The organism is Ferrimonas sp., from assembly GCF_048263965.1.
GTDB lineage: Bacteria > Pseudomonadota > Gammaproteobacteria > Enterobacterales > Shewanellaceae > Ferrimonas.
Map to the genome: position 1 here is coordinate 54,952 of NZ_JBLXDO010000006.1, position 115,343 is coordinate 170,294.

The 115,343-nt window shown below is 58.1% G+C and carries 91 protein-coding genes and 2 riboswitches (2 of these 93 only partly in view); of the genes, 53 read left to right on the plus strand and 38 right to left on the minus strand.

Annotation, left to right across the window (positions count from 1 at the left end; all coding sequences use genetic code 11):
* The 4 genes from ACN0RV_RS07630 to ACN0RV_RS07645 form a co-directional block, all read left to right on the plus strand.
* On the plus strand, nt 1-1,077 hold the 3' portion of the coding sequence (locus ACN0RV_RS07630; RefSeq protein WP_417347037.1) for an ammonia-forming cytochrome c nitrite reductase subunit c552. 288 nt of this gene lie to the left of the window's left edge; 1,077 of the gene's 1,365 nt are visible here — the last part of the coding sequence; its start codon lies beyond the left edge, outside the window; the stop codon is at nt 1,075-1,077.
* A gap of 182 nt (nt 1,078-1,259) precedes the next feature.
* A complete protein-coding gene (locus ACN0RV_RS07635) occupies nt 1,260-2,630 on the plus strand; it encodes an efflux RND transporter periplasmic adaptor subunit (RefSeq protein ID WP_417347038.1) in 1,371 nt (456 codons plus the stop codon).
* Nucleotides 2,627-3,304 carry an ABC transporter ATP-binding protein gene (locus tag ACN0RV_RS07640; RefSeq protein ID WP_417347039.1) on the plus strand — a complete coding sequence of 226 codons (678 nt, stop codon included), beginning with the start codon at nt 2,627-2,629 and terminating at the stop codon, nt 3,302-3,304. The genes ACN0RV_RS07635 and ACN0RV_RS07640 overlap by 4 nt, the downstream gene beginning before the upstream one ends.
* Nucleotides 3,301-4,536, plus strand: a complete 1,236-nt coding sequence (locus tag ACN0RV_RS07645; protein WP_417347040.1) for an ABC transporter permease — start codon at nt 3,301-3,303, stop codon at nt 4,534-4,536. Before ACN0RV_RS07640 ends, ACN0RV_RS07645 begins: the two co-directional genes overlap by 4 nt.
* A 33-nt stretch (nt 4,537-4,569) precedes the next feature.
* Here the strand turns inward: ACN0RV_RS07645 and ACN0RV_RS07650 are convergent, their stop codons facing one another.
* Together ACN0RV_RS07650 and ACN0RV_RS07655 are read right to left on the minus strand one after the other, a co-directional pair.
* Nucleotides 4,570-5,169, minus strand: coding sequence for a response regulator transcription factor (locus tag ACN0RV_RS07650; RefSeq protein WP_417347041.1), 600 nt, complete (start codon nt 5,167-5,169; stop codon nt 4,570-4,572).
* A complete protein-coding gene (locus tag ACN0RV_RS07655; protein ID WP_417347042.1) occupies nt 5,166-6,920 on the minus strand; it encodes a sensor histidine kinase in 1,755 nt (584 codons plus the stop codon). Before ACN0RV_RS07655 ends, ACN0RV_RS07650 begins: the two co-directional genes overlap by 4 nt.
* A gap of 294 nt (nt 6,921-7,214) precedes the next feature.
* Between ACN0RV_RS07655 and ACN0RV_RS07660 the strand changes: the two genes are divergently transcribed.
* The 5 genes from ACN0RV_RS07660 to ACN0RV_RS07680 all read left to right on the plus strand — a co-directional run bounded on the left by ACN0RV_RS07660 (nt 7,215) and on the right by ACN0RV_RS07680 (nt 10,655).
* Nucleotides 7,215-8,246 carry a porin gene (locus tag ACN0RV_RS07660; RefSeq protein WP_417347043.1) on the plus strand — a complete coding sequence of 344 codons (1,032 nt, stop codon included), beginning with the start codon at nt 7,215-7,217 and terminating at the stop codon, nt 8,244-8,246.
* A 190-nt stretch (nt 8,247-8,436) separates the two neighbouring features.
* On the plus strand, nt 8,437-8,862 hold the full coding sequence (locus tag ACN0RV_RS07665; RefSeq protein ID WP_417347044.1) for a putative iron-sulfur cluster-binding metallochaperone: 426 nt from the start codon (nt 8,437-8,439) through the stop codon (nt 8,860-8,862).
* A gap of 73 nt (nt 8,863-8,935) precedes the next feature.
* Nucleotides 8,936-9,073: a hypothetical protein gene (locus ACN0RV_RS07670; protein WP_417347045.1), complete on the plus strand. Its 138-nt coding sequence runs from the start codon at nt 8,936-8,938 to the stop codon at nt 9,071-9,073.
* A 556-nt stretch (nt 9,074-9,629) separates the two neighbouring features.
* Nucleotides 9,630-10,115 (plus strand): hypothetical protein, encoded by a 486-nt coding sequence (locus tag ACN0RV_RS07675; protein ID WP_417347046.1) that lies wholly within the window; start codon nt 9,630-9,632, stop codon nt 10,113-10,115.
* Between the two features lie 42 nt (nt 10,116-10,157).
* Entirely contained in the window at nt 10,158-10,655 is a 498-nt protein-coding gene (locus ACN0RV_RS07680; protein ID WP_417347047.1) for a hypothetical protein, read from the plus strand.
* A 624-nt stretch (nt 10,656-11,279) separates the two neighbouring features.
* Here ACN0RV_RS07680 and ACN0RV_RS07685 read toward each other — a convergent pair.
* The 4 genes from ACN0RV_RS07685 to ACN0RV_RS07700 all read right to left on the minus strand — a co-directional run bounded on the left by ACN0RV_RS07685 (nt 11,280) and on the right by ACN0RV_RS07700 (nt 18,603).
* The gene (locus ACN0RV_RS07685; protein ID WP_417347048.1) at nt 11,280-12,428 is read right to left on the minus strand and encodes an FAD:protein FMN transferase; all 1,149 of its coding nucleotides are present in this window, start codon (nt 12,426-12,428) and stop codon (nt 11,280-11,282) included.
* Nucleotides 12,429-12,485: 57 nt separating this feature from the next.
* A complete protein-coding gene (locus tag ACN0RV_RS07690) occupies nt 12,486-13,817 on the minus strand; it encodes an FMN-binding protein (protein WP_417347049.1) in 1,332 nt (443 codons plus the stop codon).
* A gap of 164 nt (nt 13,818-13,981) precedes the next feature.
* A complete protein-coding gene (locus ACN0RV_RS07695) occupies nt 13,982-14,827 on the minus strand; it encodes a zinc-dependent peptidase (protein ID WP_417347050.1) in 846 nt (281 codons plus the stop codon).
* 95 nt (nt 14,828-14,922) lie between these two features.
* The gene (locus tag ACN0RV_RS07700) at nt 14,923-18,603 is read right to left on the minus strand and encodes a hypothetical protein (RefSeq protein ID WP_417347051.1); all 3,681 of its coding nucleotides are present in this window, start codon (nt 18,601-18,603) and stop codon (nt 14,923-14,925) included.
* 451 nt (nt 18,604-19,054) lie between these two features.
* Nucleotides 19,055-19,139: riboswitch (cyclic di-GMP riboswitch) on the minus strand.
* Between the two features lie 400 nt (nt 19,140-19,539).
* On the opposite strand from ACN0RV_RS07700, the gene ACN0RV_RS07705 reads away from it, so the two are divergent.
* The gene (locus tag ACN0RV_RS07705) at nt 19,540-21,099 is read left to right on the plus strand and encodes an HAD family hydrolase (RefSeq protein WP_417347052.1); all 1,560 of its coding nucleotides are present in this window, start codon (nt 19,540-19,542) and stop codon (nt 21,097-21,099) included.
* Nucleotides 21,100-21,127: 28 nt separating this feature from the next.
* Here the strand turns inward: ACN0RV_RS07705 and ACN0RV_RS07710 are convergent, their stop codons facing one another.
* From ACN0RV_RS07710 to ACN0RV_RS07730, 5 genes are read right to left on the minus strand one after another with little or no spacing between them, the layout of a single operon-like run.
* Nucleotides 21,128-22,327, minus strand: coding sequence for a glycosyltransferase (locus ACN0RV_RS07710; protein WP_417347053.1), 1,200 nt, complete (start codon nt 22,325-22,327; stop codon nt 21,128-21,130).
* Nucleotides 22,324-24,153, minus strand: coding sequence for a WecB/TagA/CpsF family glycosyltransferase (locus ACN0RV_RS07715; RefSeq protein WP_417347054.1), 1,830 nt, complete (start codon nt 24,151-24,153; stop codon nt 22,324-22,326). The genes ACN0RV_RS07710 and ACN0RV_RS07715 overlap by 4 nt, the downstream gene beginning before the upstream one ends.
* 8 nt (nt 24,154-24,161) lie before the next feature.
* On the minus strand, nt 24,162-25,064 hold the full coding sequence (locus ACN0RV_RS07720; protein WP_417347055.1) for a glycosyltransferase family 2 protein: 903 nt from the start codon (nt 25,062-25,064) through the stop codon (nt 24,162-24,164).
* Entirely contained in the window at nt 25,061-26,377 is a 1,317-nt protein-coding gene (locus ACN0RV_RS07725; protein WP_417347056.1) for an O-antigen ligase family protein, read from the minus strand. Before ACN0RV_RS07725 ends, ACN0RV_RS07720 begins: the two co-directional genes overlap by 4 nt.
* On the minus strand, nt 26,367-27,620 hold the full coding sequence (locus tag ACN0RV_RS07730) for a lipopolysaccharide biosynthesis protein (protein WP_417347057.1): 1,254 nt from the start codon (nt 27,618-27,620) through the stop codon (nt 26,367-26,369). Before ACN0RV_RS07730 ends, ACN0RV_RS07725 begins: the two co-directional genes overlap by 11 nt.
* 195 nt (nt 27,621-27,815) lie before the next feature.
* On the opposite strand from ACN0RV_RS07730, the gene ACN0RV_RS07735 reads away from it, so the two are divergent.
* The 7 genes from ACN0RV_RS07735 (at nt 27,816) to ACN0RV_RS07765 (ending at nt 36,903) form a co-directional block, all read left to right on the plus strand.
* Nucleotides 27,816-29,216 (plus strand): mannose-1-phosphate guanylyltransferase/mannose-6-phosphate isomerase, encoded by a 1,401-nt coding sequence (locus ACN0RV_RS07735; RefSeq protein ID WP_417347058.1) that lies wholly within the window; start codon nt 27,816-27,818, stop codon nt 29,214-29,216.
* Nucleotides 29,217-29,219: 3 nt separating this feature from the next.
* A complete protein-coding gene (locus ACN0RV_RS07740; protein ID WP_417347059.1) occupies nt 29,220-30,608 on the plus strand; it encodes a phosphomannomutase CpsG in 1,389 nt (462 codons plus the stop codon).
* 247 nt (nt 30,609-30,855) lie between these two features.
* Nucleotides 30,856-32,220, plus strand: a complete 1,365-nt coding sequence (locus ACN0RV_RS07745; protein ID WP_417347060.1) for an undecaprenyl-phosphate glucose phosphotransferase — start codon at nt 30,856-30,858, stop codon at nt 32,218-32,220.
* A 16-nt stretch (nt 32,221-32,236) separates the two neighbouring features.
* Nucleotides 32,237-33,430: an outer membrane beta-barrel protein gene (locus tag ACN0RV_RS07750; RefSeq protein WP_417347061.1), complete on the plus strand. Its 1,194-nt coding sequence runs from the start codon at nt 32,237-32,239 to the stop codon at nt 33,428-33,430.
* Complete coding sequence (locus tag ACN0RV_RS07755) at nt 33,387-33,935, plus strand: polysaccharide biosynthesis/export family protein (protein ID WP_417347062.1); 549 nt, start codon at nt 33,387-33,389, stop codon at nt 33,933-33,935. The genes ACN0RV_RS07750 and ACN0RV_RS07755 overlap by 44 nt, the downstream gene beginning before the upstream one ends.
* A gap of 11 nt (nt 33,936-33,946) precedes the next feature.
* Nucleotides 33,947-36,181 carry a GumC family protein gene (locus ACN0RV_RS07760; RefSeq protein WP_417347063.1) on the plus strand — a complete coding sequence of 745 codons (2,235 nt, stop codon included), beginning with the start codon at nt 33,947-33,949 and terminating at the stop codon, nt 36,179-36,181.
* On the plus strand, nt 36,178-36,903 hold the full coding sequence (locus ACN0RV_RS07765; RefSeq protein ID WP_417347064.1) for a tyrosine-protein phosphatase: 726 nt from the start codon (nt 36,178-36,180) through the stop codon (nt 36,901-36,903). The genes ACN0RV_RS07760 and ACN0RV_RS07765 overlap by 4 nt, the downstream gene beginning before the upstream one ends.
* On the opposite strand, the gene ACN0RV_RS07770 is transcribed toward ACN0RV_RS07765, so the two are convergent.
* The gene (locus ACN0RV_RS07770) at nt 36,900-38,633 is read right to left on the minus strand and encodes an ABC-F family ATP-binding cassette domain-containing protein (protein ID WP_417347065.1); all 1,734 of its coding nucleotides are present in this window, start codon (nt 38,631-38,633) and stop codon (nt 36,900-36,902) included. The genes ACN0RV_RS07765 and ACN0RV_RS07770 overlap by 4 nt on opposite strands.
* Before the next feature lie 850 nt (nt 38,634-39,483).
* Here ACN0RV_RS07770 and ACN0RV_RS07775 point away from each other — a divergent pair.
* From ACN0RV_RS07775 to ACN0RV_RS07785, 3 genes are all read left to right on the plus strand, one after another.
* Nucleotides 39,484-40,026: a hypothetical protein gene (locus ACN0RV_RS07775; RefSeq protein WP_417347066.1), complete on the plus strand. Its 543-nt coding sequence runs from the start codon at nt 39,484-39,486 to the stop codon at nt 40,024-40,026.
* Entirely contained in the window at nt 40,023-42,014 is a 1,992-nt protein-coding gene (locus tag ACN0RV_RS07780) for an alpha/beta hydrolase family protein (protein ID WP_417347067.1), read from the plus strand. Before ACN0RV_RS07775 ends, ACN0RV_RS07780 begins: the two co-directional genes overlap by 4 nt.
* Nucleotides 42,015-42,164: 150 nt before the next feature.
* Nucleotides 42,165-42,629 carry a group I truncated hemoglobin gene (locus ACN0RV_RS07785; protein WP_417347068.1) on the plus strand — a complete coding sequence of 155 codons (465 nt, stop codon included), beginning with the start codon at nt 42,165-42,167 and terminating at the stop codon, nt 42,627-42,629.
* A 31-nt stretch (nt 42,630-42,660) separates the two neighbouring features.
* Here ACN0RV_RS07785 and ACN0RV_RS07790 read toward each other — a convergent pair whose 3' ends face one another.
* From ACN0RV_RS07790 to ACN0RV_RS07800, 3 genes are read right to left on the minus strand one after another with little or no spacing between them, the layout of a single operon-like run.
* A complete protein-coding gene (locus ACN0RV_RS07790; RefSeq protein WP_417347069.1) occupies nt 42,661-43,719 on the minus strand; it encodes a lipocalin-like domain-containing protein in 1,059 nt (352 codons plus the stop codon).
* Entirely contained in the window at nt 43,719-46,133 is a 2,415-nt protein-coding gene (locus tag ACN0RV_RS07795; protein ID WP_417347070.1) for an FtsX-like permease family protein, read from the minus strand. Before ACN0RV_RS07795 ends, ACN0RV_RS07790 begins: the two co-directional genes overlap by 1 nt.
* Nucleotides 46,126-46,782 (minus strand): ABC transporter ATP-binding protein, encoded by a 657-nt coding sequence (locus tag ACN0RV_RS07800; RefSeq protein WP_417347071.1) that lies wholly within the window; start codon nt 46,780-46,782, stop codon nt 46,126-46,128. Before ACN0RV_RS07800 ends, ACN0RV_RS07795 begins: the two co-directional genes overlap by 8 nt.
* A 293-nt stretch (nt 46,783-47,075) precedes the next feature.
* On the opposite strand from ACN0RV_RS07800, the gene ACN0RV_RS07805 reads away from it, so the two are divergent.
* Nucleotides 47,076-47,468, plus strand: a complete 393-nt coding sequence (locus ACN0RV_RS07805) for a VOC family protein (protein WP_417347072.1) — start codon at nt 47,076-47,078, stop codon at nt 47,466-47,468.
* 17 nt (nt 47,469-47,485) lie between these two features.
* A complete protein-coding gene (locus ACN0RV_RS07810; protein ID WP_417347073.1) occupies nt 47,486-48,775 on the plus strand; it encodes an alpha/beta fold hydrolase in 1,290 nt (429 codons plus the stop codon).
* Here the strand turns inward: ACN0RV_RS07810 and ACN0RV_RS07815 are convergent.
* Both ACN0RV_RS07815 and adhE read right to left on the minus strand, forming a co-directional pair.
* Nucleotides 48,750-50,366, minus strand: a complete 1,617-nt coding sequence (locus tag ACN0RV_RS07815) for a putative bifunctional diguanylate cyclase/phosphodiesterase (RefSeq protein ID WP_417347074.1) — start codon at nt 50,364-50,366, stop codon at nt 48,750-48,752. The genes ACN0RV_RS07810 and ACN0RV_RS07815 overlap by 26 nt on opposite strands.
* A gap of 433 nt (nt 50,367-50,799) precedes the next feature.
* The gene (gene adhE, locus ACN0RV_RS07820; protein WP_417347075.1) at nt 50,800-53,406 is read right to left on the minus strand and encodes a bifunctional acetaldehyde-CoA/alcohol dehydrogenase; all 2,607 of its coding nucleotides are present in this window, start codon (nt 53,404-53,406) and stop codon (nt 50,800-50,802) included.
* A gap of 297 nt (nt 53,407-53,703) precedes the next feature.
* Between adhE and ACN0RV_RS07825 the strand changes: the two genes are divergently transcribed.
* The gene (locus ACN0RV_RS07825; protein WP_417347076.1) at nt 53,704-54,336 is read left to right on the plus strand and encodes a YchE family NAAT transporter; all 633 of its coding nucleotides are present in this window, start codon (nt 53,704-53,706) and stop codon (nt 54,334-54,336) included.
* Nucleotides 54,337-54,560: 224 nt separating this feature from the next.
* Entirely contained in the window at nt 54,561-55,232 is a 672-nt protein-coding gene (locus tag ACN0RV_RS07830; protein ID WP_417347077.1) for an SDR family NAD(P)-dependent oxidoreductase, read from the plus strand.
* Here the strand turns inward: ACN0RV_RS07830 and ACN0RV_RS07835 are convergent.
* Entirely contained in the window at nt 55,219-55,443 is a 225-nt protein-coding gene (locus ACN0RV_RS07835; protein WP_417347078.1) for a hypothetical protein, read from the minus strand. The genes ACN0RV_RS07830 and ACN0RV_RS07835 overlap by 14 nt on opposite strands.
* A gap of 266 nt (nt 55,444-55,709) precedes the next feature.
* Between ACN0RV_RS07835 and ACN0RV_RS07840 the strand changes: the two genes are divergently transcribed.
* Nucleotides 55,710-56,093 carry a hypothetical protein gene (locus tag ACN0RV_RS07840; RefSeq protein WP_028109021.1) on the plus strand — a complete coding sequence of 128 codons (384 nt, stop codon included), beginning with the start codon at nt 55,710-55,712 and terminating at the stop codon, nt 56,091-56,093.
* 68 nt (nt 56,094-56,161) lie between these two features.
* Here the strand turns inward: ACN0RV_RS07840 and ACN0RV_RS07845 are convergent, their stop codons facing one another.
* From ACN0RV_RS07845 to ACN0RV_RS07855, 3 genes are all read right to left on the minus strand, one after another.
* On the minus strand, nt 56,162-57,424 hold the full coding sequence (locus ACN0RV_RS07845; protein WP_417347079.1) for a hypothetical protein: 1,263 nt from the start codon (nt 57,422-57,424) through the stop codon (nt 56,162-56,164).
* A gap of 257 nt (nt 57,425-57,681) precedes the next feature.
* The gene (locus tag ACN0RV_RS07850) at nt 57,682-59,178 is read right to left on the minus strand and encodes a PH domain-containing protein (protein WP_417347080.1); all 1,497 of its coding nucleotides are present in this window, start codon (nt 59,176-59,178) and stop codon (nt 57,682-57,684) included.
* Nucleotides 59,168-59,686, minus strand: a complete 519-nt coding sequence (locus ACN0RV_RS07855) for a PH domain-containing protein (RefSeq protein WP_417347081.1) — start codon at nt 59,684-59,686, stop codon at nt 59,168-59,170. The genes ACN0RV_RS07850 and ACN0RV_RS07855 overlap by 11 nt, the downstream gene beginning before the upstream one ends.
* Before the next feature lie 459 nt (nt 59,687-60,145).
* Here ACN0RV_RS07855 and ACN0RV_RS07860 point away from each other — a divergent pair, with 459 nt between their 5' ends.
* Nucleotides 60,146-61,627, plus strand: coding sequence for a wax ester/triacylglycerol synthase family O-acyltransferase (locus ACN0RV_RS07860; RefSeq protein ID WP_417347082.1), 1,482 nt, complete (start codon nt 60,146-60,148; stop codon nt 61,625-61,627).
* A complete protein-coding gene (locus ACN0RV_RS07865; protein WP_417347083.1) occupies nt 61,627-62,607 on the plus strand; it encodes an alpha/beta hydrolase in 981 nt (326 codons plus the stop codon). The genes ACN0RV_RS07860 and ACN0RV_RS07865 overlap by 1 nt, the downstream gene beginning before the upstream one ends.
* On the opposite strand, the gene ACN0RV_RS07870 is transcribed toward ACN0RV_RS07865, so the two are convergent.
* Complete coding sequence (locus ACN0RV_RS07870; RefSeq protein WP_417347084.1) at nt 62,543-63,469, minus strand: LysR substrate-binding domain-containing protein; 927 nt, start codon at nt 63,467-63,469, stop codon at nt 62,543-62,545. The genes ACN0RV_RS07865 and ACN0RV_RS07870 overlap by 65 nt on opposite strands.
* Nucleotides 63,470-63,594: 125 nt before the next feature.
* Between ACN0RV_RS07870 and ACN0RV_RS07875 the strand changes: the two genes are divergently transcribed.
* On the plus strand, nt 63,595-64,764 hold the full coding sequence (locus ACN0RV_RS07875; RefSeq protein WP_417347085.1) for an iron-containing alcohol dehydrogenase: 1,170 nt from the start codon (nt 63,595-63,597) through the stop codon (nt 64,762-64,764).
* 319 nt (nt 64,765-65,083) lie between these two features.
* Nucleotides 65,084-67,528: an EAL domain-containing protein gene (locus ACN0RV_RS07880; RefSeq protein WP_417347086.1), complete on the plus strand. Its 2,445-nt coding sequence runs from the start codon at nt 65,084-65,086 to the stop codon at nt 67,526-67,528.
* 188 nt (nt 67,529-67,716) lie between these two features.
* On the opposite strand, the gene ACN0RV_RS07885 is transcribed toward ACN0RV_RS07880, so the two are convergent.
* From ACN0RV_RS07885 to add, 3 genes are all read right to left on the minus strand, one after another.
* Nucleotides 67,717-67,911 (minus strand): hypothetical protein, encoded by a 195-nt coding sequence (locus ACN0RV_RS07885; RefSeq protein ID WP_417347087.1) that lies wholly within the window; start codon nt 67,909-67,911, stop codon nt 67,717-67,719.
* A 299-nt stretch (nt 67,912-68,210) separates the two neighbouring features.
* The gene (locus tag ACN0RV_RS07890) at nt 68,211-69,662 is read right to left on the minus strand and encodes a peptide MFS transporter (RefSeq protein WP_417347088.1); all 1,452 of its coding nucleotides are present in this window, start codon (nt 69,660-69,662) and stop codon (nt 68,211-68,213) included.
* Nucleotides 69,663-69,969: 307 nt separating this feature from the next.
* A complete protein-coding gene (gene add, locus ACN0RV_RS07895) occupies nt 69,970-70,965 on the minus strand; it encodes an adenosine deaminase (RefSeq protein WP_417347089.1) in 996 nt (331 codons plus the stop codon).
* A gap of 21 nt (nt 70,966-70,986) precedes the next feature.
* A riboswitch (purine riboswitch) is annotated at nt 70,987-71,086 on the minus strand.
* 285 nt (nt 71,087-71,371) lie between these two features.
* Between add and ACN0RV_RS07900 the strand changes: the two genes are divergently transcribed.
* Nucleotides 71,372-72,793 carry an MFS transporter gene (locus ACN0RV_RS07900; RefSeq protein ID WP_417347090.1) on the plus strand — a complete coding sequence of 474 codons (1,422 nt, stop codon included), beginning with the start codon at nt 71,372-71,374 and terminating at the stop codon, nt 72,791-72,793.
* A gap of 159 nt (nt 72,794-72,952) precedes the next feature.
* Here ACN0RV_RS07900 and ACN0RV_RS07905 read toward each other — a convergent pair whose 3' ends face one another.
* Entirely contained in the window at nt 72,953-74,221 is a 1,269-nt protein-coding gene (locus tag ACN0RV_RS07905; RefSeq protein ID WP_417347091.1) for an HD-GYP domain-containing protein, read from the minus strand.
* 208 nt (nt 74,222-74,429) lie between these two features.
* On the minus strand, nt 74,430-75,251 hold the full coding sequence (locus ACN0RV_RS07910; RefSeq protein ID WP_417347092.1) for a putative metalloprotease CJM1_0395 family protein: 822 nt from the start codon (nt 75,249-75,251) through the stop codon (nt 74,430-74,432).
* Nucleotides 75,252-75,401: 150 nt separating this feature from the next.
* Between ACN0RV_RS07910 and ACN0RV_RS07915 the strand changes: the two genes are divergently transcribed.
* Nucleotides 75,402-76,010, plus strand: a complete 609-nt coding sequence (locus tag ACN0RV_RS07915) for a LysE/ArgO family amino acid transporter (protein ID WP_417347093.1) — start codon at nt 75,402-75,404, stop codon at nt 76,008-76,010.
* Between the two features lie 447 nt (nt 76,011-76,457).
* On the opposite strand, the gene ACN0RV_RS07920 is transcribed toward ACN0RV_RS07915, so the two are convergent.
* On the minus strand, nt 76,458-76,910 hold the full coding sequence (locus tag ACN0RV_RS07920) for a GNAT family N-acetyltransferase (RefSeq protein ID WP_417347094.1): 453 nt from the start codon (nt 76,908-76,910) through the stop codon (nt 76,458-76,460).
* A 127-nt stretch (nt 76,911-77,037) separates the two neighbouring features.
* On the opposite strand from ACN0RV_RS07920, the gene ACN0RV_RS07925 reads away from it, so the two are divergent.
* The 5 genes from ACN0RV_RS07925 (at nt 77,038) to ACN0RV_RS07945 (ending at nt 80,769) form a co-directional block, all read left to right on the plus strand.
* On the plus strand, nt 77,038-77,505 hold the full coding sequence (locus ACN0RV_RS07925; protein ID WP_417347095.1) for a hypothetical protein: 468 nt from the start codon (nt 77,038-77,040) through the stop codon (nt 77,503-77,505).
* Nucleotides 77,506-77,578: 73 nt separating this feature from the next.
* Nucleotides 77,579-77,941, plus strand: a complete 363-nt coding sequence (locus tag ACN0RV_RS07930; protein ID WP_417347096.1) for a nuclear transport factor 2 family protein — start codon at nt 77,579-77,581, stop codon at nt 77,939-77,941.
* 162 nt (nt 77,942-78,103) lie between these two features.
* On the plus strand, nt 78,104-78,475 hold the full coding sequence (locus ACN0RV_RS07935) for a GFA family protein (RefSeq protein ID WP_417347097.1): 372 nt from the start codon (nt 78,104-78,106) through the stop codon (nt 78,473-78,475).
* A 41-nt stretch (nt 78,476-78,516) separates the two neighbouring features.
* Nucleotides 78,517-78,951, plus strand: coding sequence for an energy transducer TonB family protein (locus tag ACN0RV_RS07940; protein ID WP_417347098.1), 435 nt, complete (start codon nt 78,517-78,519; stop codon nt 78,949-78,951).
* 177 nt (nt 78,952-79,128) lie between these two features.
* Entirely contained in the window at nt 79,129-80,769 is a 1,641-nt protein-coding gene (locus ACN0RV_RS07945) for an asparagine synthase-related protein (protein ID WP_417347099.1), read from the plus strand.
* Nucleotides 80,770-80,781: 12 nt separating this feature from the next.
* Here ACN0RV_RS07945 and ACN0RV_RS07950 read toward each other — a convergent pair whose 3' ends face one another.
* On the minus strand, nt 80,782-81,885 hold the full coding sequence (locus ACN0RV_RS07950) for a M20/M25/M40 family metallo-hydrolase (protein WP_417347100.1): 1,104 nt from the start codon (nt 81,883-81,885) through the stop codon (nt 80,782-80,784).
* Nucleotides 81,886-82,115: 230 nt separating this feature from the next.
* Here ACN0RV_RS07950 and ACN0RV_RS07955 point away from each other — a divergent pair, with 230 nt between their 5' ends.
* The 4 genes from ACN0RV_RS07955 to ACN0RV_RS07970 all read left to right on the plus strand — a co-directional run bounded on the left by ACN0RV_RS07955 (nt 82,116) and on the right by ACN0RV_RS07970 (nt 86,643).
* Nucleotides 82,116-83,228 (plus strand): AI-2E family transporter, encoded by a 1,113-nt coding sequence (locus ACN0RV_RS07955; protein ID WP_417347101.1) that lies wholly within the window; start codon nt 82,116-82,118, stop codon nt 83,226-83,228.
* 94 nt (nt 83,229-83,322) lie between these two features.
* The gene (locus tag ACN0RV_RS07960; protein ID WP_417347102.1) at nt 83,323-84,444 is read left to right on the plus strand and encodes an HlyD family secretion protein; all 1,122 of its coding nucleotides are present in this window, start codon (nt 83,323-83,325) and stop codon (nt 84,442-84,444) included.
* Nucleotides 84,445-84,450: 6 nt separating this feature from the next.
* The gene (locus ACN0RV_RS07965) at nt 84,451-85,473 is read left to right on the plus strand and encodes a DUF2955 domain-containing protein (protein WP_417347103.1); all 1,023 of its coding nucleotides are present in this window, start codon (nt 84,451-84,453) and stop codon (nt 85,471-85,473) included.
* Nucleotides 85,474-85,530: 57 nt separating this feature from the next.
* On the plus strand, nt 85,531-86,643 hold the full coding sequence (locus ACN0RV_RS07970; protein WP_417347104.1) for an AI-2E family transporter: 1,113 nt from the start codon (nt 85,531-85,533) through the stop codon (nt 86,641-86,643).
* Here ACN0RV_RS07970 and ACN0RV_RS07975 read toward each other — a convergent pair.
* Nucleotides 86,640-86,831 (minus strand): hypothetical protein, encoded by a 192-nt coding sequence (locus ACN0RV_RS07975; protein ID WP_417347105.1) that lies wholly within the window; start codon nt 86,829-86,831, stop codon nt 86,640-86,642. The two genes, ACN0RV_RS07970 and ACN0RV_RS07975, sit on opposite strands and share 4 nt — an antisense overlap.
* A gap of 895 nt (nt 86,832-87,726) precedes the next feature.
* Here ACN0RV_RS07975 and ACN0RV_RS07980 point away from each other — a divergent pair.
* Nucleotides 87,727-88,107, plus strand: a complete 381-nt coding sequence (locus ACN0RV_RS07980) for a hypothetical protein (protein WP_417347106.1) — start codon at nt 87,727-87,729, stop codon at nt 88,105-88,107.
* Nucleotides 88,108-88,178: 71 nt separating this feature from the next.
* On the opposite strand, the gene ACN0RV_RS07985 is transcribed toward ACN0RV_RS07980, so the two are convergent.
* The 6 genes from ACN0RV_RS07985 to ACN0RV_RS08010 all read right to left on the minus strand — a co-directional run bounded on the left by ACN0RV_RS07985 (nt 88,179) and on the right by ACN0RV_RS08010 (nt 94,210).
* Nucleotides 88,179-89,426 carry an IS110 family transposase gene (locus tag ACN0RV_RS07985; RefSeq protein WP_417347107.1) on the minus strand — a complete coding sequence of 416 codons (1,248 nt, stop codon included), beginning with the start codon at nt 89,424-89,426 and terminating at the stop codon, nt 88,179-88,181.
* A gap of 272 nt (nt 89,427-89,698) precedes the next feature.
* Nucleotides 89,699-91,216 (minus strand): PhnE/PtxC family ABC transporter permease, encoded by a 1,518-nt coding sequence (locus ACN0RV_RS07990; protein WP_417347108.1) that lies wholly within the window; start codon nt 91,214-91,216, stop codon nt 89,699-89,701.
* Nucleotides 91,209-91,895 carry an ATP-binding cassette domain-containing protein gene (locus ACN0RV_RS07995; RefSeq protein ID WP_417347109.1) on the minus strand — a complete coding sequence of 229 codons (687 nt, stop codon included), beginning with the start codon at nt 91,893-91,895 and terminating at the stop codon, nt 91,209-91,211. Before ACN0RV_RS07995 ends, ACN0RV_RS07990 begins: the two co-directional genes overlap by 8 nt.
* A 7-nt stretch (nt 91,896-91,902) precedes the next feature.
* Nucleotides 91,903-92,751 (minus strand): putative selenate ABC transporter substrate-binding protein, encoded by an 849-nt coding sequence (locus tag ACN0RV_RS08000; protein WP_417347110.1) that lies wholly within the window; start codon nt 92,749-92,751, stop codon nt 91,903-91,905.
* 98 nt (nt 92,752-92,849) lie between these two features.
* Nucleotides 92,850-93,494: a glutathione S-transferase gene (locus ACN0RV_RS08005; protein WP_417347111.1), complete on the minus strand. Its 645-nt coding sequence runs from the start codon at nt 93,492-93,494 to the stop codon at nt 92,850-92,852.
* Nucleotides 93,491-94,210 (minus strand): hypothetical protein, encoded by a 720-nt coding sequence (locus ACN0RV_RS08010; RefSeq protein ID WP_417347112.1) that lies wholly within the window; start codon nt 94,208-94,210, stop codon nt 93,491-93,493. Before ACN0RV_RS08010 ends, ACN0RV_RS08005 begins: the two co-directional genes overlap by 4 nt.
* Before the next feature lie 227 nt (nt 94,211-94,437).
* Between ACN0RV_RS08010 and recC the strand changes: the two genes are divergently transcribed.
* The 9 genes from recC (at nt 94,438) to ACN0RV_RS08055 (ending at nt 109,236) form a co-directional block, all read left to right on the plus strand.
* Nucleotides 94,438-97,842, plus strand: a complete 3,405-nt coding sequence (recC, locus tag ACN0RV_RS08015) for an exodeoxyribonuclease V subunit gamma (protein ID WP_417347113.1) — start codon at nt 94,438-94,440, stop codon at nt 97,840-97,842.
* A complete protein-coding gene (gene recB, locus ACN0RV_RS08020) occupies nt 97,843-101,436 on the plus strand; it encodes an exodeoxyribonuclease V subunit beta (RefSeq protein WP_417347114.1) in 3,594 nt (1,197 codons plus the stop codon).
* Entirely contained in the window at nt 101,433-103,481 is a 2,049-nt protein-coding gene (gene recD / locus ACN0RV_RS08025; protein ID WP_417347115.1) for an exodeoxyribonuclease V subunit alpha, read from the plus strand. Before recB ends, recD begins: the two co-directional genes overlap by 4 nt.
* Nucleotides 103,478-103,870 carry a VanZ family protein gene (locus tag ACN0RV_RS08030; protein ID WP_417347116.1) on the plus strand — a complete coding sequence of 131 codons (393 nt, stop codon included), beginning with the start codon at nt 103,478-103,480 and terminating at the stop codon, nt 103,868-103,870. The genes recD and ACN0RV_RS08030 overlap by 4 nt, the downstream gene beginning before the upstream one ends.
* Before the next feature lie 331 nt (nt 103,871-104,201).
* Nucleotides 104,202-104,897, plus strand: coding sequence for an ABC transporter ATP-binding protein (locus ACN0RV_RS08035; protein WP_417347117.1), 696 nt, complete (start codon nt 104,202-104,204; stop codon nt 104,895-104,897).
* Entirely contained in the window at nt 104,887-105,843 is a 957-nt protein-coding gene (locus ACN0RV_RS08040; RefSeq protein WP_417347118.1) for an HlyD family secretion protein, read from the plus strand. The genes ACN0RV_RS08035 and ACN0RV_RS08040 overlap by 11 nt, the downstream gene beginning before the upstream one ends.
* The gene (locus tag ACN0RV_RS08045) at nt 105,840-106,820 is read left to right on the plus strand and encodes an HlyD family secretion protein (protein ID WP_417347119.1); all 981 of its coding nucleotides are present in this window, start codon (nt 105,840-105,842) and stop codon (nt 106,818-106,820) included. The genes ACN0RV_RS08040 and ACN0RV_RS08045 overlap by 4 nt, the downstream gene beginning before the upstream one ends.
* Nucleotides 106,817-108,004: an efflux RND transporter periplasmic adaptor subunit gene (locus tag ACN0RV_RS08050; RefSeq protein WP_417347120.1), complete on the plus strand. Its 1,188-nt coding sequence runs from the start codon at nt 106,817-106,819 to the stop codon at nt 108,002-108,004. Before ACN0RV_RS08045 ends, ACN0RV_RS08050 begins: the two co-directional genes overlap by 4 nt.
* A complete protein-coding gene (locus ACN0RV_RS08055) occupies nt 108,001-109,236 on the plus strand; it encodes an ABC transporter permease (RefSeq protein ID WP_417347121.1) in 1,236 nt (411 codons plus the stop codon). The genes ACN0RV_RS08050 and ACN0RV_RS08055 overlap by 4 nt, the downstream gene beginning before the upstream one ends.
* A 55-nt stretch (nt 109,237-109,291) precedes the next feature.
* Here the strand turns inward: ACN0RV_RS08055 and ACN0RV_RS08060 are convergent, their stop codons facing one another.
* Nucleotides 109,292-109,486 carry a DUF3955 domain-containing protein gene (locus tag ACN0RV_RS08060; RefSeq protein WP_417347122.1) on the minus strand — a complete coding sequence of 65 codons (195 nt, stop codon included), beginning with the start codon at nt 109,484-109,486 and terminating at the stop codon, nt 109,292-109,294.
* Between the two features lie 263 nt (nt 109,487-109,749).
* Here ACN0RV_RS08060 and ACN0RV_RS08065 point away from each other — a divergent pair, with 263 nt between their 5' ends.
* From ACN0RV_RS08065 to ACN0RV_RS08075, 3 genes are all read left to right on the plus strand, one after another.
* Nucleotides 109,750-110,922, plus strand: coding sequence for a hypothetical protein (locus ACN0RV_RS08065; RefSeq protein WP_417347123.1), 1,173 nt, complete (start codon nt 109,750-109,752; stop codon nt 110,920-110,922).
* Between the two features lie 228 nt (nt 110,923-111,150).
* Nucleotides 111,151-112,386, plus strand: a complete 1,236-nt coding sequence (gene nhaA / locus ACN0RV_RS08070; protein ID WP_417347124.1) for a Na+/H+ antiporter NhaA — start codon at nt 111,151-111,153, stop codon at nt 112,384-112,386.
* On the plus strand, nt 112,340-112,705 hold the full coding sequence (locus ACN0RV_RS08075; protein WP_417347125.1) for a hypothetical protein: 366 nt from the start codon (nt 112,340-112,342) through the stop codon (nt 112,703-112,705). Before nhaA ends, ACN0RV_RS08075 begins: the two co-directional genes overlap by 47 nt.
* A 56-nt stretch (nt 112,706-112,761) precedes the next feature.
* Here ACN0RV_RS08075 and ACN0RV_RS08080 read toward each other — a convergent pair whose 3' ends face one another.
* Nucleotides 112,762-115,343 carry the 3' portion of an FAD-binding and (Fe-S)-binding domain-containing protein gene (locus tag ACN0RV_RS08080; RefSeq protein WP_417347126.1) on the minus strand. Its footprint extends 232 nt past the window's final position, so 2,582 of the gene's 2,814 nt are visible here — the last part of the coding sequence; its start codon lies off the right edge, out of view; its stop codon occupies nt 112,762-112,764.

Here is a 115,343-nt window from a genome sequence, read left to right on the forward strand (position 1 = left end):
GGCGGCCCAATGACCGACTCTGAAGGTCCTATGGCTGCTTCCTGCTGGGGCTGTAAGACTCCTGACCTGAAGCGTATGTACGATCAGGTTGGTGAAGGCAACTTCTCCGAGAAGAAGTGGGGCGCCTGGGGTCACGAGATGGCCAACTCCATCGGCTGTGCTGACTGTCACGACTCCGCAACTGGCAAGCCTACTCCTGCCCGTCCTTTCGCTATGCGCGCTTTCGCCGCCAGCGGTCAGAAGTTTGAAGAGCAGGAATCCAACATCCAGGCTGCCATGACCTGTGGCCAGTGCCACGTTGAATACTACTTCGACGGTACCGACCACAAGAACGTGAAGTTCCCATGGGACGGCGGCATGAGCGCCGACGCCATCCTGGCTTACTACGATGCCCTGGGCTTCAAAGACTGGACTCACAAGATCTCCAAAGCGCCTATGCTGAAAGCCCAGCACCCTGAGTGGGAAACCTGGAAGCCTTCCGTACACGCTGAGATGGACGTGACCTGTATCGATTGTCACATGCCTAAGCAAGAAAACGCTGCTGGCAAAGAGTTCTCCAAGCACAACGTAGCTAACGCCATCGACAACTTCGAGCAGACCTGCTCCAACTGTCACGACACCAAGGCTGAGCTGGTTGACGCCCTGGCATCTGCCAAGAAAGAAGTACACAAAGCTCAGATCGCCGCCGAGAAAGTTATCGTGAAAGCGCACTTCGACGCTGGTGCAGCTTGGGAAGCCGGTGCTACCGAAGCTGAAATGAAAGACGCTCTGAAGCTCATCCGTCACGCTCAGTGGCGTTGGGACTACGCGATTGCTTCTCACGGTATCTACGCCCACAACCCTGAACTGGGTCTGGAAGAACTGGCTAAGGCCAAAGAGATCGGTATCGAAGCTCGCGCTGCCCTGAAGAAGATTCTGGCCAAGCACGGCGTAGACAAGGTGACCTACCCTGACTACTCCACCAAGGCCAAAGCGCAAGCCATCGTAGGTCTGGACAAGACCAAGATGGACGCCCAGAAGAAGAAATTCCTGGAAGAGCGCGTACAGAAAGAGTGGCCTACCAAGGTACAGTTCTAATCTCGACCTCTCACACGCACGAGATTGACTGAAACCAGGTCCGAAACGCCCCCGCAAGGGGGCGTTTTTTTATGTCTGTCTGTTACAGATTGCCCGTCTAGGTAAATCTGTTCAAAGGTGCTTTGCCCTTCTCCCCCCAGTCCATACCCTTTTCCTCAGAGAATTCAGGAAAAGGTTGACCCATGAAACGATGGTTATTGGTTTTGGTGCCCGTGGCGCTGGCAGCAGGGGCCTGGGGCCTGACGGACAGAACACCGAAAAATCGCTACCAGTATGACACCCAGTTGGCGGATCGCGGCGTGATTCGCAAACAGGTGGCTGCAACCGGCGCCCTGGCGGCGGTGGACGATCTGGTGGTGGGGGCCCAGCTGTCCGGCCAGATCACCGAGATATTGGCGGACTTCAACGATCAGGTGAGCCAGGGACAGCTGCTGGCCAAGATTGACGACCGCAGCTTTGCCGCCCGCGCCGATCAGTACCGGGCACAGCTGGCGCGGCTGCAGTCTGAACTGGCACAACAGCAACTGGCCATCGGCATTGCCGAGGTGAACCTGGACAAGGCCCGTCAGGATCTGGTGCGCGGCGAGGGGTTGGTCAAGGGCAACAACATCTCCGAGGAGGAGCTCAGCCAGCTGCGCACCGACCTCAGCCTGCGTGAACTGGAGCTTGGCCAGGCCAGGGGCAAGGTGGCCTTGCTTGAGGCGGACAGCGCCGCCACCAACGCCCTGTTGGAGCAGGCGCTCATCGAACTGGCCCGCACCGAGATTCGCTCCCCCATCGACGGGGTGGTGATTAACCGCACCGTGGAAGCGGGCCAGACCGTGGCCTCCAGCTACAACACCCCTGAGCTGTTTGTCATTGCCAAGGACCTGACCCAGATGGAGATTGAGGCCTACGTGGATGAGTCGGACATCGGCCTGATTCAGGATGGTCAGAAGGTCAGCTTCAAGGTGGATGCCTATCCAGACAGTCAGTTTGACGGCAAGGTGCGTCAGATTCGTCAGTCGCCGACGGTGGAGTCCGGGGTGGTGACCTACAGGGTGATCATCGCCGTCCCCAACCCCAACGGACGCCTTCTGCCTGGGATGACCGCCGACCTCACCATAGAGATTGCCACCGCCCGCGACGTGGTGCGGGTGCCCAACTCCGCCCTGCGTATCGGCGCGCGGGAGGCGGCCAAGCAGTCCAGCGGCGTCAGTCAGGGCCGCCAGGGCGAACTGTTGAGTCAGCTGAATCTGACCGAGCAGCAGCGGGACCAGCTGACCCAGTTGCGCGACGAGATGAAAAAGGATCCTGCGGGTCGCAACCGCGAAGCGATGCGCCAGCGCATGACCCGCGCCCTGGAGCAGATCCTCACTCCGGAGCAGCAACAGCGGATGAAGGCACTGCAAAGCGGCAACCTCAGGCTTGGGCACCTGCTGCTCAGTCGCAATGGGGAAACCGAATTGGTGGGGGTGGAGCTGGGGATCAGCGACGAGGGCCATACCCAGGTACTGGGGCTGGATCTGGCGGGCAGTGAGGTGGTGACCCAGGTGCGGGAGGTAAGCCTATGACCGCCGCCATCCAGTGCCGCAACCTGAGACACAGCTTCCCCATGGGGGAGGAGGAGTTTCAGGTGCTCAAGGACGTGGACCTGACCATAGAGCAGGGGGAGATGGTGGCCATCATGGGGCCGTCAGGCTCGGGCAAGTCCACCCTGATGAACCTCATCGGCTGTCTGATGACCCCCAAACAGGGGCAATTGACCCTGCTCGGCGAGGAGACCGGCGGCCTGGCCAAGGAGCGTCTGGCCATGCTGCGCTCCCGCTACATCGGCTTCGTGTTTCAGCAGTTCAACCTGCTGTCCCGCACCAGTGCCCTGGACAACGTCAAGATGCCGCTGATGTACAACCCAGACCCGACACGTGACGACGACGCCCGCGCCCGGGAGTGCCTGCAACTGGTGGGATTGGGAGAGCGGATGCAGCATACCCCGGGCCAGCTCTCCGGCGGCCAGCAGCAGCGGGTGGCCATCGCCCGCGCCCTGGTGAATCGTCCCCAGTTGATTCTGGCGGATGAGCCCACCGGCGCACTGGATACCCGCACCGGTGAGGAGATCATGGGACTGTTCCGTCAGCTTAACGAGCAGGGGATCACCATAGTGCTGGTGACCCATGAGCCGGAAGTGGCCGCCTGGGCCAGTCGCACCATAGTGGTTCGCGACGGCGAACTGGAGGCGGCCTCATGAAACCCCTGCAACTGACCCTGACCGCCATCACCTCCCTCAAACGCAACCTGCTGCGCAGCGTGCTCACCACCCTGGGTATTGTCATCGGCATCAGCGCAGTGATCATCATGTTTGCCCTGGGGGAGGGTGCCCAAAGGGAAGTGGATGCGCAGATTGCGGCGTTGGGCACCAACCTGCTGATGGTGAAGAGCCAGTCGGTCTCCAGCGGCGGCGCCGCCGGCAGTGCCGGGGCGGTGGAGACCCTGACCATGCGTGATGTGGACGCCATCCGCGACCAGATCCCTCAGGTGGTGGCTTCAGGCACCTCCATCTCCTCCCTGGCCCAGGTGGTGTGGGGCAATGCCAACTGGAACACCCGGGTCGAGGGGATGAACCTGGACATGCTCAGCGCCATGAACTGGCACATCAGTGACGGTAGGGCTTTCACCGATCAGGAGGTGAACAGCGCCGCCAGAGTGGCCCTGATTGGAGAAACCGTGGCCAAGGAGCTGTTCGGTGTGCCTCAGATGGCCCTGGGAGAGTCGGTGCGCATCAACCGCACCACGGTCACCATCATCGGCCTGCTCAAATCCAAGGGTGAGGATATGCGCGGTAATGATACCGATGACACCCTGCTGGTGCCCATCTCCACCGCCCAGCGGCGCATCCTCGGAGGCAACACCGCCTTCCAGGACAGGGTCAAGCGGATTATGGTGCAGGTGGACCAGGCGCAGAACATGGATTGGGTCAGCGACGAGATAGACAGTCTGCTCAGGCAGCGTCACCGGGTGAAGAGCGAGGCCACCCAGCCCTTCGTCATCCGTAACCTGTCGCAGATGATGGAGACCCGGGCCAACGCCTCCAAGGTGTTCTCTTCGCTGTTGGCCGGGGTGGCGGCGGTCTCCCTGCTGGTGGGCGGAATCGGAGTGATGAACATCATGTTGGTGACCGTCACCGAGCGGACCCGGGAGATTGGCCTGAGGATGGCGGTGGGGGCCAAACCGGCAGACATTCGCAACCAGTTCCTGATCGAGAGCGTCATCCTCTGTCTGTTGGGGGCGATGCTGGGGTTGCTGCTGTCTTTGCTGTTGTTGGCGGTGGCCGAACCCCTGTTCGGCTGGACCATGGTGCTGCCGCTCTCCATCGTGATGCTGTCCGTGGCCGCCACTGCCCTTATCGGAGTGGGCTTTGGCTACTACCCGGCCAGCAAGGCGGCGTCACTGGATCCTATTGATGCGCTGCGATTCGAATAGACGCTGAGCCGGCGACTGGCACTTATTTACGTGTCATCGCCGGTTTCGTCCCACCAGAAACGCCAGTTCGGCGGCGTTCTTAACCCCCATCTTTTTCAGCAGGTTGGCGCGGTGGATCTCCACGGTGCGCTGGGCGATAAACAGCTTGTCGCAGATCTCCTTGTTGGTTTTGCCCTCCACCACCAGTTGCATCAGCTGGCTTTCCCGCTCGGTCAGCTGGGCCACCCTGGTCTCCCAGTCACCGGCCAGGCTGTCCTCCTGCTGACGCTCCTGGGAGGCCTTGAGGCCACGTTCGATCAGCGGCAGCAAGCGTTCTCCCTCAACCGGCTTTTCCAGAAAATCCAGTGCGCCGGCCTTGAGGGCGGCGACGGCCCGAGGCACGTTGGCGTGACCGGTGAGGATGATCACCGACAGCAGGCTGCCACGGCGGTTGAGCTCCTGCTGCAGGGCCAGGCCATCCAGGCCCGGCATCTCGATGTCCAGGATGGCCACGCCCACCTGGTCCGGATCCATGGCGTCGAGAAAGGCATCGGCGCAGTCGAAGCCCTCGGCCTGCATCCCTTTGGCCTCCAGCATCCATTGCAGGGATTCTCTGACGTCCCTGTCATCATCAACCAGAAAGATGGCGCTCATGGTGTACTCCTAAGGGGGAAATGGCAGATAAGGGCCAGGCCGGGCTGTTGTCGCTGGGCTTCGATGCGACCATGGTGCTCCTCGACGATGCGTTTGCAGATGGTCATGCCCAGCCCCAGGCCCTCCGGCTTGTCGCTTTCAAAGGGCAGAAACAGCCGGGCCAGCTTGTCGTCGCTGAGTCCGGGCCCGCGGTCACGCACCGACAGACACAGTTCGTCGTCTGAGTGGGTGAGGGCGATATCCAGTTGCCGCTGTTCCTCCGGCAGGCTCAGCATCGCCTCCATGCCGTTACGCATCAGGTTGACCAGCACCTGCTGCAGCAGGGTGGGGTCGCCGGTAATTACTCCGGCTGAAATGGGCTCCCTGAGCTCAATCTGGCAGCGGTTATGGCGGCAGTCCGGCGCCATCAGCGCCAGAGTTTCGTTCACCAGAACCGATAGGTCAACCGGCTCCTGGCGGCTGGAGCGGGCGCAAAACTCCCGCAGCTTGCGGATGATCTCCCGGGCGCGATCGGTCTGATCGGCGATGCGCTCCAGCCCCTGGTCGAGCGCGCTCTTGTCCAGAGGCTCGGCCTCCAGGCGATACTGACAGCCCTGGGTGAGGTAACGGATACTGGCCAGGGGCTGGTTAAGTTCGTGGGCGATGCCGGAGGCCATCTCGCCGGTCAGCAGCACCCTTTGAGCCTTATAGAATCCCCGCTGTTGCTGCTCCAGCTCCTCCTGGGTTTGGCGGTGGTCAGCCATCTCCTGTCGCAACTGCGCTGTTCTGCGGGTCACCATGGCCCGCACCCGCAGGTGGTGGACATAGCCGAGCATCAGCAGCGCCGCCAACCCCAGCAGGTAAGGGGTGACCTGGGGCCAGAACTCGCGCCAGTCGGCGTCGAATGGCCACAGGCGAATCTCTTTAAGCAGGGCGAACACGTGGCTGTCGTCCACCGGCACCGTCCACCCTTCGTAGCGGCCGGCAATGGCGGCTGGGTTGGTGGGGTAGAGATCCAGTAACAGCCGGGTGACCTGGGCGGCCAGGCGATTGCTGGTGTGTCCCATCTTGGACAGAGAGGAGTAGGGGTAGAGCTGAGTGCTGCTGGCGCAGGGACCGTCGGTATCCCGGGTCAGCGCGACCGTGAGCTCGCCCTTGGGTAACTGGCCGCTGTTTTCCATATGTTCCAGCAGGCAGGTAGGCACGATGGCCGCATCGGCACTGCCGCTGAGTACCTGATGTAACAACTTGGACTGGGGAAAGCCGACGAACTTGAGGTAGGGGAAGTCGCTCAGTGGCGCCAGCCCCTGTTGGTCCAGCTCCCGCCAGAAGGCGATAAAGCCGCCAAACGCCTGTTGGCTCACCGAGACCAGCCGCTTGGACCGCAGGGCCTGCAGGCTGCCTATCTGCTGACTCTTGCGTGTGACGATGGCTGAACCCACCGCAAACGCCGGGTCGCGCCCGCCAAGGGGCTTTAAGCTCAGCAGCTGGCTGGAGCCATAGCGCTGCTTGAGCTGCAGGGATTTGACCGCGTTGCCGATGAAGAAGTCAAAGGACTGATGCTGCACCAGCCGGTCCACCTGGTGAGGACGTAGGGCCAGCAACACCAGTTTGTGCTCCTCCAGATGGGCATTGAGGTAGTCCACCGTGGGCTGCCATCTTTGACGCACCTTATCGGGGGCGTCGAATGCCAGTACCGCCAGGCGCACCTGCTCCCGGGCCAGGGCCTGGGGCGCAGTCAGTAACAGGGTAAAACAAACAAGGGTAATCAATCGGCTAATCACGGTTTCTCGCAACTGTATTTCGACAGGCACAGTGTAGTTGCAGCCAGCGGGGGGGAGTGTGAGTTGGCTCACCTAAACGGGCGACATACGGAAAACCACTATATCGACTCCGGGGGGGCTTTGTTGAACTGTTAACAGGCCCAGGGCGCCGCTTCCAGATTCGAACTCTGGGAGGGTGGCCGCTCCAGGTAGGGACGCCAGGAAGCCGTTTTTTACAGTCAAATTGCAAACAGATAATTAAATGACCCAAGCCCGGGCCTGGTGGCCCGCTGAGGAAGAGTGATGAAACTAACACCCGTTGTACTAGGTATGGTGGCCGGTCTGGCCAGCGTTGGCGTTCAGGCGAGCGAGATGCAGTTTTACGGTCGTATCGACTACTCGGTGACCAACAGTGATTCCGGCTCCGCCACCCATGATGGCAAGTCCGGCACTATCCTGGAGAACAACTTCACCCGTGTGGGGATTCGTGGCGAAGTGCCCATCAACGATGCCCTGGCATTCTTCTATCGGGTAGAGCTGGGCGTCAATGGTGATGACCAGGATGGCAAGACCGTTTCTTCCCGCCCTACTTACGCCGGTTTGAAGCACAGCACCTTCGGCTCCCTGGCGTTCGGCCGCATCGACCCGGTATTCAAGATGTCCAAGGGCTTTGCCGACGCTTTTGACAACTACAGCCTGAAGCACGACCGTCTGTTTGCCGGTGACAAGCGTCACGGCGACTCCCTGGAGTACCGCACCGCCAAGTTCAGCGGTCTGCAGTTTGGCCTGAGCTACCTGCTGGAAGATGACTACTACAGCGACGACGATCCCCGTAAAGACAACGGCAACTACCAGCTGGCGCTGACCTACGGCGATAAGAAGTTCAAGCACGGTAACCTCTACCTGGCTGCTGCCTACAGCGACGGCATCGAAGATATCGAAGCGTCCCGTGTTGTGGCCCACTACAAGATGAATGACTGGACCTTCGGCACCATCATGCAGCAGTCCGAACTGGTGAACCCCAATGCCGCCGGTTACGGTGACCGCGACGGGTTCGGTTACATCGTCAGCACCACCTACCAGATGGGGGGCTGGAAACTGAAAGCCCAGTACGGTGAGGATGATTCCGGTACCGGCAAGATCGCCGGCCGCGTCTACGGCAAGTTGGGCGCCCAGGCTGATGTGGTGCCCACCGTCAACCAGTGGGCAGTGGGAGCGGAGTACCGCTTTACCAAGCAGCTGAGACTGCATACCGAACTGGGCCAGTTCAGCGTGGATGAGTACAGCGAGTTCGACGACACCATCACCAGCGTCGGCCTGCGTTACGACTTCTAACTCCCTACAGTTTCACCCCTGAAGGCCCTCGCCGACTCCTGCGGCGGGGGCTTTTTTATTGTTTGCAGATGCCACAAACAAAAATCATCTACCCAAGGTGAACGGATTCATTACCTTCCGTCCACCTACTCATGGATGGTCATCGCTTGTATGATGAAATCTGACTTTTTGATGCGTTGAAGGAGAGGTTATGTCGGGCTGTTGTTCGTCACCGCGCCAAGAAACTCATTATCCGAAAAAGCATGCTTGTCCAAAGAACGGACAAGCATACGGTCAGGTATCAGCAACAACGATAAAGCACCATATCAAGGCCCCATGGGAGTGGGAGGCTAAGGAGCAGGGTTACTATTTCTGCTCTGATCCTGCCTGCGATGTGGTGTATTTCGGTCAGGACAATTCAGTCATCAAAACATCAGCGGTTCGCACGAAAGTGGGCGTTAAAGATCCATCGGGAGATGCCCTGATTTGCTACTGCTACGGCGTGACCAGAGGTGAGGCTGAGAACAACCCTGTGGTTCGGGACTTTGTGTTAGAGGAAACGAAACAGAAGCGCTGCTCCTGCACGACCAAGAATCCTGCCGGCAGTTGTTGTTTGGCGAGTTTCCCTAAGCGTTAAGGGGTTGCAGAGCATTTCTATGGCAGTGAAAGAGAGTGGCAGTAACTAGACTTTGGCCCAAGAGGAAAATCCGGTGTCACCGGAGTTTTGGGATGTGCGATTTTGGAATAAGCGCACGCCCTGGGATACGGCATCGACGCCACTGGTCTTGGAGCAATTCTTAAAAAGTACCCAGCAGACAGGGCGGGTTCTTATCTCTGGTTGTGGCTAGAACCTGGCAAACCAACGCAGACTCATACATCGAAGGGTTCAATCGCACCTGTTGGGATGAAATCCTAAACAGATACGTGTTTAAAGCCCTGAATGATGCAGCGAACTGAAGGACAACAGGACTCGAGCGTACAACTAGGAGCGGCCACTGGACTCACTAGGTGATCTGACTCTGTGGGAATATCTGGACAAATCAACCACACCGGAAAATTCTAATTACGAGTGACACTAAAATCGGAATATTTACAATAATGCAATGGCCACTCATGAATCATGAGGGCTCCCCTTTTCTTTGTTAAATATTTGATTACAACCAATCAGAGTTGATAACCTTCAGTTTTTAAAACCGAAGTGTCATGTAAAATCTTAATTAATCCATCTTGGTTATTTATATGAATGCCATGATTTAACGTAAGTCACACTTCTAGTGTCTGAATATAATTATTGGAGAGGATGCTCACGCTTTTATGAGGTTTCGCTGTATTAGGTGTTGCTTATATAATAATTTCGTTTTATTCATTGGCTCCAACTTTACTACCCCTCAAAAAGGAGAAATCATGAAAAAACGTATCAACCTGAAAACCATGCTAATTGCTTTCAGTTTGGCTTTCACCTGCCTGACAACAACAGCTTTCGCGGTACCAAATGACAGCGTCGCTCTCGGTGACTTGACCGAAGGGAAAATCCTGTTTGATATCAATCTCAGCACTCCAGAAAGTCTCCCCTTATACCTGAATGTCATCAAAGAAACCTATGACGGTATCGAAGCACAAGGTGTTACTCCAGATTTTGTAATCGCCTTCCGTGGTCCGGCAGTTTCTTTTATTACTTACGCGGCTTCTGATGCTGCGCTGGAAACCCAGATCGTAACATTGGCAGGGCTGAACGGTGTTAGATTTGAAGCCTGTTCCGTCGCCACGAGATTGTTTGGCATCGATAATGCTGACATCCTTGCTGACATCAACGTGGTTGGTAACACATTTATTTCCGCCGCTGGATTTGGTAGCAGCACTAAGGGGTACGCGACAGTTACCATTATGTAACCGTCGCCGTTCGTACACCTTAAAGCTGTAAAGGAAATTACTATGAAAAAAATATCAAAATGTACTCTACTTGCCTGTCTATTCGGCACGGTACTGCTGACCGCTGGTTGCGGTAGTGACTCCGATTCAACCCTGTACCCAGCAGAACCAAATGACCAGGTCGCTCTGGCCGGAGAAACCACTGGAAAGTTGTTTTTTGATGTCAACATAGCTGACGCCGATAAATTGGCGCTTTACTTCGATGTCATCTTGGAAACCAGCAATGGATTGAAAGACCAAGGCGTTGATCCAATGTTTGTCATCGCCTTTCGTGGCCCATCGGTCACCTTAATCGACGATAACGCCAACGACACCACCAAAGCATTGATTAAGACTATGGCTGCACTACCCAATGTTCGCCTAGAAGCCTGTTCAGTCGCCACGTCACTGTTCGGGGTCGATAATGCAACAATTCTTCCCGAAATTGCAGTCGTGGGTAATACTTTCATCTCCTCTATGGGTTATCAAGCCGTTGGCTATGCACCTGTTTTGATTCAATAGCTGAGTTAGTTCTACAGCGTCAGCAAAAAACAAGGGGGAAGAATAAACTTTATTCCATCCCCCTTAACCTGTACGCATAAACAGCCTCTGAGTTTCCTTTATAGTCTTGGCTGGCTATAACTTGATTTAACTGGCTTTAAGTCATGCCTTGTTTACGTAGCATAAGCACTGTTTAACTTTAACGTCGTATGTGCACCCATTTCTGTAACCGTATTATTACGCGGTTACGTTGTAGAACCCGGCACGCACATGGGTGCCAATTAAAGCTTTATATGATCGGCAAACTGGTCAATTCGGATTCTCTAGTTTTTCTTCATAACTTGAGTTTTGAATTAAGGCGGTTACTCCACAAGAGATTGTCTCATTTATCTGATTGTCGATGACCTCAATCACAGCCCCTGTAGTGCTCCAGTGAAATTGGCCATGCCCTGTAATCCACCTGGATTCTGCACGTATAACCTTTTCGTTTCCAAATCGCTATGGTCGCTACATGCCAAAGCCGACATTCGTCATGCGTGGTTTGGAGACCTAAGGTGAATTTGCCTAAGCGCCTGAAACAAAGAAATTCCCCAGTGGCGAGCACTGGGGAGGTGGAGAGGGGACGATCAAGTAAGCCGCTGTCGGCTAGTGATGACTGAAACGCTCAAACCCCGAGCTGTAGACTCGCCTGCCATCTTCATCCAGTACCCAGACGCCCTCCAGGTAACTGAGCTTTTCGGCCAGAGCCTTTGCCCGGTCCAGAGGCATCAGGAACAGGGTGGTGGAGAGCACATCGGCGTAGATGTGGTTGTTTGAGAGCACCACAGAGGTGGCCACGCCGCCCTGCTTGGGGTAGAGGGTGGTGGGGTCGATGATGTGGTGGTACTCCTTACCACCCACTTCGAAGTATTTGAGGTAGTTGCCGCTGGTGACCACGGTCAGGTTTTCGCCGGTTACTACCTCGGTGTAGCGCCTTTCCATCTGGTCACAGCCTGGGAGTTGGAAGTCGTGCTTACGGCACACTGGGTCCTCGATGGCGGTGACGAAGGGGCGGCCCTCGGGGTGGTGGCCGTAGTGGCGGATGTTGCCGCCGGCGTTAATTACCACAGAGCGCATCCCCTGTGCTTTGAGGTGGTCCAGTACCTTTTCCACCATCCAGCCTTTGGCGATGCCGCCGAGATCCAGGCTCATCCCCTCGGTCATGGTGACGCTGTGGTCAGCGGGGTCCAGCTGGATGTTGGCGATGCGGGTGTGTTCGGCGGCGGCGCGCAGTTCGGCATCGGTGGGTAGGCTGCACTCCCTCTCGTTGCTGGCGCCCTTAGTGCAGCGAAAGCGGTGCTGTCGCCACAACTGCACCACGGGGCCGATGGCGATGTTGAAGTAGCCTTCGGAGAGGCGGTGCCACTCCACTCCGGTCTGAATCAGCTCGAACAGCTCGGGGTTAACCCTATGGGTGGCGGTGGGATCCAGGTTGATGGATTTGATGTTCACCAATCCTGGATAGGTGTCGTAGTCCGAGGCCAGTTGGTGGTAGTGCTCGATGAGCTTGAGCGACTGGCACAGGGCGGTTTCCGCATCTTCGCCGCCATCATCCAGGATCTCGATGCTGATGGAGGTGCCGAAGTAGTCCAGGGTGTAGAGCACGCTGAGGTTCGGTTCAGACTGAATCAGCCCATGTTGCTGGCAAAAGCCATTGCTGGGGTCGGCATCCGATGCGTCGGCCCAGACGAAGGGAGCCAGCAGCAGGTGGGCAAAGATAAACAGCTGGGCGAGGCGGTCGATAGGGGAGTACATGGTGAGCCTCTCTGGAGAAAGAACAGCCGAAGCCCGTGCAGGGCTTCGGCTATGGGGTTAGTCGTGGGTGCGCACCACCTGGTCAGCACGCATCTCCTTGTAGAGAAGGTCGGCCTGCTTCAGGTAGGTGTCCCAGGAAGCGGAACGCTTGGTGAAGCCGGTTTGGGCGTAGCTGCCGGTGTCGCCGGTGGCGGGCAGGTCGTTGATGTCGAAGATGGAACCACCGTTTTTCACATGCTCATTCAGGGCATCAAACATGACGTTGAAGCCGATGCGGGCGGGCTCGACGTAGTACACCGAGTCGTACTTGGACTGGCGGTAGTGCTTCTTCAGCGAAGCGTCGCGGATCTCCTGCTTGGAGTCGGCGAAGATCTCGTCGTAGTACACGTTGACAATCTCTTTACTGCTGGTGTCCACCACGAAGCGCAGCAGTGAGGTAACGCCGGTCCAGCGGCCCTTGGCGTCGGTCAGGCGCTCGGCGTTCTGGTACATCTTCAGCTGGGTGCCTTCGTCCTGGATGCGGTCATGGATCTTGGCGGTCAGGGGCACCATCGACTGCTGGATGGAGTTGGAGGCGCCAGCCACGATATCCAGGCCCTGGTACTTGAGACGGTTGGGCTGCTTCAGTTTGTTGGCCAGCTTGGGATCGTAATCCGGGTTGGGCTCGAAGGTCAGTTTGTCCTTCTCCACCATCAGTTTTTCCATGGTCAGGGCGGATTGCACCCAGGCGGTGCCCTTCTTCTTGCCCATGGAGAAGTTGTACTCGGACATCCGCTTGGGTACGTCCTGGTAGATGCGGGTGTAGTAGTTGGGACGGCCACTCTCGTTAAACTCTGCCAGGATGACGTCGCTGGTGTTGGCGCTGTCCAGCACGATGATCATGCTGCCCATGTGCCCCTGACGGAAGCGGGCTTCTTCGTAGTAGTAGTCGCCCTTGAGCAGGCCCAGCTTGGGCTGAATGGACCACTTCAGTTTGAACTCGTCGTCCTTGCCCTCGGAGGAGCCCACGGGCTGGTATTCAGGCGCTGAGCCGTCGGTGCGCGGCAGGCTGTTGATCGCCTGCAGGATGCCGTTGGAGGAGAAGGTGGAGCCGGAGACGGCATCGATGCCTTCGTGGCCATTGTTGCTGACAATCTTCGGGAACAGGCGCTCGGCGTTGAGGTAGAGAGACTCGGTTTCCTTGTGGGACTGGGTGGTGATCTGCTGAATCTTGCCCTGTTCAACCTGCACCTGCAGGGTGATGTTGCTCTTCTTTCCCTTACCGGAAACCTCGTGGGTGCCGTCTACGTATTTGCCCTGGGGCGCCTGGCTGGCGCAGCCGGAAATGGCCAGGGCAACCAGGGTTGCGGCGGGTAGTGCGTAGCGGCGTGTGTTGTTATGTGCTGCCATCGATGGCTCCTAACTCGTTTGTAACTCGTTGACCGGGTCGGAGTTGACCTTTGACTAGCAGACTAATTAAACGCCGTGAGGGGCAATATAGTGGTTTTCCGTAGCGCGGGAAGAAGGGTGACCGGCTTCACACTGGGCGGAGCGGCCTGGAGTTTGGGCGCAAATCAGTTCTGGCAGAGGTGGGGCAGGGGCTGCCATTGCGGTGCCCGCTCTATGGGGTTTTGCCCCAGGAACTGACTGAGCAGTTGGTAGAGCGAGGGGGAGGCCAGGTTCAGGGCGATGGGATCGGTGAAGAACGCCTCCACACAGACCGCAAAGAACTCTGCTTCGTTCTCGGCGCCATAGGGGTCTATCCACAGTCGGTCCCAGGCCAGGTTCGCCTGGGCCGAGCCCTCGGGCAGGGATTGGGCCAACTCAGCCTGACGGCAGTGATTAACAAAGGCAGTGGGGAATGCCTCCAGCCACCGCTTTTGCAGGGCCGCAGGCAGCGCCGGCAGCCCATCGGCGATGCCGCCGTTGGCCATATCCAGCTTGTGGGCCAGCTCGTGGATCACCAGGTTAAACCCGCTCCACTGCCTGCTGTAACCCAGCTCAGACAGGGACAGGATCACCGGCCCCTGTTCCCAGGCCTCACCCGACAACTCCTCCACGCTCTGATGTTCGACGCCGTTGTCGTCCAGGTAGTGGCGATCGCTGACAAACTCCTCAGGATAGATCAGCAGCTCATGGAACACTCCATAGGCCTCCAGCCCCAGATTGAGCACGGGCAGGGCGGCCATTAGGGCGATGTCGATGCAGTGATCATCGGTGAGCTTGGCCCCCATCACCGGGGTAAAGCGCTTGTCGTGAAGAAAGCACCAGCCCAGCTCCAACAGGTGAGCCTGCTCGTCTGTGGAGAGACCATTAAGGATCGGCAGGGCATCCAGGTTCTGTTGCCAGCGGGCCCGGCGTTCATGGTCGAAACGGGCCAGCAGTTTCTGTCGCCGCCAGTTGGAGAAAAAGTCAAACATGGCCATAGCTTAGCCGCAGAAGCCAGGGAAGGGAATGGTTGGGAAAGTGACAACAAAAAAAGGCGGCCCGAAGGCCGCCTTTGTGTTTTGGGGGATTACTTGTTCTGCCAGTGCAGCATCTGGGCCCAGGCCAGGTAGGGTCGGTACCAGGTGACTTGACCATACTGACGCAGCACGTGCTTGTTGATCTCGGTAACACGGGCATCCCAGGGGGCCAGTTCAGACCAGTCGTAACCGGTGGCAATCTGGTCCCAACGCTTGCTGATGCCGCCGCCGGTGACGTCGTAGTGCAGCATGCCAGGTGCCATGAACACCTTGTCGGTCAGGGTCTTGGTCAGGCACTTAAGATCGCTGTCATCGGAGGCATAGCCTTCGTTGTAGGCGGTTACCATGAAGCCAACGTCCAGGTGGGCGTGGTTTACGTCTTCCAGCTTGTTGTCACCGCTGCTGTTGAAGGCGTAATCCCAGGTGCAGGTACCGTCACTGTTGTAGCGCATATGGTCGGTGAAGAAGCCGTGGATATCTCGTACCCGCTGCTCCATCACAGGCTCGCCGCCGTCCAGCCACTTGTTCACATAGATCATGGCGATACCCATGGTCATGTCGTGGTTGTAGGGCATGGGGTTGGAGAACAGCCCCGAGTCGCCATAGTCGCTGTTTTTGTAGTTAACGTAGAAGTAGGACCCCTGAATCGCACTGTTTTTGGTGGTGCTGTATGAGGAGTCGTGGCTGCGGATGATCCGCGCCGCTTCCGCCAGGTACTGGTCCGCCTTGGTTGTGTACTGAGTCTTGTTGGCCGACTTGATGTAGTCAGCAACCCGGGTGATGGCGTTCAGGATCTGGCCATCACTCAGCACCTCAATACGCCAGCCGTTGTAGGGGCGACGCCAGCCTGGAGCAGGTTTGCCAGGGTTGTTGAGGAAGTACTTGGGGGCCAGGTCGTAGGGCTGGCTACCCAGGTTCAGCTCGCCACGGGCAACGCGCTTCTCGTCGGTGTAGTTGAACATGTGGTCAATCAGTTCAACGGCGTAGTCCAGGTACTTGTCGTCGTTGAAGGTCTTGGCCATGGTCAGGTAGGAACGCAGCCAGTAGTGACCTTCCCAGGCAAACTTCTTCTGATCGTTGCCATTGGTGGTGTTCAGCAGGGGACGGCCATTGCCATACACATTGTTGAACTGAGCGTCCCACTCTGCCTGAGTCGCCAGCAGAGGACGGGGAGCGACCACGTTCTGGCTGATGGTCAGGAAGTCGCCTGAGCCGACACCGGACAGATAGCTGGCGTCGGTGCTGTTGCTCTTGGTTTCGATCACGCCCTGGCTGGCATTGAAGGTGTAGCCGCGAACATTGCTGTCGTTGCTGTAGTCAATCAGAGCCAGAGACTGAAGGGTACCCTTGCTGTAGCTGCTGCCGTTGCGGAAAGCTGCATCATAGCTGGCGTTGGTGGACACCGCGCCATTGTTGGTTGATACCGTGGTCTGGCCGTCGGAAGCGGTCAGAACGCCAGACTTTACGTTGATCTCTACGTAACGGGTCTGGTCGAAGGCGAACCTGCCATCGATGCGCACGGTGGAGCCGCCAAACTTGGCTTCCACGCTGTGGTGGCTGAACGCCAGGTAGTTGCCGTTACCGCTTATCAGGTAGCTCTTGGCATCGGCGTTGCCGTCAAGCTGGCTCAGCCAGCCAACAACGCGGTACTCACCGCCAGGCTGCCAGGTCTGCAGGTCCAGGTAGGCACCGTTGCCATCGAACTGCACCGCCTTGGCGTCGGCAGGCAGAAGCAGGCCAGCATCCGGGTTGGTCACCGGGGGATCAACTGGGTCTACAGGATCCACCGGGTCGACTGGGTCTACCGGGTCAACGGGATCAACCGGGTCTACTGGATCAGTCGGTTCGGTCGGGTCTGTGGGCTCGGTTGGATCAACAGGGTCCACTGGGGCATCAGACTCGGGGTAGAAGGCATCCCACTGAGCCTGGTCGAAGTGAGTAGGTTCGGGGTTAGACACACTCAGGTTGCCCTGGAAGTAATCAGAGCCGCTGGTGTTGTGCACAGTACCGTTGTTGCCGCCCAGCTCCACCATGCCTTGCTCGGCATCGAAGGCGTAGGTGCGTGAGTTGGCAGGGTCCGCGTAATCGATCAGGCTGATGGCTTGCAGGGCACCCTTGGAGTAGGTGCCGTTGCGGCGGTAGAGCCAGTCGAAAGAGACCGCAGTCGGATCAAAGGCTGTGCTGCTGGCAGAGGCGGTGGTGACACCGTCGCTGGCGGTCAGCTTGCCGTAGTCGATGGTCACATCGATGTAACGCTGACCGGCGAAGTCAAACTTACCCCAGATTCCGGGGAAGTCGCTGCCGTACTTCACCTGCACATCTTTGTGGGTGAAGCCGATAAACTCGGAGGTGCCGGAATTGCTCAGCAGGTAGGTGCGCGCGCCGCTGTCGCTGTCCAGCTCGGTCAGCCAGGCCACAACCCGGAACTTACCCTTGGGCTGCCAGGAAGCGATCTCACCGAAGTTGTTGACGCCGTCGAAGCGTACCGCCTGACCTGTGGTTGCAGGAGGCGTGGGCTCAACGGGATCGGTAGGCTCAACCGGATCAGTCGGCTCAACAGGATCTGTGGGCTCAACCGGGTCGGTGGGCTCAACGGGATCTGTAGGCTCAACTGGGTCAGTGGTGTCAGTGCCACCGAATACGGCTTGCCATTCGGCGTCGCTGAACACACTGCTGTCGGGGTTGGTTACCTGGTGAGTACCCACGGAGTAGTCACCGGTCTGTACGCCGGCGAGGGTGTTTACCCCACTGGTGCCACCCACTTCCGCCAGGCCCTGGTCGCTTTCAAAACCATAGGCGCGGGAGTTTTCCGGGTTGACCAGATCCATCAGGATGATCGCCTGTACGCCAGCCAGGGAGAAATCTTTGCTGCCGCGGCGCATCAGCCAGTTGTAGCCGACGCTGGTGGGGTCGATGGCGCTGTTGCTGATGCTGTGAGTCACCTGACCATCGGTGGCGGTCAGTTTGCCGAAATCGACGGTCAGATCCAGGTACTTGGTGGCGTTGAAGCTGAACTTGTTCCAGATACCGGGGTACTGGCCGTTCCACTGCCCCTGAACACTGCCATGGTTCAGACCGATGAACTCCTTGGATTTGGAGTCACTGAGCAGGATGGTGCGCTGATCGGCAACGGGGTCCAGTTCGCTCAGGTAGGCGATGACGCGGAACTTACCTGTTGGCTGCCAGGTGGCAATCTCGCCATAGGCGTTGTCACCGTTAAAGCGTGCAGCGGTAGACTCACCGGAAGGCGCAGGTTCGACAGGATCTGTCGGCTCCACTGGGTCGGTCGGTTCCACTGGGTCAGTGGGCTCTACTGGGTCGGTAGGCTCCACGGGATCGACACCGCCGTTGCCAAATGCGGCATTCCACTGACCATCGTCAAAATGGTCAGGCGCGGGGTTGTCGATGGTATGGGGGCCGGTGCGCCAGTCGCCTGTGCCAATGTTCACCAGAGGGTCAAAGGACGCGCTGCCGCCTACCTCGACCAGGCCTTTGCCCTGATGAAAGGCAAACGCTCGGGAATTGGCGGCATTCGCCAGATCGATCAGGGCCAGTCCCTGGATGGCACCCTGAGAGAAGTCGCTGTAACCGCGGCGATAGAGCCAGTCAAATGCGGTCGCAGTGGGCTGGATGCTCTTGTTGCGCACACTCCTGGTGGAGGTGCCGTCGGATGCAGTCAGCTTGCCGTAATCCACCTGGATCTCCAGGTAGCGCGAGGTGGCGAAATCCAACTTGTTCCAAACACCCGGATAGTCGCTGCCCCATTTACCCTGAACGCTGCTGTGGGTAAATGACAGGAAATCGGTGGTTGAGGATGAACTCAGAAGGATCGTCCTGTTACTGGACGTTGGATGAAGCTCGGCCAACCAGGCGACAACCTTGTAGGGGCCGCTGGGTTGCCAGGCATCAATCTTGGAATAGGCGTCGCTGCCGTTGAAATGAACGGCGTTGGATGCGGTTACGGTCGTAGGAAAAAAAATAGAGAGAAAGAAAACAAAAACAAGGGCATGCGATAGCGCACCACCTTGCCCAAGTGGTTTCCCCCAATAAAACTGCCGAGCCATAATGACAAGCCTCAATTTAGCTGGGCAGACAAAATGGCGACGTCAGTGAGGGACTGCGACTACAAGACACAACCTCCATTCTAATAAGGAGTTGTGTGTCCACAGTACACCATCGACATGAGGTAATCCCGCTATCATGGACCGAAGTCTTTAGACCGGAGATATTGCGTCCTTAGCTTTCGCTAAGTTTGCCTTTGTCTGCTGTCGTGGTTACAACAGTCGCTCGCAACATGTGGTTAACATTCCTTATGTGTTGCAAGCGACGCGTGTGCCCTAAGGCGAGGTTAGAATGCCTAATCAATGATCGAAAAACAACCTAATGTTTGGAAATGTAGGGTAAAAATGGCGCAAAGTGGTGTTTATCTAACCTTAAAACAGCCACTTCCGTGAGTGGTAAAAATTTTGTTATTTACTATGTGCAAAAGGTTCTTTGTCAGTAGGGAAAATTTAATTTAGGCGGACATTGTGTGAGGGGAGAATCTCATTTGTGAGAATTGTGTGGACAAGATCTGCCCGGTTGAGGGTGTTTTTTCCCGGGAGGTGGAGGGACCAGCACAGCCTGCCTAAACTTAGACCAGTTAAAGGAAACAGAGAGTTGACTTCGTGGACGAGACAAAAGTGCCGGTCAGCGAATGCGAGCAAAGGAAGGATGCCCCCCCTTTTCTGGTACAGCCCGATGAACTCGTCGACAGTCTGAGGGGCTGCCCGGATGGGACGCCTCTTTTGGTGGATGTGGACGATACCCTGTGGCTCAGTAACTCCACCGAACAGTTTATTGCTTCGGTACAGCCGTCCCTGCTGGTGGCTCTGCTGCTGCAATTTATGGACGTGTTGCAACCCTGGCGGTGGTTTACCGGCACTGAACAGCGCCATTACCGGGATCTCTATCGGGTCAAAGCTTTGCTTATCCTGTTTCCCTGGTCCAGGAAGCTGTGGGTCAGACGTGTCAGGCAGTTGGGGCCTGGGTTTGTTAACCACAGGCTGGTCGAACCGTTGCGGCGTCACCATGGTCCCATCTATCTGGTGAGCTACGGCTTTGACTTTATCGTGAAGCCCTTGCTGGAAGCCGCCCAAATTCCCTGGCCATTGCAGGTGAGTTCAACATTGGACAATGCAGTCCATTTCCGTCAGCAAGGAAAAGCGCAATCCATCAGGTTGTCTCTTGGTGAGAAGGTGTTAGGGCGAGCCTGGTGCGTCACTGACAGCATGCTGGACAGGGATCTGCTCGAGGCCAGCGCGAAGGGCTTGCTGTGCAGATGGCCAGAGAGCCGCCCTGTACGGGCAGGCATGGATCCCATGCTGCCCTTCGTGTATACCAAGAAGGTAAAGCGCCCCACGGAGAGCTACTTTACCCGATCCGTCATAGGCCATGACTACCTGACCATAGTGTTGGTGTTCGGCTTAACCAGCCCTGAGCCCCTGCTCACCTGTGCCAGCCTGTTTCTCTTCCTGCTCTCCTATTTCAGTGCCTATGAGATTGGCTATGCCGAGAATGACAGGCTGGGTCTGCTCTACGAGGCCAAGCCTAAGGTCAGTGAGGCGTTTCTCAGGCTGGGCAGTGCCTTTCGACCCTGGTTTGCCTGGGTGTGTGCCATGGCTCTGGCGCTACCCGCCGCCTGGCTGGCGCGGGATCTCAGTTGGGTGCCCCGGGTGTCGGGTATGCAGGGCATGGAAGCGACGCTCTCGGTCTGGATCAGCTTCATGCTGTTGCTCCTGGTGGTAAGAGGCACCTTCTTCTGGTTTAACCGCATCAGGGAGAGAGGACGCGCGGTACCCATGCTGCTGCTGCAACTGGCCAGAACCGCGGGGTATTTCGTTGTGTTCAGCTCTTCGCTGGTTGGGGCACTTTTCTGCTTTACCCACGGTCTGTCCAAATGGATACCCTATGTGACCTATCGATTTGGGGGGGAACGTAAAGGCATGCCGCTGCACCTGTTTAATGGGCTGATGCTGTTTATGGTGCTGCTGTTCTGCTGGGTATCCGGTGCGACAAGCTGGTCGCAGTTAACCCAGTGGCAGACGCTGGTCATTCTTGCCTATGTTGTGGTACGTGCCGCCAAGGATGTGTGGGGGTTCAGGGACGCGATGGCACCGCTTAAACCTGCGGACAGAGCAGAGCCCGGCGTATTGCCGACCGGTGTCGAGGAGGACAAGGGAGCCTGACGGAGGGGACTCTGTCGAAGCCACTTATTCAGGTGGTCATTTTGCTTAGGGGCAGCAATTGAAAGTCACGATTGTAGTCGTTGATGTGCTGCGTCCTGCTGAACTTCTCAGCCAGTAACTCCTGATGAGCCAACAGCCAGTCACGGTAATCCCGCTGGTTCTCCAGTAGCTGCTCCATGGCATCTGCCACCGAGTCGTCACTGTAGGGGTCGGCCACCACGCGAGCCGGAACATCGTCGAGAAAGCCGTCTATGCCGGTCTCTTCGGAATGCAGAATGGGGACGCCACTGAGCAGTGCTTCCACGTAGACCATGCCAAAGGTTTCATCGACACTGGGAAGCACCATGCCCCCATACTGGGGCAGGGCAGACAAAAGGCTGGTGTTGTCCATCTCGCCCTTGAGGATCACTCTGTCACTCATCTCGGCATGGTCGATCAACTTCCTGGCTTCGTCGAAGGCTGCAGCCGTGCCTCCACCAATGATCTCCAGGGTCAGATCAGGGTATCTGGGCGCCAATTTGGCCACTACCCGCACCAGGCGGGCGAGTCCCTTCTTTTTGAGCACGTTGAGATCCATGATGGAGACAAGGCGATCGGCCTGAAAGTCCGGTGTGGTATTCCAGTGGCGTTCGGCGACAAAGTTGGGCAGGAGTTTCTGTTTCTCCGCAGGAAGGTCAAATCGGGCGTTGAGCAGGGGTTTGAACCAGGCGGACACATAGTAGATTCGCGAGGCATCCTTCAGCTGCCGCTGGAAGAACAGATCATAGTGGGGCTTGTACTTGAGGATTTTGGCTTCCGCTTCGCCTCGTACCGACAGTGCCAGCGGAACCCTTAGCCAACGGGCCAGCCACCATCCGGCGATCCCCTCGAAGGCAAACTTGTGAGCATGGATCAGGTCAAAGCTGAGGCCTTCCTGACGTAACATCCGGCGAATGCGCCAGGCCACCAGGGTCATGCTGATAAACAGAAGCAATCCAAAGGGCAGGCCCCAATATTTCATCGAGGTGACATGCTGATCGCCCTGGTCGTCCCCCTGCAGAGCATTCACGGCAAAAGGGTTGGCGGTGCGCCTTAGGGCAAAGACCCGGTAGTCCACTTGTGGGTTGGCGCGAATGAAATGCCGAACCGCCGGGGTGTTGGTATCCCGGTTCAGTGAGGGGTACTCCACCGCCAGGTGAAGCACTCTCTTGCGGCGCCCGCCCATCTGGGGTGTGGGTGTGCCCGTCATGACTGATCCCCCCAGGCGTTAAACAGGAAGCTCAGGTTACCCAGCAGATAGCGGCGCCACATGCGCCCGGGCTCCTGCAGCAACCGGTAGATCCATTCGGCCCTCATGGCCCGGATCCAGCCGGGCGCCCGATGCACTTTGCCTGCGGTAAAGTCGAACAGGGCACCGACACCGATGGCCAGGGAGGCGCCGGTGTGGGGCTGGTAGTGCTCTATCCAGCGCTCCTGCCTGGGGTTGCCCATGGCCACAATCACCAGGTCGGCGCCACTTCGCTTTATGGTGTCACAGATCCCCGCCTGGGCCTCCTCGGGAGCAAAGCCATGGTGGTAGCCTACCCAGTGGTGATGGGGGTAGTGGTTTCGCCAGATGGAGAAGCAGCGTGAGACGCTCTCTTCATCGGCGCCCAGCAGGAACACCTTCAGCTGGTGGCGACTCTGTGCCAGGTATCTTGGGGTGAAGTCGGTGCCATTGAGGTTCTCGTTGAACCCGCGGCCATATTTCCAGCGACTGGCGATCTCCACGCCGACGCCATCGTTGACCACCAGAAAGCGGTTCAGTACCGATTGATACTCGGGATCCCGTCTGGCCAGGTTGATGGTATGGGCATTGGCGTAGGCCATCTTCAGAGGCGTCCTCCTTTCGACCGCGTCATCCAGCAGGTGAATCACCTCCTCGCCGCAGCGGGCGTCCAGGCGAACGCCCTGGATCACCCTCGGGGACTCCAGTTCCTGCCGGTAGGCGCGAATGAACTGGCGGGTGACGCCGGGCCAGGCGTAGCGCTCAGCTGCCTGTATTGCCTGAGTGCGTTGGTCGACGTAACTCCCCTGGCACTCCTCCATGTAGTGGTGGATGGCCCGGGCGGCGTCGCCGGGGTCGTCGAAATCCATGACGCGTCCCACCTTTGCCCTGTCGACGATGCGACGAAAGCTTGGAATGGGGGAGGCCAGAGGAATGAGTCCCGCAGACATCCCCTCCACCAGGGTGAGGCCAAAGCCTTCATACTCTGAGGCGCTGACGATAAAACTGGAGTCAGAAACCCGTTGTCGGATCTGCTCATCGGAGAGATCCGTTTCGATGGAGACGCACTCTTCCAGAGACAATTGCGAGATCAGCTGGCAGAGGCGTTCGAGGTTGTTATCCCAGTTCCGGCCAACGATTTTAAGCCTGGCCTGAGGTTGGAGTTTGCGCAGCTGCTCCATGGCAAACAGCAGCTTGTCTATCCGCTTATTGTCGGAAAATCGCCCCAGACACAGCAGGTGGGGAAGCAGATTTTGACTTCCCAGGTTGGAGAATTTGCCAATCTCCACGCCGTTTTCCACCAGCTCAAGCCGATCCTGAGTCAAAGGCTGAAACAGTTCGGCATCATTGATGCTGCAGGCGAAGACACGGCTATAGGCGGTCAAGGTGCGGCGAGTGACCGTGTGAAAGTAGGCCTGTTTCAACGAGCGGGCAAAGTTGGTGTGAAAGAAGCCACCGTGAGTGGAGAGGAACATCGGTTTTTTATGGCGACGACGAGTCAGCGCCAGGTAATCGGCAAAGAAATCGACGCCATGCACATGAATCAGGTCGAAGCTCGCCAGGTGCTTTAAAACGGCCGGAGCGATGGGGTATTTGTAGCTGCCTCTGTAGGGGATACGGATGACCGGAATCCCCTCGACCAACTCCTGATCCGGCAGAATCTCCTCGCTCTGATGGAAGACGCGATTGACTGTGAGCACCCGGGCGTCCAACCCCTGGCGGCGCTGCTCGGTGACCAGACACTTGACGAAGTTCTCCAGCCCACCGATGGCGGGAGCAAACTGACGGACAACGTGGAGTATGCGCATCCTGGCTCCTACTTGTAGATCTGAACCGGTGGGGTGTTAAAGAAGAATCGCACCTTGCCCCAGTTGGCACGCATCTTCATCAGGTAGCGAAAGCTTCGCCTGCTGCTCAGTGGACCGCAGACCAAGGCGAGGGCGCCCGCCACACAGGCCTGAGCGGCGGCCCGGCTGCAGTGCCAGACTCTGGCGGGTAGGGGCAGGGCCGAGAAGAAGATCACCGCATAGGTTTCCCCGATGCGCGTTGCCTTCCTCATCAAATAGTCCTTATTGAGCCGATTCTCCTCGACGGTCTCCGACACCAGCGCCTCCCTGCAGCTGACGAGGCGGGCGCCCCGCCGGTACATGCGATTGAAAAATTCGGTATCGCCGCCACCGGTGATGCCAAAACGGGGGTCGAAGGGGGCCTTGGGGTCGGGCAGAACCGTGCGGCTGACCAGGGCATTGCAGGTGGAGCCGACGCTCATCTCTGTTCCTGTGGGGGGCGTGTATTTCCTGAAGAAATCACCGTCGAGAATCCACTTCGGCGTCTGGGGCGGGTAATCGATGTGGACCGCCCCCAGCACCACGTCGGCGTTATGGAAGTGGGCACACTGAAGCAGGGACGCCAACCAGTCGGGTTCGGCGATTTCGTCGTCATCGATGAAGGCCAGCCAGTCGCCTTTGGCGTTCTTTACCGTGGTGTTGCGGGCGCAGCAGATGTTCTTTTCCGGTTGAATCTCATAGTGGACCCGAAAGGTGGTGCTTCTTCGAAAGGCATCAACCACCGCTTTGCCGGATCCCTCTGCATCGTTGTCGGCGATGGAGATCTCCATGGCCACACCGGGAGGCAGCTTTTGCGCCTGGAGACTGCTCAGCGTTTCCAGCAATTGTGGACGTTTGTAGGTGCACAAGCAGACACTGATGGTCTCCGTCATCGGGTTCTCTCCTTGTCCATATAGAGGCGGGCCACCAGGGCCAGCATCAGAAGTTGAATCACCCAGAGGGAGTGGCTTCCCCTTAAAAGGCTGCTCTCGGTGATGTTATGCAGCAGGGTTAATAGTAGTAGGATCCAGCAGAGGATGAAGAGTCCGGGGTGTTGCTCCTTTATGGCTCCGGACTGGCGGGCAAATTGGACGATAACCAGCAGATAGACGGACAGGCCAATGACCCCGAGCTTGGCGAGCAGGTCCAGGTAGCCGTTGTGCCCCTGATTGAGCAGGGTCAGAAAGCCCCGCCCATGAACGATGTTGGGGGAACTCAGCCCTATGCCCCAGAATGAGCCATAGCCGTGGCCCAGCAGCCAGCGCTTGTCGATCTGCTCCAGCAGAAAAGCCCAGATATAATCTCGCCCGGTGAATCCGGTATCAGACATGAACAGGGCGAGAAACTGCTTGATGTGCCAATCATTCCAGGCCAGCAGTACGAACACGGTCAACACACTCAGGGTACTCAGCACCAGCATCAACAGCCCCAGGTTGAGTTTGAAGGTGCGTGCCAGGGACTGTGCGCCAAACACCATGCCCGGCACCAGAAAGAACAGGCCTATGGAGGTCTTGGAAACGGACAGCAACAGCAGACCAAACCAGAGGAGCAGATAAAGGTTGTTGTAGAAGCGGCTGATGCTCTCCTTGTTAAAAAAGCGCACCGCTATGCCGATGAACAGGGCCTTGAGTGCCACCGCCCCCATCACGTTCTTATGGCCGTGAATGCCGTAGAAGTAGCCCTCAATATCAAAGCTGCCCAGACCCACTGCCACAAGGTTCAGCCCCAGGGCCAGGGTGCCGGTTCGGTAGATCACCAGGGGCAACAGGTAGGGGCTTCGCAAGTAGCAGACTCCGACGAAAATGGAGGTCATGACGAAGATCAGCAGCACAGTTCGGCGAAAGGCGATACCCGGCGCCAGTGCCCAGAGCACGCTGAACATCGCCAGTGCGGCGATGATCACCAGGGGCCATTGAGACATCAGCATCTGTTGGAACCGCTGTGGCTGACGGGCGATGACGTACACGGAGATCCCCATCAGGCCTATCCAGAACAGCTGATTGAATCGGTTGCCCGTCGAGGTGCTGGCGGAGTGGGCGCCCACCTCGAGATCCTCCAGTTCCACCGCGGCGGTCAGCTGAGGGGTGAGCACATCGAAGGAGAGGGCGGTTACCAGAGCGATGATCAACACTGCCAGGAGGTTGTTCTGAGTGAAGACCCGGCTGTCTCGCCCCACAAACCAACTTATCAGCCCCCTAATTATCATTGGTGACTCCTTGGGCTATGGGCTCCTGTCTTGGTCTTTGTAATAGTCTCAGCACATAGCCAAAGGCCACCGCTTCTCCAATGATCACCGACACCACCACCCAGGCGCCTCCGCCGGTAAGGCCGATCAGGACCAGAGAGGAGAGGGAGAAGAGGGCACCCCACAGCGTCGCCTTGGCCAGGGGCTTGAAGCGGTTTTGAGCCTGAATGGCCGCACTGCCGGTGGCGCGCAGATGGAACAGCAGGGTGACGATGGCCCACTGCAGGGTGACCCAGCCGACATTGCGGTAGTCGTCGGAAAACAGGTAAGCATCCAGCAGTGGCCAGAACAGGTACAGGGCGAGACTGAACAGCAGGTTAAACAGCAGGAAGCCAATGAGCCCCTGCCGAACCAGTTTTTGAAAGGCTTCCTGTTTCCCTTGGGCATTCAGGCGGGCCAGTGTCGGCTTGGCGACCCGGGTCCAGGCAGAGGTGATGATGTTCAGTGGTCCAAAGAAGACCCGGCCGGCCTGGATAAAGCCCACCATGGTGGAACCAAACAGCAGGCCCACCACGAAGATGTAGCCGCGGTTCTGAATTTCGGTGGTGGATACGCCCACCAGAGACCAGCGAGACTGCTGCCAGACCGGCGCATACTGTGTGGCCAGCTGCCTCCAGCCCAAGGGCTGCAGCAGGGGAAGCTCTTTGGCCATCATGTAAGCCAGGCTCAGCAACTGGCTGATGCACAGCAACCACAGCAGTTGGGTCAGAGAGACGTTTGCCCAGCCCAGTTGCCACCAGAGCAGGCCGGCCCCAAGGGTAAAGAGCAGCACAAAAGCCAGATCCGCCCAGAGGACCGGCATCAGCTCCAGTTCCGCAGACCAGCGGCAGCGAAAGTACTCTCTCAGCAGCCGGATGACGAAGAACAGGGAGACAAGGGCGGGGGAGACGTAAGATTGGTTCAGCCCGGGCACCATCTGCAGCAAGGTGCACCCTACAGCGAGTGCGATAAGGAAGAGGACGTTACCCCAGGAGAGGGTTTGCCTCAGTGATGCCGGGTTCTCCCGGGCCGGCACCAGCACCGAATAGGGGGTGTTGATCAGCGCATTCTGCAAGCTGATAAAGACGAAGGTCAGGGTAAACAGAATGGAGTAAACCCCGAACAGGGCCGGGGTCCAAAACTTAATCAAAACCAGGTTAAGTCCAAAGTTGAAGGCGCTCAACAGTCCCTGGTCGATGGCCGACACCACTACCTTGGATTTCACCCTGCCTCCAGTTGCATTGCCACTCTTCCTAATAAGCCGGCGCAAGCCTCTGATTTTCAGCTTAGACGCAGATTCAATTTCCTGCGCTCTTTCTGCCACTTGCCGGGCGGCCCCAGGATCCACTGCTATCCTTTAGCCCATGGAGCGATGGCGCCCCACTGTGTTGGCGCACAAATCAGCAATGGAGCAGGCACTATGGCGACACTTCTTCCCGTGGTACTGGCCGGTGGTGCCGGAACCCGTCTCTGGCCCCTTTCCCGGACTCTGTTTCCCAAGCAATTTCTTCCCCTGGCTGGCGAACATTCCATGCTGCAGGAGACCCTGCTTCGGCTCTCCGACGTCAAGGTCTCGCCGCCAACGGTGATCTGTAACGAAGATCACCGCTTTATTGTTGCCGAGCAACTCAGAGGCATCGACCTCCTGGGGCGGATACTGCTTGAGCCGGTGGGGCGCAACACCGCCCCGGCCCTTACCCTGGCAGCCCTGGTGCATCAGCAGGAGGACCCGCTGTTGCTGGTGCTGGCCGCAGATCATGTCATCAAGGATCAGGATGCCTTTACTCAGGCTCTGGAGGCTGCCATTCCCCTGGCTGAGGAGGGCAACCTGGTGACCTTCGGGGTGGTGCCGGACTCGCCTCATACGGGCTACGGCTACATCCGTCGGGGGGATGCCCGGGGTCAGGGCTTTGCCGTCAGTGAGTTTGTGGAGAAGCCGGACACGGCTCGGGCTAAGGCTTACCTCAAGAGCGGCGACTACTACTGGAACAGCGGCATGTTTCTGTTCCGGGCCAGCCGCTTCCTGCAGGAGCTGGGTCGGCACCGGCCGGCGATACTCGATGCCTGTCGCCAGGCAACCCAGGAGTTGAGTCAGGATCTGGACTTTATCCGGGTGGCGTCTGAACCCTTTGAGGCCTGCCCGGAGGATTCCATCGATTATGCGGTGATGGAGCATACCGAGGATGCGGTGATGGTGCCCCTGGATGCGGGCTGGAATGATGTGGGGGCCTGGTCGGCCATCTGGGATGTGCGTCCCCACGATGATCAGGGCAATTCACTGAGGGGCGATGTGCTGACCCACGATTGCGAAAACTGCCTGATTCAGGGGCAGGATCGCCTGGTGGCCGCCGTCGGGGTGGCGGACCTGGTGGTGGTGGATACCCAGGATGTGGTGTTGGTGGCCCATCGCGATCGTGCCCAGGAGGTTAAGCATCTGGTGGAGGATCTCAAGGCCCGGGGACGTAACGAGGTGGTGTGCCATCGCAAGGTGTTCCGGCCCTGGGGCAACTATGACTCTATCGATCATGGTCAGCGGTATCAGGTTAAACACATCACGGTAAAACCCGGTGCCAAGCTGAGTGTGCAGATGCACCATCACAGGGCTGAGCACTGGGTGGTGGTCAGGGGAACGGCCAAGGTGACCAATGGCGAGCGCACCTTCCTGGTGACAGAGAACGAGTCCACCTACATCCCGGTTGGGGTGGTGCACGCTCTGGAGAACCCGGGCAAGGTGCCCTTGGAACTGATTGAGGTCCAGTCTGGGGCCTACCTGGGCGAGGACGACATAGTGCGGTTTGAGGACAACTACGGACGGACCTGACTTATGGACAAGTTAACCTGCTTTAAAGCCTACGACATCCGTGGCCGGCTGGGCGAGGAGCTCAATGAGACCATCGCCTGGCGCATCGGCCGGGCTTTTGCCCGTTACCTGAATGCCCAGACCGTGGTGCTGGGCGCCGATATGCGCCTGAGCAGTGACGGCCTCAAGCTGGCGCTGGCCAAGGGGCTGATGGAGGAGGGGTGCGATGTGGTGGACATCGGCATGGTCGGTACCGAGGAGGTGTATTTTGCCACCCGTTACCTGGAAGCGGACGGTGGCATCGAAGTGACCGCGTCTCACAACCCCATGGACTACAACGGCATGAAGCTGGTGCGGGAGCAGAGCAAGCCCATCTCTGGAGACACCGGCCTCAATGAGGTACGGCGTCTGGCGGAGACCGGGGAGTTTCCTGAAGTGGATCCGGCCCATATGGGGCGCCTGAGGTGCTGCAACCCCTTGGATGAGTATGTAGACCACCTGCTCAGTTACATCGATATCACCGCCCTGGAGCCGATGACACTGGTAATGAACGCCGGCAACGGGGCGGCCGGACATGTGGTGGATGCCATCGAAGAGGTGTTTGAGCGGGGGGGAATTCCGGTGACCTTTATCAAGGTGCACCATGAACCAGACGGTCACTTTCCCAACGGCATCCCCAATCCCCTGTTGCCGGAAAACCGAGCCGCCACCAGCGAAGCGGTACTGGCCCATGGCGCTCAGATGGGCATTGCCTGGGATGGTGACTTCGACCGCTGCTTCCTGTTCGATGAGCAGGGCCGTTTCATTGAGGGGTACTACATCGTCGGGCTGCTGGCCCAGGCGTTCCTGTCCCATCATCCCGGTGCAAAGATCATTCACGATCCCAGGCTTATCTGGAATACCCAGCAGATAGTGCAGCAGAGCGGAGGGACGCCGGTACAGACCAAAACCGGCCATGCCTTCATCAAGGAGCGGATGCGGGCCGAGGATGCGGTGTATGGGGGTGAGATGAGTGCCCATCACTATTTCCGTGATTTCGGCTACTGCGACAGCGGCATGATTCCCTGGTTGTTGGTGTGTGAGCTGATGAGCCGCAGTGGTCAGGGGTTGTCAAAAATGGTGGATGAACAGATCCGCGCCTACCCCTCCTCCGGGGAGATCAACTTCAAGCTGGCCTCTCCGGCCCGAGCCATCAACCGGGTAGTGCAGTTCTACCGGGAGGAGGCACAGGAGCTGGATGAAACCGATGGCATCAGCATGAGCTTCGAGTTGCCTGAGGGGGCGTGGCGATTCAACCTGCGCAGTTCCAACACAGAGCCTGTGGTCAGGCTGAATGTGGAGTCTCGTGGCAACGCCGAGCTGATGAGGCGCAAGACAAAAGAGATTTCAGCCCTGCTGAACGACAGGCCCTGAGTGCCTGAATTGTGGGGCCCGGGCTTTGCCTCTCAAGTCGTCGGGCCGAATCCTTGCCTGTAATCTCTTGGTTTCTACTGAAAATATTCGTCTACGCTTTATAGGGTAACCAGAGTCGTACCTCAAGGATGAGCTGAAGCGATGGGCGTTTCGCCTGCGGGATAACTTTGAAGCGGAATTCGGGGATATGCATTCAGCGTCACCGCAACACAAGAGTCTTAGCTTTTCTCGCTTCCACGGGTTTGCCGTGCTCTTTCGGCTGGTCGACATTGGCATAGTGCCCTTCAGTCTGCTGCTGGCACAGGAGCTGATAGGCCGTCAGCTCAGCGATCCCCTGATGGCCTCCATTCTGGCCATTCTTGGATTTTCCTTCTTTGCCGAGTCTCTGGCCCTCTATCGCTCATGGCGCTCAACCCGGCTTATTGAGCTGCTGATGACCAACTGGTCGGCCTGGCTGCTGTCCGGTCTGTTCGTTTTGGGGTGCAGTTATCTGATGCCCGCCAGGCTGTCCATGGATCTCCCCGTACTGATCGCCTGGGCGGTGATCGGCATGCTGGTGTTTGGCGCTTTCCGGGTTCTGTGCCGGCAGATGATCTTCACCTTGAGGCGTCGCGGTTTTAATACTCAGACGGCGGCAATCATCGGGCTGACCCGCTCCGGGGTTGCCATGGCGAAAAGCCTGGAGGAGAACCCTCAGTTGGGGATCAGGATGATCGGCTTTTTCGATGATCGAGACCCGGAGCGCGTCGATGGTCAGGAGGAGAGCGAGCGGCCGCCGATACTGCTGGGCAATGTGGACCAGGCGATAAAGCTGGCGCGCAGCAACGCGGTGGATGTGCTCTATATCGCCATGCCCATGAGGGCAGAGGAGAGGATTACCGAGATTCTGATGATGTGCGGCGACAGCACGGCGGCGGTGCACATCATTCCGGACTTTTTTGTGTACAACCTGCTTCATGCTCGCTGGCACGAGGTGGGAGATGTGCAGTCGCTGAGCGTCTATGACTCCCCCCTGGATGACCTGACCAGTTGGGTGAAGCGGGTGGAGGACATTTTCCTCTCCACGGTGATTCTGGCCATAGTGGCTCTGCCCATGTTGCTCATCGCTGTCGCCATCAAGCTGACTTCGCCGGGACCGGTGCTGTTCAAACAACACAGGTATGGCCTGGATGGCCGCAAAATTAAGGTGTGGAAGTTTCGCTCCATGATCACCATGGACAATGGGCCTGAAGTGCGACAGGCCACCAAGGACGACCCCAGGGTGACCCGGCTGGGAGGCTTTCTGCGACGCACCTCTCTGGATGAACTGCCCCAGTTTTTCAATGTACTCAGCGGGCAGATGTCGGTGGTGGGCCCCAGGCCCCACGCCGTGGCCCACAATGAGCAGTATCGTGCGCTGATCAACGGCTACATGCTGCGCCACCATATGAAGCCGGGGATCACCGGCTGGGCGCAGGTGAATGGCTGGCGAGGGGAAACGGACACACTGGATAAGATGCAAAAAAGGCTGGAGTTCGATCTGGCCTACATACGCGATTGGTCGGTCTGGCTGGACATCAAGATCGTGGTACGGACCGTGTTTCAGGGTTTTACAGGCTCTAACGCTTACTAAGGAAAGGAAAACGACTATGACAACGCTCAGGCCTATGCTGGTTGCTGTTGCGGCAGTACTGCCCTTCAGTGCTTTAGGGAATGACTACCAACCTGCAAACGTAGAGATGGGAGGGGGCTGGAACTTCATGCCTCAGGTGGGCGTGGGGCTGGGGTATGACGACAACACCGCCCACTCCAACACCGGTGCCATCGACAGCTGGTTCTGGGAACTGAGCCCTGAATTCCTGATTCATGCCGGTAATGATGTGCGGAGCTATCAGATCAGCTACCTGCTCACCGACGCCAATTATGAAGACAGCAGCGAAGATGACTACACCGACCACAGGTTCAAGATCGACGTCCATCATGAGTTTACTCGACGCCACAGGCTGGATTTCAACTACGCCTATTATCGCAACCACGAGGCCAGGGGCCTGGGCATAACCGAAGGCTTCGGTCAGAACTTTAACGAAGTGGCGGAGTTTGATGTTCACGATGTGGGCGTGATCTACGGCTTTGGCGTGCCCTCGGCCAAGTTCAACCTGGACCTTGAGCTGGGCTATTACGATAAGGATTACACCAACCTTGAGACCATCTCCCAGTTCCGTGACTACGACAGTGTCATGGGGCGAGCCACGGTCTACTGGCGCCTGAGTCAGAGAACCTCTCTGCTGGCTGAATGGGTGGGTGAGGATAAGACCTACGACCGCAATGCCGTTGGGGAGGCCTCACGAGACAGCTTCGATCAGAAGTACCTGGCGGGTCTGCGCTGGGATGCCACCAGCAAGACATCGGGCACCATCAAGTTGGGTTTCGAGGACCGCAGCTTCGACTCCAGTAGCCGGGAGGATTTTGACGGCTTTGCCTGGAGCGCCGCCCTGGACTGGAAACCCAGAACCTACTCCACCTTTACCCTGGAAGGGGGCAGCCGTGCCAAGGACCCGGATACCCTGGGTGACTATGTGGAGGAGAACAGTCTGGGCCTGCGCTGGAAACATGAATGGCGCAGCCGCCTCTCTACTCTGGCATCCATCCGCTATCTGGATGAGAGCTTCACCGGCATTGATCGAGACGATGAGTTGTGGGAAGCCACCTTAGGAGCCACCTTGGTATGGAAGCGTTGGCTCTCCACCGAGTTCGAGTACCGCTATGCGGACCAGAGCTCCAACATCGATAGGCTCAGCTATGACAAGAACCTGTTCCTGGCGACTGTGCGCCTGTCTCTGTAGTGCGCTGTTTGCACTGCTACTGAGTCTGCCGGCGGCGGCCGCCGCCGGCGATTACCAGCTCAGTTCCGGTGACACCATCTCCATCCACGTCTATGGAGAGGATGACCTTACCCTGCAGACCCGGTTGGGTGAATCCGGGGTGATCAACTACCCCTACCTCGGGGTTATCAAGGTTAAGGGGATGACGGTTGCACAGCTGGAGAGCCGCATTGTGGGTGGGCTTAAGGGCGACTACCTGATCAACCCCAGTGTCCACGTCAGCATTCTTGAGTACCGACCGTTCTACATCTACGGCGAGGTAAAAGCCCCTGGCGGCTACCCCTACCAGCCGGGGCTGACGGTAGAGCGAGCGGTGGCCCTGGCCGGAGGATTGACCGAACGGGCCTCCACCAAGGATATGACCATAAACCGTGTGGTCGGTGGCAGCGAGAGAAGCATTAAGGTCTCCATGTCCACCTCAGTTTATCCCGATGATTCCATTCTCATCAAAGACAGCTTCTTTTGAAGGGAGAGCCGATGTCCAACATGGCCATTCAGATGGAGAAGGACAGCTTCGCTACAGAGCGTGATGTTGACCTGACTCAGTACTTCAGGGTGCTGTGGCGCTTCAAGGGTCGCATCATTCTGTTTGCGATGTTTGTCACCGCCATCGCCGTTGCCGTGCTGTTGAACATCGAGCCCATGTACAAGGCCAAGTCCAGGTTGCTGATTGAGTCGGAGCAGGCCAAAGCGGTCTCCATCGAGGATGTGTATGGCCTGGACTCATCGCGACAGGAGTATCTACAGACCCAGTTTGAGATCATCAAGAGCCGTCAGTTGGCTGAACGAGTAATGGAGCGCCTGGAACTGGTCAGGCACCCGGAGTTCATTCTGCCGGAGCGCCCCGCCTGGCAGGAAAAAATTCTCAGCTATATCCCCACCGCTCCCAACCAGGACCCCATGGAGGTGGTTCGGGATTGGTTTGCCTGGCTGCCCATTGACTTAACTCCCGATCCGGTTAACGAGGCTCAGAAACTGGCGACACGAAAGGTGTTGCTGCTCAATGAGTTTTCCCAGCGACTGTCGGTCTCTCCGGTTCCCCAGACCCAGCTCGTCGACATCGGCTTTTTCGCCCATAGCCCTCAGCTGGCGGCGCTGGTGTCCAATACCATGGGCGAGATCTATATCGAGAACCATCTGGAAGCCAAACTTGCGGTGACCCGTAAGGCCTCCGAGTGGCTCAGCTCACGTCTGGATGAGTTGCTGGTCGGGCTGCGCAACTCCGAAGAGAAGCTCCAGGCGTTTCGAGAGAAAGAGGGGTTGTTGGAGTTGGATGGCTCAGTAGGCACCGCGTCCAAGGAGATCAACGAACTGACCGAGCAGTTGGCCATTGCCCGTCAGAAGCGGGAAGAGGCGCGTTCGCTGCTGAACTTGGTGCGCCAGAAAGGGGTGAATGACATCGACAGCCTGGAGGGGCTGGCGGAGATCAGCGGTCATCCCCTGATTGAGCAGGTGAAGCAGGCTGAGGTGACGGCGTCCGCCAATGTGGCCGAACTCTCTCGCCGCTATGGCCCGAAGCACAGTAAGATGATCGCCGCCAAGGCGCAGTTGACTGAGGTGCGATCCAACATGCGCACCCAGGTTCGTCAATTGGTTCGGGGCATCGAGCAGGAATACCAGGCGCTGGTGTCTGCCGCGGCGGCGTTGGAACGTCGACTTGGGGGGATCAAGTCCCAGTACCAGGAGCAGAGCCGGGTTGAGGTGGAGTATCGCGAGTTGCAGCGTGAAGTGGAATCCAACCGGCGAATCTATGAAACCTTCCTGAACCGCATGAAGGAGACCGGCGCCGTGGCCGACTTTGACGCCGCCCACGCCAGGTTTACCGACCGGGCTGAGCCGCCTCTCTATCCCTCCAAACCCAAGAAGAAGATGATCGTGGTGATGGTGGCCTTTATGTCCGGTCTGTTTGCCTGCGCCTTTGCCCTTATCTACAACACCCTGACGGATACCATCACCGCCGGTGATCAGGTGGAGAGTAAACTCTCCGCCAAGTTGCTGGGGGTGATACCGGAGCAGAAGACCCGCAAGCGCCTCAAAGCCGACCACTTCTTTTCCAAAGATGCCCACAGTTTCTCCGAGGCGTGGCGAACGGTGCGAACCGGCTATCTGCTGACCCATGTGGAGGATGGCTCCAAAACCCTGTGCGTGACTTCGACGGTTCCGGGAGAGGGCAAAACCACCAGTTCCTATAACTTGTCACTGGCCCTGTCCCAACTGGAGCGGGTGTTGCTGATCGAAGCGGACCTTAGGAAGCCGGTGGTAGGTGAGATGCTGGGGCTGCCCAACTATCAGCCTGGGCTATCGAACCTGCTCAGCGGCACCCATAAGCTCAATGATTGCATTTATACGGTGCCCGACACCGAGTTGGATGTAATGGTGGCCGGCACCCGGGTGTCCACTCCCCTGGAGCTGATCGCGTCTCAGGGGTTCAACAACCTGCTGGAGAAACTGAAAGGACATTATGACCGGATTTTGGTGGACACGGCGCCGGTGGACGTGGTGAGCGATGCCCTGGTGATCTCCCGTAGGGTCGATTCGGTGGTGTACGTGGTGAAGTGCGGCAAGGCGCGTCGGGAATTGATCTCCAAGTCCCTTGGCAGACTGTTTTCCGTTCACGCCAGGGTGGATGGAGTGGTGCTCAATGGAGTGCCCAAGGATCTGGCCACCTATAAGCGTTATCAAAGCTACTACGGCACGGGTACTGCGTCATGATTGACCTCCATTGCCACTTGTTGCCGGGCGTAGACGACGGTGCCCGGGATATGGAGGAGGCCCTGGCCTTGGCCAAGTTGGCGGTGGAGCAGGGGATCACCCATTCGGTACTGACCCCTCACATTCATCTGCGTCACTACCCCAATACCTTGGAGTCTCTGACGCCCCACTATCAGCAGTTCAAACGCACCCTCAAAGAGAGGGATATCCCACTGCAAGTCGCCCTGGGGGCCGAGGTGCGTATGGCGCCGGAACTGCTGCTTGGCGGCGCGTGGAAAGCCTTGCCAAAGCTGGGAAAATCTCAGGATGGAAAACCCGTGCTGCTGCTGGAGATGCCCTACAGCCATGTGCCAGCCGGCACCGACCAATTGCTTCGCTGGCTGATAGGCCAGGGCGTGCAGCCGGTCGTGGCCCACCCTGAACGCAACCGGGAGATCATCGCCCATCCCAGCCTGGCGATGACCCTGAAGGGCACCGGAGCCTGGCTTCAAGGCACCTTGAGTGCCTTGGGAGGCAGTTTCGGAGAAGAGATCAGAAAGGTCTCCTGGGAACTGCTGCGAAAAGACGCTTACCATTACCTCGCCAGTGATGCCCACCGCATCGACAAACGCTCCACCCGGGTGGAACATGTGCTCAAGCTGTTGACCGAACAGGTGGGCAGTGAGCTGGTCACCACCTTGACCCATGACCGGCCCTGGGCTCTGGTGGCATCGAGGTTTTAAAGCCCCAGTTGCTCAGAGAGCTGGCGGATCTGCTGCTGCCACTGCTGCTGTTTTGCCGGCTTCTGATGCCTGTCCTTGCGAGCAAGGTCATCGGCAAGCAGTTGCTCCAATTGGCACAGTCTCTGTAACAAAGCCTCCTCATCCATCTCCGGCTTTGTTTCAGTGCAGTCAGCCGAAAGCACGGGTGTGTCGCTCATTTCCGTCACTGACGACAACGCCTGTAGCCGCTGATAGGCCTCTTCAGGAGCGTTGACCTCGGTAAGCGTCTGACCGTCGATATGCCAGAAGCGGTTGCAGCAGTGTTCGATAAAGTCCCGATCGTGGCTGACCATGACGATGGCCCCCAGGTTTTGACTGAGCACGGTAGCAAGCTGAGCCTTGCCATCCAGGTCCAGGTGGTTGGTGGGCTCATCAAGCAGCAACATTGGGTAGTGCCCCAGATTCAGCCCAGCCAGCAGCAGCCGAGCACGCTCGCCACCACTGAGCTTGTTCACCGTCTTTGAGTGACTGCCGTAATCAAAGCCCGCCTTGATCAGCGCCATCTTCAGAGTCTCTTCAGGCAAGTCAGCGCTGCGGCTTATGGCGGCCAGTAAAGTCTCGTTGTCATCAAGCTGCTGCTGCTCCTGATCATAGAAGCCCAGAGTGCAACGGGGATGAAAGGTCAGAGCATTGCTGGTGACGCCGGCCTGGTGTTGGCACCAAAGCTGTTGCAGCAAGGTAGACTTGCCACAGCCATTGGCTCCGATGATGGCGATGCGATCACCGCTTTTCACCCGCAGGTTGTCAATGTCATACAGTGGCTTCTCGGTATTGGGTATCACCACATTAAACTCGGTCAGCTCCATAAGCCGATCAGCCGCCAAGGGTTGGGTTTGCAGTTCAATCGACCAGGGGGCGGTCTGCGGTTTGTCCGTCAGTTCCTGCTTGATGCGATCGGCGCGCTTAAACATGTGCTTTGCCTTGCGGGCAAAGTCTTCATTGTCGTATACCTTGCCCCATTGGGCTTTCTGCGCTGCACTGGCTTCGATTCGCGTTATCTCGCGCTGTTGATTGAGGCGGGCTTTCTCAGCGGCTACCGCTTGCTGCTCAAACTCGGCGAGAGCTTCGGTGCAAGGGAGCTGGTACTGGTGCAGTTGCTTATCACGCATGATCCAACTGCAATTGGTCACGCAATCGAGTAAGCGTCGGTCGTGAGAAACCAGGACGAAGCTTCCTTTCCATCCTTGTAAGAACTGTTCCAGCCATAAGGTGGTGGGCAGATCGAGGTGGTTACTGGGTTCATCCAACAGCATGAGGTCAGGCTGCTGCATCAATGCTCGCGCCAGCATCAGACGAGTGTGTTCGCCGCCGCTTAGGCTGCTGACACATTGCTGGTATTGTGAGGCCTGGAATCCAACCTTGGCCAAAAGGCTCTCGGCCAGCCACAGATGTTCTTCACGTTGACCCGATGGCAACAGCTCAAGCAGAACCTCAGTCAGTGGCACTTCATTAAACCTGCCAGGTAGTCGCTGCTCGACGTAGGCGATAACGCAGCCATTGGCATGGGTGACGGTACCCGCCGCCGGTTGGCAGTGGTGTGCCAAAGCGGACAACAGGGAGCTTTTGCCGCAGCCGTTAAAGCCAATAAGGCCGATGCGATCCCCTTGCTTTAGGGTGATGTTGGCCGCGTCCAGCAAGCTCTGGTTGTCTGGGCGAAGCGTAAGAGAGTGAGTGGTTAAAAGAGTGGTCATTACTAGTTCTCGATTTGCAGGCACAACAGTGCCCGTTGTCAAACACAATGCTGACAACAACCGAACTAGCCAGAGGGAAATGCTCTAGTGGTGTTTAATCTGGATTTTGCTCAAGCTCGGTTATCGCAGCGCGATAAAACGGTCTTGAGCGTTTGGATTACCAAAGAAATAGGCAAAAGCGATTTCGCCGTTTTTCATCTTGGGGCTCCTTTGTTGGTGAATGGAAGAGCCAGTCTATCGGCAACCGGCGATTCAGGCAATCCGCCTGCCCTGTGGCGCAAATTTATACCAAGGTTTGATCGGCGGCGGTGTTTTACCCATGACGGCCATCCGCCATAGATGTGGATTGCCAGCGCCAGGCTTGCCGGCGGGAATCTCTCTGGTTTGCTGCACCAGCGTAGCCTGGTTAGTGAAAGAAGCTGGCTAGGGTTTTCAAGCCCTTTTCCTCAATGTTGCTGGATGTCTCATGGCTGGTAATACCCAAGGCATAAGCCACAGGGCTGGAATCGTGTTGGGCGAGTACACCGGGCAGAGGTGAATCCAATTTAACTAACAAATTCAAAGAGTGAGATGCATGGCCTTCTCACTTGCCTGTCTGTTGCTGTAGATTATCTAGTCAAATCTAATCGTGTATTTGAGATTGGGCTGCATAGCTTTGGCGGAGCCGTGCCTGATGCATGGTTCGCAATAATGCAAACTCCCTTATATTCAAAAACATATGCGTAAGCGTTCGCTAACGTAGAGTCACCACTGCCTCTTTTTTGGTTCCCTGAGTCTCCTTCCTCAGTGCATTTATGGCAGCGCAGTCGTGGTTTTGACTCAAAGAAATAGTCTTTACAGGGATGCTTGAATGAAAACATGGACAGCTATCGTTGCTGCATTTACCTCGATATTTTTTTCTTCATTTTGTTGGTCGTTAGACGCCCCTCCGCCTCTGGAGGAGGGGGAGGGCTATGTGTTTGTTGTGATTCACACGCCATGGAAATCAATAAAGTCGGTATCCCTACACAGTGTGGACTTCTTTGGTGACAGCGAAGTTATCGAAGACTTGGAGTACGGGGAAAATATACGCCTGATTAAATTAAAGGAAGGAAAATACAGTTATAGCAAGATTAAGCTTGATAATCGTTACTATATTAAGTTTGATGAGTCGGATTTTACTGTAGATGTAAGTGCGGGGAGTATAAATTACGGCGGTCACTTTTTCATCTACTCACCCAGCTACACTAGATTTCGCTTCCAATATGTCAACCGCATCTCAGCAGTTCTTGATGAACTTGAAAGCTGTTGTGAGGACCTGCTGGAGCAATATGACCTGCGTTACAGAGGTAGATACCCTGATCCCTTTATGGAGTTTTATGAGTCAGAGCGCAATAAGGTGGAAATGCGATGAAAAATCTATTGCTGACTTTTATGGCGCTCGGGTGGGCCTCACTGCTTTTACCTTTTGCGGCAAACGGTGCAGGTTCTGGGGACAATGAAGGGGAAAAGGAGTGGAAACCGGTTAAGGAACGCAGGCGGGAGATTGCAGAGCTGTTCTTCAAGGCGCCGGATGCTACCAGTCCCAGGGTGTCGCCGGACGGACACCTAGTGGTCTACAAGCGGTATAGTGGCGACATAGTTCAGTATGTGGTTCTTAATGTCGATACATTTGAGAGCAAAATCATTCTGACCAATAAGCGCAGCAGTTCACTGAACCTGACGAATTTCACCTGGATCGATAATGACTCCATTATCTTCGAAGGGTATTCCAGCAAAATAGGCTGGGGCTTGATTATTACAGATATGGTGGTCGATGATGGCAATGTTGTGTCGGTTAAAACACGCAAATTGTTGGATAATGCTTATCTGGTAGATTCTGTAAAGAAGCAGAAAGACGCCATCGTTGTTGCCTACAAGAAGAAAGATGAGTTTGCCCCCTTTAAAGTAAGAACTTTAGAGAAGAACTTTACCAAACAGCTGAAGTTTAGAAAAAGGCTGAATAAGAAAGCGCCTGACGGCAGCCGCTGGTTGACCGATGACTATGGCAACCTGATTGTCACCGTGGGGTTTGATGCCAAAACGAAATTGAAAAAGGCCTGGTACTTGAAGCCGGGTGCTGATGAATGGGCTTTGTTTTGGCAGGGGGCTGAGGAGGTAGAGTTTGCGCCAGTGTCAGTCAGTGCTGATGGCAAATCCATCTATGTGATCTCCAATGAGCATGACGATCACAGCAGCCTGTACCGATACGACCCGGAAAACCAGAATTACCTTGAGAGAATGTACGGTAACATCGGTTTTGATGTCACCGGAGCCGTTCTGGGACCCGAGAAGGAGATTCTGGGTGTTCAGTTTATTCAAGACGGTGTGGTGCAGATTGTTTACTTCGACGATGCCCTGGAGTCGTTCGATAAATCCTTAAGAGATGTAATGCCCGGGGCGTCACCTTATCTCATCGATTACAGCATCAATCAGGATACGGCCATCATTCGAACGTCGAGTTCCACCGATGCCGGCACTTATCACCTGTTCCGAGCCGCTAAGAGGGAGTTAACCAAGTTTGCTTCGGTGGCGCCCTGGCTGGATGGGATTGAACTTCAGCAGAGCCGGCTCATCACCTCGGAATCCAGCGATGGTTTGAAGATTGAGTCTTACCTGACTCTGCCTGTGCCAAAAGCAGGGGTGTTGCCGCCGCTGATTGTGATGCCTCACGGAGGCCCCATCTCCATTCGAGATACGCGTCATTATGATGCGGATGTTCAGTTCCTGGCGTCCCAGGGGTACGCAGTGCTGCGTTCCAACTATCGCGGCTCTTCAGGATTTGGAAAAACCTTCGAACTGGGTGGTTTTGGTCAATGGGGACGACTGATTGAAGCGGACATCGAATCTGCGGTAAAGGTTGTTGTTGACCGGCGGGTGGTGAATCCAGAGCGGATCTGTATCTATGGGGCGAGTTATGGAGGGTATTCGGCCATGATCTCCGCGATTCACCGGCCAGATCTGTATAAGTGCGCGGCCTCCTTTGCCGGGGTGATGGATCTGCCACTGTTGTTTACCGATGGTTCCGCCAATTCGAAGAGAGGGGAGCAGTTCCTTCTCGATGCCCTGGGCGACCCCAATACGCAACTGGATAACATGATGGCGTATTCGCCGGTGTATCGGGCCAAGGATTTGACTGTACCGGTGTTTATTGCTCAAGGCGGTGTTGATCCCATAGTGGATGTCGAGCATTTCAATCGAATGATTAAGATGCTGAATCTCTACGGTAAGGAGTATGACAACAGGTTCTTCCCGCAAGAGGGGCATGGATTCAGTAAGCTAAGTAACAAATCGACGTTCTACGTTGAACTGGATGAGTTCTTTCGGGAGCAGTTGGGGCTTTCCTTCTTGATGGAGGAGTAATTCTGGGAAGTAAGACAGGAAGGTTTGCAGGAGCCGCCGATAATCTTCATATCAACTTACAATGTCCTCGTTCCCTTTGGTGGCAGTATAGGGCTGGCACGCTAAGCTTTTATGCCGACCCTGTTCGCAGTATTTACTGAAGAGGACAGCATGATGGTCGACACTCTGCACAAAGTTAAGCTACTAGCCATATTTCTACTACTCAGTCTCTGTTCCCTGGCCGCTAGGGCTGAGCCTCCCTCTCTGTTTGATCGCCTGGGCGGGCTGGCCCCCATCTCTGTGGTGGTCAGTGACTTTATCGACGCCTTGGGGCCGGATCCGGTGCTGAACAGCAATCCAGCCATCGATGCGGCGCGTACGGCAGTCCCCGCCCCTTACCTGAAATACCAGGTGACGGCGATGATGTGTCAGGTGACCGGTGGCCCCTGTCAGTATCATGGGCGAGACATGCATCAGGCCCATGCCCACCTGAATATTCAGGAGGTGGAGTGGCAGCGGATGATGGCGATTTTTGATCAGATTCTGGCAAAGCACCAGGTGCCCAAGCAGGAGGTCAGCGAACTGATGGCGATCATGGAGTCCACCAAGGCCGACATCGTCGTATCAGCTAAGTAATGGTTCCGGGGGGAGGGATCTTCTCCCCCTGTTAATAGCCGGTCATCTCAATAAAACCCTTCCCCTGAATGTTGCCCTCGGCAGTGACCGGTCCCTCCCAGTAGGGAATGGACAGCTTGTTGCGCTGATCCCGGCTCAGGGTCTGAATGCTACCGGACAGGTTATGGTTGGGGATCTCCAGTTGCCAGGCGACCGGGTAGGTGGCGCCGTCCAGATTAACCTTGTCCAGCTCCTGCCACTTAATCTCTCCATTCTGAATTGGGGTGACCCGGCCGTCGGGATCGATGATGCTGCCGGAAAAGTAGTGGTTGTCCTTGCGGCTGCGCATGCGAAACAGCATCAGGGCACGGCCATCCTCCAGGTGCAGAGACACCCAGTCCCAGCCCAGGTACTCTGTGTCCATCAGCTCACTGGACCACTCCCTGTCCATCCAGGCCAGACCGCTGAGTTTACGTGGGGCATTGTTCTCCTGGGTCAGGGTACCCGAGGCTTTCAGGTGGGGCAGGCTGTAGTAGAAGGAGGCGTGCTCCGGATCCGGGGTTTTCTGGCTGAAACCGTTCACCCCGTGCTTGATGATGGGGCTGTCGCCGAGGAGCAGAGTGAGCTCCCCCAACTCGCTGTTGGCGGTCAGGGTCAGGGGCAGAAACCCCTCCTCGGTACCGGTCAGTTGCCACTGGTCGATCCAGGCATTGAAGGGGTGGGAGATAACCCCGGCCTGACCGCTGCCGCCTCTGGCCCAGCGCTCCAGGGCATGGTGTTCGCCGTCCGCTTCTATGGCCAGATGAGCGAACCACAGCTGGCCATCATCCCAGGGGTTGTCCCTGGGCTTGCCCATGCGGCTGCGGAACAGGGTCCACTGCAGTGCCACCGGTTTTCCTTGTTCGTCTTCCAGGTTGGCGGTGAGGTACCACCACTCCAGCCCGTACTCAGGGTGTGCCCCGTGATCTTGGGGAAACTCTATGGCCGTGCCCAGGGTCACCTTGGCGGCGCCCTCGGCAACATTCTGCTGCCAGGTCACCCCCTGGGTGTGCTCTGTCTCCGGTTTGGGCGTGCAGGCGCAGACCAGCAAAATAAGTGGAATCCAACGCATCAGGAGCCTCCCTTCATCAGTTGGCTGACCGGTGCCTTGGACAGGCGCCATAATGGCCACAGGGCGGAGAGCAGCAGGGCCAGCAGCAGGCTGCCCAGCAGCGACGGCCAGTCCTCCATCAGGTAGTGAACCGGCATGGTCCAGCCAAAGGCCACCCGGTTCACCAGGTCCAGCAGCAGGTGTCCCAGCGCCATCCCCAGAGGCAGTGCCAGGATCAGGGCAAACAGGGCGATGACGCCCAGTTGTGCCAGCTGCGCCAGCAGCAGCTGTTTACGGGTGATCCCCAGAGCCAACAAGGTGGCCAACTGACTCAGCCTGTGATGTTCAACCGAGGAGAGGGAAGCAAACAGACCCACTGCGGCCACCAGCAGGGTGAGGATGTTCAGTGCGGTGGTTACCGCAAAAGTTTGGTGGAACATGGCGGTGGCCAGATTGCGGATCCGCTCCCTCTGGATAATCTGCGCTGGCGACAACCATTGAAGCAGTGTCTGGTAGACCTGCTGGCGGGTCGCTTCGGAGACCTCCAGGCTGTAGCCTGCCAGAGGCACCTCGCCAAGCTTTTCCTGCATCAGCCTGGGGCTGATGAACGCCTGAGCTTTAAGATTGCCGTAGTCGTAGTAGACGCCGACCAGGGTACAGCTGAACTCAGGTTGGCCCGTATCGCCGATGGGGATGCTCTGTCCCAAGGTCAGGTCGGCCATCAGTTGGGTGCGTTCGTTGATCAGGCAGCCGCCGTCGAACAGTGTCTTGTGCCAGTCCTGTTCTGCGACCTTAATCGGCAGGTGCTGGTAGTGTTTGACACTGCTGCCCAGGCTGGCGATGCTGCCGGGCTCGCCGTGGATGCTGGCGCGTTGGTGTCGAAACGGAGTGATGGTCTCTATGCCGGGCAGAGTGCTCAGGCGAGATTGCCACAGGGCATCGTCATCCCCGCCGGTCCTCACGTAAAGGTCCGCACTGATCCTCTGCTTCAGATAGCCCTCCAGAGCCAGTTCGAAGCTGCCCACCACCATCCTCATCCCCACTGCGGCCGCCAGGGCCAGCATCACCGCAATCATCGCCACTCTGGTGGTACGCTGCTGCTCATCCAGGTCGGTCAGGGCCCATTGGCCCAGGGCCGATTTCAGCCTGAAACCACCAATGGCCCGGCAGCACAGCTGCAGCCATTGCGGTGTGATGGCGGCGCCAGCCAGAAGCAGCAGGCCGCACAGGGCCAGAGCCATGCCGGTGGTGGCAACTTGTGTGGCACCGAAGGCGACCAGCAAGAGCAACACCAGACCCAGTATCAGCAATGCAAGGCTTTGAGTCTGTTGCCGCTGCTGACGTGAGCGAAATCCCAGAGACAACGCCACTCTGGGGTCCAGCATCAGAGAGCCCAACACCATGGCGATGGCACCGAGGATCACCAGAGTGGCCAGCCCCAGGGGAAGCAGCAGATTCTGAACACTCAGCAGGCCATTGAACCCATACAGGGAGGAAAGGGTCATCTGCACCTGAGGCATCCAGGCTCGGGCAAACTGACTGCCTGCCAGGGCACTGATGGGAATGGCCATCATGCCCACCAGCACCAGTTCGGTGATCACCGCTTTGATCAAGGCTGGTTGACCTATGCCCAGGCTTCGAAGCTGGGCCATCAAGCCGCTTCTCTGGGTCAGGCTGAATCTCAGCGCATTGAAGGCCAGAAACAGGGAGACCGCCAAGGCCATCAGGGCCAGGGCGGTCAGATTGAGATGGAAGGAGGCGGAGAGTTGGCCGAACTGAGTCGACTCCCCCTGTGACATCAGCCTGGCCTGTGTTGGCAGAGACTGGCGAAGGCTGTCCAGTTGGGCCTCGGACAGGGCCGGCAGGTTCAGGTAACTCAGTCGGGTGCCGCTCTGGGCCAGGTCTGACAGGGTGGCAATGTCGGTATGAATCCAGGGTCCGAGATCATCAATCAGCTGCAGCGGGCCCAGGGCATGTCCCTCCTTGAATGCCAGGCTGTCGCCATCTTGCCAGCCGAAGGAGGCGGCGACGCGGGTGTCCACCCAGGCCCGGGCCTGAGTGCTGCCGGTGGGGCGGCCCAACTGACTGACGTAGGCAAGGGGATCGACTCCCCGAACCAGCAGTGGCCTGTCCTGAGCATCCACCAGGCGCATGTCCAAAACGGGGGTGGCATCGATGCCGGAGCGCCTTAACTCAATCCAAAGTGCCTGGTCGAGAAACCCCTCTCGTTGATGGGGCTGAATCTGCCAGCCTTCCCCACGGGAGGCCTGGACTTCACTGGCGGCATAGCGTGCCCTGGCTTCCTGATTGATGGTTTCCACTCCCACCAGCAAGCTGGCTCCCAGCACCATACCCAGCAGCAGAAACAGCAGTTGCCAGGGGTGACGCCGGTAATGGGCCAGCAGGGTGACGACCGCCAAGCGCCACTCAATCATGGAGTTGCCCCTGCCTGAGGTGGAGGGTCTGTCCGAGCCTGGAGGCGACCCTGGGGCTGTGGGTGACCAGAATCAGCGTCTGATTCAGGGCTTTGGACAGACGGGTAAAGATCTCCATTACTTCATCGCCGGTGGCTTCGTCCAGGTTGCCCGTGGGCTCATCGGCCAGGATAAGCGGCGGGTGGTGAGCCAGGGCCCGGGCGATGGCGACCCGTTGCTGCTCGCCGCCGGAAAGCTGGTCGGGGTAGAGTTTCCAAAGAGGGGAGAGCCCCAGGGGGGCCACCAGGGTATCCATCACCTCTTCGGGGTTGGTGAGCTTGTTGAGACGGTGCTGAAACAGAATGTTGTCGCCTACCGTCAGGGTGGGCAGTAGGTTGAACTGCTGGAACACCAAACCGATGCGACGGCGATAGAGGGGAAGCTGGTCAGCGTCCAGTTGCTCCACATGGTAACCATTGACCTGGATACTGCCGCCGTCGGGGCGCTCCAGCCCGGCAATCAGATGCAGCAGGGTGGACTTGCCTGCGCCCGACTCACCCATGATGGCCAGTTGTTGACCCGCGTCCAGTTCAAGGCTGCAATGGCGCAAAATCTGCCGTTTGGCCCGCCCCTGAGTTCTGAAAAGATCCACATCCTTGACGCTAATCATCGGGCCTCCCGTACAGCTAGTTAGTAAAATATAGCAGGGAATCAGTTGTTTCGAACAAGTAGTACGCAGCAGGTATCACTTTGGATCCGCACCGGCTTTTTGTTTTTTTAGGTGACCCAATGGCGGTGAGAAAAGTGCCCTGTCTAACAGGGTGTTGTCGTTGAGGCCGATTGAGCCGACGATATTCTGTGGCGCCCGGTGCCACAAATATGGAAAGATACATATGTTAATCAGGCTGATAGGATGTTGCTGCTGTGGGGTCTAGAGGCGGCGGACACAAAGGGAGAGGTGAGATGACGGATTTCAATACCAACTACAACAGGGCGGTCTGGTTCGATATTCCAGTGGCGGATCTTGACCGTGCGGTGGCTTTTTATGCCCGGGTACTGGAGATCAAGGTTCAGATTGAGGAGTACGAGGGGGTTCGCTTCGGTGTACTGGATCATGAGCTGGGCAACGGCGGCTGCCTGGTGGTGGATGAGATCAAGGTGACCAGCCAACAGGGAATTCTGGTCTACCTTAATGTGGATGGCCGTATCGACGAGGCGGTTGAGTTGGTCACTGACATGGGCGGGACCGTGCTCCAGGGAGTACACAGCATCGGCCCCCATGGTTTCAGGGCGCTCATTCTCGACAGCGAAGGAAACCGGCTGGCCCTGCATGCAGAGCGGCGCACTCAGGGGTAATTCTTAAAGGAAGTATGATGACAAACCAAGCCTACCTGGCCGGTGTTGAAACTGCTGAGCATCGGTTTTCTCTGCCTCTGGATTATGCCGATCCTGAGGGGACGCATATCGAGGTGTTTGCCCGGGAGCTTTGGGCTGCGGACAAGATGCGTGAGTCGCTGCCCATGTTGGTGTTTTTCCAGGGCGGCCCGGGGTTTGGAGCCCTGAGACCGGCCAGCCGCGCCGGCTGGCTGGACAGGGCACTGGAGGAGTTCCGGGTGTTGTTGCTGGATCAGAGGGGCACCGGCCTGTCGACGCCCATCCATGGCGCTGCCCTGTCGGCCATGGATGCGAAGCAGCAACTGCATTACCTGTCACAACACAGAGCAGACAACATAGTGCGTGACGCCGAGGCGATTCGCCATCAGCTGCTTGGGGAGCGTCCCTGGAGCATTCTGGGACAGAGTTTCGGTGGATTTTGCGTGCTCAGGTACCTGAGTGTTGCTCATCAGGGGGTGACGGAAGCCTACATCACCGGGGGCATCCCCTCTCTGGTGCGCCAGGCGGAAGAGGTGTACCGGGCCACCTATCAGAGGGTGGCGGTGAAGAACCGGGCCTTCTTTGCCCGTTTTCCCAAGGCCCAGGCTCTGGCGGACGAGATTGCCGCTTACCTGTGTGCCCATGAGGTGCGGTTGCCCGATGGGGCCAGGCTGACGGTGGAGCGGTTCCAGCTGCTTGGGATTCATCTCGGGGTGGAGGAGGGGGCCGAAGCACTTTACTACTTGTTGGAGCAGGCGCTGTTGCCGTCCACTGAGGGCAGGGTGTTAAACCCGGTGTTCCTCCATGGGGTGATGCAGATGCTCGACTATGACACCAACCCCCTCTATACCCTGCTGCATGAACCTATCTATAACCAGGGGCAGGCATCCCGCTGGGCGGCCCACAGAGTCCGGGGCGAGTTTCCCGAGTTTGATTATCGGCCGGACAGGCCGCTGCGCTTTACCGGGGAGATGGTGTACCCCTGGATGACCGAGCAGTTCCAGGGGCTGAAGCCTTTGGCGCCTCTGGCCGATGCATTGGCGAACAAAAGTGATTGGCCCCCACTGTACGATCCTGCACAGCTGGCGAAAAACCCGGTGCCGGTGGCGGCTGCCGTTTACACCGAAGATATGTTCGTGGAGTACGCTTTTTCGGAAGAGACCATAGATCAGGTGGCGAACCTGGTGGCCTGGCGAACCTCTGAGTATGAGCACAATGGTTTGAAGATGGATGGCTTTCGTATTCTGGATCGCCTGATTGATCTCAATCGGAGACGGCTTTTGCGTTAAGGCCCAGTGTTTCTGCCATCATGGTGCGCCGTTTGGCCACCAGTTCACCCAGAGAGATCGGTGGGCTGTACAGGTAACCCTGGAAATGGTGGCAGCCTCGCTTGATCAGGTACTCCTCCTGCTTGCGGGTTTCTACCCCTTCGGCGGTCACCGGAATTTCATAGATGGCTGCCACTCTCAGGATCACGTCCACCAGTGAACGGGTCTGTTCAGCGCCTTCTGTTTCCAACTGACTGACGAAGCTGCGATCGATCTTCAGTCGGTCGATGGGGTAGTGTTGCAACTGGGTAAAGGCGGTAAACCCTGTACCAAAATCATCCAGCACCACCTTGATCCCATTGCTGCGAAGTTCCGCAAGCGTCTTCATCCCTTCGGCGCTGTGGCTGACCAGGGAGGTCTCTGTCAGCTCCAGATCCAGACGATTGAGGTCAATCCCGTAGGTGGTCGCCAAGCTAAGGAGGCTCGGGGCCAGCTTGGGGTTATTGAGCTGCATGGAGGAGATGTTCAGCGCCAGACGCAGGTCCCGCACCTCCTCCCGGTGACTGGGTGACAGAGACTGGATCTCAGTGAAGCAGCGCTGGATGATCCACAGGTCCAGTTCGTAGATCAGTCCATACTTTTCTGCCACGGGAATAAACCGGTCCGGGCCGATGCCATTGAGTTCAGGCAGGGTGCAGCGTACCAGTACCTCGGCGCTGACGCACCAGGGAGTGGCGAGGCCATGGATCGGCATGTACTTGAGCTCAAATGCGCCCAGATCCATGGCCCGCTTAAGACCCTGGAGTATGGCCGCCTCCTGCTCCATCTCCGCAGCCAAAGTTTCACTGAACTCGTAACAGAGCCCGGGCTGAGCTGCCTTGCCCTGGATGGTGGCCAGGTTGGCCTGCTGCAGTTTGTCGGATGGCGAGACGTCACCACCCTGTGAGTAGCCCAGGGTTAGGGTGAGCATCAACTGGTGTTCAAACACCTGGTAGACGCCGGTAAGGCGGTGATGTATCGCCTCGGCAATGGTGTCGCGGTGTTGGCTCTGGCGGGTGGGGAGCCCGAGGACAAACTCATCCCCCGAGGTCCTGGCCAGCAGGTGTGCGCCGCTGCCAATCATCCCGGCAGACTCCAGCTGGTTGGGGAGTTTCTCCAGCCGGCAGGCCAACTTCTGCAGCAGGGCGTCCCCGGTCGCTCGCCCATATCGCTGGTTAACGCTTTTGAACTGATGGATATTCAGCTGAAACAGGCACAATGACTGCCGGTCTGCCTGATAGTGGGACAGCCATTGGTCCATAGCCCGGCGGTTGGCCAAGCCGGTCAACGGGTCGGTGAGGTTGGAGTGATTCAGCCGGTTAAGGCTTTGCTTCTGGCCCAGCACCAGGAACCAGATAAAGCAATAGGTGATGGTTACCGCGACCCCGAAACGAAGCAGTATTTCGCCCGGGATACTCTGGGAGCCTGCGACAAACATCATCAGGGTAAAGGCCACCGCAACCTTGCCGGCCGTTTCGATTGTGGTCAGGTAGAAGAGTGCGGCCACGACGGGGAAAAGGAACGCCAATCCCGCCAGACCTTGACTGTAGGTGTAGAGGGTGACGGTCACCATCAGAATCGCCGTTGCGGTAAGCAGAGCGGGGCGATGAAGGGATCCGGAGCGTTGGAACCGGATCAAAGAGAACAAGAAAAATGGAGCAGCAAGAAGCTCCAGACCTCCGACCAAGAGGCATTGGCCTGTACCGATATGAAGCAACCCGAATCCAATGGATGCGGTTAGGCAGACCCAATGAAGGCTCTGGACAACGGTTGGTGAATGAGGCTGGTAAAGCTGCATTATGGGCAAAGAGAAAAAAATTTGGCGAATAGTAACAGGTAGTTGTGACGAAGTCAGCGGCACAAACATATGTTTGTGCCCATAGTGCGCGTTCTTTAACTCGCCCGTTAATTAGAGAAATCTGATTTTGTGAACTGTCCCCGGAACCAGGGGTTAGCCTTGCGATAAAAAGCCGCCCGGAGGCGGCTCTTTGTCATTGAGTTGTCACTTACTCGTGGCTGTCCTTGTAGGGGCGGCCGTAGTAGCTGTCCAACAGAACCTGCTTCAGTTCGCTGATCAGCGGGTAGCGAGGGTTGGCGCCGGTGCACTGGTCATCGAACGCCTCCTCGGCCACTTCGTCCAGCTTGGCCAGGAACAGCTTCTCATCCACGCCGGCGGCCTGGATGGAGGCGGGAATGTCCAGCACCTCTTTCAACTGGTCTACCTTGGCGATCAGCAGCTCCAGCTTCTCCTGGTCGCTGTCGCCACCCAGACGCAGGTGATCGGCGATGGCGGCATAGCGGCACAGGGCCTGAGGACGGTCATACTGACTGAACGCGGTCTGCTTGGTGGGCAGGTCGGTGCCGTTGAAGCGCATCACGTTGGTGATCAGTAGGGCGTTGGCCAGTCCGTGGGGCAGATGGAACTCGGCACCAATCTTGTGGGCCATGGAGTGACAGATCCCCAGGAAGGCGTTGGCGAAGGCGATGCCGGCGATGGTGGCGGCGTTGTGTACCTTCTCCTTGGCCTTGGGTGCATTGGCCCCCTCGGTGTAGCTGTCTGGCAGGTGCTTGAACAACAGATCCAGAGCTTGCAGCGCCTGGCCGTCGGAGTACTCGTTGGCCATCACGGATACGTAAGCTTCCAGGGCGTGAGTGACCGCATCGATACCACCGAAGGCGGTCAGGGACTTGGGCATGTTCATCACCAGGTTGGCATCAACGATGGCCATGTTGGGCGTCAGCTCATAGTCGGCGATGGGGTATTTGGTGCCGGTACGCTCGTCGGTCACCACGGCGAAAGGCGTAACCTCAGAGCCGGTGCCGGAAGTGGTGGGAATGGCCACCATCTGCGCCTTCTTACCCATTTTGGGGAAGCGGTAGATACGCTTACGGATATCCATGAAGCGCAGGGCCAGATCGGCGAAGTCCACTTCAGGGTGCTCGTACATCACCCACATGATTTTGGCTGCATCCATGGGGGAGCCGCCACCCAGGGCAACGATGACGTCCGGCTTGAAGCTGTGCAGCATATCGGCACCCTTCTTCACCACTTCCAAAGTGGGATCGGCTTCTACCTCATAGAACACCTCAACCTCCAGGCCTTGACCCTTCAGGATGCGGATGGTCTCGTCGCAGTAGCCGTTGTTGAACAGGAAGCGGTCGGTCACGATGCAGGCACGCTTGTGTTCGCTCAGCTCCTCCAGGGCCACCGGCAGGGCGCCGCGGCGGAAGTAGATGGACTTAGGCAGTTTGTGCCACAACATATTCTCGGCTCGCTTGGCTACGGTTTTCTTGTTGATCAGGTGCTGAGGGCCCACGTTCTCGGAGATGGAGTTACCGCCCCAGGAACCACAACCCAGGGTCAGGGAGGGTGCCAGCTTGAAGTTGTACAGATCGCCGATACCGCCTTGAGAAGCCGGGGTGTTGATCAGGATACGGGCGGTCTTCATCCGCTGGCCAAACACGCGGATGCGCTCTACCTGCAGATCCTGGTCGGTGTACAGTGCGGAGGTGTGGCCGATGCCGCCCAGGGCGACCAACTCTTCGGCCTTGGTCACGGCGTCTTCGAAATCGGTGGCACGGTACATCGCCAGGGTGGGGGAAAGCTTCTCGTGAGCGAAGGCTTCATCGATGCTGGTCTTGGCGACTTCACCCACCAGAACCTTGGTCCAGGATGGCACCTTGATGCCCGCCATCTCGGCGATCTTGGTGGCTGGCTGGCCAACGATGTCGGCGTTCAGGTTGCCGTTCACCAGCAGTACTTTACGTACCTTGGTGGTTTCGCTCTTGTTCAGCAGGTAGCCGCCGTGGCTGGCGAAACGCTCACGGACTTCGTCGTAGATGCTGTCGACCACGATCACCGACTGCTCGGAGGCACAGACCACGCCGTTGTCGAAGGTCTTGGACATCAGGATGGAGCTGACGGCGCGTTTGATGTCGGCGGTTTCGTCTACCACCACCGGGGTGTTACCGGCGCCTACGCCGATGGCGGGCTTACCCGAGCTGTAGGCGGCCTTCACCATGCCCGGGCCACCGGTGGCCAGGATCAGGTTGATCTCTTCGTGGGTCATCAGGTGGTTGGACAGAGCCACGGACGGGGTTTCAATCCAGCCAATGATGTCTTCGGGGGCACCTGCGGCCACGGCGGCGTCCAGCACCAGCTTGGCGGCGGCGTTGGTGGCGTTCTTGGCTCTTGGGTGGGGCGAGAAGATGATGCCGTTACGGGTCTTCAGGGCGATCAGCGCCTTAAACACCGCCGTAGAGGTGGGGTTGGTGGTGGGCACAATGCCGCAAATCAGGCCTACGGGCTCGGCGATGGTGATGGTACCGCCGGTTTCATCCTCTTCCAGAATGCCGCAGGTCTTGTCATCTTTGTACTTGTTGTAGATGTACTCAGAGGCAAAGTGATTCTTGATCACCTTGTCCTCCAGCACACCCATGCCGGTTTCTTCAACAGCCTGACGTGCAAGGGGAATACGGGCATCGGCGGCGGCCAGGGCCGCAGCTCGGAAGATCGCGTCCACCTGTTCCTGGCTGTAACTGGCAAATTTCTGCTGTGCCGCTTTTACCCGGGTAATCAGGGCATTCAGTTCGGCAATGGATTTGTCAGTCATCTAAACTGTCCTCAAATTTAAAAACACTTTCCTCTGAACCAAGTCAGTATAGGTGCTGGAACCATGTTCAGGAAAAGTGCTCTCCGCTGATGTAATTAAATTACACCAATCCCAGTCGCAAACCGTTAACTGCTTCACGTTTGGGCGAATTTGGGTGTTGCTAACTTACATTCACCATTAGAAAATGTAATGAGTTGATGGGGTGAAACGAGGAAAAATTCACTTTTCCCAAGGGACGGATTTCTCTAGAGTATCCTCCTTCGTTTTTGGCTCCTGTTATTGAGGCGTATACCCTAAGTGGACTTCTATCTGCTGTTGCAATTCTTCCTTGGCCTGGTGGCGATCATCAATCCCATCGGTCTGCTGCCTGTGTTTGTGTCTTTGACCAGTCACCAGACTGAGCAGGAGCGATTGGCGACTGCCAAGGTGGCGAACTTCTCCGTGGTGATTATCCTGCTGGTTACCCTGGTAGCCGGTCAGCTGATTCTCAACCTGTTCAGCATCTCCATTCCGGCGTTTCGCATTGCTGGCGGAGTGCTGATCACCTTTATTGCCATGTCGATGTTGCAGGGTAAGCTGGGTGAGGTGAAACACAACAAGGAGGAGGGCCGGGAAGCGGCCGCGATGGACTCGGTTGCCGTGGTGCCACTGGCACTGCCCCTGATGGCCGGTCCTGGCGCGATCAGTTCGGTGATCGTTTTTGCTTCTCAGCACCGGGATCCACAGTCGATGCTGGGTATGGCGGCTTGCATCATTGTCTTCGGGTTGCTCAGCTGGATTGTTTTCCGCACGGCGCCGGTGATTTTTAAGGTGCTGGGTCAGACCGGCATTAACGTGATCACCCGTATTATGGGTCTGCTGATGATGTCCATTGGCATTGAGGTGATCGCAGCAGGCATGAAGACGCTGTTTCCTGCGTTAGCTTCCTAGGGCGTGTTGACCTTTGCTGAATATTTTTGTGCCAGCATCCAGTCACTAAGGCCTCGATGTGTCGACATTGTGCCCAAAATGAATGGGGACCTAGTCTGAGTAAAGCGCCCTTCGGGGCTGGACTCTAAACACCAAAGATAAACACGCCCTAGAGTCCCGGCAAGCCGATAGCCCTGCGGCGTCATACTTGGAGTGACGCTGCAACACTAAGCTGGAGAAGCATTATGATCTTGATTACCGGAGCCAGCAGCGGCCTTGGGGCCGCCCTGGCCAAAGTGTACAGCCAGCAGGGTGAGTCCCTGGTGTTGGTGGGTCGAAGCCAGGCCAAACTGGAGGCGGTGGCGGGCTCCCTCTCCTCTGAGGTGGTGTGCCATGCCGCAGACTTGACCTGTGAAACCCAGGTGGCGGGTCTGTTTGAGTCGCTCCCTCAGGTTCCCAGCCGAATCATCCATTGTGCTGGCAGTGGTGATTTTGGTCCGATGGAGCAGTTTGATGAGTCCAGGATCCGCCGCCTGATGGACAACAATCTGCTGACCGCGGCCTTGGTAACCAAGGAGGCAGTAGCCAGATTCAGGCAGCAACAGGTGCAACTGGCGGTGGTGGCCTCAACGGCGGCCCAGAAGGGCAAAGCCAACGAGGCAGTCTACTGTGCGGTCAAATGGGGTGTAAAAGGTCTGCTGGAGTCGCTCCGGGCGGAGCTCAAAGGGGCGACCATGACTCTGGTGGGCGTCTATCCCGGTGGGATGGATACGCCGTTCTGGCAACAGCAGGGGTGTGACAGCCATGTGGATGCCAGTGGCTTTATGAGTGCCGATGAAGCCGCACTCATGATGGCGAACGGACTGATCGCGTCCGAAAACGGTTACATCTCAGAGCTGACCCTTATCCGCCGCTGAGCATCGCCTGGCGGGCCAGAGGCGCCAGCAACATGATCAATATGATGGCCACGGTGGAGAACTGCAGCCAGTGATCCTGCAGGCTCTCCATCTCAGCGACCCTCTGTTGCTCGCTCCGATTGCCTTGGCGAGTGGCCTGATAGTAACGCAGGGCCCAATAGCCGTTTCCGATGATCAACACCGCCAGTGCGGTGAGTAGACGCCACTCCATATGCGCACTCCTCAAAGGATCTTCCTACTCCTTTGTTATACCCAAAAAGGGAGGGCTTCGGGAGTATTCCCGCAAAAAAAACGCGGGATTAGCCTGTGATCCAGTCGAAAAATTCCTCAATCGACACCGATTCTTGTTCATTGACCTGTAAAAGGGTGAAGGTCGTCACGACTTTAACGCGGCGCTTGGTCTATTTTTTCAACGGCTTTAGAAATTAGACCCCTGAGCTGAGAAATGGAGATCCAGCCGGGCCGATGGAGGTTTCGATGTTGCACACCGAAATGGCACAGTTTGGCCTATTCGCAAGACAACTGATTAAGCAGGCGGCTGCGGTGGTGTCCACCCTGCCCAAACAGAGTGAACGCCTGAAGTGGCACTCACGACTGCAGGCCTGCCTTTATCAAAGTGAAAACCGAGCCATGGAACTGGTGATGTCCAAAGATTATCGCACCTTGAGCCTGTTGGGAGAGTCGGTGGCGGACAGCGTATCGCTGATCGGCGTCTTCTCCGATCATCCGGGCCTGTCTGATGCGGATCAACACGGTTTGGATATCGCCCTGGCCAACGTTGCCCTGATTCATTCTCGCGCCAAGCGCCTGATGAAGCAGGCTGACAATGTGGTGCCCTTCCCAGTAGCAGCTAGCGCCTGAGCTGCGCATCACACTGACGCCCGGCCTTTGGCCGGGCGTTTTCTTTTCTGCTCCTCTACCGCTTAGCCTTACAGGGCAAGTTCACAGGCGATGGGATCTGCAAGCCTTATTCTTCCTTTATTGTCGGAGTAACTGAGAAGCTCCTGTCGAGTAAAGCTGCAGTCGGTCAACAGAGTTCCCTGTTGAGTTAATCTGACCCGATACGCCTCCTTCACATAGTCAGCATGGGTCTGGTTCAGATCAGGAAGAAACAGGTCGATGTCGTAGTCGTGCCCAGGTACGCGGGCGCTGAAGCCGAATGAGTATCGGCTCTCACCGCTCTGCCTGACCTGAGGGTTGGTGACCTTGGACACGTAGAAGCGCTGTTCGCCGGAATAGAGCTCCCTATCGATCTGATTGAGGTCGATCGCCATGGGGTAATCGGCTTCGCTCAGCTCTACCGTCAGGGTGTGGTAGCCGCGGTAGATGGTCAGATGATCTGCCATCCGGTGACGGTCGTTGTAGAAAAGAGCCAGCAGGTTGTACAGCGCCGGGTCATTCTCTTTCAGGTGCTGCCTGAGACTCATGGAGTCCGGGCGACTGGGCAGGGCCTCGTGGGCCCTGACGTTGTTCCAGAGTTCACTGCCTACCGCCAGGTACTCGAAGCGGTTAGTGTTGATGTAGCCCATGCCGGTACCCGCCCACAGGTGCTCCGCCTGGGCGTGTTCGTAGGCGTTGGTTAACTGGGCCTCAAACTCTGGCAGCAGGGTGTCCAGGGTCAGCAGGTGGATGGAGTGGGTCAGCTCATGCACCAGGGTGTTTCCCTGTATCGGGTTGGGTCGATCCCCTAGGTACTCCAGGGCCTGGGAGTTGATGCCGGTGAGGGGCAGTTCTGGGGTGGCGCCATAACCCGCCACATCGGGGAAGTTGCGGTACTCGGGGACCCGATTCGACCCATAGCTTCGGTACTGCTTGGGGAAGATCACCACTCGAAAGTACTTGTCGTACAAAGCTTCGCGGATGAGTGGGCCCATCCCCGCCTGCAGATTGTCGTCACTGAGTTGATGGGCCACGATTTCGGCGGCGTTCTTCAGAAGGACGCTGCTGACCTCCTCCGGGCCGAGTACAGGAATACCCCAGACGTCGATGTACTTGGTGTAATAACCGCGGTCCAGTTTGTAGGCCTTTATGATGGCTTCGGGAACCGGAGACAGCACTTCAAACTGATTTGCCTCCTGAACTGGTGGATCCTCGGGGGCCGGTGACCTCGGGTCTGGGGCTGGTGAAGAGTTGCCCGAGCCGCAGCCGGTGAGCAGGGTGATGCCAACGAAGGCGCATAGAATGGGTCGCATGGGGCCTCATCAGAGTCGCAAGTGTAGGCAAAATGATAGGGCCGGAGCGGCTTATCTCAACAGTCAAAATGTCGCAGATTGTTGAATTTACTTAATTTACACGCTGTTCGAGAGACAATGGAATGCAAAACTTTGTGGCCTGGGTTTAGGGCCCGCAGCGATTAACCCCCTGAGTTTTGGGCTAATGATGGAGTCGGGGTGAAGCTTGAGGTCGGATAATCAATCTCTGGGAATGCAGGGTGGTTCACGTATTTGAGTTAAAGCCAGTTTTTTTGATCCTGACGAATTCGACCAAGGATGTTGCCCGCTAATTCCTGGGCTTGATCCAGCGGGATGGCTGGCAGGGTCTGTTTGCCGCTGGCAAGGAACAGGGTGAGGTTGGCCAGCCCCCGTTTGCGAAGGCCTGGGGTCTGGGTCAGGGTAATCGACTGACACTTGTCCAGGGGCAGGTAATGCCACTGCTGACCAAGCATCCCCTGCCTCAGCCAGAGGCCATCAGCCTGGAGCTGGAATCCATGATGGCGCCATTTGAGCTCGATGGCCGCCAGAATCGCCATACCCACCAGCAGCGGTATTGACCAGGTGTTGTCTGTCCCCGTGTTGAGGGAGGCCACAGGCAGGGCAAGGGCGAGGGACAGCCCAACGATCCAGGCCAACCTCAGATTGCGCCAGAACGGGGAGATGGGGTTCCACTGCTCGGGCAGGGACACCCTCCCCACCGACTCCCGAACCAGGGCATGCCGCTCTTCGTCTCTGACCGAGGGGATGGTCAGAGAGCCACGCAGCCTTTCCCCGGACTCGCTGCCGCTGACCTGTTTCAGGGCGATGGCCCATAAGCCGACCAGCCTTGCCAGGGGCGATTGGCTCAGGGTGAGGGACTGGATGCGCCGTTTGAGCAGCAGATCCTGCATGCGGTGAAGGGTGCCGCCACTGAACTGCAACCGCTCCGGCTCCAGAGTCAGGCGATAAGGGTGGAACTTCACCAGGCTGACCAGGCCGGACAGCAAGCTGAGCAGCAGGTAGAGCAGTGTCAGCAGCAGCAGTGCCCCCAAAACCAGCATTCCTGGCCCCAGGCTGGCAGCACTGGTTGCCCACTGGGCGGTGACCGGGTGGGCTTCGAGCCACTCCCACCAGGGGTAGTTATCCAGCTGACCAAGCAAAGGCCCCAGAAACAGCATCAGCCAGGCCAACTGGTTAAAGCAGAACCCGTGAAAAAACAGCTGCATCGGCGGTCGACGCAAGCTGTCCGGCTGAGCGGGCTCGCAGTCGGCGTCACCCTGCTCGGGTTCCTTGGCCGCCGGAACCAGCCTGGCCTTGAGCCGGGCCGCTGCCCCAGGGTCTACGGCGCACAGTACTGCTTCCTTTTCCCCACTGCCGGCGGTTTCCACTACCAGATTGACCTTGCCAATCAGCCTCATGGGCAGGGGTTGTTCCAGCCGCACGTTTTGGATCCGAGCCAGGGGCAGTTCCTGTTTTTTCCGGAACAGGGCGCCACTTCGGATGCGAAAACGCTGTTGCTGCTCATCAAGCTGAAAGCGAAATCTGAGCCATTGCAGGGCAGAGGAGAGCAGTATATGCAGTGACATCAGCCCGATGGCCAGAGGCAGCCAGAAGTCGGGCAGCTTGGCCAGTGCGCCGGTAAAGGCCACCGGCAGAACGTAGATGCCTAGCTTGGCGGCATCCAGAAGTCCGTTGGCGCTGAAGGCCACCACCGCCCAGGGAGACAGCCTGTGCCACTGATCATCATTGCTCATGGCGGGATCCGGCTTTTGCCATCAAGTGCTGTCTGAGCTGTTCGGCCTGGTCTGAGGGTAAGCCAGCAATGGTGATCTCGGCATGGGGTGAGCCTGCGGTGAATCCCCTGAGGGTCGACAGCCCATAGAGTCGCTCCAGAGGCCCCTGGCTAAGGGTGATGTGCTGCAACCGGCTCAGGGTCAAACAGGTGTGACGTCGCCAGAAGATGCCTCGGCGCACCACGATATCCTGCTCCCTGACCATATAGCCAAGGCGCTTGGCTCCCAGCTGGCTTATGTAGACCCACAAGGTCAGCAGCAGAGTCAGACAAAGTCCCGCAGCCAGCAGCCAGGGCAGGGCGAGGGCAAACACCACCATCATCAGTGCCAGTGCGATACCCAAGGGAATCAGTCCCATCAGTAAAGTGGTCAGGGTGACCAGCTTAAGGTAGTCAGGTGCCACCTGGGTGTAGAGGACCTGCTGGGTTGGTATCCACTGCTCCTGTGGAATGGGATCGTTAAGGCTCATGAATCCTGCCAAATGTCGCCGTTATGCTTCAAGAAATTAGAGGAATCGTCACGGTGACTCAAGAGGTTGGACCCTTTTCACCGATAAGCTGCCTGCCTCTTTTGTTAGCAAATGTCTGCGAATGCTGCGCGGTCTCCTGGCGTCATGGCGAAGGAGGCTATAGAGGTGCTGGAGACCCAGGCCGTCAGTCTCTGCTTGGTTGCCGTTTCGTGTGCCCAAAATGCAAAAGAGGCATCCCTTTGTAATCTTTCTGAAAAGATCATCGATGTAGAGCAACAACTCTATTGATGAAATTTATCGAATCCTATTCTGCCCCTTATGTGATGTGACGCAGGTTGCAATTTCATTGTTGTCTCAATTGCTTAGGTCACATCCCTCTGCTAGCTTCAGTGGTGATGGAATTTCAAGCAGCTTGATTAGGCGGCGACCAAAGGTCGCTTGGCTCAGGGAGGTGATGCCATGCCGAAGATGAACCTGATGGATTCGCTGTTTTTCCTGGTGGAGTCCAATCAGACCCCCATGCATGTGACACCCATGATGGTGTTGCAGCCCGATGAGGAGCATCGCTCCGACTTTGCACTGCGTCTTTACCAGACCCTGCTGGGTAAACAACCGGTCGAGGCGCCCTTCAACTGGCGGCCGAAGCTCTCCATTACGGGCAACCATCGATGGGAGGAGGTGCCGGTTGAGCTGGACTACCACGTGCGTCTCAGTGCGGTGCCAGCTCCGGGGCGCCGTGCCCAGCTCAATGAGTTGCTCTGCCGACTTCAGTCACAGCCACTGGATCGTTCCCGTCCACTCTGGGAGCTGTACATCATAGATGGCATGAACGATGGTACCGTGGTGGTGTTTATGAAGCTGCACCATGCGCTGTTCGACGGGGTGGGCCTCAATCGTTACGCCCAAACCATGTTGACCCGCACGCCGGACCACGAAGACTGGACCCCCATCTGGCAATATCCTGCCAAGGCTCGTAAGCCTATGGAAGCGCCGGGGTTTGTCAAAACTGCGGTGGCGGCGCTCAGTGGCGCGGCAGGCCAGAGCAAGCTGCTGCCCGAGGCGATGCGCTTGGGGGCGCGCCTCTGTGGACGGGCTCTGGGGGTTCGCCAAGGGGTCACCAAGGTGCCTTTCACCGCCCCTCTGTCGATGTTCAATCGAACCCCGGCCTCTGGCCGAAGCTTTGCTTCCCTGACCGTACCGTTAAAGCGCATCAAGGAGATCAGTGCGCGAGCAGGAGCCAGTTTCAATGACGTTGTCCTGACCGCCTGTGATATGGCGTTGAATCGATATCTGGAAGAGCGAAGAGTCAAGCTGGATAAGCCGTTGGTGGTGATGATGCCCATGAGCGTGCGTGATTCCGGTCAACTCAATGCCAACAACCAGTTTGTGTTTGGCCTGGTGGAACTGAGTAAGGGGCAGCTGATGCCCTTGCAGCGTCTGAATCGAGTCCGCCAGGCGGCGATGACCACCAAGAATGAGATCCGTCATTTCTCCGCCGAGTTGTATCAGAAATACGGTGTAGCCATTCAGGGGCTGTCCCTGGTGGCGGGCCGAATCGGTCTTGAGCGCAAGGTGCCCGCCTCCAGCAACCTGGTGATCTCTACGGTCCCCGGCCCTCAGGATCGCAGGTATGTGATGGGAGCCAGGGTCACCGAGGTTTCCCCAATGTCCGCCTTGCCTCCGGGGCAGAGCCTGAACATCACTACCTACAGTTTTGACGGCAAGGTGTGCTTCGGCTTCCTGGGCTGTCGCAAGGTGGTTCCGGATATCGGCATGCTGGCGGCCTACCTGGACAGGGCATTGGATGAACTGGAGCTGTCGGTGCTGACCCAGCCCATTAGCCTGTTTGATCTTTACCGCCCGGATCTAAAGGGGGCGCCTGTGATTGAGGAGGCTGAGACCACAGAGCCCACAGTGCAGGTAAGAGGTGAGGTCGGCTGATGAACAGAGATCTTCCTCCACTGGAGACGGTGAATCAGGTGCCCAGCTGGCAGGCGAGGGTGTACAACCGCTTGTTGAAGTTCGGGTTTAAGCGCCCCATTCAGAAACGGAGCCAGATCTCCGAGGTACGCAAGGTGGCGGCCTTTATGGACAGGTTGGCGGTTATGCCAAGGGGAACCCAATGTGAGGGATACCTTACCGACGGCCTCTCCTGTCACTGGTACCGGGTACCGCAAAGCTGCAGCAGCAAAGTGATTCTCTATCTCCATGGCGGCGGATTCGTCATAAAGACCCCGCAGACCCATGGTGCCATGCTGGCTCGCCTATGTGGCCACGTCGGGGCCACCGGTGTGATGGTGGATTACCCTCTGGCGCCGGAGCATCCGGTCCAGCAGGCCTTTGACGATGCCTTGAAGGCCTATGAGCGGGTGCTGGAGTCGGGGGTGAACCCCCAGCAGGTGGTCATTGCCGGAGACTCTGCCGGAGGGAACCTGACCCTGTCTACCCTGGTTGCCATACGTGACAAGAAACTCCCTGCGCCCGCCGGTGCCATTCTGCTTTCGCCCTGCACCGACCTGACTCTATCGGGAGCGTCGGTTCTGGGCAACATGGACAGGGATCCCATGCTCAGCGCGTCCTTCCTGGCGGTGGTTCGCGATTCGGTTGAGGGCAGTGCGGGTATGGAAGCCGATCCCCGTTACTCGCCCTATCACGCCGAGTTGTCGGGTTTGCCTCCGGTTCTGGTGGTGGTGGGGACCGAAGAGCTGTTGCTGGATGACGCCAGGGCGGTGGCGGCCAAGCTGAAACAGAGCGGCAACCGCGGCGAACTGCGGGTGTGGCAGGGGATGCCCCATGTGTTCCAGCTGCTCCACCGCGTGCCGGAGGCCAAGCGTAGCCTTGGGGAGTGCGGCGAGTTTATTCGTCAGTGCTTTGGCCGTTCGCCGACGATAACTGATGTGTCTCGAACCACTGCTGAATAAATTCCAGAAACAGCCGGAGTTTTCGGGTCATTAACTGGCGGTCGACGTAGACGGCATAGAGCTCCATGGTGCCGAAGTGGTGATCCGCCATCAATCGCTGCAACTTGCCTGAGGCCAGCTCGTCTCGCACATCCACTTCGGCAATCCGTGCCATCCCCAGCCCATCCAGGATGAACTGACGCCTGGCCTGGGAGTTGTCGGTGATTACGTCCCCATGAACCTCCACCTCCTCAATCTTTCCCTTGAAACCAACACTGGTCCGGTTGGGGTGACGGGAGAAGCGGTGGATGATCCAGTTGTGTTGCTTGAGATCGTCAATCTTCCTGGGGGTGCCAAACCGCTGCAGATATTCGGGGCTGGCGCACAGCAGATAGGGGCACTTGAGTACGGGTCTGGCCACCAACTGACTGGGTAACAGCGGCCCAAACCGAAAGGCCACATCGATGTTTTCTGCCACCAGCTCCTGTATCTGGTCGTTCATGATCAGTTCGATGCCAATGGCGGGGTAGAGGCGCTTGAAGGCGATGATGGCCGGCACTATGTGGCGGGTGCCAAAATTGGCGGTGCAGGTGACTTTGAGCTTTCCCTTAGGCTCTCCCTGCAGTTCGGCCAGGCGCTCCTCGGCGGCCTGTATCTCAGAGTGGACACGCAGGCAACTGTGGTAGTAGTCCCGGCCTGCCTCGGTCAGGCTAAGCTTTCGGGTGGAGCGGTTCAGCAGCTTGACCCCCAGCCTGGACTCCAACTGCTTCACCTGCTGGCTGACCGCCGCCTTGGAGAGGGAGAGGGTTTTGGCAGCCTGAGTGAAACTGCCTTCGGTCACGACCGCAGCAAAGATCTGCATCGATTCTGAGGTGCTGCGCATACCCGCCTCCATTGTTCAGGTTTGATTGACAGTGTTCTCGCAAAACCGAATATTTACATACAATGGTGGAGAGCTACAATGCCTGACATCAAGAAACCCCGGTGACATTGCACAAGGAGTCAGCCGTGAACAACTTCGATTACCAAAACCCTACCCGCATCCTGTTTGGACAGGGCGAGATTGCCAATATTGGCAACTGCATTCCTGAAGGCAGCAAGGTACTGGTGCTTTACGGCGGCGGCAGCATCAAGGCCAATGGTGTGTATCAGCAGGTGGCCGATGCCCTGGTCAATTACCAGTGGTTTGAACACGGCGGCATCTCCCCCAACCCCAAGTATGAAGAGCTGATGGGCGCGGTTGAGAAGGTGAAGGCCGAAGGGATCGATTTCCTGCTGGCAGTAGGGGGCGGCTCCGTGGCCGATGGCACTAAGTTTGTGGCGGCGGCGGCCCTGTTTGAAGGGCAGGACCCCTGGGATATCCTGGCCAAGCAGGCGCCAGTGACTCAGGCATTGCCTCTGGGTACCATCCTGACTCTGCCAGCGACTGGATCTGAAGCCAATGGCAACTCAGTGGTCACCCGGGGCGAAGACAAGCTGGCCTTCAGCTCTCCTCTGGTGTTCCCCCAGTTCTCCGTTCTGGACCCGACCACCACCTACACTCTGCCGGCCCGCCAGGTAGCGAACGGTGTGGTTGATGCCTTCGTTCACGTGATGGAGCAGTATCTGACCTACCCGGTGAATGCCCCCATTCAGGACAGGTTTGCTGAATCTCTGCTGCTGACCCTGATTGAAGAGGGCCCCAAGGCCCTGGCCGACGTCGGTAAGGCTGCTGAGGAGCAGAACTACGACGTACGCGCCAACATCATGTGGGCCGCTACCCTGGCGCTGAACACCCTGATTGGCAAAGGGGTGCCCCAGGACTGGGCCACTCACATGATTGGCCATGAGCTGACCGCCGCCCTGGGATTGGATCATGCCCAGACTCTGGCCATCGTCCTGCCCAACCTGATGCACGCCCAGCGTGCCACCAAGGGCGCCAAGATGGTTCAGTATGCCGAGCGAGTCTGGGGCATCACCGAGGGGGATGAGGAGGCGCGCATCGACGCCGCCATAGCCCAGACCCGTGCCTTCTTCGAGCAGATGCAGGTGAAGACCCGCATCAGCGAGTACGGTCATGGTGCCGATGTGGTGGATACCCTGGTGGCTCAGTTGGAGCGCCATGGCATGGTGAAGCTGGGTGAGCATGGTGACATTGATCTGGCTCGCAGCCGCGCCATCCTGGAAGCGGCGCTGTAGAGCGGTATCCAACACCCGGTAAAAACCGCCTCCTTGTGAGGCGGTTTTTTTATCAAATAAATTTAACGTTAAGCAACAGAAAATATTATCGAATGTGCCATGTCGTTCCAAATTGGAGAAGGCACTTTGACGGGATTTATAAGAAACTCACAACAAGGTGATCATTGTCAAACTACTGACATTATTTCTGTTAGTACAATGCTTTTTGTCCTGCTTTGAAAAATTAAAATTGGTAATTGATTTACTAGTTTAGGCACGACAAAGACAGGGACGATTAATCAGGAGCTTTAAGGAACAGGACCATGTTAGGGAAAATGCTGTGAGTTCCATTCATATAAGAACATTAAAGGTGGTGTTGATTCCACTTCTGGTTTGGACTGCATTGATATTGTTCTCTTACCTATGGAACGCAAAGTCCATCAGTGGGCAGATCATGGGGCGGGCTTATGCTGAAGCGCGTACCAACCTCAATAAAGACATCACTTTCCGTCGCTGGGGCACTGAGCATGGCGGGGTTTATGTGCCAATTACCGACACGCAAAAATCGGTACCCTGGATGGAGCATATTTCCAATCGTGATGTTACAACTACAAGTGGCCTTCAGCTGACCCTATTGAATCCTGCCTCCATGTTACATCAGATGATGGATGCTTATGCCGAAGAATATGGTGTTAGAGAGCGAATAATTGGCCTGAAGCAGCTAAATCCCGATAATAAGCCGGATGAGTGGGAAACTGAGCAGTTATACGCGTTTGACAGAGGAGAGAAAAAAGAGGTCTGGGCTGAGGTGGAGGTTGATGGGGAGCCCTACCTGCGCTACCTGCGAGCCATGTACATGGAGCCGGGTTGTGATAAGTGTCATGGTATATTGGGTTACAAAACCGGTGATATGCGTGGCGCCATTGGGTTAAATCTACCTTTGGTCGGTTATTATGAGATGATCGATGAGTCCGAGCGAAACCTGCAGCTGACATACCTGTCCATTTGGTTTCTCGTAGGAGCGTTGATGATTTTTTTTGGATATTTAACCATTATCCAAAGGTCAGAGAAAATTCGTCGCGACCGGGAAAGGTTGCAATCGCAAAAAGCACTTAGAATTTATGGTAATGCATTTGAAAGCAGTGGCGATGCTATCCTTATCGCGGATATCGAAAACAGAATATTCGATGTAAATTCTGCTTTCGTTGAGTTGACTGGCTATACCTTACAGGATGTAAAAGGAAGGAAGACAGCATCTCTTTCAAGCGGAGATACCGATGCGGGTGTGTATGCCGAGATGTGGCGTCATCTGGGTGAATCCGGCTTTTGGAGTGGGGAGCTTTGGAATAGAAAGAGGAGTGGTGAGCAATATCCTGTGTGGACATCCATTACACTGGTGACCGACAGGGAGGCGTCTGAGTCCTTTTATATTGCAAATTACAGGGATATTAGTGAGCAGAAGGCGATTCAAGCTCAAATATCTCATTTGGCACACCATGATATTCTTACTGGTCTGAGCAACCGTTACAGCCTCGAAGAGCGCTTGGAGCAGGCGATGTTAAGTTGTGCTCGAACTCAAAAGACGTTGGCTGTGCTATTTATCGATCTTGATCGTTTTAAGAATATTAACGATTCACTTGGTCATCAATCCGGAGACCAGATTCTTGTTAAAGTGGCTGATCGCCTGAGAACATGCGTTCGTGAAGAGGACATTGTTGCCCGTATTGGAGGTGATGAGTTTGTCATAGTCATTACCGGGCTTCAGGATCCGCTTAAGGTATCCGTAGTAGCTGAAAAGCTGATGCGCGTCATTCATCGGCCATATCAGCTGAGCCGTCGTAAGTTGGAGACAACAGCCAGTATTGGTATCTGCCTTTATCCAAATGATGCCCTGACAGTGGCGGATCTGTTAAAGAACGCCGATGTGGCCATGTACCAGGCCAAAGCTCGAGGCGGTAATCACTATCAGTTTTTCTCTCCTGTTATGTCTGTCGCCGCTAATGAGCGGCTTGAGCTGGAACACGATATGCGCTCGGCGTTAAAGCAGGGACGATTTGAGCTCTACTTCCAACCTCAATTTGACTCCACTGATCGAACACTCTGGGGGGTTGAGGCCCTGCTTCGTTGGCATGACCCGGTTCGAGGCATGGTCCCTCCCGATAAGTTTATTCCCATTGCCGAGGAGACCGGTTTCATTATCCCCCTCGGTGATTGGGTGTTGGAGCAGGCATGTAAAAAGCTTGCTGAGTTAAAGCAAAGTCAAGGTAAGCCCATCAAAGTTGCGGTCAATATTTCAGCGAAGCAACTGCAGTCTGATGCCCTGGTTAGCACGGTGGCCAGGTTAATTGAGCAATACGAAATTGAAGAGAACGAGCTGCAGCTAGAAATTACCGAGTCAGCAGCCATGCAGGAGCCGGAGTTTGCCACCCATCAGCTTTCCTTGTTGAGTAACCTTGGAGTATTGCTGGCGATAGATGACTTTGGTACAGGGCATTCCTCACTGGTTTATCTCAAGCGATTGCCGATTCATACCCTGAAACTTGATCGTGCCTTCGTGGGCGATATTGGTACCGATGAGGGGGATGAGGAGATTTGTATCGCGACAATATCCCTTGCCCACAGTCTTGGGTTAATGGTGGTTGCCGAAGGGGTAGAGACCAAGGACCAGTTGGAGTTTCTGGTGTCACATCGGTGTGATTATCTGCAAGGCTTCCTGTTTAGCAGGCCTCTTTCCGCCACCGACCTGGATCGCTTTGTTCAAAGGGAACGCCAGTTTTATTGGTAAGTTTTAAGGTGCTTTCTAACCGGGTGTCATTCGTCGGTCACATTCTCGCTTGAGTGGACTGATTTTAAGTTTTTCCGCTTAAGCGAGTTGATGCACTTTAGCAAAATGACAAAGTGAAATCTGAGTGAACATAGCCATGGTGAAAAGGAAAGGCACAATTTAAAGCCCCCATTCCGGGGGCTTTTTAGTTAGCGGGTCTTAATGGCGTTGAGTACCGCACAGACGCTGTCGAAGTTTCGCTTGATCTCATCATACTGGTGGTCGTTCATCACTGCCTGATCACCCTTGGCGCAGTCGGTGGCCAGGTACAGGGAAAACTCCAGATCCTCTCTGGCTCGTTCAAGCTGACGGCAGATCTCAGCTCTGGGATTACGGCTAATCATAATCTCTCTCCATCGCTAGGTTCGGTTGAGCCAAAAGAGTATAGACCCTGATCGGCGCTTCAGAGCGGCGGCGGCGGGCGCTTTTTTAACCTGGATCAATCTATGATTATTTCGAACGTGACGAATAATTTTTACATTATAAATCAACGATTAACGGTAAATGTCAGGCAGATCAGAAACTTCTCTCCTGACTGCGTCAGCCCGGGGTTGTCTGGCGCTGACCCTTACGGCTCTGACGTCAGGCGGTGATAAAAAAACGCTTCCCGAGGGAAGCGTTTTTTGTCTGTCATGGTGGGAGATTAGCTCTCTGCCTGTTGCAGCTCACCTGCGGGTTCCAGCTCCTCTTTGCCCAGCATCTTCTTAATCAACTGGGAGGCACTGAAGGCCACGGCCACCATCACAACCGCCATCAGGGTCAGCATACCGAAGTAGTCGCCATAGAGGTTCTGAACGATGGACTGGGTGATCTCCTGGCCTTTCTCCACGGCGATGGAGGTGGAGAACACCGCACTCACCACGCCGGAGAGGGCGATGGAGACGGAGAACAGGCTGACGGAGAACGCCTCGATGTGCTTGGGGGTCACCTGCAGAATGAAGGCCACCACCATGGAGCCAACAATCACCTCGGCCAGGGCCTGGAAGAAGTGGATTACCAGGAACACCTCGGGACGAATCACCACATCGGTGCCCACGGTCATCACGGCCAGGGTCAGGGTGCCGAAGGCCATGGCGGTCAGGATAAAGGCGAAGCCGACCTTGGTGGCGGTGGTGAAGTGAATACCACGCTTCTCCAGGGAGGAGAACACCAGGGCGATCAGCGGGCCGCCAACCATGCACCACATGGGGTTCATGGCCATGGAGGCTTCAGGGGCCAGCGGGATAAAACCAAACAGGTCACCACGCATGGTGTTGATGCTCACCAGGGTCATGGAGGTCATCATCTGGCCGTAGTAGACGAAGAAGGCGATGGAGAGCATCACCATAATCAGGATGGTGCCCATGCGCATCGCTTCAGGTTTCTTCGCCTTGAACATCAGCACCACCAGGTAGCCGATGGCACCCAGGCCGATGGCGTAAACAATGTTCTTACCGATCTCCATGTTGGAGAACATGAAGAACACCAGGGCGATCATGGCGATGGAGATGGCAACAAACAGTCCCCAGTTGGTCATGCTCACCGGCTTGCGGTCGATCTCAGGGCTGATCTCCAGCAGAGGCTTGCGGTTGATCACCATCAGCACGAACGCCAGCATCGCCATGGCGGAGGAGAGGGCGAAGCTGCCGTTGAAGCCAATCACCAGGATGATCATCGGGAAGGCGTACTGGCTGATGAAGGCGCCGATGTTGTTGATGGAGTAGTTCACCGCGTAGCCGTTCTCGAAGTCCTCTTCGGTCTTGAAGGTACGTTTGAACAGAGGCGAGTAGGCGGGGAACATCAGGCCTCGGGCGTAACTGGCCAGGGCGATGCCCGCCAGGCTCATGGGCACATTGGCCATAGAGGCACCCAGTACCAGCAGGGCGTAGCCGCCACCGAAGCAGGTAAAGGAGAGGGCCAGGGAGCGGTAAGCGCCCAGGAAGCGGTCGGCGATAAAGCCGCCGGCGATGGCAAACAGGGGGCCAATGGCCGAGAAAGCACCCACCACCATCATGGTGTCGGCTTCGGAGTATCCCAGGTCTTCCAGGAAGAAGCGGGTCAGTACCGCCATTACGCCATAGAAGGACATGCCGAACATCATCTGGCATACCATCATGGACCTATTCAATCGGTTCCACATAACTACTTCTCTTTGTAGGAACTTTTTGTTCTCAATGGTGAAAAAGAGAACAAACTCAATAATTACAACAGGTTGCGGATTTTACCACTGCCCAGCCCGATCCCCTACGCACGACCTCGCAAAGCGGAATATTGTTCTGTGCCAATCCGGGGTGATTTTGTAAATATTACTTTACGGGAATGAGATTGGGCTGTGAGTCTCAGTCGCAGGTGATTGGATGCGGTTGGGGAGAGTCCCAAAGGAAAAGCCCCGCTTTGCGGGGCTTTTATCCATGGCACACCTGTTAGGGCAGGTAGGTCAGCAACCTGGCTTTTACTTCGTCGGACGCAAAGGCGTTCTCCACGCTGACCCGGTAGATCTCGAAGTACTCCTCGAGAGTCAGGTCGAACTCCGTCATCACCTTGCGGACCTCGTCGGTCATGGTGGTGTTGGAGACGGTGCGGTTGTCGGTGTTGATGGTGATCAGCACCCCGTCTTTGTGGAACGCCTTGACCGGGTGGGTCGCCAGGGATTCCACCGCCTTGGTCTGGACGTTGCTGCTGGGGCAGGTCTCTAGGGCCACCGACTGATCTTTGACCAGCTGGTAGGCGCCAGGGTGCCCCTTGATGTGGATGCCGTGACCGATACGCTCGGCCCCCAGCAGTGCCACGGCGTCGTGCACATTCTGTCCATCCCCCTGCTCACCGGCATGGATGGTCACCCTGAACCCCTTGTCTCGGGCGTACTGGGCGTAGGGGATGAACTCATGGCAGAAGCCGGAACGCTCACTGCCCGCCAGATCGAATGCGACCACCCCTTTGCCCAGGAACTGGGCGCCGGCGTCGATGACGTCATTGATTCTGTCTTTGGGCATGGTGCGCAATATGGAGAGGATGTAGTTTCCCCGAATGTCATACTGCTGTTCGGCGCGCTGCATCCCCCTGATGGCACTGCCCATGATCTGATCTAGCTCCAACCCTTTCTGCATATGCAGCAGCGGGCCGAAACGCACCTCCAGGTACTTCACGTTCTCCAGGGCGGCGTCTTCAAACAGCTCGAAGGAGATACGCTCAATCGCCTCTTCGGTCTGCATTACGGACAGGGGCAGTTCGAAGCGGGAGAGGTATTGATCCAGATTGGGGCAAGTCTCAGGGGCGATCATCAGCGACTTGATATGATCCACATCTTCACTGGGCAGAGACAACTGTTGGCGACGGGCCAGGTCAATGATGGTCTGGGGGCGTACGCTACCGTCCAGGTGGCAATGAAGATCGATCTTAGGCAAGTCAAAGTGATTCATGAGTCTCTACCTTTCTATAAGGAAAAAAGCTAAAGACTTCATAATCAAGAATTTGCGGCTCTTGGTAGAAACTCCCGAACCATATCATCGGGATTATATGAAGCAATGTTCGCGGCGAGTCTACCACAGCATCAATCAGGTTGCCAGGCGGGGTGGAATGGGTGTTTTTCGCTGCCTCATTGTTACGCTTTGGTGACCAGTGCCACTCGGTGCTCTGCTGGCAGTGACACCTCTGTCAACGTGATCCAGGCCCCGTAGAGGGGCTCTTGCACTTGGAGGTGCGTCGCGACGTCAGGGCAAATAGGGTACACTGGCCGCCAGATTTGGACCGGTGCCGTCTTCAGGACAAGGTTGGACCTGGGTTGCTGGTCTGTGAAAGTCACCATGTAAATGGAACACAACTATAATGAATTCAACAAAAACAGAGACTCTCTACCGGGGCTACCCGAAGAACTTCTGGGTCGCAAACGGCGTTGAACTGCTGGAGCGAGCCGCCTATTACGGTGTGTTCATCGTAATCACCCTCTATCTCTCCCGAATCCTGGGCTTCAGCGACGTTGAAGCGGCGTGGATCTCCGGCTCCTTCTCCGCAGGCCTCTATTTCCTGCCCACCTTCTCCGGCGCCATCGCCGATCGCATTGGTTTCAGAAACTCCCTGATGCTGGCGTTCGGTCTGCTGACCATAGGTTACGCCAGTCTGGCATTCCTACCGGTCGCTCTGGAGGCCCAGGGCCTGGTGGAGTATGGCCGCCAGGTGGTCTATCACGGCCTGCGTGAGGCGGACGTACGCTGGGCCATTGTGCCGGTGATGATCGTCATCATGATTGGTGGCTCTTTCATCAAGGCGGTGATCACCGCCACCGTGGCCAAGTCCACCACTGCCGAGACCCGGGCCAAGGGCTTCTCCATCTTCTACATGATGGTCAACATCGGCGCCTTCTCTGGTAAGACCGTGGTGAAGCCCCTGCGTGAATCCATGGGTGACCTGGGCTTGGTGAACCTCAACTACTTTGCCGCAGCAATGACCGCCATCGCCTTTGTCAGCATCTTCCTGTTCTTCAAGACCACGGAAACGGCCGACGAGAAGCGCTCCATGGCCGACACCTGGGCGGCGCTTATTAAAGTGCTGACCAACGGTCGCCTGATCACCCTGACTCTGATCATCACCGGCTTCTGGATGGTGCAGCACCAGCTGTATGCCACCATGCCCAAATACGTGCTGCGTATGGCCGGTGAAGGCGCCTCTCCCTCCTGGTACGCCAACGTCAACCCCTTCGTGGTGGTGATGACCGTAGGTGTGGTGACCTCCATGATGCGTGGCCGCACTGCGCTGCAGTCCATGACCGTCGGTATGTTCATCATGCCTCTGTCGGCGCTGGCCATGGCCTCCGGCAACATGCTGGATGGCAACGTTGACCTGGGCTTTATGGAGATGCACCCGGTGGCCTTCATGATGATCATGGGCATCGTGCTGCAGGGTCTGGCGGAGTCCTTTATCTCCCCCCGCTTCCTGGAGTATTTCTCCCTGCAGGCACCTAAGGGTGAAGAGGGTCTCTACCTGGGCTTCTCCCACCTGCACTCCTTCATCAGCTCGTTGCTGGGATTCGGTCTGTCCGGTTACCTGCTGGAAGCTTACTGTCCGGATCCGCGCCTGTTTGCGTCTCAGGCTGAGTGGGCCGCTGCCGCCGCCAATGCGCACTACATCTGGTACTTCTTCGCCGGCATCGCCGCGGTGTCTGCCGTGTCTCTGATCATCTACGGTAAGGTGATCGGTCGCATGGACCGTAAGCTTGAGGCTCAGTCTGAGTCTGCGGTAGCGGAAGCTTAAGCACATTAAATCTGGAGTTGTCTCATGCGGCTCCATAAACGAAGACGTCCACTCTAGCAGCTGCTGGGTGGACGTTTTGTTTTTCTGGGGGGGCCGACTTCAGTACACACTTTGTCTTTGGCGGTGATGTCAGGCCGGAGAAGTGCTTCGTATCAGCTCTTACTTAACGGTTGAGACTCCCACACCCCGGGCAAGATCAAAACAGCTCTGTTGATGGTTTTTGACTATTTCCAGAATCTGGGGATCCAGTTTTCTTTCTGAGGCCATTTGTGTGACCACCGATAAAGCCTCTTCCCGAGTCATGCCCTTTCGGTAAGGTCTGTCCTGAACTATTGCCTGATATACATCAGCCAGGGCGATGATTCTGGCTTCAACGCTGTACTCCTGCTCATAAGGGTGGAAGGGGTATCCCTGGCCATTAAGGCTTTCATGGTGGAACGCTGCCCAGGTGGCGATTTCGTCAAGGCCTTCGACTTGCCTCAAAATTTCATAGGTTTCGAAACTGTGACCCTGAATGATGGCCCGCTCTTCACTATTCAGGGGGCCGGGCTTATCCAAGATGTGGTCGGGTATGCGGAGTTTGCCCAGATCATGCAATAACCCGGCGATTTCAATCATTTCGCATTGTTGCTCGTTGAGACCGTACCGCTCGGCGATAAACCGCGCTAGTTTGGCGACCAGAAAAGAGTGGTTTCCGGTGAAGTGGCTTTTGCGATCGACTATGTCAGCCATGATGAGAGATAACTTTTTAAGATCGGAAATGGACAGTTCTCTGACCATATCGAATTGCTCCATTCTTGAAACGAAACTGGCGATATGGCGTTCCTCCATGGATATCCAGAATGCTTCCGAGGCCTGAGCTTTTTCGAAGGCTTTGAATATGTGTGGAGCAAAGTATTCTCCAATGTATTTGGCCAGTTCCCTCACGATTTCTCGTCTTGCCAAAATCAGATTTTTAGCACTTGTAGCGGCGAGAACATCCACTCTGTCCGCGAGAAAAATCAGATTGGCCATAAGGGCATCGTGGGGGCTGACATCCTCTTGAACCAGTTTTTGCCATGGAGTGTGGTGATAGAGAATGGGTGTTGCGTATTTCGACAGCGGCGAGAAATCTCTGAGCAACTGATAGCCGGTATCACAATGGGATTGGGCGTCACTCCCAAAGAGTTTGGTCACCAGCTTATTGTGCATCTTCTGAGTGGATACACCACAGTCGTGCAATAGCCCTAAATCGAAGCAAAATTGAAGGTCGTGGTCACTGAAACCGAGCTGCTTACCTATCTGAACAGAGATATAGGCGACCCGTTTTCCATGTTGAGTGTCATTAAGGCCAACCAGTGAGGCGGCGGTCTCGATGGCTATGACCATTTGTCTCAGGTTGACTGACAGGCGAGAGCGTCCATCCATTCTTTGTTCCTGCCCTAACATCCTTGACTCCTTCCATGGACTGTTGGCTGTTCAATATTTCACCACTCTTTACTTTAGAGCTACTACTCAATGCTAGCAAGGTCGACTAAGAATGATTTTTTAATTTAGAACAATGAGTTTGCCAGTCTGCGAGATGTGGTGAACGTGCTTTTTTGAGGGGGTGACTAAGAATTAAATACGCCCAACGGGGAGTTGTATCCGCCTGCGATTACAGCCGATCGTCGATGACGGTTCCCGGTGGAAAGGCCTGCTGAAAGGCGCCGCTTTTGAGCATATTTTGTTCCAGACGGTTCTGGGCATCGCGGTTGGTCTGTTGTGAGTCGCTGGTGTCGGAGAGACTGGCGGCTTCACTGGGAGCAGCCTCTGTAACGTCACTGGATGTCGCGGCAGTGGAGGCGGCGGTTGAGTGGGTCCCGCTGGTGGTGCTGGATCCCTGTGATTCAGTGTCAGCTTCCTGCTCCATTTCGGCCAGTTCCAGGGTGGCCTGATTCATGATGATGGAGGCCTGGGCGGCGACACGCCGGTCCTGGTTGGAGGGTTGCATGGGGGCATTGGCGGCGCGGATCACCGTTTCCATCTTTTCGATGGTGGCCTGAGGGTCACCGTCAACCTTGCTGGTGTCGATGCTGACTTCGCCATTTTGAGCGTACATGCGGCCATCGCTGCCACGGACAAACTCATACTCTGGCGAGCCGGCGTGTTTGCCACCGACCCGGGCGTGTGCCTGCTCGTGAGTGCGCACCTCCTGATCCCGCGCTTTTAGCTGGCCCAGTTGTTGTTCGACCAGTTTGCTTTCAGGATCCTGGCTCGCGGCCTTGGGGGACTCGTCGCCCTGAGTGCCGCTGCTGACCTCCATGCGGTTGTCTCTGCGATCCTGCTGGCCCTGAGGGTCGCTTTTCTGGCCCTCACGGGCGGCAGTGGCCGCATCGGCGTTGACCGGTACGCTGCCCTGAGGGTTGGCCGGGGCAGGCTGGGTGGCGGGGGCCACGGTCGCCGGGGCGATGTAGGGAGCGGTGTGGGTCAGCTGCATGGCGTTAACGGCTCAAGGTGGATTCATTGCGGCTATTATTGCATAAAAACAGGGCGGTTACAGAACCAACAGCTGGGGCTGGCCTGGTTGCAGGCGGGGTGCTAAGGTGGACTGCTGTTCTACTTTTCTATGCATTGGACCTGACCATCTATGCTTCACTCCGCCGTTGCCGGGTTCAGTCTTGGCCTTTCCCTGATCCTGCCCATTGGCGCGCAAAATGCGTTCGTGTTGCGACAGGGGGTGGCCAGGCAGCATGTCCTGCTTATCTGCAGCATCTGCGCATTTTCCGATGCGCTGCTGATCAGCGCCGGAGTGTTTGGCTTTGGTGAACTGCTGCTGCTTCACCCTCAGGTGGCCGAGTGGGCCCGATGGGGTGGGGCGGTGTTCTTAAGCCTGTATGGCCTGATGAGCCTGAGGTCCGCCTGGAAGGCGCGTCACGCCATAAGCTGCTTGGGAGGCGGAGAGCAGAGTGCCATGCGTGCGGCGATGACCTGCCTGGCCATCACCTGGCTCAATCCTCACGTCTATCTGGATACCATAGTGCTGTTGGGTTCGGTCTCCACCGGCTACGACGCCAAGGGGGCGTTCGCCTTTGGCGCCGTCAGCGGCTCCTTCCTGTTCTTCTACTCCGTGGGTTTTGGCGCCAGGCTGTTGTCGCCGCTGTTCAGCCGGGCACGCGCTTGGCAGTGGCTGGAAGCCTGCGTCGGTGTGGTGATGCTGCTGCTTGCCTATAACTTGATCACCACCAATCTGGGTTAACCGGAGCGAGATGCTTCATATCGATACCTGAAGCCCTTTCCAGTGCGAGATTTAGCGTACCCTGCTGACCTTTGAAGAGCATGTGCGACAGACCTCAATGAAAAAGGGCCTCCGTGGAGGCCCTTTCTCTTATGGGCTCGTCAGCCTTGTTGCTGGGAATCGCCGGAATTTCTTAGAGGTTTTAGCGGGGCGAAGAAGTCACAGGCCTCTCTGACGGCGCTGGTTGGCTGCTCCCAGGCTCCGCATAGATCGCGCTGATTTTCCGGTTTACGGATAAATTGGCGGCACTGTCCACATCGCTTCATGGCTGACTCCTTCTCTGCTCTTTTACCTCTGCTGGATTTTCGACCTTAGCACGGCGTCAGTGATTGAAAATTCACATTAGGTGACTGACCAGTCAGAAGTGGGAGCCGGATCCCGCAAACGGCTCGGAAAGGGTTCAGAGTTTCATTCGGCCAGATCCAGGCTGAGCCAAAGCCTGTCTCTGTGCTGGATCCCCTGTTCGAACAGAGGCTCAGGATAGTGAGTCAGAAAGTAATCCCGCTGGACCTCGGTCACCCGAAACCCCAGCCTCTGATAAAAGGTAAGTTGAGGGCCAAAGCTTCCGGTGCCCAGGGCGACCCGGCTTGTCCCCTTGGCAGACAGTTGTTTCAGGGTCCAGCGCAGCAGTGAGGTGCCGATGCCTTTGCCCTGAAATCCGGGTTGGACGGCCAGATTTAGGATCTCCGCTGTGCCGTTTTGACCGGGCAAAACCAGGCAGGCTCCCAGGTATGCGTCCTGCTGTTTGGCGGCGAATCCCCAGCATCTGTCGAGATAGCCCTGTATTTTCTCTTCGCAGGGATCCGCTTCCAAAAGCAGGGACATAGGCAGTTGTGTTGGTGAGACTTCGACCAGTTCCATCCTGGGTTCCGTTTGTGGCGCAAGTACCTGATCCATCATATTACAGAATTGGGCTTGATCTCGGCTAATACCCAACCGGATGGACTTAGGCATACTTGAGGCCGTTTTGTTTATAGTGGGCAGTCAGATGAGACCTCTATTTCTGTTTGGGTTGCTGTGTGTGGCGGTGACTGCGGGGGCTCAGGGGAAGCAGCTTCAACCCCATGTGGCCTATGGCTGGGACGACAAGATTGGCAGCCTGGACGAACACCCCGAGTTCAGCGCGGCCATATTGGCGCCGTCCATCTTCACCAATCCCAGGGCGGAAACTTTTAAGGTTCACCAGGGGCGCTTCTGGCAATGTGCCACCCGGGATAACAATGGTCAGTGTACCCAGGTTAAGTTTGTCGGTTATACCGCGGAGGCAATGCAGACGATGGCAAGTAATGAGATCCCCATGAGCCCTGAGGAGTATCGTCATACCAAAGAGCTGATAGAGCAGATGATGATGGAGCTCAGGTTTCGCGGTATGGAGGACAGCCACCCTATGATTCAGCAGGCGTTGAAGCAGGGAAGGGCGATGCACATGACACTGCTGACCCAGAAGCAAGAGTAGCAAGTTGCCCTACACTTAGGGGTTGTCTCTGTCCGTCGACAGAGGCTCTCCTAAAGGTAACGGGGAGGTTGGTATGGGCTCTTTGGTTAGCATTGTTGAACGGGGTTGGCAGGCGGTTGCTGCTGCTGAGTTCGATCAACTGGTCGAGGATTATGTTGAACAGATGTCCTTTATCATGCCCGGACAGGCCGACTGTCTGGAGGGCCGAGGGGCCTTTCGCCAAGCCTTAAATGGTCTGGGGGAGATTCTTCCTCCCGGGTTTGAGATCACGGCCATGCGTCATTTGGAGGGGGATCAGGAGGTCATCTCCATCATTGAGTGGCGCTCAGACAAGGTCGCCGCTTCCCAGCTCACGGTGCTGTTCAAGTTTACCGGCGACAAGATCCATGAAGAGAGGTGGTTTATCGATACCCTGCAGTGGAAAAGTGCCTTCTAGGGGGAAGGGGGGGCCGGTCTGTTGGTCGCCAGCACCCTGTCTTCACTGTCGCGTTTGACGTACTGGTGACTTAACACTGTTGATGATATTTGTTAGTGTTCTGAAATTAAAGGTAAAAGTGTGAGGCAAGGGATGGCGTCAGGACAGTGTAATTGTGGAGCGGTGGCGTTTGAGATCACCAGTCCCATCTCTCAGGTCTATGTGTGTCACTGCTCCATCTGCCGCAAGGCCACGGGGACCAATGGCATCGCGGTGGTGGTGGTGGACAACAGCGCGTTTCACTGGGTGCGCGGCCAGGAAAACATCGCCACCTGGAAAAAGCCCGATGCGGACTGGCAAAAGTGGTTCTGCTCCACCTGTGCTTCGCCGCTGCCAGGTGAAAACGATGAACTTCGGATGTATATCCCCGCAGGCTTGATTACCGAAGGGGATGAAAACCTCAAGGTTGCCCACCATATCTGGGTGGACTCCAAGGCTCAGTGGGACGAGATCGGGGACAGCGGCAAGCTGCATCCCGAGGCCTTTGGGAGCTGAATTTTTTAAACAGTGCCCGGTACAACCGCCGGGCATTCTTATTGCTGATATCTGATGTCAGCGAAATAAAAAAGATAAAAGCAGTAATCAACAAAGGAAGTGGTATGAGGAACTTGGTTTTGGCTGCCTCTCTGGCCTTAGCTTTAGTTGGCTGTGCCTCAACGCCGGTGCTGAATTATTCACCCAAAGAGATTGAGGGCAGTGAATTAGAACAATACTGGGTGTTGAAGCAGTCGCAATTTAGCACCGGATCGAGATATAAGAGGTTGCCCAAACAGGGCGCCGTGGTAGAGGTGAGGTACCTGATTGACTCCACTGGCAAGACTCACGAGGCGCAAGTGGTCAAGGCAGAGCCAGACGATGATTGGAACCGAACCGCGCTGAAGGTCGTCGACATAATGGAGTATGACAATGCTCCAGGCAATGAATCACTTACGCCTGTCTATGTGATCACCACGTTCACCTTCAAAATCTAACCATTGTCGAATAAGTACGCCGTTGTCAAAACGCAAATCTACCTTTCAGGAGTGCTTGCAATCTGCAGCACTCCGACTTTTCCCCTTTAGATAATCCATGTATTTCATATAGATAGAGTTTGGCTCAGGCTGTGCACGCTTCTTGCTGTATCTGATCAGGTAACCGAGGAGTGAATCATGAGTCTGATAATGGGTTTCTATACACCCCAGTGGCAGGAACAACACCACAGAATCGCCCACGCTTTGGGAGAGCGCTACCCCTTCGCACGCTGCATCAAGGGCGACCACTGTGTTTTGCTCAATGAGAGTGAAGATAACTGGGACTCCGGGGACTGGCACCAGAGGGGCGAAGTAGTGCTGTGCTGTTTTGGGCATCCTCTGCTCAGCGGCGACCGCCGTCGTGACCTGATCCGCCTGACTCACGAACATTTCGACCCGGTTCGTCTTAACGACGCCCAGGGCAGCTACCTGCTGGTGCACTACAACAGGTTCAATCAGAAGCTGACCCTGTGCGCTGACCCCCTGTCAATTCGTCCCTTCTACACCATGGAGTTTGGCGGCGGAATCCTGTTTTCCAATCGAATGAAACCCCTGGCAGAGATTGCCGAAGTCGTTGACAGGAACCGGGCGGCCCAGATGGAGTATGCGCTCCTCGGCTATACCCTGGGCAGCCACACCCCCTATGCAGGTATCCGGGCCAGCCGCCCCGGTGAGATGCTCTCCATCGACAGTGGCGGCCTGCGGCGCCAGCGTCATCACCTCTGGCACTATGGGGTTCCACTGGAGCGGGATCAGGGGGTTCTGGCGCTGGACTGGGCCTTCAAGCAGGCGGTTGGCCGTTACTGCAATGAGGAGTCCGCTTTCGTGTCCACCTTGAGCGGCGGACTGGATTCCCGGCTCATTGCCACCGAGCTGCTCAGGCGCCGGGCCGACCTCCACTGTCTCAATTTTTCCCGCAACCAAAGCCAGGATCTCTGGTGTGCACAACGCTTTGCGCAACATCATCATCTGCCTTTGACAGTATTGGAGGTGGAGGACACTCAGACACTCAGCTGCGAACAGCGCCTGGGACAGCACTGGACACCTGAAGCTTTCGATCACTACCACAATGTGGAGCGTCCCAGGCTGGTGTGGTCCGGCAATGGCGGCAGCGTCTGTGTGGGACTGGTCTTCACCTCTCAAGAGGTGGTCAAGGCCATAACCCAGGGCGATCCGGAAGCGGTGATCGATGCCTACATAGAGCAGCAGCAGGCCTATGTGCCTCAGGCACTGGTGAGTGACGGTGCCAACGAACAGCTGAGATTCAAGGAGCGGTTGTTGACGGCCCTGGGAGAGTACTGTCATTTGCCCATGGGGAAGGCCTGGCAGCTGTTCCTGTGGGAGAACGACCAGCATCAGCACGTGGCGGTGCCCTTTGAGGAGATGGACCAGTTCAACCTGGACTTCTATCTGCCGTTCTACGCCAAAGGGGTGCTGGAGGCGATGTTTGCCATGCCCATGGAAGCGGCCGCCCGTCACGGGGTCTACATGAGTTGGGTCAACCGATGCTATCCGCAGATGCTGACCACCCCCTGGCAGACCTATCCCGGCCACATCCCCTGTCCTCTGGCGATCCCAGATACGCAGCAGCACCAGTGGCAGTTTCGCCTGCCCAGAGGCACACGTAACCATTTGCAAAGAAAGGGGTGGCAGGCAATTTTACGGGGCCAGGGGGCCCTGAACAAAGGCGCCATTGCGGCACGTTGTCTGGCGGACCTGCTTGGGGTCAGAGACACCAGCGCTCACCTGAAGTTTGTAGCCCAGTATGAGCGCTGGTAGTCGGTGTGCCGCTTAGCGGGACAGATAGGCCACCAGGAACTGGCTGATGGACACTAGATCGGCCACGGCGATCTCCTCTTCGGTGGTGTGCACCTTGGCCATGCCGGTGGACAGGTTGACCGTGGTCAGCCCCTTCTCATTGAAGATGTTGGCGTCGCTGCCACCGCCGGTGGGTCGGGTCTGTGGGCTCACCCCGATGGCTTCAAATCCCTGTTTGATGCCGGTGACCAGCGGGTGGTCGTCCGCAATGCGGTAGGCGTTGTAGGCCCGCTTGGTTTCAACGGCGACCTTGGCGCCATGCTCTGCGGCCACCGATTCCAGGGTATCCACCATGTGCTGGGTCTGTGCGGCCAGCTTCTGATCATTCAGGGAGCGGGCTTCCGCCTCCAGGTAAAGCTCAGGCATCACAATGTTGGTGGCACTGCCGCCTCGGACTACGCCAATGTTGGCGGTGGTTTCCTCGTCGATGCGTGACAGTTCCATCTTGGAGATGGCGTCTGCCGCCACGGTCAGGGCGTTGATGCCGGTCTCGGGGGCCAGGCCCGCGTGGGCTGGCTTGCCGGTGATGGTTGCCTTGATGTTCTGCTGACCCGGGGCCACGGTGATGATGGTGCCGATGGGACCGCCGGAATCCAGCACGATGGCCTGCTTGGCCTGGATCGGGCTCATGTCGAAGTTCTTGGAGCCGTGCAGGCCACCCTCTTCGAAGACGGTGAAGGCCAGTTCGATGGTGGGGTGGGGCAGGCCGTGCTCTTTGAGGATGCGCACCGCTTCCATGATGGCGGCGATGCCGGATTTGTCGTCGCCACCCAAAATGGTGTCGCCGGCGGAGCGGATGATCCCCTGCTCAATCACCGGTTCGATGCCGTTGCCCGGGGTGACCGTGTCCATATGACAGCTCAGCAGAATCTTCTCCTCTGTCCCTTTCAGGCGGGCATAGAGGTTAAAGCCGTTAGACAGCTCCTCGGCAACCGGCAGACGCTGTACGTCAAAGCCGAGTTCACCCAGTTGCTCTGCCAGGGTAGTAGCGATCGCCTTTTCATTGCCGGATTCGCTGTCGATGCGCACCAGATCCAAGAAGTGCTGGACCAAACGCTGTTCGTTGATGGTGGTCATATGGGGCTCCCTAAAACGTTGACCCGGCACTCTAGCCAAGATCCACCGGAAAAACCCTGAGCCAGGCCATCAATTCGGCGTTTGACCGAACCGACGCTGGGACAGGTGGTGATTTTTTGCTCCATTTACATTCAATTTATTGGAATCTCAGCGAATCCTTGCGGTGCGCCGTTGGTTGTGGCACAAGTCATACTCAAAAGCAGGGCACGCCTGACCGGCACGGAGCCGTTATGAACGACCACGAAAAATCCACGCGCCAAGTATTTACTGACGCTGCTGTCGAAGCAGCCCTGAAGATCGGTGCCATCTTCATTCTTCTGAGCTGGTGTTTCCAGATCGTGCGGCCCTTCCTGGTGCTGATTCTCTGGGGCGGGATCATTGCCGTCGCCCTGTTTCCCTTGGTGCGCTGGCTCTCCGGTCGTTTCGGGCTGAAGATAAGCCTGGCGAGCAGCATGGTGACCATCCTGGTACTCGCCGTGCTGTTGGTGCCCACTTATCTCTTTTCCGGGGCGCTGTTCTCCGGTACCCAGAGCCTGCTGGCGGAGTTCAAGGAGGGGAGTCTGGTGATTCCGCCGGTCTCCGATGCCATCGCTCAATTGCCCTGGGTGGGGGAGGAGTTGCACGGCCTTTGGCAAAAGTTCTCGGTGAACCTGGGGGCCGCCCTCGAGGGCTTTGGCCCCGAGATCAAGGAGGCGCTCTCCCAGGTGGCGGCCATGGCCGGAAGCCTGGGTCTGGGGCTGTTGCAGTTTGTGGCGTCGGTGATCATCGCCGGGGTGCTGATGACCAATGCGGATTCCATTCGCGCCCTGTTCTACAACCTCTCCATGCGCATGGCCGGCGAGCAGGGGCGCAGCTTTAACGCCCTGGCGGTGGCGACCATCCGCAGTGTGATGCAGGGGGTGATTGGCGTCGCCCTGATTCAGTCCCTGCTCTCCGGCATTGGCATGGGCCTGGCCGGGGTGCCGGGCACCGGCCTGTGGATGCTGCTGGTCCTCATTGTCGCCATACTCCAGTTGCCGCCACTGCTGGTGCTGATCCCTGTGATGATCTACCTCTTCTCCCTGGACAACACCACGGTGGCGGTGGCCTTTATGATTTGGGGGCTGCTGGTGGGCGGCAGCGATGCGGTGCTCAAGCCTCTGTTGATGGGCCGTGGCGTGGACATACCCATGTTGATCATCCTAATGGGGGCCATCGGCGGCCTGTTGCTCTCCGGTATCATCGGTCTGTTCGTTGGCGCCGTGGTGTTGGCCCTGGGCTTCAAGCTGTTTACCGCCTGGCTGGGCCAGGAAGCCTTGCCGGAGCCGGCAGCCACGCGGGTTCGTGTAGGGCCCAAAAACTAGCCGATATCGATCTCGCCCAATCCCTGGCGGCGTTTTGAACACCTTGTTCTACATTGAATAGGTGTTCGATAACGTGCTGCAGCCAGGGGTGGGCATGAGTGACGAGGAGAAAACGGCCCCAGAGCCATCGCCACAGGCAGGCGACGGGGCCAACGAGCAAAGCAAAATAAGACGCATCACCAACCTGATTCTGGGGGTGGTGCTGGTTCTGTTTCTGTTCCATCTGATTGCGGACCGGCTGATCCCCTCGACGGATCTGGGCCGGGTCCGCGCCTTTGTCGTGCCCATCACCCCTCAGGTGTCCGGCGAACTGCAGGCGATCAAGATTGAGCCCAACACCCCGCTGAAACAGGGGGAGGTGCTGGCGGTGATCAATCCCAAGGATTACGAGATTGCCCTGCAGCAGGCGGAGCAAAACCTGAAGCAGGCGGGACAGAGCCTGGGGGTACAGACCGCCAATGTCTCTGCGGCCCAAGCCAAAGTCACCAATGCCGAGGCCAACCTGCAAAATGCCCGGGTGCAGTCTCGGCGGGTGTTTGCCATGGTGGAGCGGGGGGTGATGTCCCAGGCGGATGCGGATAACGCCAGGGCGGCACTGACCAGCGCCGAAGCTACCCTGGCCAGCGCCAAGGCGGACCTGGCTAAGGCCCGGGAGCGCCTGGGGATGGAGGGAGAGAACAACACCCAGGTGCGCAGTGCCCTGCTGGCACTGGAGCAGGCACAGCTGAACCTGTCTCGTACCCAGATTGTCGCCCCGTCCGATGGGGTGGCCTCCAACTTCCGCCTCAAGGAGGGAGTCTACGCCAATGCCGGCCAGCCACTGATGACCTTCATCTCGTCCGATGAAGTGTGGATAGAAGCCTACTTCAGAGAGAACAGCCTGGGGAACATGAAGCCGGGGGATCGGGTGGAGTTCACCCTGGATTATGCGCCGGGCAGGGTGTTTCAGGGTAGGCTGGGCTCCATCGATCTTGGGGTGGACTGGGGCCAAAACGAGCAGGTAGGTCGCCTGGCCCAGGTCTCCAGCGACACAGGTTGGTTGCGGCAAAGCCAGAGGTTTCCGGTGACCATAGTGCTGGAGCCCAGCGAGGCCTATGGCTATCGCCGCGTGGGCGGCCAGGCGGATGTGATCGTCTATACCGGTGACGGCATGCTGCTCAATGGTTTGGGCTGGCTGTGGATTCGCCTGGCCAGTTGGGCCTCCTATGTGCGATGAATCCAGATGATGGCGCTGAGCCTCAAAAGCCGTGACAGGCGGGCCCTCAGGCTGACCCTGGGAGTCGGACTCGCCGTGGCGCTGTCGGCGTCCATCGCTTGGTCGCTGGCGTTCGTGGCGCCGGTGTTTGCGGCCAAGTTCCTGGTGGAGCGGGTCGAGCCCACCTGGGGAACCGCCCGCGAGCTGCTGTTCGGCGTTCTGGCCACCGTCGCCATCGCCTTCGCCGTCAGCGTCGGCCCCATTCATTACCCTCTGGTGTTCCTGCCACTGCTGGCACTGGTGATGCTTTGGGCCTACTTCCTGTTCAGCGACCCCCGTTGGAACTTCTTCGCCTCCATGCTGATCATCGCCGCCCTGTTGCTGCCGTATCTGGGTTTACTCCACCCCGGCATCGCGCTGGAGCTGGGCATCGGCCTGGCGTTCTCCGGTGCGGTAGCGGTGCTGGTGTTTACCTTGATGCACCTGCTGATCCCCGAAGCGAAGGCCCAGAGCGGCTCGACTGCGGACGCCGAGGAGCTGCCAGACGCGGATGTGCGCACCGATGAGGCGGTTCGTGCCCTGGTGATCGCCTTCCCTGTGGTGGGCTTTTTCTTTCTGGCGCAGGTGAGTGACGCCCTGCTGACCATGATCTTCATTGCGGTGCTGTCGCTGCAGGCCTCGGGCGCCAAGAGCGTCAAGGTGAGCCTGTTCCTTCTGGTGACCAATGGTGTGGGGGGCGTGGTGGCGGTGCTGTTCTATCAGCTGCTGGTGGTGATGCCCTACCTGGGTTTCTATGTGGCGCTGGCGATGCTGGTCACCATAGTGCTGGCCAGCTATCTCTACGCCGATCCCGACAAGGCCCCGCTTTACGCCGGCATCCTGTCCACGGTGCTGGTGCTGGTGGGTTCCACCGCATCGTCCATGGACAAGGAGGTGGTGAGCAACTTCTACCTCAGGTTACTGCAGATCGCCATGGTTGGGGCGTACATGGTGTTTATCTCCTACTTTTTGGAAAGCCGATCCAGGCCGGGAATCTCTCTCAGGTCCTAGATCTCATTTGCTACCGGTCGTCCCTGGCTTAAGCCTGCCGGCCAACAAGGAGCCCCCATGAATCATCAAGTGAAAGAACAGCATCAGCTTTTGACCGGTGCGGCGGTTGAGGCCGCGGTCAAGATTGGTGCCCTGTTTATCCTGATCAGCTGGTGTTTTCAGATTGTGCGCCCCTTCCTGGTGCTGATCATGTGGGGCGGCATCATCGCCGTCGCCCTGTTTCCCGTGGTTAAGGGGCTGGCGGACAGGACGGGCTGGAAGCTGGGGCATGCCAGTACCTTGATGACCCTATTGGTGTTGGCGTTGTTGCTGGTGCCCAGCATTCTGTTTTCCGGCGCCCTGATCACCGAGACCCATGAACTGGTGACGGAGCTCAAGGACGGAAGCCTGGTGATCCCGCCGCCGTCAGAGGCAGTGGCCAGATTGCCCCTGGTTGGCGATGACCTGCATCAGCTGTGGCAGAAGTTTGCCACCAATTTGGAGGGGGCGCTGATCAGCTATGGCCCACAGCTCAAGGATGCCCTGGCAAGCCTGGCCTCCTCCCTGGGGGGCGTGGGTGTGGGCCTGTTGCAGTTTGTGGTGTCGGTGATCATTGCCGGGGTGTTCATGAGTAACGCCGAGTCCGCAGGGCGGCTGTTTCACGGCATTGCCCTGAGAATGGCAGGCCCTCAGGGGGAGAGCTTCACCTCACTGTCGGTGGCCACCATCCGAAGCGTGACTCAGGGGGTGATTGGGGTTGCCCTGATCCAATCCCTGCTGTCGGGCATAGGCATGGGGCTGGCCGGTGTGCCGGCCACAGGCCTGTGGATGTTGCTGGTGCTGATTGTCGCCATAGTGCAGCTACCGCCCATACTGGTGTTGGCGCCGGTGATGATCTATCTGTTCTCGGTGCAAACCACCACGGTGGCGGTGGTCTTCATGGTGTGGGGGATTCTGGTGAGCGCCAGTGACGCGGTACTCAAGCCGATGCTGATGGGGCGCGGGGTGGATATCCCTATGTTGGTGATCCTTATCGGCGCCATCGGCGGCATGCTGCTCTCCGGCATCATCGGACTGTTCGTCGGTGCCGTGGCGCTGGCCCTTGGCTACAAGCTGTTTTCCGCCTGGCTGGCCAGGGAAGGGCTGGCAGAGCAGGGCGCCGCTCAGCCTCATCCCGAGCCTGAGAACTAACCCATATCAACCTTGTGAGGGACGCCCATATAGCGGCCAAACAGGCGGTCGAGCAGGGCGTCGCTCATAAAACGGCGGCAGAACAGGGCGACACTGGCTACCTTAGGGGCGGCGTAGCGGGCCTTGGGACGCTTTGCCAACGCGGCTTTGACGATGATGTCCGCCACCAGTTGAGGGTCGCACTCCATCGAATGATCAATGACTCCTTTGGCGCCAATAGCGGTCATTCGTTGACGACGAGATCTTGCACTCTGTGATTTGGCCCCTACAAAACACACGCTAGAGGGTGTACCTTAAACATTCTTTTAGAAACAGCTGGTTACGACTGACTTCCGTCAGTGATGACGAGTGATCGTATTCGTCCTTGGCGGAGCTTGGGCGAAACTTGAGCTCCCAAGTCAAAATGACCTTTAATATCAATGCGATGCGGGTTAGTGTTCACGAACTAAAAGTTGTCGCTCTACCTGGGTTTATATACAGTCATGGAGACATTCCGCCTTTTCGCGAGCTAGATCCACCTTTCACGCAAAAGAGCTTTGAAGAAAGGCGCCAAAAGTGCCAATAACACTTTGATAGTGTGGTGATTTTGGTGAATTACAGAACTTCACCTAATGTGGATAGGCGGCAAGATTGTATTGAGTGATAGGCGGCCAGTCGTCGCATAATAAGCTGTTATGTATTAGTGTATAGAAAAAAGGAACTTTAAATTGTTAATACCTTACAAGAATTTAAAGTCGGAAACATTGAACTCAGCTATTAGTGGTGTGCGTATAGTTTCTATAATAGGCTACCTATTTATTTTTACGTATTTCATTAATGTTATCTTTTACATGGCTGATTACATAGATGAATCTGCGGGAGACTCTATGCTTTTAGCCGGAATCGGATTTCTAGCTGGAAGTGCTATTTTTGCGATAATTATTGATTGTGTTGAAGAGTTCAGGAAAAAGACAAGAAATGTGGACTAATACATAACAAGGCACTGTAGGCGGATTTCAGCCAGCCCGGCTTCGCTCGTGCCTCGCGGAACATCGCCGGGCAGCCTGCTCCCGCTAAGTGGGGCGTTACGAGTATGGAGGCAGTATGAGACTTCTAATTTTAATAATTTCTGTGTGGTCATATTCTGTTTTTGCAGATTGCTACGTTGTTGGCGACTTTAAGGGGCATTCAGCATTTCAAGATGAAGGCTTTGGGCTAAGCAAGGATGGTATATCTTCACAAAAGTTTATTTTGGAGCTTGATGGGGAAAATAGTAGTGTTTCACCAAGCGACTTAAGTTGTTTTCAAGTAGGTCTAGGCACTCTATTTTGTGTGTATGTCGGGCAAAACAAAGAGTCCACGGTTGAAATTTGGACTGTTTACCCTGATGATAACAAGGTTACTTATTCAAAGTCGAGAAATGGATTCGGAATTTTAAATAGCGCTAGTATGTTTGTTGGAAACATTAAAGGCCGCTGCGACTAAACTGCAGCAAAGCGTTTATGTAGTGAACGCCAGTGACCGCATCATGCCCTGAGGCATTCGTCAACTCAGCTTCAGCCAGTTACGAGGGGTGAGCCTCGTAGCTGGAGTTGTCGAACATAGTGGTCTTCGTCATAGACTGTCCTCGATTTCCAGCATCGGTAAAGGATACGTATCCATTTGAACGCCAGTGCCCTGACTGCGACATGATGGGGTTTGCCCAAGGCTCTAAGCCGTTGATAGTAAGCGCAAGCCCAAGTTGAATTGGCCACTGATTTCTCTGCCCATTCAACAAAGGATTGGCGAACAAACTTAGAGCACTGCCATCGGAAGTGCACCCAGCATTTCTTGCCACTGCGTTGGGTTACTGGTGCAATTCCCGCTAGTTGCTGAACCTCTTCGGCAGACTGAAATCGTTCTCTTTTTTCTCCAAATGCAACGAGTAATCTTGGGGCCAGGCAAGGTCCCGCACCAGGTAATGCCTCGAACAATTCTGAATCGGGCATAGTCTTAAACAGCGACTTTATTTCCTTGTCGTAGATCCGGATGGCTTTCGATAGGTGTAGGATTTGGCCAGCCAGGGCCATTGCTTCAAGCTGATGGGGCATGAGCACGGACCAGTCGTCAGTGAGCTCTTTGGCCGTGTAGAGCGCTCGTATGCGGTCGTCGGTACGAGGTACGCATGGACCACCTCTCCGATTGAAAAAATGCCGCACAGAGCGTTTATGCGCTGACTTTAGGCTTTGAAGGGATGGCCAGCGAAGAATTAACTCACTGAACAGGTCAGTATCGCGGTGCGCGAACAAGTCCAAGAGCTGAGGATAGTAGTGCTTCAGACAACAGATCAGTCGATTAGCCAAGCGGCGCCGATCTTGCACAAATTTACGGCGCGATTCGACTAAACGTTTGAGTGTTCGAACTTGCTCTCGTTCAAGGTCCAGAGGCTTCACTTTGTCCGGATAGCGAATCATCAACTCCAGAGCATATTGAGCGTCGGTTGGATCATCCTTGGCTGAACTTAGAGAAAATGCTTCACGATATCGAGCTAATGTCGTTGGTTCGACAGGGAAAATAGTCACGAAATCGAACTGCTGTAGGGCGTAAATGATGGGCCCTTGCTTAAGCTCGACCGCAATGGCGATCTTGCCCTGACAGCGCTGATGCAGTTCTTGGAGCCAACTTTCAATGGCTTCAGGAGAGCTACCAATCTGATGGAAACTACGCTCGCTCGCATCGCCTATCTGGACGCATACATCATGCTTCTTATCCGCCCAATCGATACCAACAAAAGCTTCAAATTCAGACAGTTGGAGATTGCTCATCGCGTATCCTCCTTCATCCAGTCAACGCTGCTTGAGTTCGGCGAAAACAATATAGAGAGCCTATTGGCAAGCCCTGAGTGTTCGTTTTGAACTCAAGAAACCCAGCGGTTCGAAAACAAAGCGGAAATCATCTCTCTGTTAGTGGCGGATATTCGTAACCCTGGGTACGAGTCTCACTGATCATGGCTTAAAGCCTTCAGTTATCGAGAGGAAGTTGAGTGACTATAATGTGGCGGATGGCGCCCCTTTGGTTAGGCGCCAGGGAAGTGACCTCAGGCATCGCGCCGGGACAGGCGGTCTCCCTGCTGCAGCCTAGCCCGCAGGGCGCGGGCGGTGGCATCCACCGCCACGTTCAGCAGCGCCGCGGCGCCAATCAACACCATGGCCCGGTCAAACCGGAACTCCTCGAACGCCGAATCGATGTAGAAGCCCAATGTGGTGATCCCCAGTACTCCCAGAATGGCGGTTTCCCGCTGAATGATCTCCCAGCGATAGAGCAGCCAGGTGATCAACTGCGGGTAGACCCTGGGCAGCACCTGATAGAAGTAGAGCCCGAACCGGCTGTAGCCAGTGGGGGCATCGTCGGGCCTGAGTTTCAGCTCCTGAGTGTAGCCTCCCACCAGGTGACCGATGATGGCGCCGTTGTGAATCCCCAGGGCCAGCAGGGCCGGCAGCAGGCTGGGTCCCAGAATCAGCAGGCCGACGAACGCCAGCACGAACTCCGGGGTGGAGCGGGTGACAATCAGAAATCCCTGGCCCAGGGCGCGCAGGGGACGGCCAAAGAACCAGCGGCTGCGCAGGGGGAACCACACCAGGGTTAGCAGGGCGGTCAGCAACAGGGCCATCTGGCTCAGGAGCAGGGTATCGGTCAGCCCGGGGAAGATCTGTTCCTGCCACAGGCGCAGGAACCAGGGCCACAGTTCGCCACCGTTTTTCAGTGGCGCAGGCACGATGTCCTGGGTGAGGAACTGCAAGATCAGCTCACCGTTGATGGAGGCCACCGGCGGCAGGTACCACAGCGCCAGCCCCAGGTAGAGGGGCAGCAGGGGCGCCCGGCACCACCATTTCATGGTGGCGATGATCAGGTAGAACAGATAGAGCAGGGCGGCGGCTTCGCTGTAGAGGCCCTGACGAAAGGCGGTCTCCAGGTGGTAACCCAGGGTGGGCAGGCCCACAAAGCCAAGCACCACTGAGGAGCGCAATCCGCACTCCAGCCGATATTTGGTGTAGTGACGGATGTGGGGCCAGGCCAGGGGCAGCCTGGCATAAACGAGCCGGCTGATGGCGTTGGCCATTCCACCACTTCTTGGTAGCGCCTGCTCCGCGGCCGGGTCGACCTCCTCCAGAATTTCGCCAAACACCTTGGTGAAGATGCCGGTGTAGGGGATCCACAGGGCCAGGACACCGGTGAGGGAGCTCAGGCCAAACACCTGCAGGAACATCAGCGCCCAGAACAGCTCATGAACCGAGCGCAGCAGGGCGGCGGTTACCCGAACCGCAGGGTATCGGTAAAACAGGGCAAGCAGCAGGCCGCACAGGGCGGCAAGGGCGATCCCCTGCAGGGCGAAGGCGAGGGTGGTGGCGATCGCCTCCAGCAGGTACTCGGTGGCGAAAAAGTCCGGGCTCAGGGCTCCAGCCAGCAGGCGAGCCAGCTCGGCGCCGGGGGATATCTGGGTGATCTCCAGATCCGCCCAGGGCACACAGAACAGCGCCGCCAGGGCCAACAGCAGGGTGATGCGGCGAAACTCCGCGGCCCGGTTATTCGACGGGCTGGGCAGGGACTCAGCCATGCTGATGACTGGGGTAGAGGGTGAGCAGGGTGGCGGCATCCAGCTGCTGAGCCGGCTTATCCAGTACCACCTCGCCCTGACTCATGCCGATGATGCGGTCGGCACAGGCGAGTGCCAGGTCCACATCGTGCAGCGCCAGTACCGTGGTCTGGTGATGGGCCTTGATGCGCTCGATGATGCGCCTGGCCTGAGCCTCATCCACCGCGGACACCGGTTCATCCCCCAGAAAGATGGCGCGCTGCTGGAACAGGGCCCGGGAGATGTTGATCCTCTGCTGCTCGCCTCCGGAGAAGCGCTCGGCAGACTGACTCAGGCGCTTGTCGCCACTGCCGTTCAGCAGTCCCAGCTCATCGGCCAGTTGCTGAATGGCTTGCCACTGGGTTGGATCCGGCCGGACCAGATTGGTCAGGTTCTGCCACAGGCCGAACTCATGGAGCCGGCCCATGTAGACATTGAGATAGAGGCTGAGCATGGGCACCAGGGCCGGGTGCTGGGGGCACCAGGCGACCTTGTCCTCGTGGGCACGGCGCAGCAGCTCCAACAGGGAGGATTTGCCGGCACCGCTTTCCCCCACCAGGGCCACGGTCTGGCCGGCGTCGATGGTCAGGGACAGGGGCTTGACGATCCATTGGTCGCCAATCTTCAGTGAGGCCCCTTGCAGGGCCAGCTCAGCACTCATGCTCGCCTTAGTCCATCAGGCCGATGGATTTGGCGGTGTCCTTGATGGGGGCGTAGTCGGCGTTGGTGGCCGGTACGAAGCTGGAGCGTGGGAAGGCGTTCAGCAGTTTCTCATCCTTCATCTCCAGTAGCGCCTTGGTCACCTTGGCTTTGAAGCCCTCACCATACTGGGCGTCCACATCACCACGAATGGTCCACTGGTAGTCGGGGTAGGTGGGGGTCTCCCAGATCACCTTCACCTTGCTGGTGTCCACCTTGCCAGCGGCCAGCTCAGATTCCCACACCTTGTAGTTCACCGCGCCAACCTGGTAGCTGCCAGCCTGCACCAGGGCGATGGTGCGGCTGTGGTCGCCACTGAAGCCCACTTTGCGGAAGCTCTTGTTGGGGGCTTCCTGGAAAGCTTCGCGCAGGTAGAACTCGGGCATCAGACGACCTGAGGTAGAGCCCTTGGAACCGAAGGTGAAGGTCATCCCTTTCATCGCCTGCTGCAGGGAGGCGGCGGCGTCCAGGCCGGTGCTGGTGTGGGCAATGATGTAGGACTTGAAGAACTGATCTTCATAGCCTTGGGCGATCGCTTCGCTGCCGGGCACCCGGGCACGGGCCTGTACGCCGGAGAGGCCACCGAACCAGGCCAGCTGTACCTGGTTGTTGCGAAACGCGGTGATGGAGGCGGCGTAGGACTTCACCGGGATGTACTTCACCTCGACGCCCAGTTCGCCGGAGAGGTAGTCGGCAACCTGGTCGAAACGGCTGCGCAGCTTGGACTCATCCTGATCCGGGATGGCGGTAAAGGTAAAGGTTTGAGCGGAAACCAGGGGGGCAACCGCCAGGGTCAGCAGGGCAATCAGTCGACGCATGGCTCTATGATTCCTAAAGTGGATTGTGGCCCGGGGGCCGGAATTCGGTTCAAGGGGGCAATATGTTACGCCGAATTTATGGCATTGATAAGTCGAGTTTAGTTACTTGGCCACAGAGTAGGCGGATCGCCGGGTTGCCAGGGGGAAAACTTGTCCATGATGCGTCCATAGAGCTCCCCCTCCATCCATCGGGTCAGCCACAGGTTTAAGCCCGGGTAGTGCTGCTCAAACCAGGGGCGGTCCACCATGGCGTACTGACGGATAAAGGGCAGCAGCGCCGTGTCCGCCAGGGTCAGCCTCTCTCCCAGCAGCCAGGGAGCGCTTTTCAACATAGACTCCAGCCGGTCGAGCCAGGGCCGGGATTTTTGCCGGTACCACTGCTGAGGGTGAGGGTGGCGGTCGGCGTACTTATACCTGTCCAGCCAGTGCTTGAACTCGCCGTCGTTTCTCTGGATAAGCTCCAGGGTCAGCAGCTGCTGTTCGGTGGACTCTGGCCACCACAGCTCAGGGTCCGCCTGACCCAGTGCCCACAGCATGATCTCCAGGCTGTGCTCCAGTACCCGGCCATCGGCCAGTTGCAGTACCGGCACCGTTCCCTTGGGAGACAGAGCCAAAAGCTCTCGGGGCTTGTCCTTCAGCACCACCTCCCTGAGGACCAGAGGCCGCCCCAGGTAGGCCAGGGCCAGCCGCGCCCGCATGGCGTAGGGGCAGCGGCGGAAACTGTACAGGGTCGGCTGTGTCATCCGCGGGCCCGCCGGCGCCGGGTCAGGCGTCGTCCCAGGCTCTGGCGCAGGCCACCAATGGCCAGGACGCAGCCGGAGAGGGCGAACAGCAGGGCAGTGACAGAGAAGATCATCAGCAGGGGGTTATTGAAATCCTCCCCCTCACCATAGTCCATGATGTGCAGCCTCCACAGCAGGTCGAAGCCTACCCAGGCGTCATTACGAACCGTTACCAGGGCGCCGTAGGCATCGAAGTAGAGGCGGGTTCCGGGGCCGTCGTTAGCCTCGACCAGCCAGAGATCGAATTTTCCGCCCACCTCATCCACCAGGCCCGCCACCCTGGGTTCGACTCTTTCGAGGAACTGAGGTGGTTGCAAGGTGCCCGGACCGGTATAGAGAGTCTGGGCGAAACGGGCGATGGCGTCCCTGTCGATGGGCAGGGCTTCATGGCCGGTGTGGACGGAAAACACGCCGTGGGCGGTCTTAAGCAGGGTGCCCTGCGCTGACGGGCTCAGAGAGAGCGACTCCAGGGGGGAGTCCATGAAACGAATGGTCTCCGACACGGACAGCGGATCGGCGGTGAGCGTTGGCGGCTGATAGTAGTCCTGGCTCTTTACCAGAGGCTGGAAGGGAACCAGGGCGAAGTAGGCGCCGCTGGCAATCCACAGGGTGACCTGAATAAAGACGAAATAACTTAGGATTTTGTGCAGCTTCCTAGCTGGCTTTAACAGCGACATGAGGGCTGTGACACTCCCTGATTTATTATTTGGGCACAACATAATGGATCCCGTGGTTGTCCGTCAAAACCGATCGACGCTCGAAGTGATCCTGGATCGTTATTAGTGGTGTCCTTCGCACCGTTGATGGATTTGTCACCCCTTGGCTGCCCGAGTGTCGTCAGCCATAGAGCCAGGCCCGAATTCTCGTTATGATTGGCAGACTTAGCTTAGCAATGGATGCGTCGATGTCGGCTCAACTTCAACCCGGTCTCTCCATCATTCACGCCAACCAGATGGAGGACCTGCGCGATCTGCTGGTGCAGTGGGTCCGCCACCATCCTCTGGCCCCTCTGGAGCGGGAGCTGTTCCTGGTGCAGAGTAACGGCATGGCACAGTGGCTGAAGCTGGCCTTTGCATCGGACCCTCAGCTGAAGATTGCCGCCGCCCAGGAGATGCAGCTGCCCTCCCGCTTCCTGTGGGAAAGCTACCGCACCGTTTTGGGCGCAGATGCGGTGCCCAAGGATTCCCCCTTCGACAAACCCAGGCTTCGCTGGCGCATCCTCAAGCTGTTGCCGCAACTGCTCAGTCAGGAAGCCTTTGCGCCGCTGCGCCGCTTCCTGGAGCAGGATGACGATCTGCGCAAGCGGGATCAGCTTGCCGAGCAACTGGCGGATCTGTTCGACCAATATCAGGTGTACCGGGCGGACTGGCTCGATGTCTGGGCGGTCGGCCGGGACGAGATAGTCGATGGTGAAGGGCGCAGCCAGCCACTGGAGGAGGAGCTGTGCTGGCAGCCCAGATTGTGGCGTGCCCTGATTGCCGACATGGCGCCTCACTGGCGGGGCAGCAGCCGGGCCTCCCTGCATCAGCATTTTATCCAGGCGTTGGAGAGTGCCGAGTCCCGTCCCCCTGGATTGCCCAGACGGCTGTTGGTGTTTGGCATCAGTGCCTTGCCTCAGCAGGCGGTGGAAGCCCTCAAGGCGCTGGCCAAACACTGTCAGATCCTGCTCTGTGTGCAAAATCCCTGTCAGCACTTCTGGGCGGACATCGTCGAAGACCGGGAGTTGCTGCGGCGGGAGCTGGCCCGGGCCAGGCACAACCCCAAGCCCGGCACTCCGGAACTGCTCTCCCTGGAACAGATGCATCAGCACGCCAACCCCCTGCTGGCGGCCTGGGGCAAGCAGGGCAGGGACTACATCGGTATGCTCTACGGCATCGACGAGCCGGATCAATACCGCAGCCATTTTCAGAGCATCGATCTCTGGTCCTCTCCCATGGACCTGGGTCCGTCGACCATGTTGAGGCGGATGCAGCAGGGGATCTTCGATCTGGACCCCATGCCGGACACCCCCTGGCCCGCAGCCGGCGAGGACCACAGCCTGGCGTTCCACCTGGCGCACAGTCGTCAGCGCGAAGTGGAGATCCTGCACGATCAACTGCTGCAGCGCTTCCAGGAGGAGCCGGATCTGAGCCCCTCCGAGGTGATCGTCATGATGCCGGATGTGGATCTCTATGCCCCCCATATCGAGGCGGTGTTTGGCCACCTGGAGCGGGACGACAACCGTTACATCCCCTATACCATTGCCGATCGACCGGAGCGCGGCCATCAGGTGGTGGTGCTGGCCCTGGAGAAGCTGCTGCATCTGCCCCGATCCCGCTTTGCGGTGTCCGAACTGATGGAGCTGCTGTCGGTGCCGGCCCTGCGTGCCCGTTTTGGCATCGACGAGACCGAGCTGGCCCTGCTGGGACGCTGGGTCGAGCAGGCGGGTATTCGCTGGGGCCTGGATGGTGAACAGCGCCACGCCCTGGAGCTGCCCGCTCAGCTGGAGCAGAACACCTGGCGCTTCGGCCTCAAGCGGATGCTGCTGGGTTACGCCGTCGGTGACGGCGAAGCCTGGCGCGGCATCGAACCCCTGGACGAGGTGGGTGGCCTGGATGCGGCCCTGGTGGGCAAGCTCAGTCTGCTCATCGACCAGCTGGGTGAGTTGTGGCAGCAGCTGGGTCAGAGCCACACACCGGCCAAGTGGCACCAACTGCTGCGGGAAGCCACAGATTCGCTGTTTGAACCCCAGGATGAGCAGGAGACCCTGCTCCTGACCCGGCTGCAGGATGCCATGGCCCACTGGCTGGAGGCCTGCGACGAGGCTCAGTTGCAGGAGGCGCTGCCCATTACCGTAGTGCGGGAGGTGGCCCTGGCCCCCTTTGGCGAGGAGGGGGTGTCCCAGCGTTTCCTGGCCGGCAAGGTCAACTTCTGTACCCTGATGCCCATGAGGGCGATCCCCTTCAAGCAGGTGTGCCTGCTGGGGATGAACGACGGCGACTACCCCAGGAGCCGTCCGCCCCTGGACTTCGACCTGATGGCGCTGCGCGGTCAGTACCGGCCCGGGGATCGTTCACGCCGCGAGGATGATCGCTACCTGTTTTTGGAGGCGTTGCTGGCGGCCCGCAGCCAACTCTACATCAGCTATGTGGGGCGCAATGTCCGCGACAACACCGAGCGCACCCCTTCGGTGCTGGTGGGACAGCTCAGGGATTACCTGGCCAGCGCCTTCGAAGGTGGCGAGGCCCTGATAGAGCGCCTTACCTGCGTTCATCCGCTGCAACCCTTCTCCAGTAGCTATTTTGATGCCCGGTCAGGGGAACTCTTCTCCTATGGCCGGGAGTGGTGCCAGGTGCATACGCCGCCGGACACCCAGGCGCAATCGCAGATGGAGAACTGGCAGGGGGAGGAGCCCATCGAACTGCGCGCCCTGGTGGGGCTGCTCAAGGATCCGGTGGGCTGCTTTATGAATCAGCGCCTCGGGGTGTGGTTTAACCTGGAGGTGGCGGCCAGCGAGGACCTGGAGCCCTTCGCACTGGATAACCTGCAGCGTTACCTGCTCAGAGAGGAGCTGCTGGGCGAGCTCTATCTGGGCGAGCCGGAAGGGGCAGAGGGCGCCGTGGACCATACCCTGTCCCGACTCACCGGTCGGGGGCAGCTGCCGATGAAGGGGTTCGCCGCGCTGGCGGGGGATGACCTGACCCGCCCGGCGGTGGAGGCGTTCGAGTCCCTGCGCCGCTACACCGCCAACCTGGAGTTGGTGGAAACCTCCCTGGAGCTTCGGGCCGAGGTGCCCGGCCTGGCCATGGAGGATTGGCTCAGTCGCCTCTATCGCAGTAGCGATGGCCACTGGCACCAGGTGGAGGTGCGCCCGGCGGTGCTGGCCACCGACAAGGGGCTGAAGAATCCGCTGCATCTGGCCAGGCTCTATCTCGGCCACCTGGCAGGCTGCGCCTGCGGCCATCAGATGACCTCGGTGCTCATCGGCGCCGACAGCATTTGGAGCTTGCCGCCCATGGAGGTCGCATCGGCGCAAAAACAGCTGCAGACCCTGCTGACCCGCTACCTGGAAGGGATGCAGGCGCCTCTGCCCGTGGCTCCCCGAGCGGCCCTGGCTTATCTGGCTGGCGACGGTGATGATGAGGAGCGTCTGCAGAAAGCGCGCAGTGCCTACGAACCGGGCTTCTTCGGCGGCGGCGACCTGGGTTACAGTCCCTACCTGACTCGTCAGTTCCCCGACTTTTCCCAACTGGATCCTCAGCGCTTTGCGAGCCTGGCCGAGGATCTCTACCAGCCGCTGCTGGTGCTGCCCACCCGGCTGGAGGCCTAGATGACTCAACGACTCGACCCCATCCGCTTCCCCCTCCAGGGAACCCGGCTGATTGAGGCCAGTGCCGGCACCGGCAAGACCTACACCATCGCCGCCCTCTATCTGAGGTTGGTGTTGGGCCATGGCGATGAGCAGGCCCACCCCAAAGGCCCCCTGCTGCCACCGGAGATCCTGGTGGTGACCTTCACCAATGCGGCCACCGAAGAGCTTAGGGATCGTATCCGTCTGAGACTGGTGGAGGGCGCCAAGGCGTTTCGCGGTCAGTTGCACGAGCTGGACCCCATACTGACCCAGCTGCTGAAGGACTACCCCGCCGAGCAACACCCGGGCTGCGCCCTGAAGCTGGAGCTGGCGGCGCAGATGATGGACCTGGCTGCCATTCACACCATCCACGCCTGGTGTCAGCGGATGCTCAGGGAGCACGCCTTCGATTCCGGCTCCCTGTTCAACCTGCAACTGGAGACCGATCTCAGTGGTCTGCGTCAGGAAGCGGTCAGGGATTACTGGCGATTGCATTTTTACCCGCTGGATACCGGGTCGCTGAGGCCCATCCACCGTCTTTATGCCACCCCGGCGGATCTGGAGAAGGCGTTGATGCCCCTGTTGGGACGCAAGCTTGAGGGGCAAAATCCGGCGGAGATCGCCGCCCAGCAGATGGAGGCGGTTCGCCGGGCCAAGTCGGTATGGCGCGGTGAACTGGCGGCGGTCAGCGAGCTGGTGCATCAGGCCCTGGCCAACAAGCTGGTGTCCAAGGCCAAGATCAAGCCGGCGCTGCTGGAGGAGGTTCAGGCCTGGCTCGACGACGAGGGCCAGCTGCTGCCGATGAGCGGTGGCAAGCGCTCCAAGGCCTGCGACCATTTCACCTCACAGGGGATCCAGGCGGCCTGCAACAAGGGCAAACAGGTGGATGCCAACCCCGCCTTTGACGCCATGCAGACCCTGGTGGATACCCTGGAGCGGCTGGATCTCAAGCGCAACCTGCTGTGCCATGCGGCCAGCTGGGTTGGCGACAGGATGGAGTCGGAGAAGCAGCGTCAGGCGGTGCTGGGCTTCGACGACCTGATGCGCCATCTCGACACTGCCCTGGAGTCTGAGGGTGGCGACGCCCTGGCTCAGACCATACGCGAACAGTTCCCGGTGGCGCTCATCGATGAGTTCCAGGACACCGATCCTGTCCAGTACCGGCTGTTCCAGCGGCTCTACAAGGAGAGCCCGGAGCAGGCACTTCTGATGATCGGCGATCCTAAGCAGGCGATCTACGCCTTTCGCGGCGCCGACATCCACACCTACCTGCAGGCGCGCAGTGATACCGCCCCCAACCACTACACCCTGGGGACCAACTATCGCTCCACCCAGGCCATGGTGGCCTCGGTGAACCAGGTGTTCCGCCTGGCGGACGAGTACCCGCAGGGGGCCTTCCTGTTTGGCGAGCAGATCCCCTTCGAGTCGGTGGCCGCCAATGGCCGCAAAGCGCACCTGGAGATTGAGGATGAACCCGCGCCAGCGCTGAACCTGTGGCTGGACCCGGACGAGGGGCCCATCAACAAGGGCAGCTACCTGGAGCGTCAGGCACACTCCGCTGCTTCGGAGATCTGTCGCTACCTCAACCTGGCCAGGGAGGGTCGGGCCGGTTTCCGCACTGATGACGGCCTCACGCCACTGCGCGCCGCCGACATGGCGATCCTGGTCAGAGACTTTACCGAGGCCAAGGCGATTCGACAGGCACTGGACAGCCGCGGGGTGCGCAGCGTCTACCTGTCCGACAAGGACTCGGTCTACGCCAGCGCCGAAGCCCAGGATCTGTTGCTGATCCTGCAGGCGGTGGCGGCACCGGAGCGCGAGGCCGGCGTTCGTGCCGCCCTGGCCTGCGCCACTTTGGGCATGGAGTGGGCCGAGCTGGATGCCCTCAACCGGGACGAGCGGGCCTGGGATGAGATGGTCGACAGCTTCCGCGAACTGCTGCTGCACTGGCAGAGCAAAGGGGTGCTGTCGATGATTCGCGCCCTGATGGCCAAATTTGGTGTGGCCACCCGACTGATGCATCAGGGAGGCGGCGAGCGCAGTCTCACCAATCTGTTGCACCTGGCCGAGTTGCTTCAGGGGGCCTCGGCCACCCTGGACGGCGAGCTGGCGCTGCTGCGTCTGCTGGCGGAGCAGATCGACTCCGGTCAGGGGGATGACGATCAGATCCTGCGCCTGGAGAGCGACGCCGAACTGGTTCAGGTGGTGACCATCCACAAATCCAAGGGACTGGAGTACCCCCTGGTGTTCCTGCCCTTCATCCTGGGCTTCCGTCAGGCCACCGCCAAAGATGGCCTGTTGACCTATCGCAGCGCCGAGGGCAGCCAGGTGGCCTTCAACCCTGAAGTTGAGGCCCTGGAACAGGCGGAGCATGAGCGCCTGGCAGAAGACTTGCGTCTGCTCTACGTGGCACTGACCCGTCCGGTCTACGCCTGCTTCCTGGGGCTGGCCCCGGTCAAACTGGGCCGCACAGGCAAGCGTGACATGAGCGATCTGCACCTGGGCGCCCTGGGTTACCTGCTCGGCGGCGGCCAGGCCATGAGCTACGGCGAACTGCAGCATGCCCTGAACACCCTGGCCGGGGAGCAGGGGGTGGCACTGTCCAGCCTTCCCGAGGTGAGAGACAACCACTATCTGGCCGAGGTGACCGACCCTGCCCATCTTACCGCCCGACGGGCGACCCGGGCGGTGCCGTCCGGCTGGCGGGTGGGCTCCTACTCTGGTCTGCTCACCGGCATGAGCCACCACCTGGATGAGAGTGACACCAGCACCAGCGGCGCCCTCACCCGGATGGAGGAACTGATGGGCGAGGCGCAGATGCCGGTGGAGCAGGAGCCCGAACCTGGCACTATCCACGCCTTCCCGCGAGGTGCTGCCCCGGGGACCTTCCTGCACGATCTGCTGGAGTGGATCGCCGATGAGGGTTTTGGCTCCGTGGACCCGCAGGCCCTCTCCGATGAGGTGGCCCGTCGCTGCGAACACAAGGGGCTGGACGAGTGGCAGCCGATGTTGGAGCAGTGGCTGGCGCAGATGCTGAATCAGCCCATGGCGCTGATGGACAGCCAGGCGGCCCTGAGCGATCTCTCCACCGTGGTGGCCGAGATGGAGTTCTGGTTCGCGGCTCATCAGCTGGATGTGCAGCACCTGGATGGCCTGGTGCGCCAGCATATCTGGCCCGGGGAGCCGAGGCCGCAACTGCGGCCCCAGCATCTGGATGGCATGCTCAAGGGCTTTATCGATCTGACCTTCGAGCATCAGGGCCGCTACTACGTGGCGGACTACAAATCCAACTATCTGGGCGCCGAGGCCGAGGCTTACGAGCCCCTGGCGATGAAGGCGGGGATGTTGTCTCACCGATACGACCTGCAGCTGGCCCTCTACACCCTGGCCCTGCACCGACTACTGAAAAGCCGCATGAGTGATTACGACTATGACCGCCACATGGGCGGCGGGCTCTACCTGTTCCTGCGAGGCATGGGCGACAACCAGGCGGACAAAGGGGTACTTGGGCTTTGCCCGGACCGGGCCCTGATTGAAGCGATGGACCTGGCATTTGAGGGGGCACAGGCATGACCTTGAATGAACTGATGCAGCAGCTTGACGCCTATCTGGCCGAGGGGTGGCTTCGTCCCCTGGACCTGGCCCTGGCCAATCTGCTGCTGGAACAGCAGCCGGACACTCCAGCGGAGGTGGTGCTGGCCGCCATCTGGACCAGCCACCAGCTGGGCCGCGGCCATCTGTGCCTGGAGCTGTCGCAACTGCTGGCCCGTCCCGGCGAGGTGCTGGCTCTGCCCCCTGAGGGACGCAAACCGGCCCAGCTGCCCCATCCCTCTGAGCTGATGGCCCACTGGAGTGAAACCGCCCTGGTGGAGGCGCTCTCCGCCTCCACCCTGGTGTCGGTGTCCGAAGGGGAGGGCTGTGAGCCCCTGGTGCTGAGCCAGGGTCGCCTCTACCTGAGGCGTTACTACCGCTATGAGTGTCAGGTGGCCCGGCAAATTCAGGAGCGCCTCTGCCCTGTGGAGGTGGATGTCGAGTCTACCCAGGCGGAGTTGGCCCAGCTGTTCGCCCCGCTGAAATCGGCGGATGAGGCCAGTGGCGAGTCGGTGCACTGGCAGAGTGTGGCGGCGGCCCTGGCCTGTCGCAGCCGCTTCACGGTGATCTCCGGCGGCCCGGGAACCGGCAAAACCACCACTGTGGTGCGGCTGCTGGCGGCGCTGCAGGGCTCGAAGATGGCCCAGGGCGAGCCCCTGCGAATCCGCCTGGCCGCGCCGACGGGTAAGGCGGCGGCCAGGTTGTCGGAGTCCCTCTCCGGCGCCTTGAGCGGCTTGCCGGACGCGGTGCAGCAGGGCATTCCCACTCAGGTGACCACCTTGCACCGCCTGCTGGGCTCTCGCCCGGACAGCCGTCATTTTCGCCATCACCGGGGCAACCCACTGCACCTGGATCTGTTGGTGGTGGATGAGGCCTCCATGGTGGATCTGGAGATGATGGCGGCCCTGCTGGAGGCGATGCCGGAGCATGCCTCGCTGATTCTGCTGGGGGATAAGGACCAGCTGGCCTCGGTGGAAGCCGGCGCCGTATTGGGGGATCTCTGTCGCAGGGCCGATGGGGCCAACTATGGTCCCGCCACCCTGGCGTATTTGTCACAAGCCAGCGGTTATGACCTGAATCCCTGGCTCGGTGAGGGCACCGCCCTGGACCAGCAGATTGCCCTGCTCAGAAAGAGCCATCGCTTCGATGCCAACAGTGGCATCGGCCGTCTGGCGGCGGCCGTCAACCTGGGGGACAGCCGTGAAGCATCCAGGCTGTTCGGCGAGCCCTGGCCGGATCTGCTCAGCGCCTCTCTTGGCGGCGAGCAGGACCGTGCCCTGGAACGCCTCTGTATCGAGGGAGACGCCAGTGACGCCAGAGCCATCAAGGGCGCACAACCATTGGGATACCGGCACTACCTGGAACTGATGCACCAGGGCTTGTCTGAGCTGGAGCAGAGGGCGGCCCAGTGCAGCAGTGAGCAGGAGTGGGCCGATCTGGTGGAGGCGCAGAGTCAGTGGGCCCTGGAACTTCACCGGGCCTTCGGCGCCTTCCAGCTGTTGTGCGCGGTGCGTGACGGGGAGTTCGGGGTCAGTGGCCTCAACCGTCGCATCGCCCAGGCCCTGAAGGGGGCGGGACTCATCGAGCGGGATCAGGGCTGGTACCCGGGCCGACCGGTGATCCTCACCCGCAACGACTACAGCCTCAAGCTGATGAACGGTGACATCGGCCTCTGCCTGCCACTCTACGACGAACAGGGCGAGCGCCGATTGCGGGTGGCGTTTCCCACCCCGGATGGCGGGCTGAAATCGGTGCAGCCGAGTCGCCTGGCCGACGCCGATACCGTGTTTGCCATGACGGTGCACAAATCCCAGGGGTCGGAGTTTGCCCACACCGCCATGGTGCTGCCGGCTTCGGACAGCCCCATCCTGACCCGGGAGCTGCTCTACACCGGCATCACCCGGGCCCGCACTTGGTTCAGCCTGTTGCTGCCCCGGCCCCAACTGGTGGCCAGTGCCATCGGTCGGCGCACCGTCCGGGCCTCGGGCCTGGCTCAGCGACTGGCCAGCCTGGAGGAGCGGGGATGAGCGCCAGGCTGAAATCCCTGGTCTGGTTGGCGACTCTGGCCCTGATGGGACTGATTGCCTGGGTGATCTACCTGGCGAACACCGGCCAGTCCAGCATCTTCTTCAGCCTGGTGAGGCAGCTGCCCTACGGGGATAAACTGGGGCACTTCGCCCTGTTTGGTCTGCTCACCCTGGGGCTGAACCTGGTGTCCGGCGGCCGCAGCTGGCGCTGCGGCCCCCTCAATCTCTATTGGGGCGCTACCCTGGTGTTTGTGGTGGCGGCCCTGGAGGAGCTCAGTCAGGCCTGGCTCCCCAACCGCACTCTGGACATCGCCGATCTGGTGGCGGATCTGCTGGGGATTCTGGTGTTCTCCCTGGTCAGTCGCGCCCTGCTCAGGCGTTTTGGCTGAACTGGACGCGCCTCCTATCCCGCCAGAGGCTGCACCGGTCACGCCGCGTCCACTTTTACCACTCCCTCTGTCGCGTCATCCGTATGGGCATTCTATAAAGGTGTCTCTTTCGTGCTCTTCCTGAGTTGCTCAGGTCGCGACCGGAGAGTCGGTGTCGTCATTGGCCCGAACGCGGCCGGAGGCATGGGGAACTTCGCTTTACTTAAAAAATCAAAGCCGTAAGTTACATTTTATTGCCAAATGACTGTGGTTAATCACAGGGTTTGCTGGTAGGTTCGAGCCCCAATTTGGGAGCAGTACCAAGTCCAACTCAGGGTCGAAGCAGGTCGTTATGATCACCATTGAAAATCTAACCAAACACTATCAGATGGGGGAGAGCCAGGTTGCGGCCCTTAAAGGGGTCAGCCTGACCATCCAAGCCGGTGAATTCGTGGCCATCATGGGGCCATCGGGATCCGGCAAGTCCACCCTGATGAACCTCATCGGCTGTCTGGACAGGCCCAGCAGTGGCCACTATCACCTTGATGGTCAGTCAGTGGACGAGTTGGACGACGACACCCTCTCCCGGGTACGCAACGAACGCATTGGCTTTGTGTTCCAGAGCTTTCACCTGCTTCCCCGACTCTCCGCGCTTGAGAACGTGCTGCTTCCTCTTCGCTATCGACGCCAGGAAGGCGACCCTGTGCAGGACAAGGAGCGAGCCACACAGTTGCTGACCCGGGTGGGGCTGGACGGGCGCATGGGGCACAGGCCCAATCAGCTCTCAGGTGGACAGCGCCAGCGGGTGGCCATCGCCCGTTCCCTGATCAATCAGCCCGCCATTTTGCTGGCGGACGAGCCTACCGGAGCCCTGGACAGCAAGACCTCGGTGGAGATCATGACTCTGTTTAAGGAACTCAATGCCCAGGGGCAGACCATCATCCTGGTGACCCATGAGGAGGAGGTGGCCCGCAATGCCAAACGGATCCTGTGGATGCGCGACGGCGCCATAGAGCGTATCGAGGAGGGCACCCACTATGCGGCTTAGTCTTTGTCTGCTGTTGTTCGCCGGCCTGCTGGCCCTCAGGCTGGAGGCGGCGCCGCTGCTGCTGACCGGTGAGGTGGCGTCGGCCCAGGCTCAGAGCCTGACTGTGCCCAGAGCCGGCCGCTCCTGGCGCTACCAGATTCAGTGGATGGCCCCTGAGGGGAGCATGGTCAACACCGGCGATACCGTGGTGGTGTTCGATAAATCCACCGTCAGTGCCGAGCTGGATCAACTGGAAGCCAGACTGATTCAGGTTGAGGCCTCCAGGCAGGCGAAACGGGTCGAAGTGGAACAGAGCAACCTCAAGGCGGAGTTCGATCTCAAGGAGAAACGGCTCCAGCTGGAAAAGGCTCAGCTGGATGCCGAGGTCCCACCGGACTTTCAAAGCCCCAAGGAGTATGCGGACAAGCAGTTTGAGCTGCTTAAGGCGCAGTCAGAATTGGAGAAAGCTCACGAGGCCCTGGAGCAGGCCAGACTCACCGCCAGGCGAGAGCAGGCCAAGCTGGACCTGGACAAAGCCAAGGTGGAGATGGAGCTCTCCAACGCACAGGCGCTGATCTCCGGGCTTGAGCTCAAGGCAACCCATGATGGCCCGATGATCTACGCCCGAGGCCGCTGGGATGGCAAGAAGACCGAGATCGGTGACACGGTTCAGGTGGGGACTCAGGTCGCCACCATCCCCAGGTTTGATGCCTTGCAGGTGTGGGCCTGGGCAAACGAAGTGGATGTGGACAGGGTCAGGCCCGGGACCAGGGTCTCATTGAAACTGGACGCGGATCCCGGTGTTGGCCTGGAGGGCCGGGTCACCGCGGTGGCCCTCAACGGCGAGCGTCGTCATGGCTGGGGGGAGAGCAACTGGTTCCAGGTGGAGATTGCGCTGGCCGATCGCGATGCCATTGAGCTGACTCCGGGTATGAGTGTGCAGGTGCGACTGGAGGAGCAGGAATGAGATTAGTGTGGTTGTTGATGCTCCCGCCGTTGCTGATGGGGTGTACACCGGCGCAGCCGCTGCAACAGCAGGCTGAGTCTCAGGTGCAGAGCCGACTGCAGCTCAGTGGAGAGCTGGCGTCGGCAGATTCACTGGGACTGTCACCGCCGCCGGTCCGCCGCCAATGGCAGTACCAGGTGAAGTATCTGGCTCCGGAGGGGGTCGAGGTGGACAAAGGTGAGGTGCTGGTCAGGCTGGACACCTCGGATCTGCGTCAGCGCCTGCAGCTGCGCCAGGCGGATCTGGCGGCGGTGGAGCAGGATATCCACACCTCGGGCATGCGCAATGAAAAGAAGCTTGAGGAGCTGAAACTCAATCTGGCGGAGGCCAGGATGAACCTGGAGAAAGCCAAGCGTAAGTACGAGATTCAGGATGATTCGGTGGCCAGGCTGGAGCGGGAGAAATACGCCCGTGACGCGGAGATCGCCGACGCCCGGGTGGCCCTGATCGAAAAGGAGATTGAACTGGAGCGTGAAGGCGCCACTCAGCGGCTGGTGATGCTGCAAGGGGATCGTCAGCGCTGGCAGGCCAGGGTCAAACAGCTCAAGTCGGACATCGGCAAGATGACCATCACCGCCCCGCGAAGCGGCATGGTGGTGATTGGCACCACCTTTGATGGCAACAAGATTAAGGAGGGCGCCTCCGTCTTTGCCGGTGACGATCTGATTCGTTTGCCGGACCTGTCGAAGATGGAGGTGAAGCTGGCCATTCCCGAGGTGGAAGCGGGCAGGGTGTCCCTGGGCCAGTCGGTGCTGATTCGACTGGACGCGGCGCCGGAGCGAGAATTTCATGGCAGCCTGACGGAGATAAGCCCGGTGTTTCGTCGTAAGAACCAGGAGGTGCCCGTGGTGGTCTTCGATGCGGTCGCGACCATTGAGGAGGCCGACGCCGAACTGATGCGCCCGGGGATGACCGCCAAGGTGGAGGTGGTGCTATGACCCGTTCACTTATGCTGTTGCTGCTGCTGGCCGGGTGCAGCCAGGCCCCCCAGGAGCAGGTGCTGACCCTGGCCGTCGAGCCCCAGACCTTTACCCACATCATCGATGCCCATGGCCAGCTTGAGCCGGCTCAGGCAAAGACGGTGTCCGTGCCTGGCGGGCTGCGGGGCCCCCAGAGTCTCTCCTGGGTGGCCGAGAATTTTACCCCGGTGACCAAGGGCCAGGTGGTGGCCAGACTCGATGGTCAGCGTCAGCAACTGGACGCCTCACTGGCGCAGTTTGAAATCGATAAGCTGGCCCTCGACGGCCAACTGCAGCAGGGCAGGGATCAGGTGCAGCTCAATGAGATCCTGTCCGGGCGGCAGGTAACCGGCGAGGAGCGGGAGCTGGCGGAGCGTTTTCACAGTGATGACCCCAGGGTGTACTCCCGCATCGAGATCATCGACAACATGAGAAACCGGGATTACCTGGATGCCAAGCTGGGTTACTTCGACTGGGATGAGGGGGAGCAGCGCAACCGCTCTCAGGCGGAGCAACAACTGATTGAGCTCAAGCAACAGGGCCACCGTTCCAAGGTGCAGACCGCCACCCAGAACCTGAAACAGATGGAGGTGATGGCACCGGCCGACGGCCTGTTTGTGCTGGTGAACGGTTTCCAGGGTCGTCCGGCCATCAGTGGCGACATGGTGTGGTCGGGCATGGCCATAGGCAAAATCCCGGACGTCAGTAAGATGGAAGCCCGGCTCTGGGTGCTGGAATCCGAAGCGGCGGGCCTGAGGGTCGGGCTGCCGGTGGAGCTTTATCTGGATGCCTATCCGGACCGCCCAATCAATGGCAAGGTCAGCCGGGTCGAGGCCCTGGCAAAGCCCAAGGACAACGACTCGCCGGTGAACTACTTCGCGTTCAACGTGGAGCTGGATGAGACCGACACCGAGGTGATGTTCCCGGGCAGAGAGGTCACCGCCAGGGTCCGGGTGGGTCACCAGGAGCAGGTGGTTTCCATCCCCAACCAGGCGTTGTTCCAGAAAGAGGGGCAGGCCTGGGTCTATCTCAAGCAGGATGGCCGATTCATCAAACAGCCGGTGACCCCGGGGGACCGCAGCTTGAACCGGTCGGTGATTGTCTCTGGACTCAACGGGGGCGATGTAATCGCCTTGGCAAAGCCTGCTGAGGTGGCCCTATGAATCATCTGAATGAGATCCGTCAGGCTCTGGGGGAGATGGCCCATCACAAGTTGCGTACCGGGCTGACCCTGCTGGGGATGATCTTCGGTGTCGGGGCGGTGATCGCCATGCTCTCCATCGGCGAGGGCGCCGAGCGTGAAGCGCTGTCGATGATCGAATCCATGGGGCTGCGCAACGTGGTGGTGGAATCTCGTCCCAGTGAAGGGGAAGCCCTGAAGACGGTGCGGGAGCACAGCGTTGGCCTCAGCCTGGGTGACGTACACAGTGCCATGGATACTCTGCCCTTTATACAGGGCTGGAGTGCCAGCAAGGAGGTTCGGGTTCACAACCTGTTCAGTCCCCTGGGCAGAAGCGATGCCAAGGTGGTGGGGGTGACCCCCAGCCACTTCGATCTGAGCAACTTCCGTCTGGCTCAAGGGCGACTGTTTGATGCCGAGGACAATCGTTTTTACCGCCAGGTGGCGGTGCTGGGCGCCGAGGCGGCGGCTTCCCTGTTTCCCAACCAGTCTCCCCTGGGGCAGAGCATCAAGGTGAATCACCAGTGGTTTGAGGTGGTCGGTGTGCTGGCCCAGGGGGAGCAAGCCAAATCGAAGATCGAGGGCGTTAAACTGGGTGGTGAACGCAACCAGGTATTTGTTCCCCTGAATACCGCCCTGAAGAAGCTGGCGTTCAAGCCTCTGGAGGACCAGCTCGACAGCATCAAGCTGCAGCTGGTCGATGGGGTAGAGCCGCCGCTGGCCGCGTCCTCCATCGACCACCTGTTCAGTCGTCGTCATGGGGGCGAGTTTGATTATCAGGTGGTGGTGCCGGCGGACCTTCTGGCCCAGTATCAGCAGACTCAGCGTATCTTCAATATCGTGATGGCCTGCGTCGCCGGGATCTCCCTGCTGGTTGGGGGCATCGGCATCATGAACATCATGCTGGCGACGGTGATGGAGCGCACCGGTGAAATTGGGCTGTTGAGGGCGCTGGGGGCCACCAAACGGGACATTGCCCGGCAGTTTATTACCGAGTCCTTGGTGATTGCCGCCTGTGGTGGTCTCATCGGCATTCTGGCGGGGATCCTGCTGTCCCTGGTGATCGGGGCCTATGCGGACTGGCAGGTGGCCTGGTCGCCCATGTCGCTGCTGCTGTCGGTAGGGGTGTGCATGGTGGTCGGGGTGGCGTTCGGCTGGTACCCGGCGCGCAAGGCGGCGGAGCTCGATCCCATCATCGCCCTGCAGAGGGACTGAGCCGAAACCAATGAGCCCCCGACCTCGGGGGCTCTTCATTTATGGCGCCAGGTCATTAACCCAGGGCCGCCGCTCTCTTCAGGCGGAACCACTGCACCACCAGACTGACCAGGCTGAGCAACAGCAACATCCACCCCAGGGGAACCAGTGCGAAGGGCTCCACCAGGGCCCCGGACTCATCGACCCGGCTGCCGACAAGGTGGTAGCAAATCATGCACAACAGACTCAGGCCCAGCAGGAGCAGGGGCATTCTCAACATCCTCAGACTCAAAATTCACCTCTCCCAATATGGCTTCCACGTCCTTCGGTATATGGGGTCGAAAACAGCCATTTTCAATCTCTGAGGCAGAGAATCCCCTAACAAATTTCGCTGTTTCGCCGATGGGGCCGCCGAAAGTTTTTCAATCCGCGATCTGCCAAAGCTCCTGATCGTCAGCCACTTTTCATGAGCGGAATTACGCTAAGTGACAAAACACCGTCTAAGCTTGCCTTAAACCCAAACGGAGTGACTCCATGGCCTGGATGGATCGCGGCTCAATCAAGACAAAGTTCGCCCTACTGGTGTGGCTGCCTTTTGGCCTGGTGCTGTTGCTCTCAGGCTACTTGTTGGGGGAGCGGGCAGCCCAGATGTGGCAGGACCGGCAGTTGCCCAAGCGTGCACTGGCGATGGCGGAGGGGCGCCGGCTGGTGTTGACCCTGCAAAGGGAAAGGTCCGGACTGCTGCCGGGTCATACATTGGATGAGAGTGGCAGCAGCCTGGCCATCGCCTCGGACCTGGCGGTGAGCAACTTTCTGGCCGCCCAGGGGCAGTGGCTGTCGGAGCGGGAGGCCACCATCCCGGATCTGGTGGCGGCGAATGCGGTTATCGGCCGGCTGGGCTGGATGCGCAACTCTTGGCTTGAGGGGGAGTTGTCCCTGAAACAGTGGAGCGGTTATCTGAGCCAGAGCATTGCGGCGTTGAACCGCTGGGAGAGTCGGCTACTGGCAACTCTGCCCCATGAGCAACTGACCTCAAGGGCCCAGGCGCTGGATAAGGTGGCTCGGGCACAGGAGAGCCTGATGGTGCTGGCATTTGCCTCAAACGAAGCAGCCCGGAACCGGTTGCTGCAGCAGGCTAACCTTTATCTGGGCCAGTACAGGGACAGTCTGGACCCCAAATCTGTCGGCCAGGGAGGCAACCGTCCTCCCCATACCCTGGCGCCGGTCTTGGTGGAATCCGGCGTCCTGCCCCAGGAGCGCATCGAGGCTCTGACCGCTCACATGAGGCTGCAGAGTCAGCTTCTGTTTGATGAGATGCAGACCAGCTGGCGCAACTCCGTGGTGGAGCTGGGGTGGCTGCTCAGCCTTCTGGCACCTGCGGTGCTGTTGGCCTGGTGCGGCTGCCACAGAATCGCGGTGAGCCTACAGAGGCGTATCATCGGTTTGTCCCTGGCCATCCGGGCCCTGGATCAGCAGCGTAACTATCATGTGCGGCTGAGCGCCGGGGATCAGGATGAGCTCGATACCATGATCCATCACCTCAACAATGTGATTGATGACGCTTGCAGAATGAGGTCTGAGCTCCAGATTGCAAGGCAACAACTGAGCCGGGAGGAACAATCGCCCCCTTCATTTATTGACCCCAAGGTGACCCCCATTCGACCTGTCGAAGGGGCACAATCTGAACACTCACTGAACCAAACTTAATCCTGTCCGCATCTGTAATTTGTTGTTAAGTTAATCACTTGAGTGTTTGTGTCTCGCAGGCGCTCTCTCGATTCGCACCAGACAGCGCAGTGGAGGGCAGTATGGTGGAGTTCAAGCACCATCCTTTTTCTAATGCTCGGGTATTTCGAGTTAAAAGCCCAAAAGAATCGATTATATGGAAGTGTGCGTTGCGTCTACACTTCTCCTACCTGTTTTTGGAGCTAATAAATGAAGACCGTCATTAAGAACTTTTTTAATCAGGAGTCGTCCGGAGGCATCATCCTTATGGTGATGGTGGCCTTGGCCATGTTGATGGCCAATACCCCGCTGGATCGCTTCTATGATGCCTTTTTGAACACCCCCGTACAGATTCGGGTGGGGGCATTGGATCTGCATAAGCCTATGCTGCTGTGGATCAACGATTTGCTGATGGCCTTCTTCTTCCTGTTGATTGGACTCGAGGTGAAGCGAGAGCTGCTTCACGGCACCCTCTCCAGCTTGAGCCAGGCCTCTCTGCCCAGCTTCGCCGCCATTGGCGGTATGGTTGCCCCTGCGGCCATCTTCCTGATGTTTAACCATCAGGATCCCCTGGCAGCCAGTGGTTGGGCCATTCCAGCGGCCACCGACATCGCGTTTGCCCTGGGTATTCTGGCCCTGCTTGGCAGCCGGGTGCCTCTGACCCTGAAGGTGTTCCTGCTGGCTCTGGCGATCATCGATGACCTGCTGGCCATCATCATCATTGCGCTGTTCTACAGTGGTGACTTGTCCACCATCAGCCTGGTGATTGCGGCGGCAGCGGTAGCGGCACTGCTGGTGATCAACCGACTGGGTGTACGCAGCCTGGTGCCTTATCTGTTGCTGGGTACGGTGCTGTGGATCGCGGTTCTCAAATCTGGTGTGCACGCAACCCTGGCGGGGGTGGTGCTGGCCTTTACCATTCCTCTGACCAAGGATGAGGATGGTGACTGCCCCAGTGAGTTCCTGGAGCACAAGCTGCATCCTTGGAGCACCTACATGATTCTGCCGGTCTTTGCCTTTGCCAACGCCGGGGTGAGCTTCGAAGGAATGTCCATGTCGGATCTGGTGTCGCCGCTGCCATTGGGTATCACCCTGGGTCTGTTGCTGGGTAAGCCAATTGGCATCCTGGGCATGAGTTACCTGGCGGTGAAGCTTAAGCTGGCCAAGCTGCCCGAGGGGATTCGCTGGATCCAACTGCTGGGCGTGTCACTGCTCTGTGGCATCGGCTTTACCATGGCGATGTTTGTGGCTTCCCTGGCATTCGAAGCCGGCGTGGTGAATTACGGAGATATGTCCAGGTTGGGGATTCTATTGGGATCCGCTCTATCCGCCATCGGTGGCTACCTGGTGCTCAAGAGTTCCTTAACTGAGAAAAAGAGAGGTATCCATGAGAAGGATAGTGGCGATAGCAGCACTGATAGCCAGCCCGGCGCTGTGGGCCAATGACATTAACCTGGCCCAGTGTCAGGAGGCCCCGAGAAGTGATGCGTGCCTCAACTATCTGCAGGGGGCCGTGGATGGTGCCCTGGCCCTGAGAGCAGGCAGCAGTGTCACAGGCTTGCCGACGGATACCCTGAGCGAGCGGGCTCTGAAGTATCGGGGCGGTAAGCGATTCAAGCAGGCCAATGAAGCCCTGTGCCGTCAGAATGCGCCGCAACGGGACCAGATGGTGCTGGCACTGGATGAGTTGGCCGCCGAAGGCAAGATCAGCTCTCAGGAGGAGCTGTCCCAGGCGCTGTCGGCCTTGATGACCTGCCCGAAGTAATTGGGTAGCATGAAAAAAAGAGGGCTCAATTGAGCCCTCTTTCTGTTTCAATGCCGTTATCTGGTGCACTCCTCCACCAGATAGGCCAGGTGGCGGTAGGAGATGCCACTCTGACGGGTCAGGCCCATTTCACACATGCGATTGGCGTAGTAGCCTTCGCTGATCTCTGCGGGCAGACGCTCCTTCAGGTGACGCAGCGCCGAGGCGTTGATCTCCGGCTTGTACAGGCCCTTCTCACCGGCAAAGCCACAACAGATGATCCCCTCTGGGCGAACAATCTCATCGGCGTAGCGATTGACGATCGCCTCCATCTTGGCACCGGCGCCCATGTGGGTGGCGGAGCAGCCTACGTGCAGGGCCACAGAGCCCTTCTTGTGTGAGGGAGGCAGGCGGTCCATCAACTCGTCATGGATAAAGTCCACGGCGTCGAGCATCTTGAAGTCGATGTCGCTGTCCTGCAGGGTCCGCTTGGTACAGGAGAGGGCGTCGATGATCACCGGAATCCGGCCGCCGTCGGTCATCTCCTTCAGTGCCTGAACCATCTCATTGCGCTTGAAGTCGGCGTTCTTGTAGTCGCCCTTGGACTCCCACATCTGGCCGCAGCACAGCTGGCGGGTGTTGCCCGGCACCAGTACGTTGTATCCGGCCCGCTCCAGCAGGGTGATCATCACATCCGGCAGAGTGGTGTCATCCGGGTCCTCCGGGGTGGCACCAAAGGTGCGGCCACCACAGGCGGGGAAGTAGACCACCTGGGGCTTGCCGCTACCGTTGCTGGATTGCGGGCTGGGCAGGTTACTGCCTTTGGGGAAGCTGGGATCCCAGTAGGGCACCTCCTTGGAGACCTTGCGGCCCAGATCCATGATTTTGCCGGTCACCGTACTGCCGGTCAGCTTGTGGATGCCATGGAGCATGTTGAAGCCGGTGGAGAGCACGCCGTTGACCGCACCGAAATTCTTGGCCTGGAAGTCCAGCACCTTCTGGGCGGTGGAGTCGATAAGGTCGGTACGCAGCTGACGCACCAGCATCCCCATGTTGTTGTCCACCGGACAGGAGATGGTGCAGAGCTGACAGGCGGCACAGGTGTCGATGACGTCGTATTGGGAGTCCGCCCTGAGCTTGGCGGCGGCGTGTTGCTCGCCCTCCTGCTCCAGACGGGCGATCTCACGCAGGGTGGTGATCCGATGGCGGGGCGACATGTTCAACTCGGAGGTGGGGCAGGTCTTCTCACAGAAGCCACACTCAATGCAGCGGTCGACCCAATCGTCCACCACGGCGGCCTGCTTGATCGCCTTAACGTGGATCTCCTTGTCGTCGTTCAGTACCACGCCCGGGTTGAGGATCCCCTGGGGATCAAAGGCGGCCTTGAGTTTCTTCATCATCTCATAGGCCTGCACACCCCATTCCATCTCTACGAAGGGGGCAACCGCACGGCCAGTGCCGTGTTCCGCCTTCATGGAGCCGTCGTACTTGTCGATCACCAGTTTGGCCACATCCTGCATGAAGCGGTCGAACTGATCGATGTCCTGCTGGCGTTTGAAGTGGGGGGTGATGATGAAGTGGAAGTTGCCATCCAGGGCGTGACCGTAGATCACCCCCTCCGGGTAGCCGTGCTTGTGGAACAGATCGGTGAGATCCGCCGCTGCAGCCGCCAGATCTTCCACCCGGAAAGCCACGTCTTCGATGATCACCGAGGTGCCCTTGGGGCGCTCGCCGCCGATGATGGGAAACAGGCCGGAGCGCATCGCCCAGTACTTGCCGTAAACAGAAGGGTCGGTGCTGAATTCGATGGGACGCTCGGTCTCGATGTGTTTGATGGCATCGATGGTCTGCTGGGTGTAGGCCTCCAGGGTTTCCTGGTCATTGGCACGACACTCGATCAGCAAAATGGCAGAGCCTTCGGGCAGGTCGGCGAGCCAATCCGGCATGCCGGGTTTGCCGGTGACTGACTTGATGGAGGCCCAGTCCAGCAGTTCGCCGGCGGAGACCGCGTCCATCTTCAGCGGCGGAATTGCCGAGGCGGCGTCCACCATGTTGTAGAACACCGCCATGGCTGAGGCCTTGAACTTGGCTTCCACCACAGTGTGGTAGGTGACCTCTTCCACGAAGGCGAAAGTGCCCTCGGAGCCCACAATCAGGTGGTTGATGATGTCGAAGGGCTCGGAGAAGTCCACCAGGGCATTGAGGCTGTAACCCGTGGTGTTCTTGATGGCGAACTTGTGGTTGATGCGGTTGCTCAGTACTTCGTTGCCGCGGGTCTCCTCCGCCAGTTCGGTCAGCGTCTTGAGCAGTTCAGGGCGCTTTTCGGCGAATGCCTTCTTGGAGGCTTCATCACCGGTATCCAGGTAGGTGCCGTCCGCAAACAGCAGCTTGGCGCTGGCGATGGTCTTGTAGCTGTTTTCAGTGGTACCGCAGCACATGCCGGAGGCGTTGTTGGCCACGATGCCGCCCACCATGCAGGAGGCCAGGGTGGCGGGATCCGGGCCGATTTTCTTATCGAAGGGCTTGAGCTTGGCGTTGGCATCGGCGCCGATTACCGCCGCCCCCAGGGTAACATGGTGGTGATCTTCACTGATGTCGATTTTTCGGAAGCCGTCGTAACCCAGGCGCAGCAGAATGCCTTCCCCCACCGCCTGACCAG

What these genes read in the sequence shown, in the direction of transcription:
- ACN0RV_RS07830 (WP_417347077.1), top strand. Translation starts at nt 54,561, where the DNA reads ATGATCTTGATTACCGGAGCCAGCAGCGGCCTTGGGGCCGCCCTGGCC.
- ACN0RV_RS07910 (WP_417347092.1), bottom strand. Translation starts at nt 75,251, where the DNA reads ATGCAGCTGACCCACACCGCTCCCTACATCGCCCCGGCGACCGTGGCC.
- ACN0RV_RS07900 (WP_417347090.1), top strand. Translation starts at nt 71,372, where the DNA reads ATGAATTCAACAAAAACAGAGACTCTCTACCGGGGCTACCCGAAGAAC.
- ACN0RV_RS07775 (WP_417347066.1), top strand. Translation starts at nt 39,484, where the DNA reads ATGAAAACATGGACAGCTATCGTTGCTGCATTTACCTCGATATTTTTT.
- ACN0RV_RS07995 (WP_417347109.1), bottom strand. Translation starts at nt 91,895, where the DNA reads ATGAGTGCTGAGCTGGCCCTGCAAGGGGCCTCACTGAAGATTGGCGAC.
- ACN0RV_RS07680 (WP_417347047.1), top strand. Translation starts at nt 10,158, where the DNA reads ATGAAAAAAATATCAAAATGTACTCTACTTGCCTGTCTATTCGGCACG.
- ACN0RV_RS07970 (WP_417347104.1), top strand. Translation starts at nt 85,531, where the DNA reads ATGAATCATCAAGTGAAAGAACAGCATCAGCTTTTGACCGGTGCGGCG.
- ACN0RV_RS07695 (WP_417347050.1), bottom strand. Translation starts at nt 14,827, where the DNA reads ATGTTTGACTTTTTCTCCAACTGGCGGCGACAGAAACTGCTGGCCCGT.
- ACN0RV_RS07750 (WP_417347061.1), top strand. Translation starts at nt 32,237, where the DNA reads ATGACAACGCTCAGGCCTATGCTGGTTGCTGTTGCGGCAGTACTGCCC.
- ACN0RV_RS07920 (WP_417347094.1), bottom strand. Translation starts at nt 76,910, where the DNA reads ATGGAACTGGTCGAAGTCTCACCAACACAACTGCCTATGTCCCTGCTT.
- ACN0RV_RS08050 (WP_417347120.1), top strand. Translation starts at nt 106,817, where the DNA reads ATGACCCGTTCACTTATGCTGTTGCTGCTGCTGGCCGGGTGCAGCCAG.
- ACN0RV_RS08005 (WP_417347111.1), bottom strand. Translation starts at nt 93,494, where the DNA reads ATGACACAGCCGACCCTGTACAGTTTCCGCCGCTGCCCCTACGCCATG.
- nhaA (WP_417347124.1), top strand. Translation starts at nt 111,151, where the DNA reads ATGAAGACCGTCATTAAGAACTTTTTTAATCAGGAGTCGTCCGGAGGC.
- ACN0RV_RS07735 (WP_417347058.1), top strand. Translation starts at nt 27,816, where the DNA reads ATGGCGACACTTCTTCCCGTGGTACTGGCCGGTGGTGCCGGAACCCGT.
- ACN0RV_RS07790 (WP_417347069.1), bottom strand. Translation starts at nt 43,719, where the DNA reads ATGCGTTGGATTCCACTTATTTTGCTGGTCTGCGCCTGCACGCCCAAA.
- ACN0RV_RS08055 (WP_417347121.1), top strand. Translation starts at nt 108,001, where the DNA reads ATGAATCATCTGAATGAGATCCGTCAGGCTCTGGGGGAGATGGCCCAT.
- ACN0RV_RS07780 (WP_417347067.1), top strand. Translation starts at nt 40,023, where the DNA reads ATGAAAAATCTATTGCTGACTTTTATGGCGCTCGGGTGGGCCTCACTG.
- ACN0RV_RS07725 (WP_417347056.1), bottom strand. Translation starts at nt 26,377, where the DNA reads ATGATAATTAGGGGGCTGATAAGTTGGTTTGTGGGGCGAGACAGCCGG.
- ACN0RV_RS07755 (WP_417347062.1), top strand. Translation starts at nt 33,387, where the DNA reads ATGACAAGAACCTGTTCCTGGCGACTGTGCGCCTGTCTCTGTAGTGCG.
- ACN0RV_RS07930 (WP_417347096.1), top strand. Translation starts at nt 77,579, where the DNA reads ATGGGCTCTTTGGTTAGCATTGTTGAACGGGGTTGGCAGGCGGTTGCT.
- ACN0RV_RS07925 (WP_417347095.1), top strand. Translation starts at nt 77,038, where the DNA reads ATGAGACCTCTATTTCTGTTTGGGTTGCTGTGTGTGGCGGTGACTGCG.
- ACN0RV_RS07715 (WP_417347054.1), bottom strand. Translation starts at nt 24,153, where the DNA reads ATGCGCATACTCCACGTTGTCCGTCAGTTTGCTCCCGCCATCGGTGGG.
- ACN0RV_RS07805 (WP_417347072.1), top strand. Translation starts at nt 47,076, where the DNA reads ATGACGGATTTCAATACCAACTACAACAGGGCGGTCTGGTTCGATATT.
- ACN0RV_RS07685 (WP_417347048.1), bottom strand. Translation starts at nt 12,428, where the DNA reads ATGTACTCCCCTATCGACCGCCTCGCCCAGCTGTTTATCTTTGCCCAC.
- ACN0RV_RS07815 (WP_417347074.1), bottom strand. Translation starts at nt 50,366, where the DNA reads ATGGTGACCGTCACCCTCTACACCTACAGTCAAGGTCTGGCGGGATTG.
- recD (WP_417347115.1), top strand. Translation starts at nt 101,433, where the DNA reads ATGACCTTGAATGAACTGATGCAGCAGCTTGACGCCTATCTGGCCGAG.
- ACN0RV_RS07975 (WP_417347105.1), bottom strand. Translation starts at nt 86,831, where the DNA reads ATGGAGTGCGACCCTCAACTGGTGGCGGACATCATCGTCAAAGCCGCG.
- ACN0RV_RS07760 (WP_417347063.1), top strand. Translation starts at nt 33,947, where the DNA reads ATGTCCAACATGGCCATTCAGATGGAGAAGGACAGCTTCGCTACAGAG.
- add (WP_417347089.1), bottom strand. Translation starts at nt 70,965, where the DNA reads ATGAATCACTTTGACTTGCCTAAGATCGATCTTCATTGCCACCTGGAC.
- ACN0RV_RS07785 (WP_417347068.1), top strand. Translation starts at nt 42,165, where the DNA reads ATGATGGTCGACACTCTGCACAAAGTTAAGCTACTAGCCATATTTCTA.
- ACN0RV_RS07795 (WP_417347070.1), bottom strand. Translation starts at nt 46,133, where the DNA reads ATGATTGAGTGGCGCTTGGCGGTCGTCACCCTGCTGGCCCATTACCGG.
- ACN0RV_RS07690 (WP_417347049.1), bottom strand. Translation starts at nt 13,817, where the DNA reads ATGGCAGCACATAACAACACACGCCGCTACGCACTACCCGCCGCAACC.
- ACN0RV_RS08060 (WP_417347122.1), bottom strand. Translation starts at nt 109,486, where the DNA reads ATGCCCCTGCTCCTGCTGGGCCTGAGTCTGTTGTGCATGATTTGCTAC.
- ACN0RV_RS08010 (WP_417347112.1), bottom strand. Translation starts at nt 94,210, where the DNA reads ATGTCGCTGTTAAAGCCAGCTAGGAAGCTGCACAAAATCCTAAGTTAT.
- ACN0RV_RS07765 (WP_417347064.1), top strand. Translation starts at nt 36,178, where the DNA reads ATGATTGACCTCCATTGCCACTTGTTGCCGGGCGTAGACGACGGTGCC.
- ACN0RV_RS07645 (WP_417347040.1), top strand. Translation starts at nt 3,301, where the DNA reads ATGAAACCCCTGCAACTGACCCTGACCGCCATCACCTCCCTCAAACGC.
- ACN0RV_RS07675 (WP_417347046.1), top strand. Translation starts at nt 9,630, where the DNA reads ATGAAAAAACGTATCAACCTGAAAACCATGCTAATTGCTTTCAGTTTG.
- ACN0RV_RS07710 (WP_417347053.1), bottom strand. Translation starts at nt 22,327, where the DNA reads ATGACGGGCACACCCACACCCCAGATGGGCGGGCGCCGCAAGAGAGTG.
- ACN0RV_RS07665 (WP_417347044.1), top strand. Translation starts at nt 8,437, where the DNA reads ATGTCGGGCTGTTGTTCGTCACCGCGCCAAGAAACTCATTATCCGAAA.
- ACN0RV_RS08000 (WP_417347110.1), bottom strand. Translation starts at nt 92,751, where the DNA reads ATGCGTCGACTGATTGCCCTGCTGACCCTGGCGGTTGCCCCCCTGGTT.
- ACN0RV_RS08030 (WP_417347116.1), top strand. Translation starts at nt 103,478, where the DNA reads ATGAGCGCCAGGCTGAAATCCCTGGTCTGGTTGGCGACTCTGGCCCTG.
- recB (WP_417347114.1), top strand. Translation starts at nt 97,843, where the DNA reads ATGACTCAACGACTCGACCCCATCCGCTTCCCCCTCCAGGGAACCCGG.
- ACN0RV_RS07890 (WP_417347088.1), bottom strand. Translation starts at nt 69,662, where the DNA reads ATGATGGTATGCCAGATGATGTTCGGCATGTCCTTCTATGGCGTAATG.
- ACN0RV_RS08045 (WP_417347119.1), top strand. Translation starts at nt 105,840, where the DNA reads ATGAGATTAGTGTGGTTGTTGATGCTCCCGCCGTTGCTGATGGGGTGT.
- ACN0RV_RS07955 (WP_417347101.1), top strand. Translation starts at nt 82,116, where the DNA reads ATGAACGACCACGAAAAATCCACGCGCCAAGTATTTACTGACGCTGCT.
- ACN0RV_RS08035 (WP_417347117.1), top strand. Translation starts at nt 104,202, where the DNA reads ATGATCACCATTGAAAATCTAACCAAACACTATCAGATGGGGGAGAGC.
- ACN0RV_RS07635 (WP_417347038.1), top strand. Translation starts at nt 1,260, where the DNA reads ATGAAACGATGGTTATTGGTTTTGGTGCCCGTGGCGCTGGCAGCAGGG.
- ACN0RV_RS07770 (WP_417347065.1), bottom strand. Translation starts at nt 38,633, where the DNA reads ATGACCACTCTTTTAACCACTCACTCTCTTACGCTTCGCCCAGACAAC.
- ACN0RV_RS07990 (WP_417347108.1), bottom strand. Translation starts at nt 91,216, where the DNA reads ATGGCTGAGTCCCTGCCCAGCCCGTCGAATAACCGGGCCGCGGAGTTT.
- ACN0RV_RS07640 (WP_417347039.1), top strand. Translation starts at nt 2,627, where the DNA reads ATGACCGCCGCCATCCAGTGCCGCAACCTGAGACACAGCTTCCCCATG.
- ACN0RV_RS07860 (WP_417347082.1), top strand. Translation starts at nt 60,146, where the DNA reads ATGCCGAAGATGAACCTGATGGATTCGCTGTTTTTCCTGGTGGAGTCC.
- recC (WP_417347113.1), top strand. Translation starts at nt 94,438, where the DNA reads ATGTCGGCTCAACTTCAACCCGGTCTCTCCATCATTCACGCCAACCAG.
- ACN0RV_RS07980 (WP_417347106.1), top strand. Translation starts at nt 87,727, where the DNA reads ATGAGACTTCTAATTTTAATAATTTCTGTGTGGTCATATTCTGTTTTT.
- ACN0RV_RS07905 (WP_417347091.1), bottom strand. Translation starts at nt 74,221, where the DNA reads ATGTTAGGGCAGGAACAAAGAATGGATGGACGCTCTCGCCTGTCAGTC.
- ACN0RV_RS07845 (WP_417347079.1), bottom strand. Translation starts at nt 57,424, where the DNA reads ATGCGACCCATTCTATGCGCCTTCGTTGGCATCACCCTGCTCACCGGC.
- ACN0RV_RS07720 (WP_417347055.1), bottom strand. Translation starts at nt 25,064, where the DNA reads ATGACGGAGACCATCAGTGTCTGCTTGTGCACCTACAAACGTCCACAA.
- ACN0RV_RS07855 (WP_417347081.1), bottom strand. Translation starts at nt 59,686, where the DNA reads ATGAGCCTTAACGATCCCATTCCACAGGAGCAGTGGATACCAACCCAG.
- ACN0RV_RS07850 (WP_417347080.1), bottom strand. Translation starts at nt 59,178, where the DNA reads ATGAGCAATGATGATCAGTGGCACAGGCTGTCTCCCTGGGCGGTGGTG.
- ACN0RV_RS07650 (WP_417347041.1), bottom strand. Translation starts at nt 5,169, where the DNA reads ATGAGCGCCATCTTTCTGGTTGATGATGACAGGGACGTCAGAGAATCC.
- ACN0RV_RS07835 (WP_417347078.1), bottom strand. Translation starts at nt 55,443, where the DNA reads ATGGAGTGGCGTCTACTCACCGCACTGGCGGTGTTGATCATCGGAAAC.
- ACN0RV_RS08040 (WP_417347118.1), top strand. Translation starts at nt 104,887, where the DNA reads ATGCGGCTTAGTCTTTGTCTGCTGTTGTTCGCCGGCCTGCTGGCCCTC.
- ACN0RV_RS08065 (WP_417347123.1), top strand. Translation starts at nt 109,750, where the DNA reads ATGGCCTGGATGGATCGCGGCTCAATCAAGACAAAGTTCGCCCTACTG.
- ACN0RV_RS07885 (WP_417347087.1), bottom strand. Translation starts at nt 67,911, where the DNA reads ATGATTAGCCGTAATCCCAGAGCTGAGATCTGCCGTCAGCTTGAACGA.
- ACN0RV_RS07810 (WP_417347073.1), top strand. Translation starts at nt 47,486, where the DNA reads ATGACAAACCAAGCCTACCTGGCCGGTGTTGAAACTGCTGAGCATCGG.
- ACN0RV_RS07965 (WP_417347103.1), top strand. Translation starts at nt 84,451, where the DNA reads ATGATGGCGCTGAGCCTCAAAAGCCGTGACAGGCGGGCCCTCAGGCTG.
- ACN0RV_RS07840 (WP_028109021.1), top strand. Translation starts at nt 55,710, where the DNA reads ATGTTGCACACCGAAATGGCACAGTTTGGCCTATTCGCAAGACAACTG.
- ACN0RV_RS07740 (WP_417347059.1), top strand. Translation starts at nt 29,220, where the DNA reads ATGGACAAGTTAACCTGCTTTAAAGCCTACGACATCCGTGGCCGGCTG.
- ACN0RV_RS07865 (WP_417347083.1), top strand. Translation starts at nt 61,627, where the DNA reads ATGAACAGAGATCTTCCTCCACTGGAGACGGTGAATCAGGTGCCCAGC.
- ACN0RV_RS07800 (WP_417347071.1), bottom strand. Translation starts at nt 46,782, where the DNA reads ATGATTAGCGTCAAGGATGTGGATCTTTTCAGAACTCAGGGGCGGGCC.
- ACN0RV_RS07985 (WP_417347107.1), bottom strand. Translation starts at nt 89,426, where the DNA reads ATGAGCAATCTCCAACTGTCTGAATTTGAAGCTTTTGTTGGTATCGAT.
- ACN0RV_RS07870 (WP_417347084.1), bottom strand. Translation starts at nt 63,469, where the DNA reads ATGCGCAGCACCTCAGAATCGATGCAGATCTTTGCTGCGGTCGTGACC.
- adhE (WP_417347075.1), bottom strand. Translation starts at nt 53,406, where the DNA reads ATGACTGACAAATCCATTGCCGAACTGAATGCCCTGATTACCCGGGTA.
- ACN0RV_RS07915 (WP_417347093.1), top strand. Translation starts at nt 75,402, where the DNA reads ATGCTTCACTCCGCCGTTGCCGGGTTCAGTCTTGGCCTTTCCCTGATC.
- ACN0RV_RS07960 (WP_417347102.1), top strand. Translation starts at nt 83,323, where the DNA reads ATGAGTGACGAGGAGAAAACGGCCCCAGAGCCATCGCCACAGGCAGGC.
- ACN0RV_RS07660 (WP_417347043.1), top strand. Translation starts at nt 7,215, where the DNA reads ATGAAACTAACACCCGTTGTACTAGGTATGGTGGCCGGTCTGGCCAGC.
- ACN0RV_RS07945 (WP_417347099.1), top strand. Translation starts at nt 79,129, where the DNA reads ATGAGTCTGATAATGGGTTTCTATACACCCCAGTGGCAGGAACAACAC.
- ACN0RV_RS07950 (WP_417347100.1), bottom strand. Translation starts at nt 81,885, where the DNA reads ATGACCACCATCAACGAACAGCGTTTGGTCCAGCACTTCTTGGATCTG.